Below are 110,513 nucleotides of genomic sequence, written 5' to 3'. Positions count from 1 at the left end.
CGTTGACCTGTTTGAAATTATCCAAATCCATCATAAAAAATGTTCCGCAGGATTTCGAAGACAACAAATAATTATTTATTTTATCTTCAAAATACCGCCGGTTCAGAAAATCGGTCAGTGAATCACGTTCCAATTCGCTCTGAGTCTCCAGCACGGTTTCAGTAAAAACCTGACGAAGCAGTTCATTTGCCTCATTCAGTTCTCCTTCACCCTTCAATTCACCCTCCGCTCGGTCTTCATCAATCGTAAAACCTTCCTCCAAAAGCTCAAGAAAAGTATCTACGATTTCCGGGTCAAATTGCGTTCCTCGTCCTCGAATAAGCTCCTGTATCGCATGTTCCTTGGAAAAATGTTTACGATACGCCCGGTCTGCCGTCATTGCTTCGTAAGCGTCCGCCACCGCAATAATGCGTGACACCTCAGGGATTTCATCGCCGCAGATTCCCACATAGCCATTTCCATCATACCATTCATGATGGTATCTCACACCTTCCTCAAGTCCCGGAACAAATCTCGTATTCTGCACAATCTGTGCACCGATTTCGGCGTGTTTTTTTACATTTTCATATTCCTCTTTCGTGAGTTCTGAAGCCTTATTTAAAATAGTATCCGGCGTAGACACCTTACCAATATCGTGTAAAAGCGCAATATAATAAAGTTCCTCTTTTTCTTTATCCGAATAACCGAGTTTTGCAGCAATGCCCCTGCAGTAGAGCGCAACGCGCAGCGAATGTCTCCTTGCATAACGGTCTTTGGCATCCACCGTGTGAGCAATCGTAACCATCGACTGCAAAAACAGCCGGTCAATCTGCTCTTTTTGTTTCGCGATCAAATGCGCCTGCTGTTTTCGGAGTACGGAAAGTTCGACAATATGCGCAATCCTTGCCTTTAAAACCTGCGGTTCAAAGGGAAGCGAAATAAAGTCAATCGCACCTTCTTCTAATCCCCTAAGTTCACTCTGTATATCTTTCACATTCATCATTAAAATGACAGGAATTTCTTTTGTTTCTTTATCCTCTTTTATCCGGCGGAGAACTTCGTAGCCATCCATTCCAAACATATTCGCATTCATAAGAATCAAATCCGGAATTTCCGACTTCAGGCAATCCAGCACACTCATTCCTGTCTGAACCAATGTTACATCATAAATGTCACCTAAAATAGTTTCCATATATCGCAACGCCACCTTCGTATTATCGGCAGCTAAAATCTTCGGTTTTTGCATCATACCGTCATCCCCTCATGTTCCTGCAAACGAGCAAGCGTCGTTGAAATGCCAAACTCATCGCAGACTTTTTTATATGCATCCATATTCCCTTGTTTTTTATCTGTCTTTACAGCCCGTATCAACAGATTTTTCGGTGTATGCTCTAATTCAATAAATTCCAATATTTGTGTTTCATATCCTGCCTGCTCCAGCAGATTTGCCCGCAGTACATCCGTCATCAAAGCAGCCATCCGCTCTTTGATAATCCCATATTTAAATATCGGCTGCATTCGGTCATTTTTTAACTGTGCATTTACCTCATGCTGGCAGCACGGAACCGATAAAATCACTTTTGCACCCCAGCGGATCGCCTTGTCTAACGCAAAATCTGTCGCTGTATCACAAGCATGAAGCGTCACGACCATATCGACCTGATTCACTCCCTCAAAAGAACTGATGTCGCCCTCTAAAAAGGTAAGTTCCTCATAGCCAAACCGCTTGGCAAGCTCATTGCAGTGTTGTATCACATCGGATTTTAAATCCAGTCCTATCATGCGGACACGATATCCATTCATGATTTTCAGATAATAATACATAGCAAACGTAAGATAGGATTTTCCGCATCCGAAATCAACAATCGTTAATTCTTTATCCTTTGGCAGTTTATCGGATACATCTCTGATAAATTCCAGAAAGCGGTTAATCTGTCAGAATTTTTTCTGTTTTTTATCCCGGATTCTGCCATCTTCTGCCTGAACTCCAAGTTCAATCAGAAAAGGAATTGGTTCATTTTCCTTCAAAATATATTTCTTTTTGCGGTTATGTGATAAAACAAGTGGTTTTTCACTCTTTTTGTTTTTTCCCTTTATTGTTATTTTCCCTTTTTTGCTTATCAATATTGTATACTGTTTTTCCGTTGTAAAGAACTGCATCTGACGGTAAATGGGCACGAGTTCGGAAAGAATATAGTTTTTCGCCTCTTCTTTTGCATAGTTAAGATGAAATACCTGATTATTCTGGTATCTGGCGAACTGAAACATAAGCGTTCCTTTATCCTCATAGCAGCGTACATCCACTTTTCCGGCAAAATCTCCCTTCTTGGGATTACTGATTATCATATGCACGAAATTCTGTCCAAGACACTGCTCCAATACTTCTTCTAATTCCATCACCATGGTACCTCCTTGTATACATTCTGATAGCAAAAATAGCCCTCGGACTCAAAATCCGAGGGCTCATCTTATCCTTTTATACCGGGTAAGTCTGATTCTCTTTATCTGCTAATGTAGCATCTACTTTCGTCCGCTGTGCTTCACGATATTTGAAGAAATCAACTGCAACCTGTGGGAACAGAGCATAGGATAATACATCTTCATCCTGCTCTTTCCACTGTGACATCTCTGCCTCAAGTTTTTTAAGCTGTGGCTCGATCAAATCAGCCGGACGACATGTAATCGGTTTTGTATCGCCGATACATTTCTTCTGAACTTCCGGATTAAATGGTTTAACTGTCTGTCCAAATTCACCGGACAAAAGTTTTTTGGATTCTTTCGTTACCATCTTGTAACGCTCACCGGAAACTACATTTAATACTGCCTGAGTACCAACAATCTGGGACGATGGTGTAACCAATGGTGGCTCACCAAAGTCTTTTCTTACGCGTGGCACCTCTTCAAGCACCTGCTCATACTTATCTTCCTGTCCCATTTCTTTAAGCTGGGAAACGAGGTTTGAAAGCATACCGCCGGGAACCTGATAACGAAGAGTATTGATATTTACACCAAGCACTTTCGTATTCATAAGACCGCTCTCTAATGCTTCCTCGCGCATTGGACGGAAGTATTCAGCGATTTCAGATAAAAGATTCTGGTCAAGTCCGGTATCGTATGGTGTTCCACGGAATGTCTCAACCATAACTTCGGTAGCCGGCTGGCTTGTACCAAGAGCAAATGGACTCATCGCTGTATCAATAATATCACATCCTGCTTCTACTGCTTTCAAATAAGTCATAGAAGCAACACCGGATGTGTAGTGTGTATGAAGGTCAATCGGAATTTCAACGGATTCTTTCAATGCCGTTACAAGTTCCGTTGCTTTATATGGTGTCAAAAGACCGGCCATATCTTTGATACAGAGTGATTTCGCACCCATATCTTCGATTTTCTTTGCAATATCTTTCCAGTAATCCAGTGTATAAGCATCACCAAGTGTATAAGAAAGGGCAATCTGTGCATGTCCGCCTTCTTTATTTGCTGCTTTTACTGCTGTCTCAAGGTTACGAATATCATTCAGACAGTCAAAAATACGGATAATATCAATTCCGTTGGCGATCGATTTCTGAACAAAATATTCTACTACATCATCGGCATAATGATTATATCCTAAAATGTTCTGTCCACGGAATAACATCTGCAATTTTGTATTTTTGAATCCGTCTCTTAACTTACGCAGTCTTTCCCACGGGTCTTCTTTCAAAAAACGAAGGGATGCGTCAAATGTTGCACCGCCCCAGCACTCTACGGAGTGGTAACCAACTTTGTCCATTTTATCGACAATCGGAAGCATCTGTTCTGTTGTCATACGAGTCGCAATCAATGACTGATGTGCATCACGAAGTATCGTTTCCGTAATTTTAATCGGCTTTTTCTTAATCTCTGCCATTTTCTATATCCTCCTTATACTCCATAAATTGCCATAAACACACCGGCTGCTACCGCAGTACCGATAACACCTGCTACGTTTGGTCCCATCGCATGCATCAAAAGGAAGTTTGTCGGATCTGCTTCCGAACCAACCTTCTGGGACACACGTGCTGCCATAGGAACCGCCGACACACCGGCAGAACCAATCAATGGATTGATTTTTCCTCTGGTTACTAAACACATTAATTTACCAAACAATACACCGGCTGCTGTTCCGAATGCAAATGCAACCAGACCAAGAACTACGATTTTCAATGTTGCTACATTAAGAAATGCAGAACCTGTCGTCGTAGCACCAACGGATGTACCAAGCAAAATAACTACGATATACATCAAAGCATTCGATGCTGTCTCTGTCAACTGGCCTACTACGCCGGATTCTTTGAACAAGTTACCAAGCATAAGCATACCAACAAGTGGTGCAGTACTTGGAAGAATCAGACATACAATAACTGTAACGATAATTGGGAAGAGGATTCTCTCCAGTTTGGATACCGGACGGAGCTGCTCCATCTTGATTTCTCTTTCCTTTTTCGTTGTCAAAAGTTTCATGATAGGCGGCTGAATAATCGGAACAAGTGACATATAGGAATATGCCGCCACCGCAATACTACCCATCAAATGCCCCTGCTGCAATTTGCCGGCAAGGAAAATGGATGTCGGTCCATCAGCACCACCGATAATCGAAACAGCTGCTGCTTCACCACCATTGAAGCCCCACAAAAGAGCAAGGATATATGCGGCGAAAATACCAAACTGTGCCGCCGCACCAAGAAGAAAGCTCTTTGGATTGGCAATCAACGGACCGAAGTCTGTCATCGCACCAACGCCGAGGAAAATCAGCGATGGCAAAATACTCCATTCATCTAACTTAAAGAAGTAATTTAACAGTCCACCATCCTGAATAATCAGCGGATAAATATTTGCCAAGAGCATACCAAACGCAATTGGCAGTAAGAGCAAAGGCTCATAGCCTTTTTTGATTGCTAAATATAAGAAGATAAAAGCAACCAATATCATGACATAGTTTCTCCAGTCAATACCGTCCTGGAAAAACGCTGTCTGTCGAATAAGATTTTCTATTACTTCCATTTAGTTTACCTCCGGTTCTTTTCATTTGCTGAATCAGTCCATAGTAGCCAGTACATTTCCTGCCTCAACCATATCACCAGAGTTCACATTGATACTTGCAATTGTACCATCCTGAGGTGCTACTACCTCATTTTCCATCTTCATAGCTTCGAGAAGAAGAATTACATCGCCTTTCTTTACACTCTGTCCGACATCTGCTTTTACAGCAAGAATTTTACCAGGCATTGGTGCTGTTACTTCAACAGAACCAGCACTACCGGATGCTGCCGGTGCTTTCGGAGCAGGAGCTTGTGCCGGTGCAGGAGCAGGTGCTGCCGCCTGAGCAGGTGCTGCCGGTGCTGCTGCGCCGCCTGCCTTCTCTTCTACTGTAACATCATATACGGTTCCATTTACTGTAATTGTATAACTTTTCATGTCAATATCCTCCTTAATTGAACGTACGTTTTTTTATTGAACGAATTACAAGTCCGTCTGCCGGTACACAAACACCGGTCTCAGCTTCCATCTGTGCTGCTATCGCTGCGGTAATTACCGCAATAATCTGGGTGTTATCCGAAACAGGTACTTCCTGTTTTGCTACAGCTTTTGCTGCCGGTTTCTCCTGTTTTGCTGCTTCCGGTTCCGCTTTCTTTTTCTCGAACATCTTTGGCACATATTTCAAGAGAAAGATAATGATGGAAATAAGAATCAATACAACAAATACCGTTCCCATACCAATCAAGGTGTTCATTACGGCCTCACCGGGACCCACGGTAGCATTTACTTTTTCTAAATCAAGCAATAACATCCTATCACCTCATTCCGAACATCTGTAATGCATAAATTAAGTGTTTCCGAATTTCACTGCCGGAAATCACATTATCCACATAACCTCTCTTTGCTGCCGCTGTGGCACCATCCTGAAGTGCATCAAACTCTTTTGCCTTTTCTTCCAATGCTTCTTTGGTATTTGCTGCCTGTGAAATTTCATCTTCACAGAGAATCTGCGCTGCAACTTTGGCATCCATAACACCAACTTTTGCAGAATCTAGGGCAAGAACCAAATCCGCTCCAATATGTTTGGAGTTCATTGACACATAAGCACTTCCGTATGCCTCACCTGTAATCACGTTAATACGCGGAACATCAGCACTTGCAAATGCATATGTCAAATCTGCAACTGCCTGAGAAATCGTTTTTTCTTCCTGCATATCTGCTGCATACTCTTTTACATTTGTTAAGGTAACAACCGGAATATTAAATGCGTCACAGAAATACATAAACTGCTCTGCTTTCTTACAGCCGGCAGTTGAAAGAATGCCTTCTTTCGCATTTGCAATCGCACCTACTGTAACTCCATCTAAGGAAAGAAGTCCGGTTACCATTTCTTTTCCATATTCTGCTTTTAATTCCACAAATTTTGTATCATCGGCAATCTGTGTCAAGGCAGCTTTTGCATCCGTTGCATAACCATCAAAGCCATCCAGTACACGATTTGGATCATCCGAATTTTCAACAACCACTGCTGCTCCTGCATTTGCCGGAAGTAAATCAATTAAGCTGCGGATTGTTGTAAATACTTCCTGTTCATTCTCACATACAATGTCCGCATTTCCACATTCTGCCTGGAATGCAGCATCGCTTGTGTCACATTTCTCAATACGGTTTCCTGCAATCGCATTTGGTGAATTTACAAACAGTTTTCCGTTTGTCTTTTCGATAATTGTAATATCACCTAATTTGGATGAAATCGCAACACCACCGCCACAAGAACCTAAAACTGCACTAATCTGAGGGATTACACCGGATGCATTCACTTTCGCCATGTAAATGTCGCCAAATCCGGCCAATGCGTCCATCGCCTCCTGTACCCGGATACCGGCACAGTCAATCAGTCCGATAACCGGTGCGCCCGCTTTCATCGCCATCTCATAAATTCCGGCGATTTTCTTCGCGTGCATCTCACCTACAGAACCATTCAAGGCGGTTACATCCTGACTGTAGATATAGACCAGATTTGAATTTACAACACCGTAACCGGTAATCACACCGTCTGCCGGCACTGCTTTTTCCTGCATGTTAAAATCGGTATTACGTTTGGTAATCATGCCACCGATTTCAACAAAACTGTTGGCATCAACGAGAGATTCGATACGTTCTCTTGCTGATAATTTTGCTGAGTTACTCATTTGCAGCCCTCCACTTTCTGTATTATTGTTTATATAAAACTCAAATTTTATCCAATTGTAATTGTAACGCTTTTTCAACCCCTTGGCAACAACTATTTGAATTATTTTTTCAAATTCCTCATATACTGTAAAAAAATGTCTGGTGGCCTTTTTATGAAACAAAAAAAATGCTTTGCCATCCTTTTATTATGTGCCCTGACCGCATTCCATATTCTGTGGGACAGACAATTTAGCTCCACCGATTCTTCGGATTTTGTTCCTGTTCTGCCGGAGCCTGTCATTCAAATCAACGCCATGGAGCAGACACCAAATCCACTTATTTTACACGCCTCCTATGCCTGCCTGATGGATGCCGGTTCCCATCGCATTCTATATAGTAAAAACACGGACAAAAAAGTGCCAATGGCAAGTACCACCAAAATCATGACCGCCCTTTTAGCACTGGAGTCAAATAAGCTTAACGATGTGGTCATTGCAAGCAAAAAGGCAGCCGGGATGCCAAAAGTCCATCTTGGTATGCAGCCTGGAAGACAGTATTATATGAAAGATCTTTTGTACTCTCTCATGCTGGAATCCCACAATGACACGGCAGTCGCAATTGCCGAACACCTTGGCGGCTCTGTTTCCGGTTTCGCAGCAAAAATGAATCAGAAGGCAAACCTTCTTGGCATGTCTTCGACTCATTTTATCACACCAAACGGACTCGACGCAAATGGTCATTACAGCACTGCTTCGGATATGTGTAAGCTCGCTTCCTATGCTATAAAAAACAAAGACTTCCTTTCTCTGGTGCAGACAAAATCTCATTCTTTTTCTGACTGCTCCGGAAAGTACCACTACAGTCTGACAAACCATGACGCTTTCCTTTCTTATTATGAAGGCGCGCTCGGTATCAAAACCGGATTTACCGGAAAAGCCGGTTACTGTTTTGTCGGAGCCGCAAAGAAAAACGGCATCACGCTTACCAGTTGTGTTCTTGCCAGCGGATGGCCGCCAAACAAGTCATTCAAGTGGAGTGACACAAAGAGTTTAATGGATTATGGTTTTTTTTATTTTCAGAAAACACCGCTTCCGGTTCAAAACCTTGCCCTTGCCAAAATCCCGGTAAAGGATGGCAAAAAAAAGTTTGTATCTCTCAAACCGATTATCCCGAAAGAAACACTTACTGCTTCCTTTGATTCTTTGAAAATCGTATACCGAATTCCGACTGCACTTTGTGCGCCAATACGAAAAAACACACCCATCGGAAGCATTTCTTTCTATATAAATAATAAACTTTTTCAGAAAACCGAGGTTTTCCCGTCAGAAAGCATTGAAAAATCCTGTTTTTCTGATACAATAAAACAAGTGTTGAATCAATGGATGGATATCTTTTGCCTATCATAAAAATATTTTCAAAAAAACTCTTTACTTTTGAAAGTAAACATGATATGGTATACGCATAGTACGTTTTACAAGAACGAAGGTGTTCTCATTCATGGGGACACCTTTCTTTTTTGTCAGGCGTCTGCAATTCAAATAACATGGGAAGGAAGGAATTAACTATGCAAAAAAATGTAATCGAAGATGTTTTTGGAACAAAAGTTTTTAACGACGATGTCATGCAGGAATACCTGCCAAAGAAGACATACGCCCAGTTGAGGGATACCATTGAAAATGGTGAGGAGCTGGCTCCTGAAGTAGCAAACGTGGTTGCTCATGCAATGAAAGAATGGGCATTAAAAAACGGTGCTACTCATTATACCCACTGGTTCCAGCCAATGACCGGTGTAACAGCCGAAAAACATGACTCATTCTTAAGTCCGGAATCCAATGCACACGCTGTACTTGAGTTCTCCGGTAAAGAATTGATTAAAGGTGAACCAGATGCTTCTTCTTTCCCATCCGGCGGACTCCGTGCTACATTCGAAGCCAGAGGTTATACTGCATGGGATTGTACATCACCGGCATTTCTCCGTGAGGATGCAATCGGTACGGTTCTTTGTATTCCTACCGCATTCTGCTCTTATACGGGAGAGGCACTTGACAAAAAGACTCCTCTTCTCCGCTCGATGGAAGCAATCAGCAAACAGGCTGTCCGCGTTCTGAACTTACTTGGCGATGAGGATGTTACCAATGTAAAATGTTCTGTAGGACCGGAGCAGGAATATTTCTTAATTGACAGAGAACAGTTTTTACAGCGTGACGACTTAATCTTTACCGGTCGTACATTGTTTGGACATATGCCGCCAAAAGGACAGGAATTGGATGACCACTACTTTGGTACAATCCGCGAGCGTCAGGCAGCATTTATGCGTGAATTAAATGATGAATTGTGGAAACTTGGCATTTTGTCAAAAACACAGCATAACGAAGTGGCTCCTGCTCAGCATGAGATGGCTCCGATTTACAGCACAGCAAACATTGCAACTGACCACAACCAGTTAGTTATGGAGACAATGAAAAAAGTGGCACGCCGTCACAATTTTGAGTGTCTTCTTCACGAGAAGCCATTTGCCGGCGTAAACGGTTCCGGAAAACATGATAACTGGTCTTTGGTTACTAATACAGGAAAGAACTTATTAAGTCCCGGCAAAACACCATATGATAACAAACAGTTCCTTCTGTTTTTATCCGCTGTTATCGCTGCTGTAGATGATAATGCCGCACTGTTACGTATGTCTGCTTCCAATCCTGGAAATGACCATCGCCTTGGTGCAAATGAGGCACCTCCGGCTATCATTTCTATTTTCCTCGGCGAGCAGTTAGAGGATATCGTAGAGCAGATTTTACAAAATGGTACTGCTACTCACAGTAATAAGGGCGAGCGTATGGATATCGGTGTACACACCATCCCACCAATCAAAAAGGATGCAACTGATCGTAACCGCACATCACCATTTGCCTTTACCGGAAATAAATTTGAGTTCCGTATGGTTGCTTCTTCCATGTCAATTGCCGGTGCAAATACCGTACTTAATGCAACAGTTGCTGATGTACTTCAGAGTATGGCTGACCGCATGGAAAAAGCAGATGACTTAGATAAGACTGTAGATGAAATTATTTACGAGACATTGAAAGAACATCAGAAAGTAATCTTTAACGGAAACGGTTACTCCGATGAGTGGATTGCAGAAGCTGAAAAACGTGGTCTTCCAAACGTAAAAACAATGGTAGATGCAACTGCTTCTCTTCTCTATCCAAAAACCATCGAGATGTTTGAGAGACAGCATGTTTATACAAAGACTGAGCTTGAGTCTCGTGCAGAGATTAACTACGAAGCTTACGCAAAAGCAATCAACATCGAAGCTAAGACAATGATTCATATGGCTTCTAAGGAATACATCCCGGCCATCATTAGTTATGTAACAAGTCTTGGTGATTCAATTAACAGCATTTCTGCTGCTTGTGCAGAAGCAGACTTGTCCGTTCAGAAAGATTTGCTTACTACATGCTCTTCTCTCCTTGCAAAAGCACAGACTGCTCTGTATGCTTTGAAAGATGCAGATAAGAAAGCAAATGCTATGGAAGAAGGAAAAGAACAGGCTGAATTCTTCCGTGACACCGTATTTACCGCAATGGCAGACTTACGTGCACCAATCGATGAGTTGGAAATGATTGTTGATAAAGAGTACTGGCCGGTACCATCTTACGGTGATATGCTGTTTGAAGTTTAATACAAATCAGAATATAACAAAAAAAATCCTCCCGCATATTTGCAGGAGGATTTTTTTAAGCATTTTTAGCAAGATACTCTCTCACTTCAATTAAATCCGGGAAAATCATGTAGGACAATTGTTCCATTTCTTTTGTTGGCTTTAACATATCCGGCACGTGCAACACTCTAAGTCCAGCCGCAGCAGCCGAGCGGACACCATTGTGTGAATCTTCAACTGCATATGTGTCTTTTGGATTTATTTTCATCTTTTCACATACATTTAAGTAAATGTCTGGTTCCGGTTTGCTTTTTTCTATCATGTCACCGCCAACTATAACCTCAAAGAAATCATATAAATTCGTCGCTTTTAACATTTCTTCCACACGCTGAACACGTGTCGAGGAAGCCAGACCAACCCGCCATCCATTAATCTTCAAAAACTGCAATAACTCTCTTGCACCGGTTTTTAACGGCACACCGTTTTTCTCTATTTTTTCATCAAACATTCGGTGCGTCTCCTCACGAAACTGTGCATAATCTAATTTATCGCCATACGTTTTGGAAAATACCTTTTTTGTTCCTTCCGATGACACGCCAATCACCTGATAAAAAACATCCTCAATACCGGTCAGCATAAATTTACCGGCAGCAAATTTCCAGCATGAAAAGACGAGATTTTCTGTATCAAACAGAACACCATCCATATCAAAAATTATCTGCTTTTTCATCCGGGTATTCATCTCCATTTCTTTATACATAGATTCTACCGCTTTAGTATAGCAAAAAATAGATGTAAAGGCAATTTGTATTAAAACATCCGCTCATGCATATATTATTATTGCAGATTTATCACATATACTGCTTGCATTTGGCGGATATGTGTGATAATATGTCTGTAGTGATTAGGTTGCAGAAACTTGCGATGCCTGCGACCGGAAGGAAGACCTGCGGGCCTTCCTTTTTTATACCAAAATTTTATGGGAGGATTTTTATGCAAAAGAAATTAACGAAACCTTTTATTACATACTTTGAACAATTAAATAACCTAATTCAAAAAAAGCATCTTAATATTTCCAATCTATCCTATGCCAAAAACAAATTACTAAACATTGGCTATTACTCTTTAATTGATGGCTACAAGGATATATTTTACAATCCAATGACAAGAACTTATGAAAAAGGTACAAACTTTACAGATATTGTTGCCTTATACGACTTCGATGAAAATCTTCGTTCGCTTGTTTTTAAATATATTTGCCATATTGAGCAAAAAATCCGTTCGCTGATTTCCTATTCTTTCTGCGAAGTTTTTTCTGAAAATCAAGCAGCATATTTAAACTCTGCAAACTATAATATTTCTAAAACAAATCGTTATCATATTTCAAAACTAATTTCTAAATTAACATATGAGGCCACAAAAAACACAGAACACAATTATGTTGTATATCAGCGAAATACCTATGGAAATGTTCCATTGTGGGTAATAATGAAAACTCTTACCATGGGACAAACTTCCAAAATGTACTCCTTTATGCACCCTAGCATAAAATCTAAAATCAGTATCCATTATGACAACATTACAGAAAAAGAATTAATCCAATATTTAAGGATTTTTACTATATTTCGTAATCTATGTGCACATAACGAGCGACTTTTTTCTTTCCAAACACGCTTTGAAATACCTGACACTGTATTACATAAAAAACTTGGCATTCCTCAAAAAGGTACCCAATATCTTTACGGCAAACACGATGTATTTGCATTATTAATAGCATTTCGATATATGCTTGACACAGAGGATTTTATAATTTTCAAGAGGAAACTAACCCAATTATTTAACACTTTTACAAAAGCAACCTCTCAATCCCAAAGAGACAAACTTCTCAAAGCAATGCATTTCCCACCGAATTGGTCAAGCATCACGCGCTACAAATTATGCTAGCAGTCGGTAATAATATATCATTTGCCTCCTGTCCTTTCATTTGATATACTATTGGTATGCTTAATTAGGAGGACTTTTTATATGATAACCATACCACTTGATAATACCAACTTAAAACCTTTTTATATACAGATTTATGAATACATCCGCAAAGAGATATTGAATGGAAATATTGCTGCAGAAGAAAAACTGCCATCGGCACGTAATTTAGCCGCAAACCTAAATGTGAGCCGGAGCACGGTGGATACCGCCTACGACCAGTTGGTTGCCGAAGGATATCTAGACGCCCGCCCAAGACAGGGATATTTTGCAAACCACGTTACGCATTTAAAGCAAATCCCGACTTCTGCTCCACAAAAAGAAAATAATAAAAAAAACACAAAGGAAGCACCACCGGTACGCTTTGATTTTAACCCGGATTCCATTGATTTAGAACATTTTCCTTATTCGATTTGGAAATCCATTGGAAAAAACCAGCTGGATTTACCATCCAATTTCAGTGCCGGTGATGCCAAAGGGGATTTGCCGCTTCGTCAGGCAATTGCGAATTATCTTCGTGGTTCCCGTGGGGTTATATGCCGCCCGGAACAAATTATCATCGGTGCCGGACTTTCCAATCTTCTTCAGATGTTGTGCATCCTTTTTTCCAGGGAAACCATATTTGCCATGGAAGACCCCGGATATTTGAGTGCGCGTCAGGTTCTCTCGACCAATGGTTATTCCATTCTGGATATTCCGCTAAAGGAAAACACCATGGATGTTTTGGCACTTGCAAAAACAAACGCAGACATCTGCTATGTAACGCCAAGTCATCAGTTTCCGCTCGGCAGTGTTATGCCGGTTTCCACCAGACAAAAGCTTCTGCACTGGGCAGAAAAGAAAGAAAACCGCTATATTTTGGAGGATGACCACGACAGCGAATTCCGCTATAAAGGAAAACCGATTCCCGCGCTGCAAAGTTTAGACAAAGCAGGAAAGGTCATCTATATCGGAACATTTTCCAAAGCCATTTCACCTGCTATAAGAACCGGTTACATGGTGTTGCCGATGGCATTGCTGCCACGTTTTGAACGTCTGATTGACAATTACTCCTGCCCGGTTTCACGTATTGAGCAGGCAATTTTAACCGATTTTATTAAACAGGGATACTTTGAAAAACACTTAAACCGCATGAGAAAAATATACAAAGGGAAACACGACTGCATGATGGAACAACTGCAGAAGTATTTCCCTGAAAAAATTCTTGAAATATCCGGCGACAATGCCGGGTTATATGTGCTTATCCGCTATTTGGGATCACAGCCTGAAGAAGAAATATTACGCAGGGCCAAAACACTTGGTATGCCTTTAAAATCATTAAAGAGATATTACCAGAATCTTCCTTTCCACTATCTTCCAACTTTTCTTCTCGGTTTTGCAAACCTCAGTGAAGAAACGATTCCGGATGCCATTCGCTCTCTTTCTGAGAAAGTATTTGCTTCGCCAAAACCGTATCTCTTGTAATCTGTTCTTTTAATTGCGTAAGAGAAGCAAACTTTCTCTCTTCCCGCAAAAATGAGACAAAGTATGCTGTTAATTCTTTGTCATATAAATCACCGGAGAAATTAAACAGCCAAACCTCAAAGCCGACTTCATTCCCACCGGGGATGGTCGGCTTTACTCCAAGGTTACAAATTCCTTTATACCTTTTTCCTTCTACATCAACAAAAACCGCATACACACCATATGGTGGCAGCACTTTATGTGCATCCGGATATATATTTGCCGTTGGTGTTTCCATCGTCCGTCCCAGTTGATTTCCCTTTTGTACTACACCGGTGAGAAAATAAGGTGTTCCCAAAAGTTCATTTGCCTGTTCCATCTTACCCTTTGCAATCAGTGAGCGGATTCTGGTACTGCTCACGACCTCACCGCCTAATTCCAATTTAGAAAGAACCGTTACCGAAAATCCAAGTTTTTCTCCTAACTGCTGCAGCGTATCCGTATCCCCGCTTCTGCCTGCACCAAACCGAAAATCACTGCCAACGATAACCGATGCGGCATCGCAGGTATCACACAATAATTTTTTTGCAAACTCCTCCGGCGTCTGGCTGCAAAATTCCTTCGTCAGAGGAATCTCAAGCAGACAATCAATTCCTAAATATTCTGCTAATTTTTCTTTTTCATAAGGCGTATACAAAACCTTCGCTTCATCCACGGAAAACGAAATCATAACAATCGGTTTGTTTTCTTTTTTTGCCTGTTCAATCAGCAGACGGTGCCCTTTATGAATCCCGTCAAATTTGCCGATACAAACCGCTGTCTGTTTTCCCTGAAACTCTAAATTTCGTATTATTTTCATACGTCATTCCTCAATTCTAAAACATCTTCACTACGAAATACTTATCCTCCTTTTGGCGGTATTCGTAAATCGCATAAAATTCATTCTCCATGGAATACATTCTTACCTGCTCTTTGTCTTTTGGTGTCTGATATGAAGTATCTTTTCTTGCAATGCAGTTTCCATTAAGTAAAAGGCGCAGTGCTTCATCCGATACCACACAGTCTTTTAAATCTGAAAACATGGCATCAATCGGAATCAGATAATCCTGTATCTTTCCCTCTTTTACTGCCTGCTCTATCTGCCCTAACGTAAGTGCCTGCTCTAAAAAAAACTCAGAAACACGAGTGCGCACAAGAGTTTTCATCGCCGCACCGCACCCAAGGAACTCTCCAATATCTTTGCAGAGTGTACGGATATACGTTCCTTTGGAACAGCTTACTTCCATCGTAAATTCATTTTCCGAAAAATCAATCGACAACACTTTAATTTCGTAAATTGTCACCTTGCGGGCTTTCCGCTCAACTTCTTTCCCCTGTCTTGCCAATTCATAAAGTTTCTTGCCATTTATTTTTATGGCAGAATACATCGGTGGAATCTGTTCGATTTCACCCACAAACTTAGAAACTGCCATTTCAATCTGTTCCTTCGTAATCGACACCGGATGATGGGAAAGAATTTCTCCTGTCATATCCTCGGTATTTGTCGTAACACCTAGTTTTACAACAGCACGATAAGTCTTATCTTTGTCCGTGAGAAGCCCGCAGACTTTTGTTGCCTTCCCTATGCATACAGGAAGCACACCGGTCGCATCTGGGTCGAGCGTTCCGGTATGCCCTATTTTTTTCATATGAAGAATGCCGCGCAGTTTTGCCACCACATCGTGAGAAGTAAAACCACGCTCTTTATATACATTAATAATTCCATTCATGTTTGACTACCCCAGCTGTTTTTCAATATGCCCGGTCAGATTATTGATTACATCAAATGCAGAGCCTTTAATGGCACAGCCTGCCGCTCTTACGTGACCGCCGCCACCAAAATAGCGGGCGATAACACTGACATCGACAATCTCATTCGAGCGCATGCTTACCTTAAACTCGCCCTGTTCTCTCTCATCAAGTAAAATTGCCACCTCGACACCCTCTGTCGTTCGCATTTCATCAATAATTCCATCCAAATCCGATGGCTTTGCCTCATACAATTTCATCACATTCTGACGCACAATAGAAAACAAACAGCGCCCATCCATAATGCGGACACTTTCCATCAGACAGCGTCCCATAATCTGAAGCTGTTTATACGTTTTTCGATAAAAACTATCATCGATAATCTTGCCAAACGGGATTCCAAAAGCAATCAGCTTTCCGGCAATTTCCATAGTCTCTTTTGTTGTGTTTGAATGTTTAAACACACCGGTATCATGGACGATTCCGGTATAGAGTGCACCGGCAATGCCGGCATCTAACTTTTCTTCCTCCATCAGACCATACAAAATCTCACAGGTTGAACTTGCTTCTTTTACAACATTTTCATTGCCAAACTTTGTATTTGTAATGTGATGATCAATATTTAACACATACGGCGTTTTTTCCATCACCTTTTGTGCATCACCAAGACGCTCCTCATCTCCGCAGTCAAGAGAAATGAACAAGTCGTAGGAAGGCTTTTCATAGAAAGCATCTTCTTCCTTTAGGTAATCAAAAGCATCCGGTATCTCTTCCACATAAACGCAGACCTGTTTGTCCGGATAATTCTTTTTTATGTACCGGAACAATCCCATGCAGGAACCGATACAATCGCCATCCGGGCGCACATGCCCGCCAATGGCAATCGTTTCTGCTTTTTCTATTGCTGACAGCAGTTTACTCATTCGCTGTCACCCCCGTCCTCATCACGGTGATTCAACTCGCGGATTTTCTTCGACATCTCCACACCATACTCAATGGACGTATCCAGAATAAATGTTAATTCCGGTGTATTCCTGAGATTCATACGGTGCGCTAACTGATGTCTGGCGTAAGCGGCACTCTTTTTGAGTCCCTCCATCGTCTTTTCCTTCGCCTCATCATCGCCGAGAACGCTCACATAAATTTTAGCGAATTTCAAATCCGGCGTTACTTCACAAGCCATCACCGAAGTCATCGGATGAATTCGCGGATCCTTAATGTCTTCGCGGATAATCTGGCTCATTTCACGCTGTACTTCGCTGTTAATACGAATATTTTTTACACTGTTTTTTCTCATTTTCCATCTCCGTTCCTAACGATTTGACTATCTCGGAACCTCAACCATCTTGTAGCATTCAATCTGGTCTTCTTCCTGCAAATCATTAAATCCATCAAATACAAGACCACATTCATAACCGGCAGCCACTTCTTTGACATCGTCTTTGAAACGCTTCAAACTTGACAAATCGCCCTCGAAAATCTGCTCGCCCTCACGCGTAATACGTGCACGACATCCGCGCTCAATCTTACCGTCCAAAACGTAAGAACCGGCAATCGTACCAACACCGGAAGCCTTGAATGTCTGGCGGACTTCTGCGTGAGCAATGACTTTCTCTTCATAAATCGGCTCAAGCATACCTTTCATCGCTGCCTCAATATCTTCGATTGCATCATAAATGACACGATACAAGCGCACATCTACATTTTCTCTGTCTGCTGTCTCTTTTGCTGCATTATCAAGTCGAATGTTAAATCCAATGATAATCGCGTTGGATGCACTTGCCAAACTTACATCGGACTCATTAATCGCACCAACGCCGCCATGAATCACACGTACAGCAACTTCTTCGTTACTTAATTTCACAAGACTCTGTTTTACAGCCTCAACAGACCCCTGCACATCAGCTTTGATAATCAAGTTCAATTCTTTGACATTACCTGCCTGAATCTGACTAAACAGTCCATCCAAAGAAAGTTTCTTTGCTTTTGTTTCCTCCAAAAGTTTATCTTTACCCTGGTCTACATAAGCCTGTGCAATCTGTTTTGCTTCTTTATCATTTTCTGTAGCAACAAAAATTTCTCCGGCACTTGGCACGCCATTCAGACCAAGAATCTCAACCGGTGTCGAAGGTGTTGCCTGTTTCACACGCTCTCCCTTGTGGTCAAGCATCGCACGAACTTTACCATATGCAGTTCCTACGGCAATATGGTCACCAACGTTTAATGTACCTTTCTGTACCAAAACGGTTGCAACCGGTCCACGTCCTTTATCCAGCTGCGCTTCAATTACAATACCTCTTGCACGGCGTTTTGGATTTGCTTTGAGTTCCAAAACTTCCGCCGTCAGAATAATCATTTCCAAAAGATTTGAAATACCTTCTTTTGTATGTGCCGATACCGGACAGAAAATCGTACTTCCGCCCCACTCTTCCGGAATCAGTTCATATTCTGATAACTCTTGTTTTACTCGCTCAATATTTGCGCCTTCTTTATCAATTTTGTTAATTGCTACAATAATTTCTACACCGGCTGCTTTGGCATGGTTAATCGCTTCTACCGTCTGCGGCATAACACCATCATCCGCTGCGACAACAAGCACTGCCACGTCTGTTGACTGTGCACCACGCATACGCATAGAAGTAAATGCCTCATGTCCCGGTGTATCCAAAAATGTAATTTTTTCACCATTAATGCGGACAACATAAGCACCGATATGCTGTGTAATACCACCAGCCTCATGCTCTGTCACATCGGTTTCACGAATGGCATCCAAAAGGGAAGTCTTACCATGGTCAACGTGACCCATTACGCAGACAACCGGTGGACGTTTTTTCATCTTGCTTTCGTCCTCTTCTTCCTCTTTCAGAAGTTCTGCTACCATATCTACTTTTTCTTCCAGTTCCGCAATAATATCGAAAGAAAGAGCAATTTCTTCTGCTTCATCAAAAGTGATTTCCTGATTCAGAGAAACCATCTGACCCTGCATAAATAATTTCTTAACCAAAGCTGCCGCCGGCATCTTCATCTTATCTGCCAATTCGCGGATGGTTAAAGATTCCGGAATTGTAATCTGCTTAATATCTTCTTCCGGCTCCTGTTTTACCGGTTCCGGCTTAATGAATGCACCTTTACGGTTCGGATCTTTCTTAGAGCGGATTCTGCTCATTTCTTCTTTTGTACTCTTGCGGTATCCGCCAGTCTTATTATTTCTATCATCTTTCTTACGGTTTCTCTGGCGGGAGTTTTTCTGCTCCTGCTTAATTCCGTCAAAACCACTCTGTGCCTTCTCGAAACGTTCAAATACGCGGTTATTATTGCCATTACCGTTTCCGTTTCGGCGGTTATCTCCGCGCGAATTTTGTCCATTGTTATTGCCGCGGCGGTCTCTGTCATTTCTGTCGTTTCGGCGGCCGTTGTTATTGCCATTATTCCCGCGGTTATCCGGACGGGAACCATTACCGTTTCCATTTCGGCGGTCTCTATCGTTTCTGTCATTTCTATCGTTACGTCCCTGACCGTTATTGTTTGGCTTACGGTAATTGTCGTTTTTCTTTAGCTGCTGAGGTTTCTGTGAAGAAACTTTTTTCTCTTCCGGCTTCTTCTCTGCCTTCTCTTCCGGCTTCTTTTCTTCCGGCTTTTTCTCCTCCGGCTTTTTCTCCTCCGGCTTCTTTTCTACCTTAGGTTCTTCTTTCTTTTCTTCCACTTTCTTCTCAACCTTAGGCTCTTCTTTTTTCTCAACCTTTGGCTCCTCTTTAACCGGTGCTTTTACTTCCTCTTTTGGCTCTGCCTTTGCTGCCGCTTTTTTCTTCTTGAAATAATTCATCAGAAATCCAATTGCTTCGTCTTCGATATTGCTGTTTGCACCTTTTACTTCGAATCCGTTCTCATTTAAAAGTGTTACCAAATCGCCACTTTTTATATTTTTGTCCTGCTGCTGTATGCTTCGGGCAATCTCATATATTTTCATTTTTGCCATACTTTGTTACCTCCAAATCTAAATTCTTGCCAATTGCTTTTGCAAATCCACTATTTGTCACCGCTACAGACGCCCGGAATTCCTTTCCGATTGCCTTGCCAAGCATTTCTTTGTCCCCAAACTCCACATAAGGAACATGGTAAAAATGACACGAATCTGCAAATTTCTTTTTGGTATTACCGGATGCATCTTTGGCGACTATAACGAGTCTTGCAATCCCCTCACGAATCGCTTTCTCCGTCATAAATTCTCCGCTGACCACATCGCCGGCCTTCATCGCCAGTCCTAAAGAACCAAGGACCTTTCTAATCTGTACCATCTTTTAACTGCCTTTCTAACAATAGATACGTTTCTTCTTTTACATTCATTCGGAATGACCGGCTTAGGGCGTTGCTTTTCCATGCTTTTTTCAAACACTCCTCATTCGCACAAAGATACGCTCCTCTGCCATTTTTTCGTCCCGTACGGTCAAGCATAATTTCGCCTTCCTTTGTTTTCACGACACGAATTAAATCCTGTTTATCCCTGCACGCTCTGCAGGCAATACACTGTCTTTGTGGTTTTTTTCGCTCCTGCATGCCGCATTCCTCCTTTCCATATCATAAAAGAACTTACGATAAACTTTGTGTTTCGCTCTTAATATCGATTTTGTATCCTGTCAATCGGGCAGCCAGTCTTGCATTCTGACCCTCTTTACCAATGGCAAGAGACAACTGATAGTCCGGAACAATGACCTCTGCACTCTTTTCGCTAGGATCAACCGTAACCGATACGACTTTGGATGGGCTGAGAGCATGCTCAATGAAAATAGCCGGATCTTCGTTCCACTCTACAATGTCAATTTTTTCTCCATATAACTCATCAACTACAGCATTGACACGCGCACCGTTCATACCAACACAGGCACCTACGGCATCCACATCAGGATTGTTGCTGTAAACCGCAATCTTAGAACGGGAACCTGCTTCACGGGATACATTTTTAATTTCCACAACACCACTCTGAATTTCAGCAACTTCGGATTCAAACAAACGTTTTACCAGTTCCGGATGTGTACGTGAAATCACAATTCTCGGTCCTCTTGGTGTATCCTTTACTTCTGTTACATAAAGCTTAATTCTGTCATGTGCCTCAAAGTGCTCACTTGGAACCTGCTCCTGTTTGGTAAGTACGGCATCAATTTTGCCAATATTTACATTATAATTTCCATTGTTATAACGCTGTACCATACCGGTTACAATATCATGCTCTTTTTCATAATACTGCTCAAACAGCACTTTTCTTTCTTCTTCACGAATTTTCTGAACAACAACCTGTTTTGCTTTCTGGGCTGCAATACGTCCAAAGTTTTTCGGTGTCACCTCAATACTGACGGTCTCACCAAGTCCGGTTCCCGGATATTTCACCTCTGCCTCTGTCTGAGACATTTCAAGCATGGCATCCTCTACTTCTTCTACGACAACCTTATCCTGATACACATGGAACTCGCCTGTCTCACGGTCTAAATTCACACGGATGTTATCCGCTTTTCCATACTCATTTTTGCATGCTGCCACAAGTGAATTTTCAATAGCCTCAAGCAAAATCTCTTTGCTGATATCCTTTTCTTTCTCAATGGCATTTAATGCCTCAATTAATTCCGGATTTCCTTTCTTTGCTGCTGTCTTTTTCATTTTTTCTATTATCCTCCTATTCAATCATTCTATCGTATGTCTGCAACGACTTAAAAAGTTATATATTTGCGAATCAGCGCAATTTCTTTGACCGGCGTTTCCATCTCTCTGTCATCCATTGAAAGAACAATCGTCTCCGTATCTTCCCGATATTCCTTCAATACACCAACAAATTCTTTGGCTGAATATTTTTTACCTTTTTCTTCCCATGTAACCGGTGAAAACAATTTCATCTCCACATCCTCACCGATGTTTCTCATAAAGTCTTTCGGCTTCTTAAACGGGCGCAGTAATCCCGGCGAACTGACTTCCAAAATATAAGATTCCTCAATGAAATCATCTTTGTCCATCTCATCACTCAGCTCGTGATTTACAAGGGTAAGGTCATCAATTGTAATACCGCCTTCCTTATCAATATAAACCCGAAGATGCCAGTTTCCCGCTTCCTTGACAAATTCCACATCTACCAGTTCAAATTGGTATTTTTGCAGAATCGGCTCTACTAAAGCCTCTGTCTTTTGTACATAGTCCTGATGTTTACTCAATTCAAAACCTCTTTTCTTTAGCCGGAATGACTTCCGTCTGTATTTGAATCTACACGAAAAGAATGAGTGGACCAAAGTCCACTCATATCAATTAACAGTATCTTCATATAATAAAGTAACACAATTTCCTATGTTTGGCAAGAACTTTTTTATTTTAATGCTTCAATCATTGCCTCATAAGACTTCTTTGGTACATAAGTATATACCGTTTTGTACTTACCGGTTGTCTCATCCTTAACTCTTGCGCTCTTCCTTGTAAAGAATAGCGGCTTGCAGCTGCCGCGCCAGGATGTCTGATCGCTGATTCCCCATACCGTAATGCCGGTAATTCCTTTCGGGCTTATGGTCTTGTCACGGTTTTTCTGAATATCCACAATCTGCTTAATAAAATCTTTTGTAAAGGCAGCCTGGTCAGCTTCAGTTTCCTTTTCATTTTTATAAGCATATGTCGGCGTTCTTCCATCGGTTTCGTCCGTATCAAAATTAATCGTAATATCAAGCTCCGTAATCTGAACTTCGAGTCCTGCATTAATAAATGCTTTTAATGCATTTCCATACTCTTCGAGAGTCGGACGCTTAATATCCACGTGGCTCTGCATACCGATACCGCCACAGATTTTCGCTTCTTCTCCCTCATTAATATAGGAAATAAGGGCAAGTTCATCGTCTACACTAAAATATGTATCATAATCATTGTAGAACAACGTAACTTTATCCTGAACATTTTCCTTTTTCAATTCGTCATAAGCATATTCAAATGCAGCTTTTACATATGTAGGCTTCAATCCCATATCACCGTATACACTAACCCATGTTGTCGCTGCGGCAGCATTCGAACGATGAATGTATTCATTTAACACATCCCATGCATATACGATTGAACCAACTTCTCCGGTCAATTCTTTTTCTTTCTGCATCGTATATCTCATTACTGTTCGAACAAAGAATTCAAGACGGGCATTCATCGTTGCTTCATCTACAACCGCCTCGTCATCATCGTAATTCTTCTTAAAAAACCATGTTGGTGTCTGCTGATGCCACATCAGAGTATGTGCACGCATACGGATGTTATGCTGTTTGGCAATTGCAAGTACACCATCAATCGTTTCCAATGTAAGTTCCGGAACTGTGGATTCCTTGTAATCGTCACTAATCACATATCCTTTTGCCTTGGCATCTGCAACAGAAATTGTAGTCTTTTTATTCAGCATGTTATCCGGCTTCATTTCATTTTCCAATGTAAAACTATTGAAATGTTTGTCGACAAATTCCATGGTACTTGCATCCTGCATTTCCTTACGCTTATTCCATGTCTGGTTATAAGTCAAACATGTTCCGACATTGTCAATCACACCTTTAAAAATTTCTTTCATTGCCGGTGTCGTATCCTGTGGTTCGGCAGTTGCGGTTGCCGTCGGTTTAACTATCGGCACTTCCGTTGCCTTTGGCGCATTGGAAGGTGATGTTATTGGCGTATTCACCGGGGTCTTAGTCACTTTAGGTGCTTTCTTTTTCACCGTAATTTTACAAACCAGCTTCTTTGTTTTCTTACCTTTTTTAATTATTGCTGTCAAAGTAGTCTTACCGGCTTTCTTTGCCGTCACTTTCACTGCATATTTACCGCTCTTTTTGAAAGATGCAACCTTTTTACTTTTCATCTTCCATGATACTTTATACTTCTTCGCATTCTTTACGGTAATCTTTTTTGTTTTCCCAACCGTAATTGATACGCTCTTTTTTGATAGTTTCGGCTTGGCAGCCGCCTCTGATGTAATCCCCTGTACTCCGGCAAATGAACTAATAACCATTGCCGCTGTGAGAACCTTGGCGAGTACCACCTTTGTTTTTCTCATGATAAATAATGCCTCCTTCGCATGTATAATGTCTATGACTATATAATATATTATATATACTGTCAGTGTCAACATAAATGTACTATTCTATTCTAAAAGTGAAATGGTCTGTATATGGTGGCATGAATTCAGAAAAAAAAGAAAGATCTCCTGACCTTTCTTAAAAAAATTTTAAATAAATATAGTAGTCCGTAGGGGAATCGAACCCCTTCAAAAAACGCCATAACCAACGTAAATTCGTTGTTTTTAACTTTTCTCTTTGATTACTTTTGATTACTTTTTGATTACCTTTGTGTAAAATCACAAATCCGCAACATGATTGATTATGTTCTTTTTTTCGGTATAGTTCATTCGGTTCCTGTAATAGTGCTTTTTAGTTGTCTTAATATCCGTATGTCCCATTTGGTTAATAACCAAGGATTCTTGGACATTGTTATCAATCAATATACTTCCATATGTTTTCCTGATTTTATGCGGAGACTTCATCGTGATGTCAAGTTTCCGGCAAATATTCCTTAATCTTTCGCGAAAAACATATGTACGGATTCGTTTTCCTCTTCGTTCAAATAAGTATTCGCCAAACGGATTTAATAGCCTTATTCGATTTAGAATCCTTATTCCGCTGTCTGGGACAACAACATCACGGATTCCGGCCTCAGTTTTAGGAGAATCTCTCACTTCGTAAACTATATTCCCCGCATCATCGTTGTAATGAATTTCTGTTTTTGAAATATGAATTACATTTTGCGTAATGTCAGTTTTTTTGAGTGCTGCGAGCTCTCCAATTCGTAAACCAGTCTTAAATAATAAGAAAATACCAAGATTTACTATATCTGGATTTTCTTTTAGATAATCTAAAACTTTTGGCAACTCATCGGTAGTAAAGACTTGCTCGTCATCACTTTTAACATTTCTACGAAATAGTTTTTTTGAAATATCCATATCGTTCATTAATTCGGAAATGCTAAATGATACCAACCGTTTTCGTCTTGCCAACTTAAATATGCCAAGTATTAAAGTCCTTAGATTACTAAATCCTTTTTGCGTCAATTTGCAATTATAAATGGCATCAAGAACAAATTCTTCTATATCATACTCTGAAATACTTTTTATCTTATGTTTGCCGAAATCTAAAAAGCATTGTTCGTATTGCCGATTATACCGGTCCCTCGTTGCTTTTGTGATTTCTTCTCGTTGAACCTTTCCATTTATCCATTCTGAATATATATCAGATATTGTTGGATTGCTCTCTTGTTTTTTCCAGTATGCTATAATTTCATCCTTGATAAGTTCTTCTGTATTTCTCTTTCTTAGTACCCTGCCTTTTTCCTTATCTGGAAAATAAGAGTACCATTTACCGTCCTTTCCTTTCCATATCTTGTATGGATGCTTACTTAATAGTTCTTCATTTCTTTGCATTTTAATTTGTTCCTGTATAAATACAGAATCTATCATATCATTATCTATAGCATATTGCAATATTTCGCTTTTTGGTATATCTATATTAGTCATTTAAAGACCGTCCTTTTTATGTATTATATTAATGTGATATTATTTTAATGCTGCCCGATTTTTTACATTCACATCAAAATAACCATCTTTTTCTCGAATAACTTCATATTCAATATTTCTTTTCTTCCATTGATGACCAGTTAAGTTTTCCGAAACTCGGTTTTCTTCGTTTTCATATACTTTATTTCCGATGTGCTCTACTAACGCTTGATAATCATCCATGCTAATACGATTTGTACAAGCCCGCTCACCCGGTTTACGATTTGTTCCATAATATTTAGGGCAAGAATAGAACAAGGTGCTTCCATTTTGATTTGGCACTAATTCTACTGGCTCCTCATGACAAGCACAATAAATTTTAATTTTACTCCAAATGTTTTTTACTATCATATAAAATCCTCCTATCTTCGAAATACTTCGTTAAAACTATCAAACCACCCTACACTGTTTCTTTTAACATTGGACGAAACACGATTTAAAAATCGTTTTTGTTTTTTCTTTTTAGGCTGTTCTAAAGGGCATTGGCCGGAACATTCATTACAATATCCCTCATTTATACATCCGAATTTTGCTAACAAGGCAGCCAAATATTCAATTTCTTCATCCATATCATTTTGATATTGAATCAATACCTTTTTTACATCATAAATTGCCTGGTCGTAATCCGGACTAGTATCGTCCGTAATCAATTCGTTTATTTCTTCTATTAATTCTTCCATATATTACGAATCCTTTCCTTGTTCCGTTAGGCGTCTTTTTCTTCCTTGCCCTATTTTGAAAGAGCTCTAATCTCAAGCACAAGAGCTCTAATCTCAAGCACAAGGATAGTCACAAGTATAGCCAGCATTATCAATGACGCAATTAGCAATATAATTCCTGAAATCATATTATTTCCTCCTTTCGTGAATTTTCTCAAAATCTACGTCTTTTAATCCTTCATCTATATCAAAGCTTGAATAAAAGCTAAATGCACCAATTGTAAAAGTTCCTAAAACTCCAACCAAAAATATGATAATAATTGCTTTTATCAAAAAAATAATTGTTGCCATAAAATCACCTCTTTCTGTTAATTATTTTTTTTATACTACTAATATGTCTGTTTCAGCCTAAAGCAAAAACCATATTATGAGCATTTTTTACAGAGTCCGGTGGACAGACATAATAAGAAAAGACCTCAATTAAGAGGTCCTATCTTTGTTCTACGTTTAAATCAGATTCCAATATAGAATTTTGAACAAACATTCCGGTTTTTATAAATCCCTTAGTCGGGTTGAAATAAATTAAAGGCGAACCACCGGTATTTTTTAGATATTTTTGCAATTTATTAAATATCTCATGTTCTTTTCCCGGCTCTCCATATACTATAATGTCTCTTTTCTTTCGTTCTAAAGATTCCATTTTTTCGGTTATCATTTCGAGAATTAGTTTGTTCTCTCCATTAAAATTATCTTCTTTCGTTGTAATTTTGCCGGTTATTCTAACTGGTTGGTTTTCTGCTAGTAGGTCGCGACAAAACTGAAAGGCTCGTTTAAATACGCATACCGGCAGTGTTCCTTCTTTTGAATCCAATGTAAAAAACGCCATTTTACGTCCTTCTAATACTCGAAGGTCTGTAATAACTCCGGCAATTGCAGCATCGTTAGTCGGAATTACATTCGCAAGACTGGTTACGCATAATTCATTCGGTGTACCATAATCATCCATTGGATGGCCAGATAACATAATGCCTAAATATTCTTTTTCTGCTATCAAATTATTTAATAAGTCATCTTGCTCAAAAGATTTAGGTATTTTCAGTAAACAAATCGCCGATTGAATTGCATTTTCTGCATTTTTTCGTCTTCTTTCCGTTAAATCTTCGCTTGCAAGGATTTTTTTCTTGTCCTTAATCTTCTTAACTGCTTCAATAAAATCACACGTTTGTGCTTTTTCTTTCAAAGCTTTCCGGCTAATCCCAAAAGAATCAAACGCTCCTGTCATAATTAGATTGCATAATGTATTACCAGAAATGCAGGTTCTTGATACGAAATCTTCAAATGACGTATATTTACCGTTATTTTTTCTTTCTTCTACGATTTTGTTTGCCTTTGTTCCTACGTTAGCCACATAGCTTAATCCAAAAAGTATTTTTCCATTTTTAATAGAAAACTCTGCTTTTGAATTGTTGATATTCGGCAAACACACTTCAATATTTAATGCCTGACAATCTGTTAAAAAGGCTTTTCGAGCTTCTTTTTTATCTACATATCCCATGCTTACGCAAAGAAATTCCTCCGGATAATGGTATTTTAACCAAGCCGTTTGATATGAAACAATAGCATAGGCTGTCGCATGTGATTTATTAAATGCGTATTTCGCAAATTCAAGCATCTGGTCAAACAAAACCTTAGCCTTTTCTACTGGAATTCCATTTTTTTCACACCCAATAATGCCTCTGGATTCATCTCCGTATAAAAAAGCCGGTTCTTCTTTTTGCAGCTTATCCATTTTCTTCTTACTCATGGCTCGCCGAACTAAATCAGCTCCGCCCAATGAATATCCGGCTAGCTGCTGAAAAATCTGCATTACTTGCTCTTGATACACAATAGCTCCATAAGTATTTCCTAGAATTGGCTTTAATTCTGGAATAAGATACTCCGGACGCTTCATTCCGCTCATTACCTTTAGCAACTCCGGCAGATAATCCATTGGTCCGGGGCGGTACATGGAAATCAAGATAATGATATCCTCAATACAAGTTGGTCTGGCTTTTCGAAGCATATCCTTCATCCCTGGGCTTTCTACCTGAAAAACGCCATTTGTATTTCCCTCTCCATAAATCGACTCAAACACTTCTTTTTCAAATGGAATTGTATTTATATCTATCTTTTTCCCTTTGGTTTTCAAAATCATCCATAAAGTATTTGAAATAATGTTTAAGTTTCTTAATCCTAAAAAATCCATTTTAAGGAGGCCATGCTTTTCTTCTACCTGAATCATATCACATTGTGTTTTCCATTCGCCGGATGGGTCTAGCATCAAGGGAACATGTTCCTTTACCGCTTTTGTATCCGAAATAACAACGCCGCCGGCGTGCATCCCATATGATACAAATGTTCCAACAACCAATTTAGCATCTTGATAAATACGCAAAATGTTTTTATCATTAGGAAATGCCTGTTTAACTTCTGATTCCTTTGGAAACTTATCGTCATAAATCATAGCTTTTAGCCGTTTTACCGGAGCATCAAAATAAGTTGTTTTGCTATATAGTCTATCACCTAAAAGTTTTGAGCAGTTGTCAATTGATTTTTTTATCTGCATCGTATTTTTAGTCATAATATGACAAACATGGTCTGCTCCATACTTATGAGCAACGTAATTATACACATACGGTTTTAAATGAATTGCAAAGTCTACATCAATATCCGGCATTGAAACACGTTCCGGATTCAAAAAACGTTCAAACAATAGTCCATATTTTAGCGGGTCAACACTGGTAATACCCAAAAGATAACAGACCAAACTACCGACAGCACTACCTCTTCCCGGTCCAACACCAATCCCTAGTAAACCTTTACTTTTTTCCTGTAACCAAGGAATATCATAAATGTGTTCGAAAAAACCATCCGGCAACTGACGAAAATCAAATTTTCCTAACAGTCTGGCATAATTTAAGTAATCTTGCACGATTAAGTGATAATCGGCGAATCCCATGCTGCACATGGTCGATAGCTCCGTTTCCATTCGCTTTTGGTGTTCCTCGTCAAAGCCATTTGGAAAGTATTTAGCAATTCCTTCATTGGCTTTACGAATTAAGCATTCTTCACTGCTTTCTTCCAAATGCTCTGATGGATATTTAGGGTAATGCTCTTCAAATTTTAATTCTACATGACAGTTATCCAACAACCGGCTACGGTTAGCAATTGCGATATTAGCATCAGATTCAGACATAATCTCAAGTAATACCTCTTTTAATTCCTCTTCTGATTTAACATATAGTTCTTTATCTGCGATGCTTTCCTCCTGCCACATTTGACCAGACTTTTTACTTTCGATGTAACGCATAGACCGAATCAACTGTCTTGCTCGTCTACTTTCTTCAGAACCATTCACCATATGCGCATCATTTGTTGCCACTACTAGGATATCTAACTCTTTTGCGAGTTTTAATAAAATTGGAAATACCCGCTTTTCCTCTTCCATATGATGATTTTGTAATTCAATATAAAAATTACCGGCACCAAATACTTTTTGGTAAAATAAAGCACGTTCTTTGGCTAATTCATATAAATCATCACTGTTTTGCTTCATATTTTCTAATTCTTTAATCTTGGCAATAGAATCAGAAATTTTATCAAACTTCTTCATTTGGTCTTTGTATTCATTGTTAGCCTTTGTTCGTTGCAATTTTTTTGTTTTCTTTTCTGCTTTTACTTCTTTTAAACGAGCAGCCGCCTTCTCTGTTTCTTGCATCTCCTTTTGCAAGGCGTCCCACAAAGACTGAAAATCCGGGTCTTTTTCCATTTTTTTGATGCCCCTTAATTTGTTTCCATACTTCTTTTCTGCAATTGGTTTTAGTCGTGTAATTTCGGCCTCCAACAACTGAATTTGCTCGTCCAATAATTTAACCGTTTCGTTAGATGGTGTACTCAGTTCAATTTTTCCATATTTCTTCTGTAAATTATTTTTTATTTTCTTAATTTCCCTCTCTGCGTGCTCATTGATTTGCAAAACATTTGCCAAAACACCTGAAATACAGGCAGAAGATGCTATTACATGGTCATGTCCTATCCCGGTATCAAAATATGTTTTTAATATTTTTTCATCCATCACAGGAATCTTTCGCTCCATAAGTTCAAAAGACTTCGTTACTGCTTTGCTGATTGCATGATATCCTATATCATCTTTTGCGTATAAACATAAATGACATCTTCCTTCCGGGGCAGTCGGAGATAATCTTACATACGCTTCAACTCCCGGAACGTATTCTATCTGATAATTGTCAAAGATTTGTTTTGCAACATCAACAGATGTTAATGTCCCGTGCTCCGTGATAGAAATTTTTGTACAATTTAATTCTTTTAATCTTTTTGCTAAATCTTCCATTTTTACAACAGAATCATACTGACTATCTTCTGTATGAATATGTAATTCAACCAATTTCATCATCCTTTCTATTATTCTTACTATTAATATGTCTGTTTTATTTAAAAATGAATTTCATATTATAAGAAAAAAGAACCGGAATTTTCCGGCTCTTAATTTTAATATTCTCCCTCTTGAATTAATCGTTGAATTTCCTGTTCTAATTCAGCATAAGAGAAAAAAACATTATGACAAACTCCATTTCCGTCATTATAAGATACTTCATGTCCTTTTGCGCTTACATTTACATGATGAATTGTACAAGGCTTATTGGACGGACCACCATATCCTGATACGCCATATTCATTTTTAAGAAATTGGATTCGTTCAGAACGAAGTAAAAGCGTTGAGAATGCATGGCGAATCCTGTCTTTACTTCCGGCCATTAAACTTCCTCTTTTAGCATATTCTGTTAATGCAAAAAAGGGAACAACCGGTTTGCTGTCTGTGTTTAAATAATCCAATAAAGTCATCTGATTCATTTTAAATCCTCCTTACATAATTTACCTCCTATAAAAAAAGAGCCTAGTATAACTAGACCCTTTTTAATTATGACATTCAACTTAGCGCATAAATTCCGGCAAGTCAGTTGCGAATGGTAAGCCATCTTCAATGCCATCCGGAATGTTCATGAAATCATCCTGCGCTTCAGGGGCTGCTTCCGATGCTACATCAGATACTGCTTCCGATGTTGTATTTGACGTTGTTTTCGGTGTAGTCTTGTTTTCTGTGTTACCAATAGCAAAATCAAAATAAGAATTTCCTTTAAATGAAGTCCCATATCCGGTTTCTCCACTTTCCAAAGTAAAAGTAGAAAAATTTTCATCCTGAGAGCCTGTTGCAATAACAATACGTGGATATTTTCCATCTTTTTCAGCGAGCAATTTAGCTGCATTATCTGCTTCTTTTTTCTTATCTGTATTCCAAAAAGCAACTTCTGCATTAATAGTATCAAATTTGCCATTTGGTATTTTCCCTGTGACGAGCAAATTAACATTTGTTACGCCGCGTTCCTCGTTCTTACGAACGTTTACTATGGTTCCCATCAATACATTTGTGTCATACTTGTCATCTTCTGACTTCGGAATATTGATAATTCCAGAACCCTTTACGATTCGACCACCAGACAAATTTCCTTTCTGATTTCGGAACGTTGAAACCATAATATACTGGTCTTTCTGCAGTTTTGCCTTTTCAAGCATCGCCATTGCATCAAAGTTTGCGCCTTTCCAAAATGGAATAAAAATATTCCCATATTTGGTTTTGCCATCATAATACTTAACATTTAAGCAAAGATTTTTCAGCTTTCCCGCCGCTCCGCCTTTGCCATCATATACTCCGACAACTTTGCCGGCATACACTTCAATATTACCTCTTTTTACAAAAGGTTTTACATTTACATTTGTTTCTGCCATAATTATATTCCTCCTTATTTGTTATTTTTTAATGACATTATTAATATGTCTGCTATCCCTATGCTGCAAAAAACAACATAAGAATTAAGCAGTCAAATAAATATCTTTTTCTTCTTTTTCTTTATTTCCTGAAACCATACTTTTAGCAAATGGAACATTACCGCACAGCCTCTCTAACATAGTAATGTCTGATTTTGATAAGCCTCCAATACGTTCCGGCAATCCAAGATAACACATTGCAATATCAAAAGCCGAAATTGCAGTATCGTAATCGAAACTGTCAGCAATCAACTCGCGAATGCGAATTTCTGTTCTTTTTGTGAGCGTCTTAGTAAATTTAATCTCTTTATGCATCTTTTTCAAAAATGCAATCATGCTTTCACGGCCGGTATCAAATTTACAAGCTGGAACGATTTCATAATTCATCAATTCCAATAATTTCTCCGGTAATTTAGAATAATTTGGAAATAATTTCTGCGAAATCTTTGGAAGTAAAGTCTCACGGTTTGCGTTTTCTCCACGGTGAGGGCAAGAAAATGAGTCACATACAGAATAAGATTTACCATGTTTCCATAATGCTTCAAATACAAAACTAGCTTTACCCGTATCACTAGTTGAGATGCGAATGCATGGAATCATATCTTTTAATCCATAAGTTTCTGCCACTTCTTTTGCAGCATCCGGATATTCTACCATGATTGATGTGAAATCATGTGTGATTTCATATCTTTTTACCTTCCCAGGTGCATTAAAAAGTTTCTCGCAATCTGGGGAACATAAATTTTCGCAGATTTCAAGTAGCAATTCCTGAGAAATGTATTCATATTTATCCGTATGAACAGCGAATATTTTATACATCTTTTTCTCGTCTTTCGCTAAACTTCTTACACATAATTTCCAGATACTAGCATTTCTCATCATTATCTGTGCGATAAAGAAGTCTCTTTCCGGCACAGTAAGTCGAAGTGCATCTGCTCCTATATCTAATCTCTGTGCAAGTGTCAAAAAAGCGGATGATGAAACAAAATATGTTCTTCCATAAAAGCACAACAACATACGAGAAGTGCTTAACGCCTCTTTTATTATTTCGTCTGCTTTTTCCCCGAAAATAAGAGAATTTTTCGAGGTTCCAATATTCATACGCTGCTTAGCAGCACCAGCGATTACGGTTAACACTCCATTTTCTTTGTCATAATTTTCAATAAAGTAAATGCCATCATGCGGATGCTCGATTGCCGAATTTGTAGACACCGGAATGCACTCTGTGGCTCCAGAAATCAATTCAATTGCTTCACGTAAACGTTTCATTCCTACCCCTGTCATAGACATTTTGTCCAATGATAAATTTTTCATATTTTTTGTCCTCCTATAATAAGTTGATAATGGTTTGAAAATGAAATGTGTTTTTCAAAAACATCATTCGATTTTCAATTTCCGTTCGAAAAATGGAAATATCATTCAGTTCCAGCCCCTCTTTGAACAATTTTTGATAAGATTGATATTCAAAAAGGGAAATTTCTCCTTCCTTATATAAGGCGTCAATATTTGCCAATATACAAATGGCATTTTTTCTAGCCTTACATGATGTTGAATTTGTCATAATATCGACCTCCTTCTTGTTTTATTGATATTTATAATATGTCTGTTTTCATTAGCGTAAAGAAAAAAGGCCTCTTATAACAAGAGACCCTTTCTTATAGCAAATTACAAAAACAAAAATGTCTCTTCCTCATCTGAGTTTGTATCACGAAAAGAAATGTTAATATTGCAATCGCAATAATCAAAATTCTCTCCGCCGGCGGCTCTTTTTACATAAAAATTCAAATTAGAATTATTATGTAAGCGGATAATAGCGCTTGTTCGCGCCTTTTTTACCTCAGTTGGCGAAACACCAAGTAACTCAGCCGTTTTGGCTAACGAGCATTCTTGCAACTCACACAATGATATTACTTTGCTTTCTAATTCAGTAAGAGAATTAATTGCATCTCGAACCAAATCTATTTTTTCTTTTTCCAGAAAAATTTCTTCTGGATTTGACTGAAGAGCTGCTAACGTGTCAGCGACAGTATGCTGCTTTTCGTCAATCTCTGTGTCTAAATGCAAGATATTACTTGCTCTCCTTGTTACTTTTAAGTTGTTATACACAACTTCTTCTGTGATTCGTGGACGATTAATCCAACGAACAATATTGGATACTGTTGGCTCAATATCCCTTTCTTCAAGTTCTGCAACAGCTTTATTGATTTGCTTCCCAATTGAAGCATCATTTTTTGATAGCCCTAACTCCTCAGCAACCGCACTATACATTGCCCCATACAAGTGTCGTTTCATATAGGTCATTGGAACGACTTTTTGTTCACGCGGATTGTATTTTTCTAATTGCTCGACAAGAGCCAATGACCCAATTGCAAAAAGGTCATCGTGCTCTAATCCTTTGAAGGAATGAGCTACACTGTGGATGTACTTTTCTAACAGACCAAAAATTTCGTTGCAAACTTCTTGTTTGTGGCCTGAATGATAATCATCCATCCGTTTAATCCAATAATTCAACTCCTCTGGAGCAGCTACGACATCTTTCATAATTTCCTCCTTTTAAGTATTTCGACAAAATAATTGTCGGTTTTTTGTAACAATTCAATGTAATCAAGCGTTTCTTTTACGTCTTTGGCGTTGATAAGATGCAAAGACATTTTATTAAAAACGTCAATGCTTTTAAGTCTTTGCATCTCCGGCTGCCATTTTTCAAAGATTTCCTCAGTCTGCTTTTTCGATAGCAATGTCAAACACCTTGCCTTTCCAGACTGCATAAATTCTGTATTTCGTGTTATTGATAAACACATACAGAATTTCTTTTTCTGCCATGCTATGAATTTGACGATTGCTGCCATCTTCCTGCACAACAATACAGTTACAACGTCCACTTGGAGCATTGATTTTGGACAATGGCAAAATCGTTAATACAGATTCACCAATTTTTCTTTGATACAATTGCTGGTAAATTTCCGGCAATGCATTTTCATCAAATTCATCTTTTACATTTTCTGTAACCGTATAGTCCGCATTTGCTCTTCCTAATGGGAATATAGAAACTTTAAATCTCCGATTTTGGAACTGCCCACGAATTGCAAATTCGGTGCCATCCGCAGAAACGGTAATGCTCTTTTTTCGCACTTCGGATACAAATTGTGTCACCGTATTGTTAACAGAACATATAACGGCAATGTCTGCTGCAACTGCATTATCCATTATGGACAATGGAATTACCGTAAAAGACACATCTTTAATATCTGTCGGGTCTTTCTTGTTAACCAATTTTAATTCTCGTTTAGCCAACATAATTACCTGTTCAGAACATTGCTGTTCTACTACCGGCTGGACTGCATCTGGTATATCTTTTTCCAAAACAACTTCCGGTAATTCTTCTGTTTGCGGTAATTTTTTTTCTTCCTTTGGTTTTACCGCAACTTTTGTTACTTCTATTGCATTGTTTGAAGTAGTATGCTTTGACAAAATCTTTTTAATCAAAGATGCAGCATAATCTGTAACCTCATAAGATGTCCCATCATCAAAGATGTATTTTCCATCTTCTGGAGCCAATCCCAACTCAGCCAAGCCCTGAAGACTATCATTATAAATTTTTGTTAGTGAGGTCGGTGGTTTTAAAGACCTCTCAGAATAACATCTTTTAAGATTGTTTTTGAGAAATGCTATTTTCTGCAAATATATCAATTTGCTTCCTCCTTTCTTTTTTATAATTAATTTTAATATGTCTGTTTTGGAACATACATAAAAAAACTCCCTATAACTAATATGTCTGTTTTGGATTGAAATAAAAACGATATTATGAGCGTTTTTTCTTTTTTAATATCATATCATAATTTCTTTAGAATATATAGATAACCTTTTATTTTACCATATATTACCATCTAGGGCAAACAAAGAAAAAAAGAGGAAACATACAGTTTCCTCTCAAATTTGTACTATTTTGCAAATTCTTCCTTATATTTCAAAGAATAATACGTTTTTCCATTATAACTAAAAGAGTCAAATTGACCGGTAGGCGTCAATGACATATTATATTCTTTCCCAGCTTTTGACTTTAATCCTTTCATAACAACATTTTTACCATCTAAAAGTTTGGCAATTTGACTTTGCGTCATTTTCTTTCCACGATATTGCTTGATTGTTAAGCCGCACTGCCCTTTGCAATATGGGCCAAATTTTCCGACAACAAAATCCGAACCACATTTAGGACAAACGCCAAGTTTTTTTTCACCCGATAAGTTTTGTCCAGCTGGGGCTTTTGCCATAGAAACATTTTTTAATCGGTCGGTCTCCTGACAAATGAAATTCCAAATCTCATCTTCAAACGCTTCTGGGAAAAGCGTCCCTTTTCGAATATAATCCAACTGTTCTTCCCAATGCAGAGTGGTTTCAGCATCGCAAAGAATGCTGCCGGTCATATTTTTTGCGCTTCTCTTACCTTTTTCTGTAGTAATGAGATAATTTACTTTCCCTTTTCCTTTTTTAGTCTCTAAATAACCAAGTTGAATCAATGTATCAATTGTTGCGCCTCTTGTTGATGGCCGTCCAATCTGGACTTTAAGTGTTTTTCCTAAAGTCTTAGCAGTTGCATCTTGGAACAATTTAATAGGTGAGGTTAATACAGCAATCAAAGTACCGTCTGTATATAAAACTGGTGGAGTCGCAACTTTTTCAACGGTTTCCATTTTAGTAATCGTTAAAATATCACCTTTATTTACAGTAGGCAATTCAATTGTGTTAAATTTCGTTGTCAATAGCTCTGTAAAACCAGGGTCTAACAAAACTTTGCCATTAGCCACAAAATCATATCCATTATTATTTGATATAATTTTAGTTTTTCTTTGTACCATCGGCTTTAAGAAAATTGCAACATATTGGGCGAAAACCATATGCAAAATTTGTTTTTCCGGCTCCGATAAATTTGCTATGCTAGCTTTTTGTGTTGTTGGTGTTAAGGCAAGATGTCCTTCGTCTGCTACAGCGGCATTATCGACATACTGTTTGTTCTTTTTTACAGATTCAATATCTTCTTTTGTAATTTGACTAACAAATTTTTTCAAATCCTCAAAGACACATGCCGATTGTAATAAAACTTCAAAATCAGCTTCATCATTTAAAAACTTACAAGAAGTTCGAGGATATGATAATATTCTTTTTTCGTATAACATTTGGCAGATACCTAGTACATCATTGGACGAATAGCCATATTTTTTGTTGGCTGCGACCTGCAGGGAGGATAATTCAAACAGGCTTGGAGCACTCTTTTTTACGGTCTTCGTTTCTACCGATGTTACGGTAGCGGTATTTTGTAATAATTTTATAATATCTTTTGCTTCCTGCTCAGTTTCAAAAACAGTTGTATGTTCGCTAATAAAGTCCATAGAGTTGTATTGGCATTGAGCGGCAATCCCATAATGACTTTGTGGTTTCCAGTTTTTAACCTTTTCTTCCTGAGCCGCTACTAAATCAATGATAAATGTTTTTAGTCGTCCAATATTTACCGTTTCATCCGTTTTAAGGGATACAACAGGGGATAGGTTCATACCAACTAAGTAATCACAATGGCTTCTTGCGAGACCGGCTTGATAAATTCTTTCATAAAATGGGTCATTATCTGATTTCATGTTTTTTAAAGCGCTGACAAACTCGTTTTCCGTAGAAGCATTAATCCATATTCTCATAACCGGCAATGAATTACCAATCTCATTTAGAGTTTCGCGAACTAAGAGTTCTCCTTCCTGGTCGGGGTCGCCGGCGTGTATAATAAAATCATATTTGCCGGACTTAACGGCCTTTTTTATATCATAAAAAATCTGAGTAGCCGTTTTGAACTTAGGATTGTGGTTCTTTTTCTCTGCAACTTTATATTCCCATGTTTCCGGACGCCATGGATATTTAGACATTTCCCATCCTTTCATATCTTCGTCAATTTCGCTGGGTAATTTTAACCCTAAAAGATGCCCGCTTTGAGCGATACCATCCAATTCAAAAGCAAATTCGCTTTTGTGATGGTTATATGCATCCATAATTTGCTTTAACAATGATGATTTTTCAGCAATAACTAGTCCTTTTTTCATAAATTTTCCTCACTTTCTAAAAATATTACTACTTTTAATATGTCTGTTGCGAGAAAAATTTCTATTCCATATATAAGAAAAAGAGAGAAAATTAATTTCTCTCTTTAACCATTTAATATTATGAAACTTATTTCTTCCGTTCGAATCGGTCCAATCTTACGGCTGTCTAATGAATGATTCCGATTATCTCCCATTATAAACCATTCATCTGCTTTTAATTTGCAACTGTAATTTGGTGTCTTCATTGGCTCATTCAAATATGGCTCATCAATCTTTTTGCCATTTACATAAACTGCATTGTTCTTGATATCTACTGTATCGCCGGGAGCTCCGATGATTCGCTTTATAATGCTTAGTTTTCCGTTGATAAGCTTGTCAGCCGGAGTTTCTTTTGTCGGATTTACTTTTGCAGTGATAATATCACCTTTTTTAGCAGTTCCTTTTAACGCACGACTCGCGGCTAACCATTGTCCATCCCGGAAAGTAGGTTCCATACTCTCTCCTGCAACCTGAAGTGGGCGAACGAAATATATCAAAGAAAATGCAAATACTATCGCCAAAATAATTGGCAGGCTTCCTTTTCCAATCTGTTTCCAATTAAACTTTTTCATAACATCGTCTCCTTTACATATTATATAATAAACTGATATTGTAATCAACTTATATATATAATATGTCTGTTTGAGAAGGAAACGAAAACCATATTATAACAAAAATCATCAAATAGGTCGAAAGTCAATCAATTCGAAAACCGTCTGCGATTTTCCACGAAAACTACTTTCGCTTAATGTGCCTAACGCTTCAATTTTTTTAGGAGTTCCATACTCTTTATATTTTTGCGCTAAATTGAAGCCTAAAACCTCAATACCATCTTTTGTGTATAATTGAAAGCTTCGGTCTTCGCTCATGGTTCGATACCATTTTCCGTCATAAGCTGTTCCTTCAATTACTGTACGAATAATCGGCTTTCGGCAGCCTTCTCCATATGGTTCATACTCCATGTACGACAGTATAATACTTCCCAATTTAGAAAAAGGACAATCCATATCATATAATTCAAAGCATTCTGGAGCATTTTCGGCATTACTTTGAGCGAAAGAAAGAAATTCATGAAAAGAATTTTCAGTCATTGACATTCCGGCAGCGCTTTTGTGTCCGCCATATCCAAGAAATAAATCTTTGTGTTTGTCTAAAAATTCTTTGACATTCATAAAATCATCCCCTCTGGCGGAACCCTTTAATGTTCCTTTTGCCGTTTTGGTAAACACAATTGTGGTCTTTTTGGTTCGCTCCTGAATCTTCCCGGCCATAATACCGACAAGCCCTTCCGGACAATTCGGGAGCAGAATAACATTTGGGTACATAGCTGACATTGTCTCAAACTTCTTCCATGCCTCATCAAAAAATGCATTCTGCATCTTCTTTCGTTTTTCATTGATAGCAATGAAATAATCCAACATATCTGCGTTATCTTTTGTAATATAACGATATAATTCATCGTATATTTTTTGCCCGCCGGCATCATACAATCGCCCACAGGCATTGACAATTGGAGCTACACCAAATGCAATATCTGTAGCGGTTGCATAAGGTGAAAGTTTTGTTTTTTCTGCTAATTCTGAAAACATTCCTTGCTGCAATAACAGTAAACCATTTCTAACAAATGTTCTGTTTTCGTCAATGAGTGGCATCACATCTGCTATTGTGCCAAGCATACATAAAAATGCAATTTTTCGCATCACTGCATTAGATAACACCTTTTTCTGATACAAAGATTCAGCAATTTTGTATACCAAGCCAACTCCGCAATAATGGATAAAATCATCATCCATCGTTACTTCCGGGTCTAAAATAATTTTTGCATTTGGTAAAGCGCCGTCTTCTCGTGCTTGATGATGGTCAATAACGTATACTTCTTTTCCGGTCTTATCCAGTAATTCTTTTGCTGTAATTCCGTTATCAACCGTTATAATTACATCATAGGCAGCAGCCTTTTTCAAAGAATTTTCTGAAACACCATAACCATCTGTCATTCGGCGAGGGATGTATACCTCATAAATCAATCCTAATGCGTCAAAAATAAGCGACATGCAAAGGCTTGACGTTATTCCATCCACATCATAATCGCCCAATAAATACACCGTTTCCAAATTGTCCTTAATTGAGAGCAATGCTTCTGCCATCTTCTCAACACGATTCAGCTTTTGATGTATAGTTTGATTTAACTCATTTAATGATAAGCCGGTTTTTTTCTTCATTACTTCTTCAACTGTATTGCCATAATAAGAACTTCTTTTCCATTCAAGTATTTTCATAATTTACCTCCTTTTTTGTGTTCTCCTTATTTTTGTTATATATAATTAATATGTCTGTTTATCTATTGCAAAAAATCTATAGATAAGAAAAAGCCCCCTTTCGAGAGCTTTTCTGTTTATTCAGAAGCAGCGGCCGGCAATGGGTGAATTCCGGCTTTTTCGTATGCTTCTTCTTCCAGTTGTTTATCCGATTTCCAGCCTCTGATATATTCAATTGCATATGGGACAATATCCAATGTCCAATCATCCCACGGTACAAATTCCTGACAATCAGGATTTTGACAAGGATACTGCTGATGTTTATACTTTCTATATTGGACGCAACCGTCTAAGAAAACCTCTGCTCCCGGCTGATACCTTTTTAGAATATCTTCTCCGGCTTCTTTCCCGTGAACGTGCACAACCGGATAATCTGTTCTTGTTTCCGGATTATCGTCCGCAATAAAATATTTGCGGTCAATGGCCAGCGGAAACTTAACAATCATATTTTTTCTAGTCTGCACAGTGACTTCTGGAGCTTTACAAATTGTCCCTAATATAGTAGCAACATTTGATACCTCTCCGTAATTTTTTAAAAGTGTTTCCCCCTCGTCCAATGTTAATCCGGTTTTCTCGATAGATAAGTGAATTGGATTAATAAAGGTAATTACGCCTAATTTTTCATAAGGCGCTCCGCAAGATGGACATTTCTTTATTTTTTTTACATTTCTTGTGATGATATTGCCTTTGATGAATACAATATCTCCAATTTTGATATTGTCCATTGTTTCTACTAATTCTGGGTTTCCGGTAGCCACCGGAAGTTCTCCGTATTCGATTTTTGCATGTTTGGAATGTGTTCCGTCAATATTCACATTACGTTTTCCGGAAACGATTGTTAATTTACCGCTTCCCTGCACATAATTTCCTTGCTCATCTTTGATGATGCGGGGCAATTGAGTAATTTGCCCATATAAAAAAACTTGGTTATGTATTGCCATAAAAGTACCTCTCTTTCTAACAACATGGTGGGAATGTTGACAAAATCCCCCACACTTGTTATACTGTATATATATGAACATGTGTTCAATGGCTGGCTGATGTGTCAGCCATTTTTTTATTCAATTGATATGTTTTTATCAATTTTAATTTTAGGTTTCGGTTTAACCGGTTTAGAAGTACGCCGTGGTTTTGGAGTTTTTATTGTTATTGGAGTAGCCTTTGGCGTTTTTTTCTTCTTTTTCGGTTTCTTAGTAGGCTTTGGTGTTGGCTTTGGCGTTGGTTTAATTGTTGCCGTTATCTCCGGAGTATTACTTGGTTCCGGTTTTATAGTTGAGGTAGTTGTAGGTGCTGCAGTAGGCGTTACTGTTGGAGTGATTGTAACACTTGTTCCGGTTACAGCACTACCACTTACTGCGCTTCCTGATGCGCTAACTGGCATAGGCGACATTTTTATTTCGCGTATCTCTTCTGGCTGTGTTTTATTAAATACGGTTGCATTAAGTGCAACTACAATAATAATAACAACACATATGCCTGCAAACATCATGATTGTCTTTTTCTTTTTTGATGGGTCAATTGTTTGAGGCGAAGTAATTTTTTCCTCTTTTTCTTCTTCAATAATTCTTTTTTCACGAGCAATCTTATCTTTCACATCAGAAAGATTACTCTTTATTGGACGAACAAAAATTGCCCAATCGTTAACGCAGGCGTTGATTTCATCTTCCGTATAGATGCAGTTAATCAATTCCTCGATACTTTGATACCGGTCACAATCCAATACGGACAGCCCTTTTTCGATAATATCGCAAAGTGGAGAAGATACTCCGAATGCAGCTAATGGCTCTAACATATCTACGTCTAATCTTTCATCTGCATTAGGCAGGAAAATTCCAGTTAAAGCTTCGTATATAATAGCGCAGACAGAATATACATCCGATGCCTTATTTCCGCATCCGTGGTATGCATAATATTCATAAGGCGTATATGGTGTTTTTTCTTCATAATACTCTCCCGCACCAAAATCCTTTAATGCATATCCATTTTCTATTTGATAAATCTTATCCGGCGTCAAATTTCCAAAAATCCTATCCTGTTCTTGCAGCCATTTTAGTCCCAATAACAAAGGAAGGAAGTTTCTTTTAATTTGTTTTTCATCCATAACCGCCATATAAGGGGGCAATTCTTGCTTTTGAATGATTCCGTAGGTGGTACCATCTTTTTGATAGGTAGCATATACCGGAATAAATCCGGGAACAAATTGAGCGTCCATGTACTTATCCGAGACTTCAATAATGTCAAAGTCCATATCGGAATATTGGTCTTTTACAATTCCATTTTCAATTTCAAAACGATTTTCAACTAATTGCATAAAATAACTCCTTTCTACTTTTAATATGTCTGTTCAGAATTAAAAAATCCCACAACACTGTAGTTGCAGGATTCTTTTAAATTAGGCAAGACATTCCTCTTTCATACATTTGATATATAATCGAGGAACCTGCATAACAGTAATTAGAACAATACCATTATTCGCCATTTTATATACATACACTTTATCACCGTAAAGACGGACCATTGCCTCATCTTCTTCTGTGTTATGTAGAACTTTTGAAAGATAACTTCGGGTCACGCCCTTTGTGTCTTCCGTTTTTAAGCCTTTCTGATAGGCTACAACAGCCATTTTATCTTGTGCTTTGCGATTAAAACCGCATCTTTCATGCATTCGTTTTCTTGCATGTTTTGATAAATAAATTTGAGGAATTTTATTTCCCTTCTTTTTTGCTGTTACCTTTTTTGTTTTCCACTCATAGAGTTCTTCTCCGTACTTCCAAATGCTTCTTACGGCCTGCACGAGCTCATCAAGATTATATCGCTTGTCGCTTTCTCCGGCTGTTTCTACTAATGTATCTTTTGCAATGGCAGCAACCAAATTTCCATTTTCAATTTCCAGTTCCATTCGCCCAATCCACTCAAAAGTAAATTTCAAGTCCTTCGGGTCCCATGTATTTACGATTTCATTATATAAAGGCATTGCGCCTGGTTTAATTAACATATTAAACTACCTCTCTTTCTTTCTATAACTTATATAATTAATATGTCTGTTTGAGAGATGAATAAAAACTATATTATAACAAAAAAGCCCCAAATAAGGGGCTTTCAATCATAGGCATATATTAACAATTACATATCAAATTCAATTGTTTTATTCGTTTCTACTACATCAAAATCATTAAGCACATTTGCCATTTTTGTGATTTTGTCATCACTGAGAGTGACGTCATTCGTAAGTGCTGATACCATATCCGAATCATATGTTGTTTTTCCGTTTTCGTCCTTTATAGCACTTGTTGTGAAACTAGGGATTTGCGCCAACGCACATTCTCGCATAAATTCATCCCTTAACGGTTTGATTTTTGTATTAAAAAGTTCCTCTTTATTATATTCCATAAATAAATCCTCCTTTTATAATAATTTTCCTATTGCGCCCATTAAATCAAAGTCAGAAGACGCATCTTCCTGCGGATTTTCTGCTTCTTTTGTAGGAATATCCGTTTTCGGCATAACCGGCTCAGGGGTTATATCTTTTTGATGAGCGCTTTCTTTTGTTGTTTCATTTTGCTGCAATTCATTCTTTTCTTCGGCCTTGTTATTCTCTGCGATTAGAGCAAGCAGTTCTTCTGGAGTTTGACCATTTTGGTCTAATATTTTTTTGATTTTCTCCATACCGGCATCGTATTTCTGCCTGATTTCTTTTGCATTTTTTTCGCAACTAATTAGGCTTTTTTCTTCTGAATTAAAATACTCTATGCCTGTTTTTTTAGCAAATGTCATAAGTACCGGGCCAGATAAATACCCACGCAGCATTTGTTTAAGGGTGTCATTTCGCGACCCCTTTGGATATGGCGGAATTGCTTTCCACCATGCAGTAACATCCTTTTGGGAATCGTCGATATTAACATCTAATTCAATTTTCTTTGGATAAGCCTCCGGAACAAAGATTTGCTCCGGAAGTTTTATGTAATGATAATCCATCTTTGCAGACATTTCAATTGCTTTTGCAAATGCTTTTATCAAAGAGAACTGAGGATGTTTGTATAATGTCATCAAATCCTTATCCATCTTAGAGTACAAACGTACTTTTATTTTCATAAAAATCACCGCCCATCAATATCTGAAATGATAGCTTCATCACGATTTCTTTTTGGTTCTTGTCCAATTACCATTCGAAAGGCACGCTGCAAAAATTCATTTTCATCTCTTACTTTAAGAAGCTCATGTTTTAATTGCTTGTTTTCGCGTTTCAAATGTTCTTTTTCTTCATCAATAATATTTATTATTACCATAATTATCACCTCCTATTTTTTGTTTAGAGCATACATATAATATCCTCTTACGTTTGAGAACACCGCAGACAGATTATCATTCTGTGCTCCGGATAAAATTGTCAGTGTTTCCATTCCGGAGAAAAATTCTCGGATAATGGAAGACCATGCTGAACAAGTACCACCGGTTATAATGAGATAATCATGGTCAATTAAATCATTATAAGAGTTGCAAATATGAGCAAGCGCTTCTTCGCATACCTTTTGATTACTTGCCTCTAAAATATCTGCAATGTTTTTTGATGTAGAGCGTCTTTCTTTTCTTTCGAATACCGAAATCTTACCGGTCTCTAAGACGGTCTGCATTTCCAAAATTGAAATATCTTTTTTGAATTTCTCTTTAATGGTTGCAATTGTCTCTTTAAATACCTGCTTCATGCCCATATCATCAATTGTTTCCGGAGTAGATGCAATATTCCCTTTGTTAAGGTTATATACGTCCAATGTGCCAAAGCCGGCATCAATAATCAAAATATTTTTGGAAAAATATCTTGCTGCTTCTGCAACTGGGCGCCCATTGCCGCCTGTGGCTACAGAAATTAATGTTCCCATTGGCTGCCCGATGACTTTGTAAATATGGTCCATATCCAGTTCAAAATCAAAGGAAATCCAATTTTTATTCCCGATTTTAATGGAAAATTTATGGGTTCCCGATAAGGCTTCTCTTAAATCATCGCCTAACGAATCAATATGTTCCGGAGGCAAGCCGGTCTGTAAGAAAACCTCTTTTCCTTCCGGAGAACCATATTTGTTTTTTAACATTCCAAAAGCCATTCCTACTTCTGAAATTACGCGGAACATTTCTGAGAAGAAACGAACTTTGGTAAACAAACTAACTTCGCTGTCATTAGCTGTCGCCCGATTCTGTGCATTTTCTCCAACATCCCAAATCTCTCCGGTAATGTCATTACGATACTGAATATCGGTAGGTTTTGGCGCGGCCATAGATGGTGTATCACTTGCTTTTTTAGCAAAAGCCGGAAAGCATGATACGGCATTTGGACTAAATCCTTTTACTGACGAATATCCGATATCAAGGCCAATATTCCATACATCACCTCGAACTGGGTTATTACGTTCAGATAAAATTGTTTTTGTTTTAAAATTAATTGTATTAATCATACGTAACTCCTTTCCTGCCCCTTTATAATGGGGATATTTATAATATGTCTGTTATACAATAACAAATTCATACTTACTTGTTATATTACTAATATGTCTGTTTTTACAAAAAACCAAAACCATATTATGAACAAAAAAAGAAAGGGGACATAGCCCCCTTATCTTTACTTATGCTACTGTTGAAATATCCAAAGCAATAATATCCTGAAAATATGTTCGCTGAGAATCTTCTCGTTGCTTAAACTTAGTCTGAACCATGCCGACCAAGCAAACATTTTGTCCCGGAAGTAATGCTTGCAACAAATTCCGATTACGGTCATTCTCATAAACCTTAACAAGTAAAGTATTCATACGGCCGTTGGTTACAACTCGTAACGTAATATACCACAGTCCGCCATCGCGCGGGGTAATACGCTGCACATTGCCGGCTAATTTTGCTTCATTCTTTTTAAGGAATAAGCCTGTAGATTCCACTCCATACTCCTGTTCGACACGAGTTTTCGCTTTTGTAATTTCTTTAATTACTAAAGACTGACGCCTTGGACGTCTACCGCCTTCTTCGATTGGAGCTCCAAGATAACTTTGCACCTCCGCTTTAACACATACAAAATCACCGACTTCAAAATCTGCAATCTGCTCTAAATTAAAGCTAACCAATCTTGGACAATTGTGTTTTGTTCGGTCGCTGGACGAAGTCGTATTCACTACGATTGCCCCCATCTTTTTTTCTTCATTTACTCTTTTGCTAATAATTGCCCCTTGCAATATTACTACATCTTCATAACATTCCATAAAATAACTCCTTTCAAATTTAATTCCTCTATTTTTATAGAGAATTGCGGGAGCAGGACTCGAACCTGCGTGTACCGGGACATGAGCCCGATGAGTAGCCACTACTCTATCCCGCGATATTTCTTACACTTTTAATATGTCTGTTTGAAATTAAAAAATCAAACAAAAAAAATCCCCGCCTTTTGACGGGGAAATTATTAGCATTCTAAATCATCGGGCTCAATCGGCTCGTTCATAAAATCATCGGGCGGATAATTGGTGTCTCTTACATCTTCAAGTAATTCATCTAAACTTTTGCGTTCTTCTTGCTCAATCTCTTTATTGGGATTGTATGGCTCTTTTACAACTTCGATTTTTTTTAGTTGTTCCCAACCGTCAAACCGAAAACGCACTTTGTCTTCACCATTCGGCTGAGGCTCAAAAACTCTTTGATTTTTTGCCATAATTACCGGCTTCCCATCTGCAAGATTCAAAAATTCTTTTTGCAGCCCAATAGGAGCAACAATTGCAATTACATCTGATTTTTGTATATCGTCCAATAATTCCGATGCATGGTTAATTGTTTGATTAATTTGCATAATATCTACATCGTTACCTAAAGCAGCTTTTTGTTCCGGGCTCATTTCGTGCCGGCTAAACCATAATATTTTTTGCGGCATTACTATCATCCTTTCTTTATTTTTGATATTTTTAATATGTCTGTTTGTTTAATTTCTTAAAAAAAAGACCCCCGAAGGGGCCTTTCTTATATTTCTTTCAAAAATTTTTGTATCATTAATGGCGTTGGTTTGTATTCTAATAAGTAGAAATTTCCACTTAAACATACAAAAGTAAGCGGTTTTCCTTGTCCAATGTTTTGAAAAAAATTATATAGTGCTTGGTTTTCAATACAGCCATCTTTGATGGCATATTGAACAGTAATACATGAGGAATCTTTATAACTAAGACTCAGTGTAAATTGATTGGTCGGATATATCCGCAAAGATATATTCTTTTCTATTCCTTCAAAATTATGCAAAATCACTTTGCTGTCTTTTAATGTAATTACGTTTTTCATACTAAGACCTCCTTTCGGGAGGTAGTCCTCCCATTAAAAGTTAAGTTTTACTGCTTTGGAATACTTACTATAATATTTCTTTTTAGCAATTACATTATATGCTTTTATTTTAACCCATACCACCTTATATCCTTTTGGAATGCTTAACCGGCATGGATATTTTGCAGCAGATACCGTTCCTAATTTTTTAAAATGCTTTCTTGTTTTAATATATATCGACACTTTTGCCTGATTTGTTTTACTTAGTTTCCAGACAAGATTTGCTTTTCTGCCTTTTTTAGTTACTCGAAACTTTTTTAAAACTGGATTTGGCTTAGTTTTAACACTTTTTACATTAGTTACAAAATTGGTTCCGGATACAAAATAATAATATCTCTTATTTACTCTTATTTTCTTGTCTTTATATTTCCCGGTTCCGGTTCCAATATACTTATAATTTCCTTTTTTTGTGTTGGCTCGATATACACGGCCTTTCCCCTGCCATTTTAATATTGCTTGTTTCGCATTATAAGAAACGGTTAACGCAATTTTTTTAATTGGCGTAACAAGCGTTTCTGAATTAGCAGTAGAGATTAGCTTTGTAGTTGGCACAGGCGTAGCCGCTGCTGATGCGCCTCCTTCAACAGATAATAATGCATAATTGCTCAAAACACTGATTTTATTATCTGTAATAATGCAATAATAATATTTTCCATTAATTGCACTAGTAACATTTTCAGCTGTTAATAACAATGTATTTGTAGATGCACCGGAAATTTCTGTTCCTTCCTTATATAAAGCATCTGAAACGTACCACTGATAGGCAGCAGTTTTAGATTTAGCCATGCAAGAAAAAGAAATCGCCTGATAAGCTTTAGCCTGTAAATTTTTAGGCTGCTCGCTAATTTCCGGAATAGCATCCATGACCTCAATAGATACATTGCGTTGTAAAATTGTTACATTATTTCTAATAATACAAACGGTCGCCGAATATGTACCGGATTCTCGCAGTGTAACTTTTTCTGATACATTTTTAGTCTGGCTCAAATTCTTAAAAAGAATTGAAGAACTATCTTTTGTAACTTGTACAGTCACTTTATAATCAGACCCGGCATCAATCGCAGCGTTAATATAGACATCCTGTCCTGTTTTAGCAAAGGGATAATAACCGCCAAAACGCTCATTGGAAAACCAAATGTTTACATTTGCTTCATCTTCTGCAAAAATACGACTAGATGGTATCATAGTAAATAATAAGGCAAGTGTCAATAGCCCTGCGATAAATTTCTTTTTTGTTTTCATAATAAAACCTCCTAAGAATTATTTTCTTTCTAATATTAATATGTCTGTTTTCATTTAAAATAATTTCCGTATTATAAGAAAAACCCCCTGCGAAATCGCAAGGGGTATAAATATGAGATTAATCTAAAATTGCTTTGTCAAGAGAAACCCACTCGGAGAACTCTTCTAAAATAACATGACCATACTCTTCTGTTAATTCGTCTGCCGGAATTAATCCACCACAACAGCCACAAATAACATCGCCATCATCTGTTAAAATTCCTCCATGGACCTCATTGTTCTCAATATCCTTAAATTTTACTTGTTTCATAAATATTCCTCCTTATTTACCATCGTTTACAGCCTCTTGAAAATTAATGAAGAAGTGAATGCCTGTGCCACATTCATCCCATCTATCTTCATTAAAATTATCAACAGAAACAATTTCTCCAACTTTATAAACAAATGATGAGTCATAATCACTACGGACTTCTGTTATATCTGCTACAGTTCTGTCTCGATTAAGTATTCTTAATACTTTTGCTTTATTACATCGGCATATTCTGGTAGTAGCAGATACACGTTTTGCATCTTCTGGGATTTCAAGTTCCACAATATATTCGTGTGCTGTTTTATACCCAATAAACATTCCAAAGTCAGGACAAGCACAAGGGAAAAATGGTATATTATCAGCTGTAAATAACTTAGCATCAAATAAATCAACTTCACATAAATCGGCGTTATATAAATTAACCTCGCGTAAATCAGCCCCGCTTAAATCAACCTTATATAAATTAGTTGTGCATAAATTAGCTCCACATAAATCAGCTTCAGACAAATCAGCTTTGAATAAATCAGCTCCACATAAGTTAGCTCCAGATAAGTTGGCGAGGGGGAAACAAGCTCTGCATAAATCAGCTCCAGATAAGTCAGCCTTATGCAAGTCAGCTTCAAATAAATCAGCCCCATATAAACAAGCTTCACATAAATCAGCCTTAGATAAGTTGGCTTCACGTAAATCAGCTTCAAACAAATTAGCTTTGCATAAGTTAGCTCCAGATAAATTAGCCCCACGCAAATCAGCATTACGTAAATCGGCTCCACGTAAATCCATCCCGGATAAGTCAGCCTCGCGCAAGTGAGCCCTCATATTTTCCCAGTCTTTACAATCTTCACTTAACCAATGTTTGTGATTTCTTAAAATCTTTGATAATTCTCTTTGCATCATAATTTCACACCTTTCGTTTAATAATTATCTGCTTAATAAATTTAGGAAGATTGCATATACAAATAGGTGTAGAAAAATCTCCATCCTTACTCATTTCGCATCCACAATCTCCGCATTCCCCTTCGTAATTTACATATTCCCATCCAAAAGGACAATTTTCACAATTTCTGTCATACCATAAATGAAGTTCCGTCCAATTTTTGTGCTTCTTTTTAGCAGGGTCACACATATGAATTGTATCTATCTTAATATTTCCAATAGATTTTTCTATATCAATGTGTTTCCTCAACTTTAATATTGTCATTTTTTCTCCTTCCTTCTACGTTTAAATCAAGCTTTATTTGTCCAATGCAATCATCTCCAGAAAATTTGGGTGTTTTTTTTGATTTATAGCCATTCATATTTTCATAAAAAGCATCCATGCGATTAAAAATGAATAATTTACAATTATTTGTGGTTTTCGCCGTTTTTTCTGCTATGATTTTATTTTTTTCTGTGCAATAAATACCATTTCCTGTTACAAGATTGTTGCAGTACCTACAATATTGGACCATGGCTAGTCCTCACTTTCTACAAACATACCAGATGCAAAATCACATTTGATAGGCTTATCTGCCGTTGCGTTTACACCTAATACGCCATTTTTAAAAGTCAATATCACGGTGCAATCCTTCAACTCAAATACCTGTATTTCTCCATCTTGCATCGTTGAAACTGGCTCACCATATTTATTTTCAAAGGCTTCAAAAATTTTTTTCATGAAATTATCCATTCTACTTTACCTCCAATCTAATCTCTGTCCGCATTTATCACAATAATTTGGTGCATCATTATTATCCATTGTTCCTGCATTGTGACTGACTTTGATTATGTTTCTACATTCACAATGGAATACAGAAAGAGTATCACTAAGGTTATAGTTAAATATAGGTTTCTTTGGTATCTGCTTTTTAAGCGACTTGGTTGCAATCTCTATTTCTTCAATGTAATCAAATTGCGTGTCTGTACAACTATCCGAAACGAGATATTCCAAATCTTCAATTACTTCATTTAGTTCTAATTCCATCTTATTCGCCTCCTTCTAACAATTCCGGATTATCAATTGTGTTCCCAATTATTTTAACATCTACATAACTTGTTCCTGTTTCAATCCATAAAAGAATGTCTTTATTTGCTTCGCACTCTGTTACTTGAACCAATTGCCAACCCCAGTTATATTCACCAGTTGGATTTCCAAATTCAACAACTGCTTTCCATTTACATCCATTTATTTCGTCTTTTAAGAAAAGAATATCATTTTCCCAAATCAGATTTCCGTTCTTATCTTTCAAACCTGTGCATTGGCAGATTGTGGATGGGTCTACTTCTTCCGAACTTCTTGCATCACCAAATATAGGTTTAATAAATGCTTTTCCTGTTTTATGAAATGTAAGAAACCCAATTATCCATTCGCCGTTGTCAATCCTCTTTGCTTTAAATAAAAATCTATCTTTCATATTCTCTCTCCTTAATCTCGCAAATTTTCAATTTCTTCCTCTGTTGCTTCTCCGTCAATCGTTTCGGTGCGATATTTCCACCCGGTTCGATAACCATACATTGTAAATTTCTTGCCACAATTATCACAAGTGTATATGTTGGTATCTTCGGTATAGCAATTAACGCGTTCACCGCCTATGCATGTTTCTTCGTAAGACGGCTCGTATTCTTCGTCACAATAAGGACAGATGATATTCTTGTCATCTTCATAATTCCAATAACTATCGCTCATATTTCCTCCTATTCTACTTTTGATTATCAACCTAGCATTGATAACCTCTTTCTAACCATCTATTTTTAAGTGGCGTTTTTGTGTATATTGTTCCGTAATAATCATCCTCACAATATCCACAATGCTGGTCTACATATGCATATAATCCAAAATCATCTCTTTGAGGTTTTGATGCGACTTCATATTCTTTTAATTCTTTTGATTTTTTATAAAGCCTATTATCCCTTTCATAACATTTTTCTAATGTCATATCTTCAAGAGATTCTCCATAACCACCAAAAGGATTATCATACTTTTTCTCAAATTTCATTCTGATTTTGTTATGTCGTGCTATTCTCAATAACATAAATAAAACATACCATTTTTCAAAAATTTTTTTCATTTCATCTCTCTCCTTTTTTGCTAATAATCATATCTAATTTTTATTTACAACTTCTACATTTTTTACCCAAATCACTGCACCTTGTGGATGCTTGTAGTACCATATGTCTTTAATAGGCGTCACATCAGATAATACCCATGCATATGGTGTTTTGTATCTTTTTTTTAGGTCTGAGTAAGAAATATCAACACAATGTTCTTCTCTTTCTTCTGACCAATCAGAACATGATATAGGATATGTAGCACTAATTACGGCAGTTGCAACAATTTTGTGAGTTCCGCTTTCAAGAAGGTATATTTTCTCTCCTTCCTTTTTTGTATCACTTCCTCTTATTTCAATGGTCTTTTTGCCATTAACAATAAGGTCTAACCATTTCTTTTTAATAATTAAACCATCCATAATTACCTCCTATTCTGCTTCTGATTGAAGCCAATCTAAAATACAATCCTTGCAAGTTTTGAACGGTTTTTGGCATTTAGTTCCCATCATAATTTCGCATTTAATTACATACCAGCTTGCTAATTCTTCGTCTGACATATTCCTTATTCTGTCTGCGTTAGTCTTTACATACTTCAAATTCCTTAATTCTGCTTCTAATTTACATTTTTCCACATGTAATACAACGATATTTCTTAGGTCATCTACCGACATATCCATTTTAGGGGCAACTTTATCATTTCCTTTGTATTGATAGACAAAATAATTAGCTATCCTTTGTAATAATTCACTCATTTTTCTCCACCTCCATTTGCTGTTCAATCGCTTCTACCAATTCTTTAAGTGACAATTTATCATCATTATACTTGCTGATTACTAGTTTCAGCAGATTATCAAGTGCTTTACTGTAACCGTCATTAAAGCCATCGTAATATAATACTGTACTAATTTCATCACAGCCTTTGGCTTTTGCTTCGTCAACACTTTTAGCAATTTCAATCAATTCTTTAAGTTTGATTTTTATAGCTAATTCTTCTGTTAATTTACCTTTTGGGTCAGTAAAAACATAAGAGCAATTCGTTGCCTTCCTGCATGGAACGCATTTTGAACTCATGGCATTACGAACTGCATCTGCGTATGTCATTTTATCTGCTGCTATTTTTACCACTTCTTCCAGATTCAGTTTTGCGACTCCTGTTCCACCTCTCAATTCTGCCAGTTTTAATTCGGCTTCTTCTTTTGTGAGAAAAACTTTAACACCTACATCTTCCAAAGTGTAGCAGTTTTCTCCGTTGTCATTATCATTCATAGTATTAAAAGTTATAACAGTTCTGCTTTTCAACTGTTTAATAAGCATTTGTGTAATTCTCATTGCAATAATTGGTTCTTTCGCACCCGCATTAGTGCGATATACAATATCTCCAATTTTGCAAGGGAAATCACAAGACAACTTCACAAAATTTCTCTTTCTTTCTGTTAATCTCATATTAAAATTCTCCTTTCTCCAATTTGTAAATAGTCTCATTAATAATATGTCTGTTATACACATTAATAAAAATTCATATATAACAAAAAAGCCCGCATAACGCGAGCTTTTCCAATCATTAATACAAAATTGAATTTGAACCGGCTTTGGATTTTAAAAACTTTTCCAAAGTTACAATATAGACGCCATCGGCTAACTGAATAGACGTATTATAATGACGCTTATTTTCTTTAGCAGCAGCCTCTATTGCCTCTTTTTCATTAGCAAATTCCTTTTGTTGTCCAATAGCTTCCTGCATTTTCTTCCAATGCCATGCCCGGACTTTTTGAAAAAGGTCATCAATATTGGATGCAGACCATTTCCGGATAGCTTTTTCTTCCAAATCTTCCATGTCGATATCGTCCAATGAAAAATCTTTGCTGCCATAATTCTTATCCAAATTGTCATAAAACAGGCTTCCGGCATCTGTATTAATGTAAATCCTTGCGTGGCCCCGGAAACCATTATGATACCAAATCGAATTGATGTTTAATTTTTTCTTTGGTTTTAAATAAGCATCTGGGTCATACATTACTTGAAAAATACGCAAAGTTGCGATAATATCATCATCCGCCTTATGAAAATCCAAACCAATATCAGCACCATAATAAGCTGCTACATCAATCAACTTATGTGATGGAACATCCTTCTTCTTTTTTAGAAGCTCTCTTGCCATTCGACAAGTATCAATGTCCTCGCAAAAAAGAAATTGCCCCTGCCTTGTATACAAGGCGTCCAACATGCTTTTATCAAAACCAACATTATGTCCAATTAAAAGAGGCGCTTCTCCTAAGAAATTGTAAATTTCCGGGAAGGCTTCTACTTCTAAAGGACAAGTAGCTAGAAATTCATCGGTATAACCGGTTATCTCTTTTACCTTATCACTCAATGGGCGACAAGGATTAATGAATACATTGATTTTATCTAACACCTCAAATGTTTCTGGGTCGATTTTTAATGCCGACAACTGAATAATATGATGCTTTACTGGGTCTAACCCTTCTGTTTCAACATCAAATACAAAGACCGGCGTATTTGTTTGAATTGCGATTTGCATTAAACGTGCCGCTTTATCTAATTCTTTTCCCATATAAAGTCCTCCTCGTATTTTTATGCGATAAATGCGATATATTCATTTAACGCATTTTTAAATACATAATCTGAAATTTCTTCCATTTCAACTACTCGTTCTAAAACAGAATCAATTTTGTTAAATGGAATACAACTAAGTTCTAAATCATTAATAAAGGGAATGTTTCCTTTTATATTATAGTATTCTTTTACTTCTTCTTCTGAAGAATAAGTATAAAACACTTTATTAACAACAATCTTTTCATCAAGGTCGATGATAATGTTACCTTCAGACCAAGATTGTAAATTATCCATAGCGTCTTTAGAACAAACAAAAAGTCCCTTATTTCTACTAATATTAAATGGTTTAAATTTGATATCTGGATAAAGCTCCTTTATGTACTGAAATTCAGTAGAATCGCATCCTCCATCAATACCTCCGCCAGTATTTTCCAAATAACGGAGTATTCGAAGACGAATATCTTCTTTTGCCGCAGCCAATGGAATTAATGAGAATTCTCTTAAAAATAACAGCTTGCATTCTTTTTCTTCTGCACTTATCTCTGTTTCAAATTTATCCGTTGTAATAACATCAATAATTTTTTTTGCTTCTTTTAAAGCAGAAGAAGTATATGCACTCCAATGATAATAAAGTTTACAAATATCTTCTCCATTTTTTCTTATTGTCATAACCAATCTCTGCCCCATAATTTTAAACCTCCTTTAAATAATTTCTGCAAATCATTTTGTTTTCTCTTCGAAGAGTATCTTTATACCCTTTGTGCGTAATTGTTCCGGTATTCATACCAAATGTTACGCGATTCTTTGCGTAAAATTCTTTTCTTTTCTTCTTTGTCATCTTTGAAATTTCCATAATATTTCATTTCTCCTTTATACTGCGTATTTTTTATCACACGCTTCTGCTAAGTGCTGTAAATATTTTAATTCTTCTTGTTTGCCATCAATGTACGCCATAGATAATTTAACAGACAACTTTTCAGTGTATTTTGAGTATTTTTCGCCAAAATCTACCATTGTTTTGGTAAAACGAGCCCAAAATTCATCACAATTATAAATCTCGTTAAATCTTTCCTGAATAATATAAAATTCAGCAAGCATTTGTTTACAAACGTTCTTTTGCAGCGGCTTTTTGTTTTCTTCTGCCATTGCTTTACGACATTCAACAACGGCTAACGCCCACTTAACAGAGTATCTGCCACCAAAATGACGATATTTTTCTGAAAAGACGATACATTTTTTTGTAAAATCATTCCAAAAAGCATCATCTGTTATTTCTTTATCAAAACGACTATCTTCCATTACCAAACGGTAAAAATCAGCATTAAGCCAATATTGATAATCGTCCTTACTAAATTTTTTCATATTGACCTCCTAACTGTACCCGGAGAAAAATCCCCGGGTACAAATTTTTTAGGCTACTGTTTCCAGAAACGCTTTTACATATGGAGCATCCACCTGCATAGCTGGTTTAGCCGTTGCATAAGTTAAAATACCCTGTAAAAACTTAGGCCCCTCTTTTGCGTAAATATCCGCAATAGTCTGTCCTTTCCGCGAACATTCAAATGAAATTTTGTGCATTCCCGGATTTTCTTTTGTTGAATCATTGGACGGAGCGGCCGCTTCATCTGGATTAATTGAGTAATCTTCCACAGAGGCATCATCAAACAAAGAAATTGCTTCTGTTTGTTTTGATGCAGCCTTTCCGAATGAACCGGATAAGGATTTTTTGCCAAAGGAAAGTGTTGCTTTTGTGCTTCTGTTGTAGATTTCAACATAAGTCACATTACAATTATCTCCATATTCGATGTTAACCACATCAAAATGGTCCGAACATGTATATTTGTCCTTGTCTTTGTATTTTTGAATATTGCAATTCTGAGAGCTCACCCATAAAAATGGAGTAGAGTATAATTCTCGTCCAATACCCCAACAAAAACATGCTCGTTTGAAAGAGTCAGATGCTTCTCCTTTTTCCTTTTCAGAATAGGATTCGATACCTACATCTTCTTTTGAAACAAACTGCTCTTTCTCTCCATCCCAAATAGACACTTTACAAAAAAGCCGTCCTTTTTCATCTCTTCGATACGACTTTTCCCAATTCATAGGCCCGGCAGTTTCATCCAGCAAACGCTGGTCTACTCGTGCATCCTTGTAAAGCAGCAGGCTCAACCCAGAACCAGTTTTCGAGATGTTACCAATTCTTACTTCTAATTCAGAAGCATACAATTTTCTAAAATTCAATTCCATATTTCATTCCTCCTATTTTTTTATTGATACTATTAATATGTCTGTCAGATAGGCACATAAAAAAACATCTGCTAAAGGATTTCCTTTAACAGACGTCTTTTTTAATTGAACATTATCTTTTTTCTAATTCAGCAATTTTTGTATTCATGCGCTGAATTGTTTCCTGAACTGTATTGGAGCGCAAATCTGCTTTACACAATGGACAAAAATCAGATTTTAATAACTCACGTTTCAATTTACTCCCGCAACAACTACAGCCAATATACTCTGATGTTCGGGAAGTTGCAACATGATTTTTGTCAATATACTGCTGACGCTTTTCCTTTAACGTAGCAATTCTCTTTTCTAAAGCAATTCGAGCTTTCGTTTTTGGTAAAAGCAATTCTATGTTTTTGCTTGCCCAATCGTACAGCTTACGCCATGCGTCATTTGCACTTAATTCTTTAAATGCAATTTCATGATAATCATCCGGCGTTTCGATTGCCGCCTGCCAGCCATGAGTATCATTGCCGTATTTTTCGTCCTCATGCCAAATTTTGCATATAACACCTTTTGCGGGACTAAAACGGCATACGGTATCATAATCATCGCCCCACTCATGATATGCAACCGGCTCAATTTCTTTTTCCCATTGAGCAATCGGCGGGATTTTAATTTCCTTCATATAGACCTCCTATAATAAACAAAATTCTGCAACTTTTGTATCAGCTTCCGTTTCTGATATACAATTATTGATTTCACGCTTAACACCCTCAATGCAAGATTCCATATCCTTTTTTACAATTGGATTCATAAGAATTCCTTTTGTTTTAGAATATTTGCATAAAATCAACTGGCGGCCTTCCTGTTTGATTTCGTAATTGTATTTTAACTGCATAAAATTTCCTCCTTTTCTTCATCCGTAATATCCATCTCCAATGAATACTGGTTTTTGAAAATAATAATGCGAAATGGTCTTTTATCAAGCCCCATTTCTTTTACACGTTGACACGTAGATGAGAATACCTTTTGAGATTCTTTTCCTAATACCGATATCATGCTTTTCCCTCCTGCTCAATAATTGTAATTTCATTTTTGCCATAATCGTAATAATATACAGAATTTGACAAAAAATCTTTTTCTGTTACCGCTTCTTTGTTGACTTCATGCACTGTTTTCTGCATTTCTGTTGTAGAAGCTAACGCCGATTCTTTAGGAATCACTATGCACTCATGAACAGAGGATGGCAAAATATACACATCTCTTTGAAAAGTTTTATGAAGCCAGTCCGGATAAAGAATTACAGACGCACCAAAAAAACTATCGTTGTTTGTAATAATTATCATTGGATTTGATTCAAAGTCTTCTTCCGGCAAAAGAGATTCAGTTCCCGGTGTAAATTTCAATATCATCTCTCGCATTCCTTCTGATACAGCAGGAAAGAAAGTAGGAGTATTAATCATTGCAGCCGCATATAATTCTGATTCAGAAACATCTAATTCAGACAAAAGATGCGGGGTAATCATGAATGACAATATTCGCTCTCCATCTTTACCAATAAGACAATGATAACCAATTGCCATATCTAAATATGACCGTCCTACTGTGTTACCTGGGATTGCCGGTACCAACCGGAAAAACACTTTATTAAGCAGCTCCTGCTTTGTCCTTGGCATCTGTTTGTCACACTTTCTCGTAACTTCTTGATGCTTTAACAAAGCATCTTGTCCAAGGATAATGATTTCCTCCGGAGTTACTTCTGTGTTAACAAATTGTGACATCCAGACTACCGGGCCAATATTCGCATTCATCGATTCTTCGTAAAAAAGAATTCCTAATCCTTTTTCTTTGCTTTGAATTAATTTTACTTTTACCGGCGAAAGCTTTTCTACTTCCGCTAAAACTTCTTTCGCTTTACGATACTGGATACACTGCTCATAGACCTTATAATGGTCATTTGAACACTTTTCTCCATAATCATTTGCCAGTTCCACACTATCAATGAATCCTTCCACCTCAGATTCATTAACTACGATTTCACCTGAAATAAATTTCATAATGTGCTCCTTTCTGTTGTTCAATTGAATTACTCCAATTTGTTTAATAGATATATTTAATATGTCTGCTATGCTAATACATAAAAAAAAGAAGGCCGAAGCCTCCTTTTCTTACTAAACAGGAAATTAGAGTTTAAATCCTAATGCCTCTTCAATTGCAGCAATCTCTGTTTCTCCATTATTTTCCATCATTTTTTCGTCCAATGTAATGGCAATCTTTTCAAAATCATCATCCGATAAAGAATCAAAAATATCTTCCGGTAAATAATTTTCAGAAATATCTTTGCCCCACTGGATATTTTCCTGACGATGTAATTCCTTAATTGTGTCGCCATCCAGTGTAACTTTTTTTACCATTTACATTTCATCTTATTCCTCCTTATTATATTAAGTCCATCTGTTATTCAGTTCTTCAAAAAGCTTGTCTAACATTTGCATGTCAATTTCATATGCATTATGTATGTTTTTCTTTGCCAAAATTTCTTTAACCTCATCTGCCATATCTCTTCTGCCTTTTAAATACGCTTTATGAATTGCTTCATTTACTATTCTGTTTAAATCTAGCATAATATCCTCCAATCTACTTTAGTTTCTAGGCAAATATATCATTTCATTATTTTCGTTTGTCACTTGAACCCAATCAATAAGTTCCCCAGACCATTGGATAAGTCCATCTTGCATTGCAATATTATCTAAAATAGTAGCAATTTCTTTTGCTTTTTCTAAATCTTTACCTCTCCAATATTCTGCATAAACATCATTATCTTTATCATAGCCGTCAACTGTATACATATTTTTTCCTCCAATCTACGTAAAGTAAATCTTAGTTTCAAGTCTAAATTCCCACTTATTTCCATTCCAGTCGTAACAGCTATATTTCATTTATACCACCACCCTCTACAATGTCTATTGCATCACTTCTATCAATAACATCATCTTTACATGAATAGCAACAACTTTTATTAGAACACTTATCTTCACATGTTCCATATTCTTCCAACTGTTCAATTACCTTATCTCTATCAAATGCAGTTGGAATATCATCAATAATTGTTTGGATTTCTTCTTCACTTAAATCTGTCTTTTCCATAAATGCAGATTTAATATCTACAATGTCACACAATCTCATAATATCTATCATCCTTTCTAAAGAAATGCGAATTTACTCTGCCTCTGTAATTTCTAAAATTTCACAATAGTCACTGGTATCTCTTTTAAATGAATTTATTGCCTTGCGTTTGCTAGTAGCTTTTATCCAGTATAAACCAATTTTTTCTATATCATGATTTATAAACCTTATATAATACGTTTTCATTTACTTTACCTCCAATCCATAAGAAATACGAATTTAATCCTTATATTTTAATTGAATAAATCCAATCTTCAAAGTCCTCATAATCCATAAGTCTTCCGTCTACTTCAATATAATTATCCTGTTTACATTCTCTAACTACAGAAAATCCATCAAAGTTTCCATATACTCTTACAGTTAGACTATCTACTTTTTCAAATTTCACATTCCATGAAATTAATCTTCCTAATATATAAGCCATATTTATCATCCTTTCTAACTTCATATTATTTCCATTCACTAGTAAATGCGAATTTCATATACACCAGTATTCTTCTCCATCCATTGCTCGCTTCACTTCATCAATGGATAAATCGTATAAGTCGGCAACAAAATCTATTGCACTATCAATACATTGCAATGATGCAAACTTTCGTCTACGCCTTAGACAACTGATTGCCTGCAATAGATTTCTTTCTTTATGCAATAATTCCTGCTGTTTTACTTCAGCATATTTTTCATAATTGCTTTTACTCATTTTTCTTACCTCCAATTCCAAAAGAAACAACTCCTTTCGTTGTAAAGTAAATCTTAGTTTCCTTTTCTTGTATTCCAGTAATCTATTGTTTTTTCTACTGGATTTTTTGCACCTCTCATAAAACTTTTAAAACCCATCAATCCACAATCTGCACATTGAATTTTTACATCAAATATACCTTCATATGTTGGTTCTTTTAAGTAAATTCTTTCTGAACCACACATAGGACAAGGTTTTGCCTTCCCTGTTAAATTTCTCATCATATTATTTAATTTCCTCACTTTCCTTTGAAATGCGAATTTACTTATACCAACCTGACTTAATACATTTTCCATTCACAAATATTCTAAATGCCATTTCCATTTCTTTTGCATATCTAATTGCTTCTGCAATAGATTTACATTTTTTTGGTGTCATGCAATATCCCCAACGAGTATTACATATAACTGTACATTCTTTCATTTCTCTTACCTCCAATCTAATGAAACACACATTTGCTGTTCTATAATTAGCTTTATTCGTCAATCTCATCTGGATAAACAATAATCCCATGTTTTCCATTGATTTCCATTTCATAGCAATATACATTATCTGTTTCTTTTCCATCTACCATTTCATATACAACTTTTTCAATAGTGCCAATAGCACCACTATAGGTTCTTACTCTTACTTCATCCATTTCTGTAAATTCCATATCTGTTCCTCCTTATGCCTAGTCTTCTAATACATATCCATCGTTACAAAATCCTGTTACGCCTGATAAGTAATCAGAAATTTCATATTTATCCGCCATCCCATTTGGAATTTCAATTTCTGTTGGAAGATAATCTCTTTCCTCCTCGCGGTCAACATCCCACATAATATTAGTTGCTTTCATATAATTATCCACCTTTCGTTAAAAAATTTTAGTTTTAATTGTTATCAATAATCATCGCCATCTTCAATTAACTCGCCGCAGTCAGGACAACATGGACAACGTTCTTCTTCATCAAATGATAAATCAGTCATTCCCATTTGCCTTGACCATCTATATCCGCAAGATGGACATTCATAAGTGTCTTCATCAATTTTTATTTTATTTGCCATAGTTTGCTCCCTTCTATGTAAATCTTAGTTTACTTATGCCTTTATTATCTGTTTATAACCGCCTCTTTCTAATATCAACTTTGCAATAGATAGTTTATAATATTTATAACACCATCCACCATTTAACATTTGGCATTTGTAATATGTTCTTTTTTCATTTGCATACCATGCTTTTATCCATTCTTCATCTCGATAAATTTCCCCTGAAGAAAATTGGAATATGCCTTCATTAATTTCTCTCATATTACCCTCCGTTTCCCCTAGTAAATGCGAATTTACTTTGTTTCATCTACTGGGTTTAAATCCACAATGTTTTTTACTTGTGCCTTTTTTATTGCTTCTGTATTTGTTTTTGCTTCCACATACTTTACTTTGTATGTATTACCTACAACGTAATCAACTCTCCATTTCATATTCTTCACCTACCTTCTAATGAAACACGCATTTAATTACCATTCTGGTGTTTGTAATTTTAATACGTTCTTCATGGCAAGTTCCATTCTTTCAATCTTACTCTTCATTTCCACTAACTTTGCCTGCATATATGCTTCTTTTTGTGTCTCAAAAAATCCTTCATAATTGGAGTCTTTAAGATTAGATAGCAGTTCATCTACACCAAATTTTTTTATTGCATAGTCAGAAAACACTCCCTGAGACAATGCGTAATTATTTCCATGTTTCTTTTTCTCGTTGGCGTTTAATTTGTAGATTCCCCAACTTCTTTCTAATAACTCACTCTTTTTAATTTCTTGTACCAATTTCATTCTTCTTACCTTCCTTTCCAAAAGAAATATCCATTTACTCAATTACATTTCTCAAAATTCTTTCAATTAGATTAAATATGGTTGAATCGAATCTGTTTTAACAATACAACTCTTCCAATTTGTATTTGCATCAACATCTCCAATATACTCATTAAAATAAGTTGTCACTTCTTTTCCATCTTCTGTTGAGTGAGAACTTCCCACTCTCCCTACTACTTCTTTATTATCTTCATATCTCCTAGCTTTATAAAAGAATTTCTTTTCGTTAATCATATAACTTCTCCTTTCTCAGTTAAAAAATCAAATTTACTTCTCTTATACTTCTACAATAAATCGTCTTCCTTTCGTCCAATTTGCCGCTTCCAATGCATCATCAGATACATTCAGCCTTACTACCAAATCTCCATTTTCAATATAATAACTTGTGTTATCATATTTCTGATTGAACAACTGTTCAAATTCTTTCTTCATTTGTTCTACTTTTGCTCTGCGTTTCTTTGTCAATTCTGCATCATATTCAAAAGTATCACCATAATTATACATCAATGGTGTATTGACCGTATTTTTTGTATAATCTGCAAAGACTCTATATCCGGCAAGATTATCAAGCACAACAATTTCATCGAAGTCAGCATTACAATGTTCATTTACAAATGCAAGAATATTTGCCTTTGTGTATTTCATTTTTAATTCCGCATTGCGTTCGCAGCTTAATCGTGAATAATTTACATCATCAATTTTAGGGTCGCTTGTTATATAATGACAGAAATCACAACAAATATATCCATCTTCTGTTGTTATTATTTTTTTGGGACTTTCTAACTTTCCTGCTACTCCATATCTTACTCTCGTATGTTTGCACCCTGAAGACATTTCAAGATAGATTTTTTCACCTGCTTTATTAGTAAATGCTGTTCTAATTCTACAATTCTCAACGTCATTTGCCGGAACGCATCCGGCTCCTTCAAAATATAATGTTTTCATATCATTTTCTCCTTTCAAAATTAGTTGACACAGGCTGATTAAATCAGCCCATGTTCTTCCATAAATAATTTGCTGAATTCATATCTCTCCGGACAATACTTTTTAATATCGTTCAATGTGTATCCAACTTCCAGTAATTCCATAAAGAAATCCAGTTTATCTGTCTGGCTTTCTATTACTTCATTGAATCGAGCGGTAAGTTTATCCGCCATATCAACTCAAAACGATACTCGTCCGTTGTCATCCAGCCGTCCAATCCATAATTGTTCTTACAGAAATCATAAGATGGCGCCATATATAATTCATATTCTGGGTCATCCTTCAGATAACGGGCCCCGTTATAATATGTATCATCTAAAATATTTCCGCCAATTCCCAAAAACGCAAGCCAAGATTCATTTGTTCCTTCAGACTCCTTTACTAACGTTTTTGCTTCTTCTTTAGAAATATCATAGGTACATAAAGCACCTGCATCATTGTATACCGAAACAAAAGTTTCTGTTTCAGGATTATACAAATCAATTCCTTTGCTAATCAAGTTATACATGTCTTTCCAATTTTTAAATTTCATCATCTTCCATCTCCTTGTCAATAAAATATGTTACATTTTGCAAATACTCCGGTTTAATTTCCCAAAAAGTTGCTTGAATGTATTGTCCGTTTATAACCCAGTCAGAATTAATTGGAGTTACGTCAAATATTTTCTCCCAACTTTTTTTCATAATTATTTTCTTTTTGCTAAGCGGCAAAGAATCAAACCATTTATGATTTTCTTCCCATTCGATTTCATTTTTCCCATCAGCTAGATAGTAGCCATTAAGAACGGCGTGCCAATTATCAAAATCAGATAATAGCACTTGTTCATCCGGGACCGCTAATTCAAGACAAGCATATTTTGTTCCCGGAATACCAAACCCACCTTCTTCAAGATTAAGTTTTCGTTTCCAGTCATATGTATGCCATGCCCAGATAGGAAAAACAACATTGGACGGTTTAGGAAATCTTTTTTCCATTTGAGTTACCATCCAAGCGTATGCTTCTTTTAACTCTACAGAAAAGCCGCTTTTTTCTGGGTCACAGATAAATGTCTTTCCTTCTTTTAGCAGTTTAGCCACTTCAACCGGCTGAATGCTATAAAGTTTCATAGTGCTCTCCTTCCTGTTCAGTTTTATGAACTCCTATTTTTTTAATTGATATTTATAATATGTCTGTATTCTCTAAGCAATAAAAAAGCGCCGGGATATCCCGACGCCAAAAATTAAATCAGACTAAGAAAAATGAGACCATAGAAAACGACTTTATACAACTGTACAAAGAAATTTTCATAAAAGCTTTTTGACTTCATTTCTAATACATCGTCTGTTTTGTGAATAAGTAAAATTACTCTTATAATACAAACAAAACGCCACACAATCAAAATGATGGCCATTACACGAATGGTAATATTGGCAAATGTTGACATTATAAAGAAGCACCATAAAATTGAAATGATATGAAGAACAATTTTCAACACTCCTGAAACGTCAAAAAGTTTTTCTCTTTTTTCGCCATTAAGATTAACACTAATTGACATTTTACTTTCTTCCGTAAAAGTCTCTTCTCTGTAAGTGCCGTTCCATTTTTCCAAAAAAAACAAAATACAAAGCAATAAAGAACAGCTAAGTAATATAGCAATAAATATCAAAAACATAATAATACCTCCTGAAACTATCTACAATATCATGCTAAGAAAAATGAGACCATAAAAAATGACTTTGTACAGACTTTCAAAGAATTCTTTGTAAAAGCTTTTTTGTCTCTTTATATCTAACAACGTGTCTTTCGTTTTGCGAATGAATATAATATCTCTTATAATACAAATAAGCTGCCATATAATCAGAACAGCCGCCATTATATAAATAATGACATTTGCACATATTGATGCTAGGTAAAAGTACCAAAAGCCCCAAAATACATGAAGAGCAATTTTGAACGATACTGATATATAAAGAATTTTATTTCTTTTTTTATCTTCAAAAGTACTCATTCTTTTTTTATCTTCATCCGAAAAACATACTTCTCCTTCTTCATATGTACCTTTCCATTTCGCCACAAAAAGCGAAATACAGTATAATAAAGAAGAAAAAACCAATACACCAATACCAAAAATTAATAACTTTGTCATAATAATTACCTCCTATTTTATAAGTTAGCGCTTTACTAATACATATCCTAATAAGCTGCCTACAATCGAAGCTAAAATCACTAAACAAAAAGAAGTTTCTTCATCTTCTGTATTTTTTGTTTCTTTTTTAGATTTTATTTCTTCTTTTGCTGCTTTGGTTCCGTTTTCATATCCACGTTCCCAAGCTTCCTGAACTGCATTAACGGAAGCGGTAGGCGTAGTAGATATTTTAGCCTTAGCGGTATCGCTATTTTTTAAAGCAAAACAAGCTAATGTACAAATCATACAAGATATCAATGCTGCACGCGGCATTATTCTATGTAACTTATTTTCCATTTTTAAGACCTCCTTATCTTAATTCAACAACAACATTATCCTGTGCAAGATACAAACGTTCTTCGAGTTTTTCATCATAAATCCCCGGTAAAACTTCGATAGCTCCGGTAACTCGAACGACAGTAAAATCTTCTGCTTTTACTATCCAGTTTGCATTTATTACAACAGGCTTTCCTCGATATGTTGTAAGATGCATTAATCCATTTGTAATCTCTGCTCTTTTCACATACTCATACCATGCATCTCCATTACCCACACTCATATAAAGACGAGTGATTTTGGTATATTCCGGTTCTCCGGTCCATACCATATTCGGATTCCATGGTTTTAATACAACATGTCCTTCTAAAGTTTTCATTTTGTAACCTCCTAGTTTGTTTAATTTTTTTGTGTTCTCCTTATTTTTGAAAACCTTAGATTTAATATGTCTGTTAATCTCTTCTTATAAAAAAACGTCAAGATAAATCCCCGACGCCTAAAAAGTTAAATAAGATTCAAGAACAAGATTCCGTAGAAGCAGATTTTAAGAATTCTCGAAATCATTTGTTGCTTAAATCATGACTGCTTTTGCTTCATCTTCCGAATCATACTCATTTGGACTTCTGTTTCTTCCGTTTCTTCCATTTCATCGGGAATAAACGCCAGAACAACCCATGCCAGAACAAGCCCTATAAGCAAAATTGCCGCCAAAACAAAACAAACAATAGCTATCATATTTCGTTCTCCTTTTTTCCACATCTTTTCAAAATCTCTTGATTATAAAGCCTTTGCTTTTCGTCCATTTCCCTTGATTGAGCGGACTGTGTTAAAATAATTTTGTTGTCTTTTTCGTCAAATGTAATATACGACCAATCAATTTTAGAAGCATTATCTATCAATGATTTATAATTAAGCGTTCGGTTATCATATACAATGGCAATTTTGTTTTCCTCGGCCGCGTTTATCGCTTTTTTACACGGTGAATTTTCAGTATCAAAAGCTAGTTCTATAATAAACACGGATGCGAGAATGATAATAGTAATAAAAAAAACAGAAAAAGTAATACGGTTTTCATCCGTTTTAGCGTGAATAAAAAGGCAAATTAATATCGTAAGCATAATTAGGATGGTAAAAACGGAATTAAAACCGCCAATAATGCCTACCTCTTTATGTAACTCATTTATGATTTCTGTTGCATTCATTTTCGTCCTCCTTCTTTTTGCATTTTTGCAAAACATTTTGATTATAAAGTTGATGCATTTTGTCTTCTGTTCGAGACGGTTCATTTAATTGTTCTATAATAATTTTATTGTCCTTGTTATTATTTCAATATTTCCTCGGAATAGATGCTTTTCCGTCCGGATTATAAATTCGCGCCCATTTTTGTATAGAACGCCATACTCTCCATTCAAGCAAATCATCCTTATTTACTTCTTGGAAACAAAAACAATCTTCTTGAACAACTTTTTTGCCTTTGTCTTTTGGATTAAATATTGCATCCAAAAGTCGGTTTCCGGGAGTATTTCCCGCAACTGGATAATCGTCTTGGATAATAGTGCCTTTTTTAAAAAACGTACATAAAAGATATTCGTCTCCCCAATCCGAGGAAGTCCTAAATCCTAAGACTTCCTCTCCGTTTTTTGGTTTTTTGCTTACGTCATTCCATTTCATACATGACCTCCCTACTTAATTAACGTATATTTCGCATACTGCATTTTCGTTCCATAGCGGTCAACGCCTTTCTGCGGAACAGATATAATCATATATCCGGCTTTTCGCAGATTAAAAATAATTGCCGATAATCGTGTTGCGCCAAATAAGTTAATGGCTTCAATAGAAGTAATACTTCCTTTTGCCTGTAGATGATTCAATACTGCTTTCGTTTTTCCTTTTGTTGCTACCACAGTTTTATTCCTCCTTTTCTTTAAGCGACAAGCTTTGTTTTACTTTCTCATATGCAATGTCACCATCTTCGCATATGATGTCAATTCCTGCCTCATCATGCACGAGCTGCCAATATGAAACAAAAACCTTCGCACAATTGGCTTCAGCAAGCAATAACATGGTAAACTCTGAATTTGCTTTTCCTGTTTCGCTTCTCTCAAAAGTAACAATATTTTTTCTTCGTTTCATAGCCGTCTCCTTTTTAATGATAAATGTCCTTATGTTCTATATCTTTCATAAAAAACACCGCCTTTCATATCCTTTATTACTAATATGTCTGTTTTGTAGGAAAACAAAAATCATATTATGAGCAAAAAAAATAACATCCGAAGATGTTATTCGTGAAAATGTAAATATTTAAGTGGTAACGTAGCAACCAATTGTGGAGTAGGTAGCAAAATATTGATATCCGGATTTCCTTTGGATAAATCTCTTATTTCTTTTTCCAGGCGGACATCCGATACCGTTACCAATACAGAATCGTCTTTGTCGCAACATGTTATTTCATTCAAAACAATCACTTCCTTCTTAAAATATTTCTTATTTTTAACATGTCTGTTGCATACTTAGAATTTATATTCATCCAATATTTTATTCCATTGGGTGAACTAATAAAGCAACTCTTCAATCCACTGGTCCAGTTTATCAGATAACTCGCGGATTGCTCTTTTTATGTCTTGTATCATTGTTTTTCCCTTTTCGGTTGTGAATTTTTTCATGCACTAGCATCTAACATGGAATCCATTCGTCTTTTTGGTATTCTTTCTTCTTCATGAATCGGCATCACCTCCTTGTTAGTCATACTGCCACCAAACTTCATACACTTTGCGATATTGTCCGCCTTTATGTAATTCACCTTTGTAATGACGGACCTTTCTGTTTGACTGCTTTTTTAAATATTTGATTCGATTTTTTTCGCGATAGGTTCTTTTATAATAGGTTTTAGGCTTTTTAGCAGCGCTTTTTTCTTTGTGTACCGGATAGTAATAACAATCTTCAAGTACTAATTCGCATAATCGCTTAAGATGGTGTCGATATTTCAAATCTCTTTTGCGTTTATTAAGCCTTTGATTTCTTTTAGACTTTTTAAGAGATTCATTATTGTCTTCGTCCCATTCATCGCAAGAATCTAAATAATCTCTCGTAATTTCCCTTCCCGGAACAACTACGGTAAGACCATTTTTGATTCCCTCCTCTGGATAACTCCATTCTTTCGAAATTAACACTTCTTCATCTAATCCATAGCAATCGCCATCGAGCGAAATAATATTCCCATCTTTTGCAGCAAAACATCCACAAAATTCTCCATCTGGCTCATCCTCACGGTAACGCAGCCGATAGGAAATGTAATCATAGTTTTTATTTTTTATCAATTGTCCAATCGTTGGATATGGTTTATGATATGTTATTTTTGACATATTACATCACTCCTTTTTAATATCTTTGATTTTTAAATAACGATATGTGTTCCATTTTCCATGAAGAGCGACAAAAGCAACACCAATTCCTAAGCAAATTCCACCAAGAATACTAATAAGATTATCCAAACTCTGTTTTTGAGTCTTTTTACATTCTTTTTCTTTAATTTCCTTTTTTGGCTTTTCTTTAGCTGGTTTTTCTTTTTTAGACTCTTTTAATTCCATAGAATTAGACGTTTTTACTGTCTCATTATTTTTTGCATATGTATTTGAAATGTTCATGCTTAAACCGAGACAAAATACCATACTTAAAAATAATACAAACCTTTTCATAGTTACCCTCCTTTTAGTTATTATTATCCTCAACGTCTACATCTTGAATCATTTCAATAAAATTCAATACTTTTTCTTCCTCGTCCGGCTCATATTGTAGTTCGTTGAGAAAAGATTTTCTTGCTTCTTTCTTTTCCTCTTTTATTTCAAAAGAGTTATACATAAATGCAATATTATCCAAAATTGACTTATCGCTATCATAATAAGGATTGCTATTATAATAGCGGAAATATTCGTTTTCCTTAATGATTTCCAAAAACTACGTTGTTTCTTTAACTTGTCTATATATTGCTCCTTTAATAGTGCTTCATAGTCCAAAGGGCACATATCACATTCGTCTCTTGTTTCACAGTTATAACAATCCTGCTCATTCTCGTCACAAATATTGTCTATTTCATATTCTGTTAACATCTGCTGCTCCTCTCGATTCGTTTTAAGTTTCTATCTATTACTAATATGTCTGTTTTGCGGGAAAATAAAAATCATATTATGAGAAAAATCATTTGCTCATTTACAAATTTTGTATTATAATACAATTGATAGTTCTTCATTACCTTACGAGGCTGAAGACATATTTTATGAGGGGCTTTCGTCCCTCATTTATTTTTATAAGGAAGAAGGGAAAATATGGGAACTTTAATAATTGACGAACAATCATATACTATTGAAAAAATTAGTACAACTATTGAAGAGAAGCATTTAATTTTAGAATTTGAAACGTCAACAAACGAAACAAAAAAATATTATATATTTGCTGATGATAATTTCCGTGATATAGTTTTAGCTTATGAATTTATTCAAGATAAAATTATTAACACAATAAAGAATAATCAACCATTTGTAATATGTGACGAGTATCCACGTCCGCAAATTAGAATTGGAGATTCTAATGACGATGTAATACAAGAGCATTTTTCTATACGTAGAAATATATAATATGTAAAATTAAAGCCATGGGTTAACCACTCATGGCTTTTTACAAATGTTTTATCATGTTTAATGTTTTCGTTATTACTTTTCCGGCCATTGCTCGTGAAACTCCAACTCTCTTAGCAATTTCACGATATGTTATTCCCTGCAAAAATAAACAAAAAATATGATAATCTCTTTTAGATAAAGTGCTTTTACATTTTTGCAGTACCTCATTGACTAAAACTTTTTCTATGGCAGCAGCTTCTGTATTTTCATTGGACGGAATAAAATCGAGCAAAGATTCTGATTCGTCTGTTTTTAACACTTGGTCGTAATATAACAACCGGTCTTTGGGAATTTCACCCTGCCTTTGCATTCGGTTCCATTCTTTAGAAAATTCATTATACATACAACGGTAAGCGTATGTACTAAAAGCGCAATTGTCTTTATTATATGATATTACAGCATTACAAAAACCAATTGCAGCGATGCCAAACCATTCTTCTTCCGAAAGGTTGTGCTTTGCCAAAAACGAAAAAATAAGCTTATAATTTTTTTCTGCCAAACATTTTTGCTCTTCCGTCAATTGTTAAACATCCTTTCGTTTCTATTGCATTAGGGGCATATTTTTGTGTCTACATATTATAAAATATACAAATCTTGGAAAATGATTTTTGTGTTTATATATTAAAAAATACATAAATTTAGGAAAATCAGTGGCTGAAAATACTTTTTGTGTTTACTTAGTAATTAATCTTTTTTTGCATCTACATATTATAAAATACATAAATTTGGAAAATGATTTTTATATTTATATATTTAAAAACACATAAACTTTAGTGAGTAGTTTTGGACTCTCACTATTCGGGGGCAAAATCACCCGTAAGAAAAGATTATATGGTTTCTATTTCTTCTTCAATTCCAAAATAATCTCTTGCTTCTTTGAAACTTTTTTCTGTTACTTGTCCATCATTCATATACAAAGTAGACATTGCTACATTTCTTGCATTGTTAAATTCAGCATCTAACTTGCCATGGTTCTTTTTATGACTTTTACATGCAGGATTTGCGCATATAAATACGGCTCTGGATTTTCTTTGTCCCGGTGCATAGTTTCCACACACACTACATGCCTGTGCATTATAGCATGGATTAACTTTTCTTACTATAATACCATATTTTTCTGCTTTATATGTAGTGTATTGCTGCATTTTATAATAACTCCAGTTCCGCAAAATAAAATCATTGGTATCATAACCAGTAAGATTTTCCAAATTGATATACTTTGCATTATTTTTCAATGCAAAATCCACAATTCTCTTACTAATCATATGGCAGTATGTATTTGCAAAATGAGATTCAGCTTTAGCGACACGTTCTAATGCTTTTAGTTTTTTTGTCCTGCCGTGTCCGCCAGAAGCATCTTTCAATGATTTTTGCAATCTTCTTCTTTGCGCCTGTAATTTTGTGCGCACTCTAAGGAATTCATCTGCGCTTCCAATAGCTAACCGTTCATATTCGTTATTGTTTAATGCACACATAGCAGGCACGGCAACACCCAAATTTACACCAACAACAGTATTTTCGTCCAATGCACGAACTTTTTTAGGGATTGACAGCACTAAATTTAAAATAATTTTGTTTTTCTCAATTCCAATACGGCTTCCGCAAAATTGATATTCTCCGGAATACAGTTTTAGTAAAGTGGCAATCAATTCATCTTTGTTCTTTTTGTGCCGGCCGGCACCTAAATTAATTTTAAAGCGAGCAATCGTAGGATTCCCTGAACTTCCAAAATTAAAGTATAAATTGGTGTCATTGTCACGAATATGGTCGCTTAATTCCTCAAAAGAGCTATAATCATGAGTAAAACTCATATTCTCTTTATTGATAGAAAAAGGACTATCTGCTTTATAAGTAATAACTGATGATTTTCCATCCAATACTCTTTTACTATTTACCATATCTCTGATTTTTTTCTTTAAATCTTGTTTAAATGCGAATCCGTATGCGTTTAATGGATTTTCAATATCTAATTCATCAAACAAGCTTCCTTTACTGCTTCCTTTCACGCGGAGCCCGTAATTAACCAAATCATTAATTAACTTATTCCTTGCATTGAAATCCATTGTTTGTCCGCCGTTGTGCAGTAACTCCAATATTATATAACTAATAATTGCATTTTTGCGATTGGCCTCGCTTGCCATCGCATTGCGAACTAAATCATATGTATAATCTGTTACATTTGCCTGAGTAAGTATTCCGGATTCTTCAAATTCATTTTCCTGCTCCTCTAAAGAAGCCAATTTGTCTTTGATTTTTTGTTTTTCTTCTTTTCCTTTCGTTTTTGTCAGTTTGTTTTTATAATATGCAATCTTATCAATATAAAACTGCTCTGTATAACTCATCACTTTCTCTTCCCATTTTGGTCTATCAGAAAAAGCTGGAATTAATGTAAGTTTTCTCGTAATTATACTTCTGTCATTCATAAAATATTAGGCAGCTTCTCGCGTTTTAATTACGGAGAGAGTTGCCGTCCTCCTTTCGCTTTCATGTCTCAAATTGATTTCCCTTTTTTTGTGTCTACATATTAATCCTATGCTTTTTTTTGCATTTATACATTAAAATATATTATTAATATATAAACTTTAATGAGTGGTATAATATCCTCATCATTCGGCTGCAAAATCAACCGCTATAAATAATATGTCTGTTTTAAGACGAAATGAGAATCGTATTATGAGCGTTTTTTATTTTCTTTTGTCACGAGCCATTGAACGAAACATCATTAACAACATTTCTGATACCGGTCGCTCTCTGTCTTTTCGTTTTGCCTTTTTGATTGATTTAAGTTCATAAAATTTTCCGCTATAATGGATTTCTCCCGGAACATATACCCCAATATTGTATGGAATTTCATGCTTTACTTGCTCGAATACAGCTTCCGGCATTACGTAATAATTATAATCGCCAAAGAAATTATGACCGTTTGGCGAATGAAAATCTTCGATGGATGACTTCACTTCATAACAATAGAAATCGCCCTTTTCTATCCCTGACACTGAATTATTTAGTGGCTTAAACTTCATAAAATCTACTCGTTTTGAGTATGAAGTTGAGTAATCAAAAGTTACTTCTCGCGCCCAATAGATTCTTGGGTCATTGGATGGGCAAATAAGATTTTTGGTAGCTTCTGATAATTCTTTTGTTATTTGTGGTCTGCTGCTTGCCATAAAGCACCTCCAGTTACTCTAAATCAACAATTTTTTGAGATGTCGTTCCATTCTCGTATTTTTTCGTCTGTAATATGCCGTTTACATACTTTCCTACTTTGTCTTTATATTTTCGGTAAGTGGACATCCCTGAAAATTCATATTGTTCCCCTTGGTATTCTACTGTAATTAGATAAGTTCCCGGTATACACACATACTCAAATTTCCCGGTCATTGGGCTATACGCATAAGAACTATGCGGGTATTGGTGATACTGATTTACAACTTTAACTTTTACTGTAGTTCTTTCTATATCGACATTCGACAATGTTACAATTTCATCACAGCCGGTTACAGATATGGTTAATAATAAAATCATGATGCTACATAATATTTTCTTCATAATTATCCTCCTAAAAGTTTTTGTTATTTGTTGTGGCTTATTTTTATTTTTCTCCGCTTTGTACAAAGATATTAGATTTTAAGGTACACAACGGGCGTACGCCACGGTTGTCGTTGCAACTGCGGCCGAAGATATAACCAGATGGTGCAACAACTATTAGGCAACGACAATACTCCCATTCTCTTTCTGCTATAGACCACGGTGTAATTGTCCAGTAACAGTCTAGTAAATCATTATTTACAAGCAAATTGTTGTATTCTCTCACCTCATCAAAAATAAGTGGACGGACATCACATATACAATTGATAAATTCGGTTTGATTATCAAGGCTCGTTAATGGGACTGATTCTTTAATGAGATTTTTTTCACCGACATTTTTTAGAATAATCGGTCTGATTTTTCTGTCAATATATTGCTTCAATGCGGATTTATTATAGTCTCCTGTGTTTTCATCAAACTGGACATCCATTGCCATGAGATTTTTTGAAATCACTTTTGTGAAATCATACCCTTGCTTTAAAACAATAAACTCATGGGTTCCAATCAAAAATGTTTCGCCAGGGTTTAAAGACTGCAAAATAACTTTTTCTGTTTTACTATTTATATTAATTGAGGTTCCTTTAAAGAACATATCTATTCGCCCCTTTCTTTACTTACTTTTTCAACAATTGTTTCAATAAGGAATTTTACTATTTCGGCCTGAGTATGTTCTTCTTTTGCGAAATCTAATACTTCTTCTGTAAGAAAATTCGTATTTACATCATTCATATATGTACGAATCATGGAAGCATTTTCTCTCAGGTTAAATGGTGTAAATTCCACTTTTCGCTGAAATCTTCTTAATAAGGCTTTATCTAAACGGTCCTCTCGATTGGTTGCAGCAATAATAACTTGTCCGTCAACCAATTCGTCTAACGCCTGCATTAGTGCAATAGTTGTTCTTCCTAATTCTCCATCAGCGCCGGAGCCACCCCCTCTTGCTAATCCGATGCAATCAATTTCATCCAACATGAGAACGCACTTTTGGCCTTTACAATAATCAAAAATTTGATGTAAATTTTGAGCCGTTTTGCCTAAATATGATTCAATTAAATAAGAAAAGTTCAAATAAGCATATGGCATCCCTAATTTGTAAGCAACATATTTTGCGAATTCTGTCTTGCCGGTTCCCGGAATTCCATATAGCAATGTGCTATTCATGTATGGAATGCCATATTCAAGCAGTTTGGTAGTTGTTTTGACTCCGGTTTCGATTTTTTTATATAATTCTTTCTGCCGCTCGCCAAGATAGTATCTGGACTCGTTAAAATCTGATACATCAATCATTTTCATTAACCCTTTTAAGTTATATGGAAGCTCGAAAAGGTTTGTAGAGCCATTCTCTAATAATTTTTTATAATATGCTGTTTGCCCGGCATTCTTTTTTGTTGTATCATTAATGCAACAACAAATTGCTTCATTTTTTGCATCTTGAATTCGGTTTTCAGCTAATGCTTTAATACATGACAGCATATGATTATCCATTCCCATAATCATTTTCCTTTCTGTTTTTTTTGATTCAAATACATTGTCTTATTACTAATATGTCTGCTGATAGATAAAATAAAAACCGTATTATGAGCAAAAATATTTATGCTTTGCGTTTGATATTATGTTTCCGCTTGATTAGTTTTCGTCTTTCTATCATTGGATGAGTGCCAAATTCGTCTTTTATCATTGGCGTTGATGCAGTTTTGCTAATTTCCACATCATATTTTTTGCATAATGAGAGAAACAATCCTTTGTTAAACGTCATGTATCATCATTCCTTCCTATTAATATAAGGTTTTGACCGTAATTTAAGTATTTTAGCTAAATCCTCATCATTAATTCTTCCGGAGCGGCATAGTATAGTGACAGCCGGCTTCGCAGGCGCGACAAAGGCTGTTTTTATCTCCCATATGAACATATGAGTAAATACAAGACATGCATTTTTTTGCACAATCTTTTTCGTTATTAGAAGCTTCGTGATATAATTTTCTACCCCTCACTATAAAGTTCATTAGTTCCTCATCTGTTATATTGCAGATTTTATTATTCTTTCTTACTTTTATATATTTCTTCCGCTCTTTCAATTTATTATCCCTCTCCTCCAAAATAAAAAAATACATAAAACTCAAAAGAGTAAAACCAAGTCCAAGTATTTTGTTGTCCGCTTGATAAGCGCACATCGTTACGCCACTGCAAATCCAAACTAATAAGAATGCAAATTGTTTCTTCATAATCATTCCTCACTTTCTTTATTACTTTGTTCTTCTCGTTCCATTTTAGCCGCTCTTTCTATCTCTCTAGCAATTCAGGGTTGTCAAATGTGTTTCCGATTATTTCGGCGTTTATATGATTCATTTTTATATAACATATTTCTGTATTACCCAACAAAGGAATATTTTTATCTGCATCACGCTTTGCAATCGGAACTAAATGATATTGCCAGTCAGTTTCGTCAATTTTAACAACGGCTTTCCATTCATATCCACTTGTTTCATCTTTTAATAAAAGAATGTCGTTGTTAAAAATAAGGTTTTTATTATCGTCTTTGATATGTGTGTATAGGCGAATGGTATTAGAGTCTAGCATTACAGACGTGTTAATATAGCGCCCGCATTGACCAAGATACACAAGCCCTTTATAAGATATTAAACAACGACATATAACCCATTTATCATTGTCAATTCGTTTACCCTTCCACAAAACCCTATTGTCTATTTTTCTTTTTTTCTTTCTTTTAAACATGTATTTTATTTCCTTTCCTGCTAAAACTTAATTATTCTCTTCTTGCAAGGTTTTTGTCTTTGCCTTTGCTTCCTTTTTAGTGAAAAAGATTGTTTCGCCGAACTCTTTTCTTTTATTAAAGATATCGTCTATATCTTGAAAACGATACGGCTCAATTTCATAAAAATGTTTTTTACATAATAGTTTCTCTGTATATTGTGGGTCAATTGAGATTACATCCTCATTTCCGCAAAAATCAACCTCAAAATAATCATGCTTAAGATATTTACATTTGCCACATGCATCTTTATTTAATTTAATTCGATAAACTGTGTCTCCTACGGAGCATGGCAGTTTTATGAGCCGGCCCTGTTCTTCCAATTCTTTATATTCATTCCATTTATCGGCGTCTTCGTAAGTAAGAATCTTAGCGTAAACCGGGACTTTCTTTCCCTCTTTAAGAACCGTATCAAAAGATTCCACAAAAACGGAAAGCGGAAAATCGTCACCGCCAAAAATATCTTTTAAACGTTTTTCCAGTTTTTGATACTCTTTTAACTGGGTAAGCCACTCTGCAAGTTGTTCATGTTCCTCTGCACATTTAATGCAGGAGGAAAATTTATCGCATTCATTATCGTTTGTCGCACAAAGGCCGCTTCTTCTTTTTTGTTCACTTGCAACTTCCTTTGCACGCTTAATTGCTTCGTCAAGATTCATAATAATCTCCTTTCTGTTATATTCATTTCCATTACTAACTGATATTTTTTTAGGTTCTGACACATTTTTAAATATTACAATCAATCATTGCTGAACCTTAATTCTTTCTGTTTTCTGCGTAATAATTGTTCTAACTCCATTCCTGCAAGACACCCACTAGCGTATGCGTCCTCATAACATCTATCTATTGCTGTATAAAATTCATCACAAAATAATTCAGTAAGAGGGCATTCCGAACACTTGTAATTTTCATGGTGGCATTTAGTTCTTGTGTGCACACACTCTCTATATTCCGTTTTTTCGACTTTTTCCGGCAACTTAATAAGTTTTCCCTTTTCCTCTAAATCCTCATAATCTTTTAATTTAAAGTACGCTTGCAGCCAATATTCAGCATTATCAATCAACGTAGGTATTTCTTTTCCACTATTAGTTAATCTTTTCATTGTTTACTCCTTTATATCAATGATTTCTTTGCACTCAACAATTTCAAAATCCTTATCCCAAGAAGAACAACCACTTTCGGCTTGTTTTCTTGTCCGATATGTTTTGACTGCTGTATTTTTCAGTTCATTAATCTTAACAAAGTGAAAATCCCTTGATAAACCGCACCATATCTCTGTACGATTTCTTCTCATAATCACATATCTTGTTCGTTCAATCTTCATCCAATCACTCCTTTCTCCGCACCAGTTTCCTAGTGCGGTTGTTTTTAAATGAAATCTGATAATCTCATTTGTGCCATTTCTGCGTCTAATCTTTGTTTTGATAAATCATAATAATATTTATCTAACTCAAAGCCGACAAATTTGTGCCCTGTATTATGGCAAGCAATAAGGCTTGAAGCACTTCCTACATGAGTATCAAGAATAATGTCGCCGGACTTTGCGTATCGGTTTAAAAGCCATTCGTATAAAACAACTGGTTTCTGCGTTGGATGTATTCTCTTTTCGTTCAGCTTTTTATTTCCTTGCTGAACAGTTCCTTCAAAAATGGATTTACCTTGAAACATTCCATTCCACATATATCTGAATATGCGAACAGAATCAATCAGACTGCAGTATGCAATTTCACAATCTGAAAAAGTGGTTTTATCATTACATTTATCCCAAACAATTCTTCCTGCTCCAAAAGAATAATCAAAATAATTGCATCCCCATATAATTTGGTTTTTTGAAACTCTGGTCAACTCTTCAAAATAACTACTATCTGGAACATCCCAATTATCTATTTTTTCATAAATCCTTTGAACACCTATCGGGCTTATTTTTCTTCCATAAAACCCTCTACTGTTAGGCCCTTTAAAATACGGTGGGTCTACAATCGCAAGGTCGAAATATTTATCTGGAAATTCTTTCATTCCCGACATACAATCCATATTGTAATAACCAAAATCTAACATCTTATTATTCCTTTCTTATAATTCCATTAAGTCAATTGCTTATTGTCATTTTCATTGTAAATAAAATTATTTATAACACTATTTCCATTTCCAACCACATTACCAGTTCCATTTACAGAAATTGTATTGCTATTATTGTTTTGGGTAAAAACCAACGAATCTACACATTTATGTTTGCTTTGACATAATCCGTTATCATCGCATTCTCCGCCGCACTCCAGCAGCCCATCTGTGTTATTACATATTCTCATTGTCTGCTCCTTTCTCTTTTTTTTGATATAATTTATCTTTTTGGAATTTCCCTTTACATCCAAAATCCACAATATGATTATGTTTCATACATTTTGCTTTGCCAAAATAATAGATGGCATCGTCATCATGCAATGGCATATGCAAAATTTTAAAATAAGGACAATTAGCGCATTTCATTAAATCACTCTCCTATTTTTACTAAATCATCCTTACACTTTTTCAATATTCTTTCCAAGCATTCATCGTATCTGCTATCTGTAAGAATTCCATGGATATGCAGCATAACTGTACTATGCACTAACTCATCCCACTTTTCAGCATTTTTTAATTCATATCCCTGTCGTTTATATTGCTCGCTTAGCTTATCAGACAGCGCTCCAAAACTAAACCACAATTCTTTCATTTTTATACCTCCTTTATGGCTTTCTATAATTAATATGTCTGTTTTCAAACAGAATAGAAACCATATTATGAGCATTTTTATGTGAAATGGGTTTTGAATCAAAATACTTCCCCACCATAGCGGGATTTTCTTCATATACGGAATTATATTATGAGCAAATTACACCCAACATTGTGAGGTCTTTTCTTGTTTTTTGGTTTTTCAATATCTATAATTAGAGACTTTATAGATGTTTTTGTCATATATGAAATCATATTATAACGAATTTATCTCACCATGATGGGATATATCATTTCCCCTCCTTATAGGGATTTACAGAAAAGCTATTTCCCCAATATTTTGTTATATATGAGAATTTGTATTCCCCAGTATCAAGGAAGTCATATCTTACCCCAACATATCAGTGGACTTCTACAATCTCTTTTTCTCTCAACGATGGTGTTTTTATTATTTATTTCTCCCCAGTATGGTAGTTTTGCTCATCTCCCACCATAGCGGTATCTTTTTCTTTACCACATCAGCCCCCACCCCCACAATAGAGGGCATCCCACAAGCCAGTTTCATTCAATAAAGAAAAAGTGCAGTGTTTTTAGAGTGAAAATTACAAGCAGGGTACATCCCAACGCAAAAAAGCTCCCTTTCGCCCAATGATGATTTACTCTCACTGACAGCAGGAAGCAGTTTTATGGATTTTTCTTATATATGGATTCTATACATATCGTCTATTTACACTCTTTTCTTACGCTCTCTTTTTTCAGGATTGAAGGGAAATTCAAAATGGATTTTGATTTGGAAAATAAGGTTAAGTATAAACCTAATATACAATTTGTTAAAAAGTATATATACCTTTTTCTTGCTTTTAACGTAAAACAGACATATTAAAAGTATCATAAACAAAGGAAGGTGATAATATGGCACTCGCAAAAAGTTGGTTTAGCATTCATCCAACAAATGGGAAAGTACATACTGCTGCACAGTTTAATGCTAAATATAACCATAATTATAGAGAAAAAACGCCGATTAACGCAAATCCGGAAAAAGAATATCTAAATGAAGAATTGATAAAGTTAGAAGAGGATTCTTTTCAGGCAGCATTTAAAAAGAAAATTAAACAAATGGATTATTACAAAAACCATAAGGTACGAAAAAACGCAGTACGAGGAGTTGAGTTCTCTCTTAATATTGGAACCGGAGAATTACCGGAAGGGTTTGATTTAGATGTATGGAAAGAAAAAAGCGTTAATTGGATAAAAGAAACCTTTGGAGATAATGCTATTTCAGCAGTTTTACATATGGACGAGACAAGTCCTCACATTCATTGCATGGTTATACCGGAAATAGATGGACGGTTATGCGCCAAAGAGATGTTTGATTATAAACATTTAGAGCAGTATCAGGAATCATTTGCGCAGGTAGCGAAAGAATGCGGTCTTGATTCTCGCGTAAAACATTCTCGCGCTCACTATAATGATATTGCCTTATTCTATACCGCTATCAATGATGCTGCTATTGAAAAATTGCCAACGCCAGCAAAAGGTGAGTCTGTAGATGATTACTTTGAAAGAGCGCAATTGATATTTCAAAAGAAAATCTTTCAAAACTTAGATGTCAAACGAAAAATGGAAAAAGAGATTGATGAAATAAAAAATAATTCTCTCGATGAAACCGCTGAAAAGATTCGTATGATTCAAGAGGTTGAAGAGTTAAAGAAAATTATGGGAAATAATGTAGCAGAAATGAAACGTAAGCTGCAATTAGTAGAACGTATCAACTACGCTTTAAAAGAATGTCCGGATGAAAAACTAGTATCTGAATCAGCAAGAAATATTGAAGCACTAGTTAATTGGGCGAAAGAACAAGAATTGGATATAGAAAAAGAGCATGTCAATTAAGCAATGCCATTAAATTAAGAAATTTCAATATAAAAATACCCCTCCCAAACCTTTAATAAAAAGAAAAGGGAGGGGTATTTTTATTATTACATATTGTCCATAAGACCTATTGTGTTATATTGGCTTAAAAACATATTATAATAAGAATCATACATTTTAGATAATGAGTATACGTTAATATCACTACATATAGGACTTGATATATCTGGCATATTTTATCTTTCTTCCTTATTTTTCAATAGTTGCTCCGGATTTTGCTTCATAGCATCCATATACATACGTAAAGCTCTTTCGGTAGCAATCGTTTTGGTTTGTCCAAGGTTTTCACAAAACTGTTCAAATTCCTCATGTAACGTCTTGTCGAGATATAAATTCAAATATCGACCGTCTTTCTTTGGTCTAGGCATCTATATCACCTGCTTTCTTCAAGTTGACAAGTTTTACAATATCCCAATATTTGGAAATATCTTTAATCATTTTCTTAGTTAATTCATTTTCGTTTATTCTTAAAATATCGCAAATAGAATCTGCCGTAATAATAATTCCGCAATCTGTATGAGATAACTGCCATAACGTAAGCATATTGTTTTCAGCGTTTATCCATGCATTGTCGTCATAGACAAAGGTTGCATTTTTATCATTTTCAAAATGTCCATAATCACATCCATGAATCAGTGCATTTAAAAATTCAGCTCCTGAATTGCAATCATTTGTGCAGATATAATATTTTCCGCTTCTTTTAGGAATAAAATTGTAGTAGCTATCTTTGTTTTCGTACTCTTTTAACTTTGGAAAATTCTCTTCATAATAACTTTTGGTAACACTACCATTACATATAATAGTCGTGCCTCGCTTCTTTAATGCTAAATCTAAAGCCATATTCGATTTTCCAGTTCCGCTTTTACCAATAATTATAGTTTTATTCTTTTTAAGTTTCACCATAACTTTGTTAATACCTCCTTGAATAATTTTTGATGTGGCGGGGAGGATTTGAACCTCCGCCAACACCTATATAGTTCCTTACACACTTTCACAATGCTATATAGGAGTGTTGCTGCCAGACTGAACTAATCACCACATATATATTCATTAACATTATTATAACACATAATTCAATATTATTCAACTTCTAAAACAATAAAAAATCAGCCTTTTCAAAGTAACCACATCTAATCATTATTACGAAATCGGCTGTCTGGTTTGTGTACCGTGTAGCATAAGGATATTCGCGACAGGAATATCAGTATTCCAAAACGGATATAGTAATTCCATATAGAATACTTTTATTCAGGCTAACTAAAAAAATCCAGGCCTAAAAGCATATCTATTTTAAGATTTACGCAAATAAAAAATGCCTATCGTGGGTTTTATACCTCGATAGACATTTTCTTTTTTTACTTGAAGATTAAATTAATTCACATAACACATTGCCAACATAACAATAATGTCTTTTCTGGACATGATTAATATTATTCCCATGATAGTATACTGGGTAATCAAAACGCCCATTGCCATTTGCTCTGTTTAACGCCTCATCTAGCGTATTAACAAGAGATTTTGAATCAGCAACTAAACCCTTATGATACAAGAAAACAGAATCTCTATGATATTCTGCTCCGTATTCCTTTACATCATAGTCATCAATCAACCACATGTCTTTTTCCGGAGAATATGACACTAAATACATTATTACACCTCCAACGAAATACAGTCTGCATTTGGCAGCGCAATATCTGTTGTGCTCGCCACAAACACATTGTCGTAATCAGGAACAAGAGCTTCAATAAAGGATAATACCTTCTCCTGATTAGGTTCATCCAGTTCATTAAGGTTGTCGATAAACAACATTTTATTGCCGGCTACTCGGTTAATGGCATTTAAAATAATCATGGTAACAATAACCTTTTCGCCATTGGACAGCATAGCATAATCTCTTGCCATATTGTCTTTACAAAAAATACACTTAACACCATTGTCAACGATTAACTTGACAGTAAAAGGAACGCTCATCGCCTGAGTAGTTTTAAGGATTTCGTCATTAAACACGGCAAAATATTTTTCCAACACTTTTTTTACCACGGTTCCTTTTGGGTCAGTGACTTTCACAAGTGTATCATACAACTTAGCCTGAATAGATACCTTTTCGCATTCGGCTTTCGCTTTTGTGTATACCTCAAAATCCTCTAAAGCTTTCTTTTTCATGTCAATATCTGCTCTTTTCATCGACAAAAGGTCTTCGTCAATTACTTTGATTTTAGGCTGAATTGGTTTTTCCGGCAATTTAAATACCGATAACTGTTTTTTTAAGTTCATATAATTCTGATACTTACTAAAACTATCCTGTAAAACTTCGATTTGCTTCGTCGAAGCATCTTCATACACTTTTAGTTCAGCATATTTCTTATCACCGATTGCGAGAATTTGTTTGTTCTTTGCAATAGATGCCTCTAATTCTCCTTTGATTTTTGTTTTGTCTGTAGAACAAACCAATTTTTCCGAGATTGGACAAATATTCGTATTTAAATTGTCCAGTGTCTTCTTAAAAAGGCCCATATTGCTTTTGATTGTGCTGCAATAATTTCTGACCTGCATCATCTGCTCCTGCACGGCCTTTTTGTCCGCTTTGGCTTTTTCTAAATCTTCTTTCTTAGGTTCAAAAGTATGCGCTTTCTTTACCTTTTCTTCTAACTCAGACTTCTGATTTGCCATTAACTGATATGTTTTTACTGCTTTTTCATATTCTTCTTTGGCAATTTTATTTGCCTTAGCCGCAGAAATCATTTCCTCAACTTCTTTAATAGCTTTCTGTAAATCTTCTTTAGAAAAATTAGGTTTAGAAATTTCATTGCATTTGCTCTGCTGTTCTTTCAACATTCTGTTGTAATTACGGCGAGTCGCATAAAAATCCGAATACAGTCCGGATAATTCAGCCGGACCAAATTCATATCCCAGTTTATTTTCTAATGCAAGAAAAGCATCCTCTGGAAAATCAGCTGGCAAAAAGTCAACCAAATCATCCATGGTTAATTTCTGATTTACCTTAGCATTTAAGTAATCTGCTAACTCCTGAGAAGATAATTTTTCAAATAACTCCGATGATGATAATACCCGGAAATCTTCTGCTTTCATCTTCGTTTCTTTCATTAAAGCATCGTAAAATTCTGCTTCTGTAACGTATTTGTTATCAGCTCGAAATTTATTCTGCTTCTCACGAGACAAAATACGTTCATAAGTATTTCCCTCTGTCGTAACAGAAATCGTAGCTATTGGACAACCTTCACGAATAAAGACCTTGTCCTTGTTCGTGTTACCAAACAAAGATTCCATTGCCTGAAAGAAAGATGTTTTTCCACTTCCGTTTGAAGCAATTAAGGTGCCAATTTTAGAATTTGGGATATACTCCATTTTTTCAATCCCTTTAAAGCCCTCAATTGCAATTTTCTTAATCTTCATAATTACATTCCTCCTTAATTTTAGTTTTATATATATAATATGTCTGTTAAAGGCAGTAAAAAAGCGAAGAGCCTATAAGCCCCTCGCTTTGCATTGGACGGAAAAATACTATTTAAGCCATCGTTTTAGCCATTTGCAGTCTAGCTTATAAGCTAAAAATAATATTCCAACCTGAGCTGCTGTGTATAATAAGCACAGTAGCGTTGGAAGACAGATACCCCATATGGGAATAATCAAATGGCATTTTATACGAAATAGCAGTAACACAACAGATACAACAATTCCGCTAAGCATTAATCCTTTGCTTTTCATGAAACATGCAAAAAACATGCTATCCTCTCCTTTTTTCAACTTTTATTTTTTTTGCTTTTACTTTTTTGGCTTTCACTTTTTTCTTTGTCTCTTTTTTCGCTTTAGTTGTAGCTTCTTTAGCAACTTCCTTTACGGAAGAAAATTTATTCATAATATATTTAGGTACGGTAGAGCCTCCTGCAATAATCATTGCTCCTCCATATACAACAATAAACGCTTTAATTAGGAATCTAACAATTCCCTTTGCGATTGATACAACGACACAAATTACTGCGATGAAAGCCAAAACTCCAATAATTGTAAGTAATATTTTCATAATTACTTCCTCCTTTCATCTTTATATTATTAATATGTCTGTTTTGGCTCGCCATGAAAACCATATTATAACGATTTTTTACTTTGATATAGTTGCCCCAATATCTCTCAATTTGAAGTCAGAATCCTTAATTCCGTAAGACCGTTCCCAGTCGTTCGCTAAAATTAACTCAGCCCAATCAAAGTGAGAATCTGAAAAGCCTTTCCATTTATCGTCATAAGTTCCTTCTTTTTTCCGCCAAAATTTGTTATCGGTATAAAATAAACTTTTCTGACCATTAGTATTTTTGCTTTGTGTTTCTGCTTCTGACAGTCCGGCAATACATACATGCGCTTCTAATTGTTTATGCCCCAGACAATACGTTACTTTGTGTCCAACGCATCCTCTATGTCCGGTACAATAATTTGTTTTGTAAGCAGTAGCCTCATGCCCCTGACATTCATAAAACCATGTAAATACTCCGTTGGTGCTATAAGTTCCTGTAAAACTCTTCACAATACGTTTTTGCTTTTTGTTTACATATTTAGCATCCAGCATAAGATAACCGTCTTGTTTTTTTATGGAAGAGCCATATTTGGCAATGCTTTGTAAATTATTACAATAAGCCAAATATTTGCCATCTCGTTTCGCAAGACCTTTTACCAATACCAAACTTTGCGTTTTAATAGCGTTTTCTATTTTAAATTCATCAAAATCCGCTGATTGATATACTTTACTGGCATCTTTACATTCTTCAAATGTAGTTCCTGTTTTGCTTTTGTCAGATTTCCAGTAATATGTAATACCACCTTTTGCTCCTTTCGGCACGCTATTGGCTAAATCTGGATTTTCAGCAGCATGAATTGACCAGTTACAATAAATTTTTTTGTTCAGCTTCTTTTTCTTACCGGTTCCCTTGCATCCGTTTCCGGATGGCTTTTTCTTGCTTTCTTTTCCAAAATATACAATGTCTTTATAAGATTCCGGGTCATTGCAGTAATATGTTTTATCGCATTCTTTTACTTGTTTGGCAAAATTATATTTGTTGCCTTTAAAATCCTTTTTGTCCTTATACTTACTTAATGCCCGGCAATCCATTATATAAGATTTACAATTTTTACCACTGCAATAATTAGCATCTTTTGATAAGCCAATCTGATAAATATGGGTATGGTCCCACAACTGTTCTGCAAATTTAATGAAACCATCTGTATCATCTTCTTTTGCCCCAATTTCTGAACGATAAATGCTGGTTGCCGCAATTATCGCTTTTGCATTAGAGTACACCCCAGTTATCATATAATCCGTTCCGCTTAATTTATGAGCGGCGCTTGTGTTAAACTTATCTTTTGGCTTATCAAGTGTATCGTAGCCACCGCCATTATAAAAGAAATAGTTTACATTTTTCGTTCCGGTTGATGCTGTTACGTTTCCGGAAAATGGGTCTTTTGCAGTTTCAATTTTAGTGTTTTTCTTTTGTTTCGCCACTTCTTCCTCTATTTCTTTCAACCATTTTTTGTCTTTCTCTAACAAATGGTCTTTTGTGGCTACTACAAGATTTTTCTCTTCTTTTCCATCTTCGATAACTGCAACATCACTTCCGAAGACATCAGCAAAAAGCTGAAGAACACCGGCGTAATAAACGCATTGTAAGCCTAATGAAATTGTTAATATGGCGGCACCAATCATAATCCATTTTGATACTTTCGCTGGCAGATTGATTACGTTAATAATCCCGCCAAAGAATTTACCAACAATTCCACTAATAGATTTGATTACTTTATCTTTCCCTCTTGCTACAGGGCTTAGTTTTTTTTGCAATTTTATTACGTCTTTTCCCACCTTTGTATTATCAAATTTATTTTTAAGATGTCTTTTATGACCACGGACAGTCCTGCCGGTTGCCGAACGAGTAACCATTCTTGCCCGTGTTCGCATTCTTTGTTTTCTTCTTTCCCTTTTTAATGCTTTTTTCCGTTTTTCTGCTTTTAATTTATCTGCCTTAACACGAGTTTTCATTTTTTTTACTCGCAAATGTCTTCCATATGGTTTTACAATTTTAGCAAGTCCTTTTTGAGATTTTCGTTTTGTCCAAACAGAAGCCCTTACACCTTTTTTGGCAATTTTCATATATTGATATACTAAAAAAGCCCCTTGAACAGCATCGGCTCTATAACAAAGACAAAATACCATTGAAGATAATGATTGACCAAATCTTCTTTTTGACATTCGTTCCATTTTTTTTGCATCAGTAAATTTTTTAAGTTCTTTATCAACAGCCATAACATTTTTATCTAAAAAAGAACCGTATTTAGTTAATTCATGTCTGCGCCATTTAGATGCCGTGCGTAAATCTGCATTAAACGCTTTTCTAATTTCGCATTTTGCATTTAGCATTTTTCGCAATCCTTCAACATCTTTTTCTGATATTTTTTTCTTAAATACCGGAATTTTATTTCCCGCCTTATCTTTTAAAAATTCTCCCTTATTATTCTTTTTATATACTAATTTCCCTTTTTTATCTCTTTGCTGTAGTACATTCGTTTTAATATTGCAGCGCTTCAATGCTTTATCAAGGTCTCCTAATTTTGTCTGTTTATTTAATCCCTTCTTAAGTACTCTTGCTTGTGCTCCATATAACGTAGCATTTGTCAGAGGCATCGCCCATGCCGTATAACGCTTCAATTGATGAATCGCCATAAGTGCATCTGCCTGTCCAATAGAATGTGACATAACTCGTTGATTCTTCCGAATCATTTGACGAATTGTTTTTATAGGCGCACCAGAAGAGCCGGTCGGATTTTTCTTCGTTATATTGGCATTACAAATATTTATCGGACTGTTATAAATCACACTTTCGCCTTCGTCAGATTTATTCTGTCCAAATGATTTATCTGTAAAATCATTACTTTCTGCGTGAGCACTAGATTCTTGGTTTTCTGTATTTCCAGAGGAATAACTGCTATCGTTTGACCCAATTGACACATACTCATCTTCTTCTGCCATATTATAAACGGTAGTTTTTTTCCCTGAATATGATTCATATGTTAATAGGGCCTCATTGGACGAGAAAAACTGTTCATCATTTTTTTGTGCAGCATACTCATCCGCATTTGGTAATGAACTAATATATTGCTGAGATTCACAATTTGCAGCAACATTTCTTAATTCAGACATTTCACCGGGGCTTAACATGTATGTACTTCCCATATCTGTTGTAACATAGATAGACGAATCTTGTGGAATTTTATGAATATCCCCTAACTGATAGCCGCTAGATATTTTTTGTTCTGCCGCTTCTTTACTAGTGTAGTAATTTGTAACAATTTCATTGTTGTATGTCATTGTCAGCCCTGTATCAGACAATTTATCATAAAGATGCTTTTGTTCTGATTGAACAGTTATAGGTGCTGCTTCTGACATAGATTTTGAATTAATGTACATGTTACTATCTTGTGCGTAATCAATTGGTACATTTACTTTTTCTGATTCAACAATTCCGGCGTATGCTTGTAAACCGGATTGTTCAGTATACTCCTCTTTTGTATCAACCTCTGAAACAGTTGCATTTTTTTCGTCCAATGAATTATTATTATTCGCCTCACATTGAGTATTAAATCCTTCTTTATAAGGCGTTTCAGAAAAATCCGCATGGTGAACAGATGCATCGAATGGGGAAGAATTTAATTGAGATAAAATTTCTTCTCCATTTTTGCATATTTCTTGTATGGTTTTATTTATTTTTGAAGTCCCAGTAATTTTATCATATGTAATTGCTCTCGCTCTAGCATCTGGGTCTTTTGCTCGTTCTTTTGCAATCTGCTCAATCTCTTCTATACGAATAGGGTCTTCTTTGCTAATATATTCATTTGGATTATATGTGCTTTCAAAACGTTTTTCACGTTTCTGATGCGGTTTCTTGTGTCTCTCTTTGTCTTTCTCTTTCTTCTTCTTTTTCTTTTTTACTGTTACAGTAACTTCATCTTTTGGAATTTCCTGTTTAGTTTCTTCTTTCTTAGGTTTGTTTTCTACAGATGACTTTATATCTAAATCATCTTCTTCATCTTGCTCATTTTCTTTCATATAAGCATCTAAAATATCCGGGATGTCTTGTTTTAATTGTGTAAGTTCAGATTTTCTTAATACAAAACATTCGATTCCCTGCTCATTTTCACAAAAATATTTAATTTGTTTCTTTACAGGGACAAAATCAGTATCGGATATATTTAATGCTGATAGTAAATCTTGCTTTGAATAAATATTGTATTGCGATAAAACAGTTAAATTGCCTAAACTTTTTATCTGCTCATCAACCGCCTCTAACGAGAAATTGGTTGGGGAACAATGAGGTAATAATCCACTGTTAACAAAGATTTCTATATCTCCTTGCAACAGTCCGGTATTTTCTGCAATTTTAGAACTGTAATAATCGTTAAGGTCAAATAATGCCATGAATCATTTTCTCCTTTCAAAAAGCAAAACCGGGGATTTACCCCGGCTTACATTAATCATCACGAAATTTAATAAACCGATTGTATATCCAAAGGGCGCATAAAATAATAAATACAACAATTGTAATTACTAATTGAAAATTTACTCTTTGGCTTTTTTCCGGCTTCTTTTGTTCTGAATTCTTTTTCGTGTCTTTATTGGACGAATTAAATGGTGTCTGCGATACTGCCGGAGTTTTCTTTTCTTCTAATGCGCATGCAATTGATGGGGCCGGAGAGTCGCTGGAAATATTAAACACAGAAGCGCAGGTAACATTGTAATCTTTATCCGGATTATCAATTACCCGATAATTTCCATACGGAATTTCATATCGGCCCTCAAACTGATTGGATTGGCTTAACGGGAAACGATATGTTTTTCCAGTATCAATCTCTTTGATAAAAATATAAACGCCATTTCCGTCTTCTGACTCCATGCATTGTTTCAGTGTGTTCTGGTCATATTTTTGTAATACAATTCCAATTGAGCCGGTATTTTCTGCTGCAGAAACCGTTATCGGAAATATGAACAGTGATAAAATTAACAATAATATACTTACTCTTTTCATAAATAACTCCTTCCTTGTGTAACTTTAGGACCAAATTCAGCCTCATAAGCATCTCGTTTTCTTTTCTTTTCTTCTTCCTGTTCGTAAAAAGCTTCTTGACGCTCTCTTGCCTTTATTTCTGCAACAATTGCATTGTAATCTAAATCATGGTTTTGGAACCCTAAAATATCATCAATCATAAAGGTAATGTGAATTCTGGTAGGCAGTTCTTTTAAATTGTCAGAACATAATTCCCACGAAACAGGATTTGCCATTACAACATGATATTTCCCTTTTAATGCAATTGGAATAAACGAAAATTGAATTGTCGGATAAACATCGCTTCTTTCATTAAGCTGCTGTAATTTTTGTGTATTTTCTTGCAACAATTTACAGCATCGTAATAAGTTAGAATCATTTGCGTTCTGAAAATATAAATCCGCAGTTAATACATTCCCATATCGCTCAAACTTAAAATTAGTTCTCATAAAAGTTGCTTTTGTATTTAATTGAATTGCTGTATCTTCTTTACATTCACCGGTGGAAATAATAACAGCAGTATTTGCTGTACGTTGATTATTTTCTTTTAAACAACACGCTGCTAATATTTCTGTAACAGAAAGTTCCTGTTCTGGCATAATAACGCCTCCCTTCAAAAATCTTCTAAATTTAATATGTCTGTCTGAAAAGGAAAAATCATACAAAATAGTTCTGGAGGTAGTAATTAGTAACAGTCCCCTTCCCTTCTCAGGTCTACAATACCTATACATATAGTCTGTGAAAAAAATGAGGATGGTAATGAAATATATCATTTTTATCTTAAAATCAACGAATTTTCGCCATTTTAAGGTTTATGTTGAAAAGAAAACAAAAATATTTTATAATAAAAAAGAAGGGAGGAATAAAAATGACAATTAAAGAGGTAATCGCAAGGGAAAACGTTATCATAACCTTAGACGATGGCACGGAAATGGATTCAGAAAAAACTCCGGAAGAATTGCTGTTTATTCTTTCAAAAGGAAACACAATTAAAGATTTAGACCACGATGAATTGACAAAAGCTTTTGTTGATGGCTGTGAGAAAGACATGATGAAAGCATTCGTTCAAAATTACGACTTTTGGTTAGGACGATACGAAAGTGGTTATTGGGACAAAGAAACATTCGAAAAACGATTGGGTAAAACAAAAGACCATCCTTTCCGAAGAATTTCTGATGGAGAAGAAATGTGGGAAACATTAAAAAAGAGTTTATAACAAAAAAGAGTAGACATTATGCCTACTCTTTTCTTATTATGAGAAAAAATTACTTTTCACTCGGATATGCAGTCAGAATCTTCCAACCTCTTTCCGAATTATCTTTGGCCAAAACAACACTGACATCTTCTACCATCATTGTTTTTCCGCTTCTGCGCATCAATTTACCGGTAATTTCTTCACATTCTTCTGGCAAATTAAGTACCAGTTTGGTTCTTACTGAACTCAACAACCATTCTGAAATATCACTTTGGTTTAACTCATCAGAAAGAACCATTGAAACATAGTTTTCAGCATCTTCTAAGGTGTAAAATGTAGATGCCATATTAACATCTCCATAAGATAACCTCGCTGATAACTGTGCATCATCCAAACCTACATGACACCATAAAGCATGACCATTATTGCTTTCTGCTTCTGCTAAAAACAATCCAACGGTCGACCTGATGTATGGTATTACATATTTTACTCTGTGTTCCTCGATTCTTGAATATATTGATTTTGACATAATGTGTCCTCCTTTAAATTTTTATTTAATTTTCATACCAGAGCTGTCTTGATTCTTCATTCTCAAAATGAAGTTCGCCAGATGCTTTATTTGTAAAATAGGCCTTTACAAAATAATCCGGATACATCTCATTAGACATAGATGAAAATACATGAATTGAAACATCATATCCTTTTTCAAGCAACAAATCAATCACCTCATCACAAGGCTTTTCATCTGTTGTAATATAACAACTCGTATTTCCAGATGCGATAGATTGATTTACCTTTTCAATTGCCTTACGAATCTGTTCTGGCTTCATTGCTTTATATGCCTCTTTCGCTGGCAACAAGTCCATAGTGGGAAGTTCCTCCTGCTTAACTTCAATTATTTCTGCTTTTGCTTTTTTAAATAATTTCATAATTGTGACCTCCTAAAATTTTTTACATGTTTCCAACCATATAATTACGGCTGGAATATTTTTTCTTCACTTTCTTTACCACTTCTGGACGCTCTGCCTGAGCTTTTGACAAGATAGGCATCGAAAGTTTGTTTTTCCTTTCTTCGCGAAGATTATAAGCTTCTATCACCTTCTGGTGGTAGAGATTACCCGGAATCTCCTGCTCAAAAGAAATTGTTGCTTCTTTTTCACCAATTTCAACGGAATAACAAATTGGTTCTCCGTCAAAACGGCTACGATTCAATACCTCGCAGAGATATGGAATCATTTTTTTCTTTGTTTTGAATTTTTTTCTCATTTTGTGCCCTCCTTATTGTTATAAATGATATTATTAATATGTCTGCTGAACTATAGCGGCAAAAAAAGAAGCCCCGAAGGGCCTCTCTTAATGTAAATCTGCTACAAAATCTTCCGGCTTTGTAGTCATAGCTTTATATAATTTCGTATCAGATGGAAATTCATCAATAAATGGAATCATATTTTTCCCATCATAAATCAAACCTTGTCCGTAACCACCATTTGTAATATACGAAAGCTGATTATCAGAAATCGAATAAATTTCCTGTAATGTGTCACGGTTAATCGGAGATTGTGACAACAAGTATACAAAAGTACAGTTATTAATTAATGCACGTGCTTTTTCGCTTGCTAAAAGGTCTTCCACATCTTGCGTAATACCGGTTGGAAGAGCTCCGTATTTACGTGCCATTTTGTACACTTTTTTTGTAAATTCAGCCGTACTGTCCAAATGTGTCAACAAATGGAATTCGTCCAAATAAATCCATGTTCGAATACCCCTTTTGTGGTTTTCAATAATCTGGTTCCATAAGTTGTTAAAGCAAATGGTTAGTCCCCATTCACGCATGTTATCGCCGATACCGGCAATGTTATAACTTACAATACGTGAATTTGTATTTACGTTCGTCCGATGAGAAAACTTATCAAAGCTCGTAATATACAGTTCAAGAGCCGTTGCAATTTCCGTTGCCTCCATCTCTTCCTGCCCCATTAATATTTCATATAAATCTTGCAGCGTAGGCATTGCATCTCTATCAATTGTGATAGATGGGTCTTTTATCCGCAGTTCCGTGATATGTTTCATATAATCACGATATACTAAACGTACACATCGGTTAATGATAGTTTTCTGAATCGGGCTTAACCCATACATACCGCCTAATGCAATTTCACAAATACTACATATGTAATCTGATTTTACTGTAATTGGGTCTCCCTTTTCGGAATATCCCAAATCCATATCCATTGGATTAAGATAATTGTCTTCATTAATATCAATCTTAACCTCTTCACCGCCAAGCAACTTCATCATTGGCGTGTACTCGCCCTGCGGGTCAACGATATAAATACAATCATTTGTATTAAGTGCAACCTGATACATTTCTCTTTTGGCAGAAAAAGATTTACCGGTTCCCGGCATACCCAAAATAATACCATTACCATTAACTGAGAATTTACGATTATGAAAAATCATATTTCTGCTGACAGCATGTAAGCCATAATAAAATCCATCTTTTTGCATCAATTCTCGTGTTGAATATGGAACGAACGCACTAGTTTCTTCTGTCGTTGAAAGTTTGCTCATTTCGCTAGTGGACATAACACATAATGGCAGAGAATCTTTAAAACCAAGTTCCTGTAAGGCATTCATGATACGAAACTTACATAAATGCTTTTCAACTACAGATTGAATTGTTTTAGTTTGTGAATCCAATTCCTCTTTTGAATCCGCATAGTGCATAACCAAAACATTTGTTAAAAACATTTTTTGGTCTTCTTCGGTGATGTCCGCTAATAAAAGGTCTGCATCTTTATATGCCTTTTTCACCTTTTCCGGAATTAATTCAGCAGAATAATTTCCTTTCACCGCCGTTTTTTGTGCTTCCATTACATCTTTTTTTGTTTTTGTCAATTGCCGCTCAACTAACTTTGTGGACATTGCCGGGTCAAGAGGCTCAATATTGATTGTAGTAATCATATTAATCGGCAAATCCGTAATGTCCGAAATAATTTCTGGTGATAAACGAGTAACTGTTTCATAACGCAGTTTTAAAACACAGGCATATTTTTCATCCATTCTTATATAAGATGGGCGGAAAGAGAAAGACATTGGACCAATCAAATCTTTCGTAGAAAGTCCATGCTTTTTCATATTCATATAATTAAATGTTTCTGCTTCTTTTCCATCAATATTTGCTCTGCGATAGAAATTACCCTCATCCCGATTCATAATGCTGTATAACAATTCAAGCCGTTCAATCAATGATAATTCAATCGTATCTTCATTTGATACATTCTTAATAGTCTTATTGATATTCGCTTTTAATGTATTAAATCGAGATATAGCATCTTCTACGTTTTCTGCTTCAACGCTTAATGTCAAATATTTCAAATGCTGAATATTAGAACGTCCTTCTTTTGATTTTTCAATCAAAATCTGATTATGTTCTTCACGATATTCGTCCAATGTATCGCCTTTCATTCGGCATAAAATATTTTTTTCAAATGCTTTTTTGCCCACTCGTTTATTATCAATTGTTATCTGCATCAACATAGATGGGTCTAACAAATTAACTAAATCACGAAACATTTCCAAAATCTGTTCTGCATCTTCATCGGACGAAGTTTTCAAGTCAATATCTGTCAGCCGAAAAGTTTTTGTAAAATATCCTTCCTCTGTTTCGATAATACCATCTTTATAAGCTCCTATATATGGTATTGTTTCCTGAACTGTTCGGCTGATTTTAAACTTTTTAGGACGTTTTTTTGTTACATTTTTCTGTTTCATAATAATACCCCTCCTTATTTAAAACGTTGCATTTCTTTGTCTTTTGATTTTTTGGTTTTGATTACTTTTTTCTTGATTTTATAGCCGCACTTGTAAGTTCTTACTTTAGGCGATAACAAAGTTGGCAAAGCGCATTTCGCAAACTTTTCAATATGCATCCCATAAAATTTTCCCCAGCCAACAATAACAAAAGGAATCATTACAGCAATTAAAAGAAAGCCATTTTGGTCAGACATCATTTCAATATCCGCAAAAAATATTGCTTTAATCAAATAAAAACACAAAAAACCTACGACAAGGCAGAATGCTTCTCGTGTAGAAAAAGGTCCAACTAATTTTTCTTTATACTTGCGAACATCTCTATTTATATTTATCTTTTTCATAAAAACTCCTTTCTTCCCCTGCCTAAAAAGGGAACAATACTATACTCCTGCAATGTCGTTCGCCAAACCTTGCGATTTCAATATCAACATCACTTCAGTAAAAATAACAATTAAGCAGGTAAATCCGGCGCCAATCATCGGTCCAATAACACTAGAACCATCTGTTCCGATTCCGTTTAATGCACCGCCAACAAGATTCGAGCAAACCATGCTGCCGGCATTTAAGATTCCGATAATTACAGCTCCTTGAATACAAGAGGCAAAAAATTTCTTTACATAAACCAATCCTCGGCCGGAAAATCCTTCTTGAACCATACTGATGCATCCAATAGGAGCCCATCCGCCACGAACCATAATGTCAATAATTCTTCCGTAGCATGTAGCATAAATAACTAGATTCAAAATTCGCGCAATAACATATGGGAAGAATGCTAAAAATGTAATAACCCAGTCTGTAAGAGTGCCGGAATCCGACAAAACATAACCTAGCTTATTTAAGAAATCTATAATTCCTTTTGGGGCCGGAGCCGCGCTAACCGAGTCTGCTAAGGCATTTCCGATAGCAACAATTGCCTTTAAAATGTTATAACCGTTATCCATTAATGTTTTTGCGATAAAGAATTTAATTAAAAGACGAATTACTTGTTCAAAATCAAATCCATTGCGAGTTGCCTTGTCCAACAAATCCATTAAAAACATAACAACTAAAAGGGCTTCGCCCGCTAAAGCAACTGTGTCATAAGTTGTTTTTATCTGGTCATTGATAGAGTTAATAAAATCACTTCCAGTTAAAGCGCTTTTCATATCATCCACTACACCATTCGCCACAATATACTTAAAAAAATCATATGGCGTTGTTTCACAGGCAGCATCAACACCGGTAGGATATTGACCATCCTGCTTGTAATTATCCGCTGTAACAGCCGGCTCCTTCATGTACTTTTCATACTCTTCATCAGCCGCAAATGCATGATTAACGGTTAATCCCGACAAAAAAATCGTATATATAAGAAAAGTCAGAAAAAACATTTTTATCTTTTTTCGTTGTTTACACATGCATAAAAACACCTTCCTTTCTTGTTACGTTACTTTTACCCATTTCAAAATAGTTGTTACGCTAAAAGCAATTGCTCCGCCAAATAGCAGTTTGAGTCCTTTACTAATTCCATCTGAGTTATCCTGCGCAAAGCCGAGGCCTGTAGAAAGACCACCATAAAGCGCAATAACAGCACCGATTACCTGTATAACAGATTCAATTGTTTTTAAAACATCTTTGAGCTGTGTTGAATCACCCATAAAAGTTCTTATATTTGCTAAAACCGCCCCTGCCGCTAATTCAGCAATGCCTTTTGAAAGCTGCTCTGCCTGGTCAGATGTCATAGCGATACCAAATTTCCATACACCAAGAACTAAAAAAACATCTCCAATCGTTTCTACGACTGGATATAAGTATTTGTTGCTCAATACGCCAATTTTAGCGGCCGCTACTGCGCTGTCGGCGTAACCAACAGTAATGGATAAGGTTAAAATCGTAATCAAAAGAAGAAAAGAGAAAAAAAATTGTTTTTTTTGTTCATATGTTAATTTCATTCAATTTCCCCTTTCTATTGGGCGAAACTAATTTCCCGCCCAATAAGTTATTTTTTTAATAATTTTTTAGCCTTTAAAAGCAATCCATTTCAGAATGGTCGTGGTGCTAAACGCAACCGCTCCACCAATCAAAAATTTAAGTCCACGACTTTGTCCATCCGGATTATCTTGTGCATACCCTAATCCTGCCGCTCCGCCGCCAAATAAGGCAACAACAGCGCCAATTACCTGAACAACAGTAGCTGCTATTTTAGGAAATTCATCAAGCCCAGTAACTTTACTTTTTTCATTGATTTTTGTTACATTAATCGCTTCAGCACCGGATATTGATGATGCAACCATAAGCCCAACCATCATACAAAAAAGAGCTAAGCTGATTCCGTTTCTTTTGAACCATTCTTTTGTTCTTGTTTTGAATGGCTTTTTTTCTGTTACTTTTTGTTTACATGGTATTTTCATATAAAAATTCCTCACTTTCTCCCCGAAGGGCAATATTTTTTACAGATTTAATATGTCTGTTTCGATAAGGAATTTTTAAATAACAAAAAAAAGACCCGGAAAACCGAGTCTCTTTCTGAGTATATTATACTAATTATCCTTTGTTACAATAGAATTTGCGCCCTGAACCGTAATCCAACCATGAGATTTTCTAGCCTGTGCCAGCTCATAATCAATCAGTTCTTTTGTCAAACTGTTAGAAATCTTTTTGTTCGCATTTGCTTCTGCATTGGACGAAATTTCCTTTGCTTTGGCATCTGCTTCTGCCTGCCGCTGCTTTACTTTGGCATCTGCTTCTGCTTTTTCAACAGATTTTTTGTTGTTAATCTGCTGCGTCTCGTATTCAATCTGCGCCTGCTGCTTTTTCGAAATGCGTTCATCATATTCTTTGTCAAATCCAATCTGGCTGATAACTACTTTGTTAATCTTAATTGTGTTTTCGCCGTATTTCCCATCAATAGACTCCTGCAATACTTTTAAAGTTTTTGGCTCAATCACGCTTCGATTTGTTACGTCAACCGGATTCAGCGTTTTAGATGCAGCCTTAACGGCGGATGCTACTAATGTTTCCGGAATCAAATTATCTGCATTTGTTACATTTGCATAAATCCATGCAGAGCGTTCCGGCAAAATCTGACAAGTTACGGTAATATCCGAAAACTGTACTGTATTTCGTTCGCTTGTTTCCGATTCAATAAGTGAATCCTCGTAATATTTAACATCCTGCTGTTTGTTGTTAATCAATTCAATATGCTGCACAAAAGGCATTTTAAAATTCAATCCATTCGATAATGGACGGTTATCAATCTGTCCAAATTTGGACGACACTCCGGTATAACCGGTTGGAATAATGGTAAATGACTGTCCGAGAATAACAACCAAAACACCTAATGTAATTAAACATGCCGGAATTGATTTTTTTACCTCTTCCTCTGTATAAGCTTTGTACATTATGTACCCAATCGAACTAAGTGCAATTAGCACTCCAATAATAGTTACTACTGTTTCCATTTCATTCATCCTTTCTTATTCATTCTTTTGATTTTACAGCTCCTATTTTCTTCTACATAATAATCTCCTTTCTACTAATCCCTGACGCACAAGGCCTAACGCAGTAATAGCAATTTAGTCAGGGAGTGCTGCGTTTTTTCGAATCTCTTCGATTTGCTAACCTATCCATCCGCAGATGTAATAGGACCATATATGAATTAACTCTCTCTACATACTTAATATGTCTGTTTTAAAATCAAATGAAAACCATATTATAAAGAAAATTTTTCTTACACATGTCAAAAAGGCAAAAGAAAAAGCCCCGGTTCTCCGAGGCTCTTTTTCTTATTTTTCAAAAATGACATCTTTTTTCTGTTTCGCCTTTGCCTTACGATATAAATTATATGTAAAGTTTCTCACCATTTCCTTCTCATAAGTCACAATAGCGAGCCCTTCACGAACTTTTACATCGTAATCAATGCTTTCTCCATAATAATCCGCTCTTTCTAAAACTTTTGCCAGATAAGGCAACAATGTTCGCGGATAACAAAAAGTTCTTGCGTCTGTCTTAACTCTTTCCATGTAAAAATTCCTCCTTAAATGCGGTTTAACGCATCATCATTTTTTAATGCTTCAATAATTTCCTCTATACTTCCATATTTCGCTTTTGTTCGCATCCGGCTATATAATTTTTGATATTCTACCTGATATGCAACAGCAATTGCTTTAACGGTAGGATAATCTTTTCCATACACCACATAGCAATATGGACGCTTATTCAACATTTTTAAGATAATATCGTCCAATGTTTTGTTGGGATTTTTCTTCTGATTATCCCTTACCGTAGCTTCTGACAACTGATATTCAGCACAAAGTGCTGAAAAGTTTTTCCATTCTTTACCTAAACACCAAAAGCAACTATTTTTTTCCTTGCCGGGTCTAACCGGCTTATATACTGCTTCTTCTATTGACATTTCTTGATGATAAACTCTATCCCTTAAAGTCATCCAAGAAATACCAAATGCACGAGAAACCTCTTCAAGTCCATGATAAGTCTTTCCGTTTATTGTAAAAGATTCCGTTTTGTGCTTTTTTCGAACTGGAGTATTGATAATCTTTTCAACAGACCATTTTCTTGTTAATCGTTTTTCAATAACACTTTTAGAAAATCCTGTCATTTCTTGAATTTCTTTAATTGTAAGTATTTTTCCGTTATACGAAGTATCGTATTTTAGAAACTTTTTTACAATTCCAGAAATAACTTTTGTTTGACGCCGAGGAGTAGTCTCTACCGCATTTTTTAACTTATCATAATCAACATTAAAATATTCTGCTACTTCACGCAAAGTATTAAATCCTTTCTGATAAGCAATCCACGGATAGCTACTTAACGGCTGGTCCTCCAATCTTACTACTGTCATTTTTTTAGCTCCATTTGTTTTTTTCACCATTTGTTTTACATTGCATTGTTTATTAGACAATACAAATAGCCTTCCATCAGACGACCGCAAAAACTACCTGTTTTTACAGTAAAATGTCCTTAGAAGACCTTTCTCCTTATTTTTATTTATTGCATAAAGCAAATTATTATTATTAATATGTCTGCTTAACTATGATGATAAAAAAAGAAGCCCTAATTTCTTAGGACTTCCTTATTTTTTGTAAATATGTATGACTTTATGGTGTAATTTGAATGATTTCTTTGCCACACTTTTGCGCATATTTTATGCAATTGCCGGTTCCACTGTTAGAACCATCCCATACGGCAATGACCACATCCGCTAAATCGACCATATATTCATTCCGTTTTTGCATCAACCAAGGTTTGTACTCCTCGTCCGATACTAACTTGACCGTATCAGCCTTAGAAAGAATATCTTTGTATTGCAATATACTTTTTTCCGGCCATTTACAAGAATGATTTTTACATGGAATAGCACAATGAAGCTTAATATCATATCCTTCTTTTTGTAATTCTAATACCGCTAAGGCAAAAACTGTATCTACGCCAAGCGCCATACCGGTAATAGCCTCATCACAAAGATTTCTTTTTAAAATATCCTTAAAATCATTTTTTAGCCTTACCCATCGCGGGTCTGTTAAATCATAACCATACAATTTTTTCGGGCGATGCCCGGTTACACACATTTTCATGATTGTCTTCCTTTTAAAATCGCGATTGCTTTTTTTACATGCTCTTCTTGTAATCCACCTTTGTCTATAGAATCACAAAAATATCTAGTTTGAACCAAATTTTGTTCTAACCCATATTTTACATAGGCAGCAGGCAGGAAATCATCATCCAATATAACATAATTGCAAACCTTCGATTGATTTACTTTTAACCATTCTGAGATTTCTTTTGGTCGATTCATTGAATATATTGGAGTTTTGTCAAAAATCACCATGTCATATTTACTCAATTCATTAACCAGATAATTATACATTGGACGAGTCGCTATATCTTCCCCTAATGTCCTCCACGTTGACGACAATACGATTTTGGCATTACATTCGTGATATATTTTCGCCAATTTTCTTGTATGAAAATCACGAATTTCTTGAAATTCTTCACTGCCGGAAGTGGATTGGTCGTAGGGAAAAGAATTAAGTACCCCATCTATATCCAGGAATATAATATTACACATTCGTACAACCCCATTTACTCATTTTATTAAATACATTTCCCAATGAATCAATAATCAGCAAATCTGTATCTTCATCTATCAATACATCAACCTTTTCCTCATTGATAACGACTAAATGCTTTCCTTCAAAATATGAGATAAGGTTAGCTGCCGGATAGACTTGCAGCGATGTGCCGGCCACAATTAGCATATCTGCTTTGCTAATTGCATTTGTTGCGCCAATAACCGCTTTCTCTGGAAGATTTTCTCCATACAGAGTTATATCTGGTCTAATTAAACCACGGCATTCACATTTAGGTATTTTCGACTTTGTATCAAATAAGAAATCTGGATGATACTCCATATTGCACTTACTGCAATAATTTTTTTGAGTGGTTCCATGAATTTCAAATACATTTTTACTGCCAGCTTTTTGATGAAGACCATCAACATTCTGCGTAACGATAGCCTTTACCTTGCCTGCCTTTTCTAATGCGGCAAGTACCCTATGGGTAATATTAGGCTGAATATCTCTTACATCCATTTTTTGTCGATAAAACTCATAAAAGACTTTTGGATTATTATATAAACATTCCTTACTCAAAAGATATTCCGGTTCATAGTTTTCAAATCGAACATCATGCTGATTATATAAACCGTCCTTTGAACGAAAGTCTGGAATACCGCTTTCCGTTGAAACGCCTGCACCACCAAAAAAAACAATATTATTTGATTCTTCAATATAATTTCTTAATTTTTCGTACATATCATTTCTCCTGTAATACAAATCCAAGTTCGGTTGCTCGCTCTTTGTACGCCTGAATAGCTTCATAATCGGTATATTCTTCACTTCCAAAGTTATTAATAAGTGGAAAATTCACCAAATCTTGCACCGTTACTATTTCGGATTTATATTTCTCAATTCTTTTTTTGTTACGCTGAGTAATTGCAAATCTTGCTTCCTCTTCAGTTTCCCAATAGTTGTCAAACGCCACAGGACAAGTGCCAATAAAAGATTTTTCATCTCCAAAACGATAAACATTTCCTTCAACTTCATATCCTTTTCCTAAAATAATATTTGAAATTACTCCACAAACAATCCGGTCAGTCCAGGATTCACAAAACCAAATAACATCACCTATATGCTTCATAATTATTCTCCTTTCTGATATTCACTTTCCCACCATTCTCTGCTAAATACATGTTCTGAATATATGCCGCCGTAAAAATCATCTTTAATTTTGACACTAACTGTCCTCATATCAGACAAGTTTTTATAAAATTTAACTTCTACATTAGGAAATATTGATAATATCATTTCTCCATTACTCATTTTGAAGCCTCCAGTCTGCCAATCTGCCTATTGATTTTGAAATCCATTCTTCTCTCAACCGCATCCTCGACTTGAAAAAGCAGTTCCATCTGGCGGCACATGATTTTTACATCGGCCAATTCATCAATAATATCATCTCTTGATTTATTTAAATTGATGACTTCAGATGTAGGATTTACATTTTTGCCTTTGACAAGAGCAGATTTCCTCCTGTATTTAAGTAATGCTTTTGCCAGTTCTGACATCTCCTCGATACACATATCGACCTGAGCCGGAGCCCCATATTCACAAATACATCTTTTGAGAACAGTATCTCTTTTGTTCGCATTATCCAATCTTTCTGCTGCTTCTTCTAATATCTCTACCGTTCCTTCAACTTCTCTTCCGAACGGTGGCGTTTTGTATACATCAGCATATGCTCTAAGTTTTTCTGATATATTCATATTTATTCCTCCTAACACTTCTAGTCTTCTTGTAATTGCCTCTTCACTTTAATCTCGCTAAAACCATTTTTTGTTTGCCCAATAAAAAGCATGTCTTGCTGAATAAGCGGTATTGGTTTTTCGGGAATTTTTCCTACTCTTTTACAAAAAGCTAAATAGTCCATTATTGTTAAATAAAAATCTGCTTCTGCTTCCTTTTTGGTGTAGCCCATAATCGGCAAATAGTCCTGCTCAATGTTTACATGTCCCAAAAACACTTTATCTTCCGCAGACCAATAAATTGCCGCTTTATACCCTTTGTATGGTCCTAATACTATCTGTTCAGTCATTTTCAATTTCCTTTCTTTGCGCAAATATACAAGATATACTTACTATTTTTTGTCACCTTCCATATTTAACCACCTCCTTTTGTTTTGAATTCTACTCTCTATACTTAATATGTCTGTTTTAAACCAAAAAGAAAATCATATTATAAGCAAAAAATGTATAGGTACTACTTGTAAATCATAAATCAGCATGGTAAAATATTAATGATTAGGTTGCAGAAACTTGTGATGCCTGCGACCGGAAGAGAGACCTATGGGCCTCTCTTTTTTTATTTCCAAACGGGTAGCAGAAATAAGAGTTGTATCTGTATCTCCTGTTCCCCTCAGCCTTACAATACCTATACATATAGTCTGTGAAAAAAATGAGGGTGGTAAGAAAATGTATTGTTTTTGTTTCAAAGCCTACGTGTTTTCGTTGTTTTTCTTTCTTGGTTTTTCTTATTTTTCAAAAATAGACAACTTTTTCCTTTTATGATACAATAGAAAGAAAAAAGGGGGTTATTATGGAAACTCAAAATTCAAATTTGGTTCAATCGAATAATATTTTCGAAAACGCTGAACCGTCCGACTTAAAATTTTTTGTCGTTACAACATTTTTGCCTTTCAGCCAATTCTTAGTATCACATCTTATGGAAAAATCATCTGAAATGAATAGCCTGAAAGAATGTAAAAAGGCGTTAAAGATTTACGCCATTGCTACTATTGTTATATTATCTCTTATAATAGGGATTGTTAGCGCAGTAACTAGTCCGCCCGATTCATTAACTTCAAGATTTAAAACATCTTTAGAAATGAAAGTAGGTTATAGCGAAACACCTCTTCCACGAATCAATGTACCAATACAAAAAGTGTATGCAGAAAATCCATCACTTATTGATATTGAAGAAAATGGAAGAATTACTGCAAAAAAGGCAGGAAGTACAACTGTCACTTATCTTATTGATGGGAAAAAATTAACAACAGATGTTACGATAACAAAGGTAAAAAAGAAGAAAGGGAAAAAGAAAAAATGATGGATAAATCAAAATTAATGCAGGAACGCGTTGTTTATCAGAGCAAAACAAGCAATATGCCATTGTTATATCAAATATTAGGCATTACTGGACGCGCCATATGGCCTGTAATTTTTTATATTGCTATTTATTTTATCTGGACTCGCATTTTTAATATCCGTTATATGCATCCGGATGATGTAAAAGCTGTTAAAGTGGTTGCAATTGTTCTTCTTGTTGGAGTTATATATTTAGTAATAAAACAAATAATTGTGGCATTGGATACCGTATCTTCATACCAACGATTTGATTTCATAATTACTACCAGTCGTATAATTTTTTTTGATATAGATAGAATGCAAGAACAAAATCTTGACATTCAAAAAATATCGAATGTTGCAATTAATGCTTCCAGCCGGCAATATAATTATGCGACTATTTGTTTCTCCGTTGGGAGTGAAGAATACAATATATATGATGTTTTAGACCCACAGTATGTAGTGGATATTTTCTACAAGGTAAAAGAAAAAGTCAAATTGGGCGACCAATTGCAAAACGCATATATAAATGATGTACTTACTCATCAGTCAGAAACAAATCAAGCAATCCTAAAAATGGGCGAGGCAATGGAGCAAATTGCAGCAACACAACAAAAGATACTGGAATCTAAATAAAAAAAAGGCTTTGGGCTGAGATGGCTCAAAGCTTTTTGCTTTTATTATATTTCTCCATGTGAATTGCCTGTTCCGGAGTTAATCCTTTTTTCCTAACACGATATAAAAGTGTGCTAGTCGGCATATTATAATCTTTAGCAGCCTTTTGTAAACTATCATACTCTTTCCCATCCACAGTAAAAGATTCTGTCTTTTCCATGGAGCGAATTGGTGTATCAATAATTCGACTTACCGGCCATTTTCGAGCAAGTCTTTTTTCTATAATACTCTTTGATAGCCCTGACATATCCATAATTTGTTGTATCGTTAACATCTCTCCTTGATATGAGGAATCATACTTACGCATTTTCTTTATAATACTGGTAAGATTTTTTTCGTTCTTTCGGGGAGTAATCTCAATATTTTTCTGTAGTTCCTTTAAATTAAGTTTAAAATGTTCTGCTATTTGCTGTAAATCAGCATATTCCTTATTATATACAATCCAATTTTCCATATTTGTTCTCCATAATCTTTTATATATTATAAGTATAGCCTATTTATTGAATAAATACAAGAAAAAGCCCATATTTCTGTATAGAACGTGAATTACTCGGAAACAAGTTACCGAGAATTCCCGCCCTAAATACTTAAATCTCTCATTTATCGCTTTTTTTTCGCTATTACATATTTAAACTCTGTATTGCTAATATATTGAATTCCGGGAAGAGGCAGGCTATATTTGCCAATTAAATGATTGTATGTCTTTTTTATCAAAAAATAGTCTTCTCCTTGCGCGGCCATGGTTTTTATAATTTGAATTAGGCTTTTAGCCAGTTCCAATTTTTGTATTATTTCGGTGTTCATATTGATATCTCCCATTATGAAAATATTATTATGATACCAAAAATACTGAATTTTATACTAAAAAAGAGCTAAAACACAATAATTTAGCTCTCTTTTCTTACAATATTATTCAATTGGAACACTTAAATCTAAATAAAGTTTGTGAACGCTGCTTGGCTCTCCTTGCAAAACTCGCTGTAAATATGCTTTATATCCTATCATGTCTAGTTTTCCTGTAACAATCAATTTATCAATAACCATATCTAAAATAGCTAATGTATTTTCATCATATTGATGCGACTTTTCAGAAAATGTAAAACATCCACCTTTACCAAGAACTTTATATTTTTTATCATATGGTGCATCAGAAAATTCATGCTGTAAAGTCGCTCGTTTTGATATTAACTCTCTTGTTTGCAAATCCACAACTTCCCATTGACGAGGTCTAAAGATATAATATTCACCTAAAGAATTTTTTTCCCAAAAGCTAGGAATGACAAATTGAGCAAGAAAATATTTTCCGTTTTCTTGATAAATTACCGGCTTTGATACACCATTTTTTTCTATCCAGCAAGGGAAATTTCTTTTTGCTATATTAGGATATTCATTAAATATCTCTTTCTTTGATGCAGAAGTGGTATCATAGCATAATTTTTCTATAGTATATTTATTTTGTATCGTCTCTTCACCCTGTAAAAAATGAAGAAGCTTCTTTTTCTTTCCTAATTCAAATGGAGTTGCGTCCAATAAATACCATTTGCCATTGATTTGAACTTCATTCCACATATGGTCTTCGCTACAAACAATAACACATGGGATTTCATAATGATTACACAAAACTTTAATTAAACTCGCTATCCCGGCGCAGCAGCCTTCTTTATGAGATAGAACATATCCAACATTTTGAGTTTCGCCTATGTCCTTTGCTTTATCAATATAACTCCAACTTCGATATACAAATGTTCTTAATATAAATACAGTAATAGCGTAAATTTTGTATTGCGCCGGATAAGGTTCAATATATTTCAATTTTTCAAGTATTTCATTATAACTTCTTTTGTATTCGAGTGCATCAGCATTAAAAATAACAGGATTATATAATTCATCTACATGCACTTCTATCATATATTTTCCATCTTCTTGTTTACTTAAAAGCCCTTGAAATTCTGCCCAAAAAATTTCAGGATGTTCAAGGGACAAAGTAATGCTCGCCCGATAAAAATTTTCTATTGTCATACAATCCTTGCTCACAAGTATAATTGATTCTGTATTACATACCACATTTTTTATATCAAAGCAATATGTATGATATAATGTTGTATAAATTTGTTTCTCAATTTTTGTTAATTGCTTATAATAAAAATTGTTTGGCTCTTCTAAAACTGATTCCTTTAATTCTACATATTTGCTTGACATATCATTTCTCCTTCCAAAATTCTATATTTTTAATATGTCTGCACAAAAAGAAAAATTGAAATACCCATTAGCGACGTGCGCCGCAAGGCGCACAATAAACAAAAGAGGGAACTTATCGTCCCCTCTCTTATCATTTCTTTACTTTCATTGTTTTCACAAATCCGGTCTTTTTCTTCTGAATCAGCTTTTTGTACTTCTTTAACTGCTTCTTTGGCACCTTGAATGTAGCTTTCTTATAAATTCCTTTGAAAGCATTCTTCCCGATGCTCTTTAGCTTTGTTGCCTTAATGGTTACTTTCTTCAGCTTCTTGCAGCCTTTGAAAGCATTTTTCGCAATCGAAGTAACGGTATACGTCTTTTTGCCAATCTTTACTTTATTCAAGATGGTAACGCTTTTCACTTTCTTCGATGTGCATTTCTTAACAACCGCATACTTTCCGGAAATAGCATATACCACTTTTCCTTTCGTTGCAGAAGTTGTAGCTTTTTTGGCATTTCGTTTTAGAACTATCGGTTCTACATAATCATCTTTAGAAAGAACAGGCATTGGGAAATTCGCAAATTCTGTAACAGGCTCTCCTTTTGCGGTACAAAAACGATAACTAACTACTTGATGGTGAACATCTGTTACCGATTTAGAACCTTTTAGGAAATAATTATACGAAATTGGCTCTTTGTCATCCCATGTTGCATCTAACAAATACCACTTTCCATTAATCTGAATCTCATTCCACATATGGTCATGGCTTACTACAGTCATGCAGATAATATTATAGTAATCGCAAAGAATTTTTACCATCTTTGCATAAGAAACGCAACAGCCCTCTTTGTTTGACATCATATAAGCTGCCGAACGAAGCTCGTCGTCTGTTTCTGCGTTCAAAATATTTGTTTGGTCTCTATAATAATATGTCTTTGCTACATAATCATGAATAGCCTTAACTTTTTGAGAAACAGATTTATTCTGAATTCCATTTTTGTCAAGTTCTGTGATAATTCCATTCAAATATCCTTTATATTGCAAAGCATCTGATTGGAAATTTTTCTCATTATAACTAAAAAATGGATACAAGCCAACGCTATATTTCCCGGCATTTTCTTTAACCGACGTTGCTCCAAAATTATCTATCCAAAAAATTGAAGGATTGTCTTGAACTACTGCAGATGCAGCAGTTTCAACATTGTTTTGAGTCACCTTGTCAAACGTAACAATTTTTACATTTTCAGTTTTACACTCACCTTTATCCATATCAAACTTATAATAATTATAAATTGTCGTATAGATTTTCTTTTCTACATCTGTCAGCTGGTTGTAATACCATTGATTACTTTCCATCGGTTTTTCTGCGTATGGAATTTCTTTTTCTTTTCCGGTACTTTCTACCGTCTGAGAAATGTTTGTAGTGCTGGCCTTAGAGTTCCACAAAGCCTTAATATGATAATCCATAGCCTCGCTTGTACTAATAAAATAAATGCAAGCATCTATTTCCTCGCAATACCATCCAGCGAATGAATAACCTGGTTTTGTAACCTCAAATGGTAAAAGTTTATTTTCGCCTTTGTATTTGTACTCAGTTGGTATTGTCGCTCCATTTGCCAGCGTTCCACCGTCTAAATCAGTTATTACACGATAAACGGCATTTTCATAAACTGCTTGCAAATAAAGTTCTCCGGAAGTCGTTGTATCTATTTTGGTAATCATCTTATGGTTTAATGTATTACGCCATCCGCAAATATATAAACCTTTTTTCATTACATTGGTCGGCAACTCTAACTCGTCTCCATAGGTATAAGTTTTCGGATAATCTCCAACAAACTCACCGCCAAGAGTATCATAAGTGATGCCGTAAGTGCGGTTTGCTGCTTCCACATAAACTTTTAAGTTGTTCTTCAATGCATAATTGGACGGGAAAGGAATGGTTACGGTTGAATTCTTGTCTTCACAAGTCCCGGCACTTACCTCTGTTCCGTCTGCTGTTTCTACACGGTAGCTCTGAATATAACGGTTTGTATTGCACTTCATAATCAATGAACTGATTTTTTCACCATACTCATACGTTACTTCATTTGTTTTGTCCAGCTCACGGTCGCCAAGGAAAGCGGTTGTGTCACTGTACTTTGTACTGAATGTTACCGATGGCTTTTTGTACCATGCTGCATAAAGCGTGG

Annotated in this window: 152 protein-coding genes and 2 tRNA genes (1 of these 154 running past the window's edge); 9 read left to right on the top strand and 145 right to left on the bottom strand. The window is 35.7% G+C overall.

The window, feature by feature from the left end:
* From DW019_RS02025 to DW019_RS01995, 8 genes are all read right to left on the bottom strand, one after another.
* A protein-coding gene (locus DW019_RS02025) for a diguanylate cyclase (protein WP_118442358.1) crosses the window boundary here: on the bottom strand, positions 1–1,228 show its 5' portion. It extends 848 nt beyond the left edge of the window; the window shows 1,228 of its 2,076 coding nt (coding positions 1–1,228); its start codon is at positions 1,226–1,228; the stop codon falls past the left edge of the window.
* Positions 1,225–1,911, bottom strand: coding sequence for an SAM-dependent methyltransferase (locus DW019_RS15715; protein WP_347474400.1), 687 nt, complete (start codon positions 1,909–1,911; stop codon positions 1,225–1,227). Before DW019_RS15715 ends, DW019_RS02025 begins: the two co-directional genes overlap by 4 nt.
* Before the next feature lie 3 nt (positions 1,912–1,914).
* Complete coding sequence (locus DW019_RS15710) at positions 1,915–2,382, bottom strand: hypothetical protein (protein WP_347474398.1); 468 nt, start codon at positions 2,380–2,382, stop codon at positions 1,915–1,917.
* A 73-nt stretch (positions 2,383–2,455) separates the two neighbouring features.
* Entirely contained in the window at positions 2,456–3,868 is a 1,413-nt protein-coding gene (locus DW019_RS02015; RefSeq protein WP_022375816.1) for an oxaloacetate decarboxylase subunit alpha, read from the bottom strand.
* 14 nt (positions 3,869–3,882) lie between these two features.
* Positions 3,883–5,001, bottom strand: coding sequence for a sodium ion-translocating decarboxylase subunit beta (locus DW019_RS02010; protein WP_022375815.1), 1,119 nt, complete (start codon positions 4,999–5,001; stop codon positions 3,883–3,885).
* A 33-nt stretch (positions 5,002–5,034) separates the two neighbouring features.
* On the bottom strand, positions 5,035–5,415 hold the full coding sequence (locus tag DW019_RS02005) for a biotin/lipoyl-containing protein (protein ID WP_022375814.1): 381 nt from the start codon (positions 5,413–5,415) through the stop codon (positions 5,035–5,037).
* 13 nt (positions 5,416–5,428) lie between these two features.
* Positions 5,429–5,788 carry an OadG family protein gene (locus tag DW019_RS02000; RefSeq protein WP_022375813.1) on the bottom strand — a complete coding sequence of 120 codons (360 nt, stop codon included), beginning with the start codon at positions 5,786–5,788 and terminating at the stop codon, positions 5,429–5,431.
* 4 nt (positions 5,789–5,792) lie between these two features.
* A complete protein-coding gene (locus tag DW019_RS01995; protein ID WP_117477774.1) occupies positions 5,793–7,169 on the bottom strand; it encodes a carboxyl transferase domain-containing protein in 1,377 nt (458 codons plus the stop codon).
* A gap of 153 nt (positions 7,170–7,322) precedes the next feature.
* Here DW019_RS01995 and DW019_RS01990 point away from each other — a divergent pair, with 153 nt between their 5' ends.
* Both DW019_RS01990 and DW019_RS01985 read left to right on the top strand, forming a co-directional pair.
* On the top strand, positions 7,323–8,555 hold the full coding sequence (locus DW019_RS01990; RefSeq protein WP_181974896.1) for a D-alanyl-D-alanine carboxypeptidase family protein: 1,233 nt from the start codon (positions 7,323–7,325) through the stop codon (positions 8,553–8,555).
* Between the two features lie 158 nt (positions 8,556–8,713).
* Positions 8,714–10,825: a glutamine synthetase III gene (locus DW019_RS01985; RefSeq protein ID WP_117477772.1), complete on the top strand. Its 2,112-nt coding sequence runs from the start codon at positions 8,714–8,716 to the stop codon at positions 10,823–10,825.
* A 55-nt stretch (positions 10,826–10,880) separates the two neighbouring features.
* On the opposite strand, the gene DW019_RS01980 is transcribed toward DW019_RS01985, so the two are convergent.
* On the bottom strand, positions 10,881–11,534 hold the full coding sequence (locus tag DW019_RS01980; protein ID WP_181974895.1) for an HAD family phosphatase: 654 nt from the start codon (positions 11,532–11,534) through the stop codon (positions 10,881–10,883).
* 263 nt (positions 11,535–11,797) lie between these two features.
* Between DW019_RS01980 and DW019_RS01975 the strand changes: the two genes are divergently transcribed.
* On the top strand, positions 11,798–12,748 hold the full coding sequence (locus DW019_RS01975; RefSeq protein ID WP_022375808.1) for an Abi family protein: 951 nt from the start codon (positions 11,798–11,800) through the stop codon (positions 12,746–12,748).
* Between the two features lie 81 nt (positions 12,749–12,829).
* Positions 12,830–14,251: a PLP-dependent aminotransferase family protein gene (locus DW019_RS01970; RefSeq protein WP_117477770.1), complete on the top strand. Its 1,422-nt coding sequence runs from the start codon at positions 12,830–12,832 to the stop codon at positions 14,249–14,251.
* On the opposite strand, the gene DW019_RS01965 is transcribed toward DW019_RS01970, so the two are convergent.
* The 90 genes from DW019_RS01965 to DW019_RS01575 all read right to left on the bottom strand — a co-directional run bounded on the left by DW019_RS01965 (position 14,172) and on the right by DW019_RS01575 (position 70,459).
* Complete coding sequence (locus DW019_RS01965; protein ID WP_118442356.1) at positions 14,172–15,089, bottom strand: bifunctional riboflavin kinase/FAD synthetase; 918 nt, start codon at positions 15,087–15,089, stop codon at positions 14,172–14,174. The two genes, DW019_RS01970 and DW019_RS01965, sit on opposite strands and share 80 nt — an antisense overlap.
* Positions 15,090–15,105: 16 nt before the next feature.
* On the bottom strand, positions 15,106–15,999 hold the full coding sequence (truB, locus tag DW019_RS01960; protein WP_117477768.1) for a tRNA pseudouridine(55) synthase TruB: 894 nt from the start codon (positions 15,997–15,999) through the stop codon (positions 15,106–15,108).
* Between the two features lie 6 nt (positions 16,000–16,005).
* Positions 16,006–16,941, bottom strand: a complete 936-nt coding sequence (locus DW019_RS01955; RefSeq protein WP_117477767.1) for a bifunctional oligoribonuclease/PAP phosphatase NrnA — start codon at positions 16,939–16,941, stop codon at positions 16,006–16,008.
* Positions 16,938–17,315, bottom strand: a complete 378-nt coding sequence (rbfA, locus tag DW019_RS01950) for a 30S ribosome-binding factor RbfA (RefSeq protein ID WP_022375803.1) — start codon at positions 17,313–17,315, stop codon at positions 16,938–16,940. Before rbfA ends, DW019_RS01955 begins: the two co-directional genes overlap by 4 nt.
* Positions 17,316–17,342: 27 nt before the next feature.
* Complete coding sequence (gene infB / locus DW019_RS01945) at positions 17,343–19,994, bottom strand: translation initiation factor IF-2 (RefSeq protein ID WP_118442355.1); 2,652 nt, start codon at positions 19,992–19,994, stop codon at positions 17,343–17,345.
* Positions 19,972–20,313, bottom strand: a complete 342-nt coding sequence (locus tag DW019_RS01940) for a ribosomal L7Ae/L30e/S12e/Gadd45 family protein (RefSeq protein ID WP_117477765.1) — start codon at positions 20,311–20,313, stop codon at positions 19,972–19,974. The genes infB and DW019_RS01940 overlap by 23 nt, the downstream gene beginning before the upstream one ends.
* Positions 20,300–20,572 carry a YlxR family protein gene (locus DW019_RS01935; RefSeq protein ID WP_022375800.1) on the bottom strand — a complete coding sequence of 91 codons (273 nt, stop codon included), beginning with the start codon at positions 20,570–20,572 and terminating at the stop codon, positions 20,300–20,302. Before DW019_RS01935 ends, DW019_RS01940 begins: the two co-directional genes overlap by 14 nt.
* A gap of 33 nt (positions 20,573–20,605) precedes the next feature.
* Entirely contained in the window at positions 20,606–21,667 is a 1,062-nt protein-coding gene (gene nusA / locus DW019_RS01930; protein WP_022375799.1) for a transcription termination factor NusA, read from the bottom strand.
* Between the two features lie 50 nt (positions 21,668–21,717).
* A complete protein-coding gene (gene rimP, locus DW019_RS01925; RefSeq protein ID WP_118442354.1) occupies positions 21,718–22,212 on the bottom strand; it encodes a ribosome maturation factor RimP in 495 nt (164 codons plus the stop codon).
* Positions 22,213–22,361: 149 nt separating this feature from the next.
* On the bottom strand, positions 22,362–24,065 hold the full coding sequence (locus tag DW019_RS01920; RefSeq protein WP_182431016.1) for an endo-1,4-beta-xylanase: 1,704 nt from the start codon (positions 24,063–24,065) through the stop codon (positions 22,362–22,364).
* A 300-nt stretch (positions 24,066–24,365) separates the two neighbouring features.
* A complete protein-coding gene (locus DW019_RS01915; RefSeq protein WP_118442352.1) occupies positions 24,366–25,577 on the bottom strand; it encodes a site-specific integrase in 1,212 nt (403 codons plus the stop codon).
* 39 nt (positions 25,578–25,616) lie between these two features.
* Positions 25,617–25,967 (bottom strand): hypothetical protein, encoded by a 351-nt coding sequence (locus tag DW019_RS01910; RefSeq protein ID WP_118442351.1) that lies wholly within the window; start codon positions 25,965–25,967, stop codon positions 25,617–25,619.
* 11 nt (positions 25,968–25,978) lie between these two features.
* Positions 25,979–26,296, bottom strand: coding sequence for a hypothetical protein (locus tag DW019_RS01905; protein ID WP_118442350.1), 318 nt, complete (start codon positions 26,294–26,296; stop codon positions 25,979–25,981).
* A gap of 168 nt (positions 26,297–26,464) precedes the next feature.
* Positions 26,465–26,626: a hypothetical protein gene (locus DW019_RS14925; RefSeq protein ID WP_182431015.1), complete on the bottom strand. Its 162-nt coding sequence runs from the start codon at positions 26,624–26,626 to the stop codon at positions 26,465–26,467.
* 139 nt (positions 26,627–26,765) lie between these two features.
* Entirely contained in the window at positions 26,766–30,083 is a 3,318-nt protein-coding gene (dnaE, locus tag DW019_RS01900; RefSeq protein WP_243024082.1) for a DNA polymerase III subunit alpha, read from the bottom strand.
* A gap of 740 nt (positions 30,084–30,823) precedes the next feature.
* Complete coding sequence (locus tag DW019_RS01895) at positions 30,824–31,186, bottom strand: hypothetical protein (RefSeq protein WP_118442348.1); 363 nt, start codon at positions 31,184–31,186, stop codon at positions 30,824–30,826.
* Between the two features lie 81 nt (positions 31,187–31,267).
* Positions 31,268–32,119: a hypothetical protein gene (locus DW019_RS01890; protein WP_118442347.1), complete on the bottom strand. Its 852-nt coding sequence runs from the start codon at positions 32,117–32,119 to the stop codon at positions 31,268–31,270.
* Between the two features lie 84 nt (positions 32,120–32,203).
* Positions 32,204–33,472, bottom strand: a complete 1,269-nt coding sequence (locus tag DW019_RS01885) for a hypothetical protein (RefSeq protein WP_118442346.1) — start codon at positions 33,470–33,472, stop codon at positions 32,204–32,206.
* Positions 33,473–33,485: 13 nt separating this feature from the next.
* On the bottom strand, positions 33,486–33,719 hold the full coding sequence (locus DW019_RS01880; protein ID WP_118442345.1) for a hypothetical protein: 234 nt from the start codon (positions 33,717–33,719) through the stop codon (positions 33,486–33,488).
* A gap of 104 nt (positions 33,720–33,823) precedes the next feature.
* Positions 33,824–34,699, bottom strand: coding sequence for a sigma-70 family RNA polymerase sigma factor (locus DW019_RS01875; RefSeq protein WP_118442344.1), 876 nt, complete (start codon positions 34,697–34,699; stop codon positions 33,824–33,826).
* 174 nt (positions 34,700–34,873) lie between these two features.
* Positions 34,874–35,848, bottom strand: coding sequence for a hypothetical protein (locus DW019_RS01865; protein WP_118442342.1), 975 nt, complete (start codon positions 35,846–35,848; stop codon positions 34,874–34,876).
* 251 nt (positions 35,849–36,099) lie between these two features.
* Positions 36,100–38,241, bottom strand: coding sequence for a type IA DNA topoisomerase (locus DW019_RS01860; RefSeq protein ID WP_118442341.1), 2,142 nt, complete (start codon positions 38,239–38,241; stop codon positions 36,100–36,102).
* Positions 38,242–38,345: 104 nt separating this feature from the next.
* On the bottom strand, positions 38,346–38,852 hold the full coding sequence (gene lepB / locus DW019_RS01855) for a signal peptidase I (protein WP_118442340.1): 507 nt from the start codon (positions 38,850–38,852) through the stop codon (positions 38,346–38,348).
* A 108-nt stretch (positions 38,853–38,960) separates the two neighbouring features.
* Positions 38,961–40,556, bottom strand: coding sequence for a DHH family phosphoesterase (locus tag DW019_RS01850; protein WP_118442339.1), 1,596 nt, complete (start codon positions 40,554–40,556; stop codon positions 38,961–38,963).
* Positions 40,557–40,672: 116 nt separating this feature from the next.
* The gene (locus tag DW019_RS01845) at positions 40,673–41,536 is read right to left on the bottom strand and encodes a single-stranded DNA-binding protein (protein ID WP_182431013.1); all 864 of its coding nucleotides are present in this window, start codon (positions 41,534–41,536) and stop codon (positions 40,673–40,675) included.
* A 116-nt stretch (positions 41,537–41,652) separates the two neighbouring features.
* Positions 41,653–42,906, bottom strand: coding sequence for a hypothetical protein (locus DW019_RS01840; protein WP_118442337.1), 1,254 nt, complete (start codon positions 42,904–42,906; stop codon positions 41,653–41,655).
* An 81-nt stretch (positions 42,907–42,987) separates the two neighbouring features.
* On the bottom strand, positions 42,988–43,590 hold the full coding sequence (locus DW019_RS01835) for a hypothetical protein (protein WP_118442336.1): 603 nt from the start codon (positions 43,588–43,590) through the stop codon (positions 42,988–42,990).
* A gap of 128 nt (positions 43,591–43,718) precedes the next feature.
* A complete protein-coding gene (locus DW019_RS01830; protein ID WP_118442335.1) occupies positions 43,719–43,985 on the bottom strand; it encodes a hypothetical protein in 267 nt (88 codons plus the stop codon).
* A 15-nt stretch (positions 43,986–44,000) separates the two neighbouring features.
* Positions 44,001–44,687 carry a hypothetical protein gene (locus DW019_RS01825; protein WP_118442334.1) on the bottom strand — a complete coding sequence of 229 codons (687 nt, stop codon included), beginning with the start codon at positions 44,685–44,687 and terminating at the stop codon, positions 44,001–44,003.
* 5 nt (positions 44,688–44,692) lie between these two features.
* A complete protein-coding gene (locus tag DW019_RS01820; protein WP_118442333.1) occupies positions 44,693–44,881 on the bottom strand; it encodes a hypothetical protein in 189 nt (62 codons plus the stop codon).
* Between the two features lie 12 nt (positions 44,882–44,893).
* Positions 44,894–46,042, bottom strand: coding sequence for a ParM/StbA family protein (locus tag DW019_RS01815; protein ID WP_118442332.1), 1,149 nt, complete (start codon positions 46,040–46,042; stop codon positions 44,894–44,896).
* A 168-nt stretch (positions 46,043–46,210) separates the two neighbouring features.
* A complete protein-coding gene (locus DW019_RS01810; protein WP_118442331.1) occupies positions 46,211–46,834 on the bottom strand; it encodes a hypothetical protein in 624 nt (207 codons plus the stop codon).
* 44 nt (positions 46,835–46,878) lie between these two features.
* Positions 46,879–46,950 (bottom strand) — tRNA-Ile (locus DW019_RS01805).
* A gap of 81 nt (positions 46,951–47,031) precedes the next feature.
* Positions 47,032–47,493: a hypothetical protein gene (locus tag DW019_RS01800; protein WP_118442330.1), complete on the bottom strand. Its 462-nt coding sequence runs from the start codon at positions 47,491–47,493 to the stop codon at positions 47,032–47,034.
* A gap of 86 nt (positions 47,494–47,579) precedes the next feature.
* Positions 47,580–47,891 (bottom strand): hypothetical protein, encoded by a 312-nt coding sequence (locus tag DW019_RS01795; protein ID WP_118442329.1) that lies wholly within the window; start codon positions 47,889–47,891, stop codon positions 47,580–47,582.
* Positions 47,892–47,924: 33 nt separating this feature from the next.
* Positions 47,925–49,172, bottom strand: coding sequence for an immunoglobulin domain-containing protein (locus DW019_RS01790; protein ID WP_118442328.1), 1,248 nt, complete (start codon positions 49,170–49,172; stop codon positions 47,925–47,927).
* A 118-nt stretch (positions 49,173–49,290) separates the two neighbouring features.
* Entirely contained in the window at positions 49,291–49,482 is a 192-nt protein-coding gene (locus tag DW019_RS01785) for a hypothetical protein (RefSeq protein WP_118442327.1), read from the bottom strand.
* A 12-nt stretch (positions 49,483–49,494) separates the two neighbouring features.
* Positions 49,495–50,379, bottom strand: coding sequence for a pentapeptide repeat-containing protein (locus tag DW019_RS01780; RefSeq protein ID WP_118442326.1), 885 nt, complete (start codon positions 50,377–50,379; stop codon positions 49,495–49,497).
* 4 nt (positions 50,380–50,383) lie between these two features.
* Complete coding sequence (locus DW019_RS01775) at positions 50,384–50,683, bottom strand: hypothetical protein (protein ID WP_118442325.1); 300 nt, start codon at positions 50,681–50,683, stop codon at positions 50,384–50,386.
* On the bottom strand, positions 50,652–50,933 hold the full coding sequence (locus DW019_RS01770; RefSeq protein WP_118442324.1) for a hypothetical protein: 282 nt from the start codon (positions 50,931–50,933) through the stop codon (positions 50,652–50,654). Before DW019_RS01770 ends, DW019_RS01775 begins: the two co-directional genes overlap by 32 nt.
* 2 nt (positions 50,934–50,935) lie before the next feature.
* Positions 50,936–51,151, bottom strand: coding sequence for a hypothetical protein (locus DW019_RS01765; RefSeq protein ID WP_118442323.1), 216 nt, complete (start codon positions 51,149–51,151; stop codon positions 50,936–50,938).
* A 6-nt stretch (positions 51,152–51,157) separates the two neighbouring features.
* On the bottom strand, positions 51,158–51,445 hold the full coding sequence (locus DW019_RS01760; protein ID WP_118442322.1) for a hypothetical protein: 288 nt from the start codon (positions 51,443–51,445) through the stop codon (positions 51,158–51,160).
* Between the two features lies 1 nt (position 51,446).
* Positions 51,447–51,875, bottom strand: a complete 429-nt coding sequence (locus DW019_RS01755) for a YopX family protein (protein WP_118442321.1) — start codon at positions 51,873–51,875, stop codon at positions 51,447–51,449.
* 11 nt (positions 51,876–51,886) lie between these two features.
* Positions 51,887–52,147 carry a hypothetical protein gene (locus DW019_RS01750; protein ID WP_118442320.1) on the bottom strand — a complete coding sequence of 87 codons (261 nt, stop codon included), beginning with the start codon at positions 52,145–52,147 and terminating at the stop codon, positions 51,887–51,889.
* A gap of 31 nt (positions 52,148–52,178) precedes the next feature.
* Entirely contained in the window at positions 52,179–52,529 is a 351-nt protein-coding gene (locus DW019_RS01745; protein ID WP_118442319.1) for a hypothetical protein, read from the bottom strand.
* A gap of 33 nt (positions 52,530–52,562) precedes the next feature.
* Positions 52,563–52,928, bottom strand: a complete 366-nt coding sequence (locus DW019_RS01740) for an ASCH domain-containing protein (protein ID WP_118442318.1) — start codon at positions 52,926–52,928, stop codon at positions 52,563–52,565.
* A gap of 9 nt (positions 52,929–52,937) precedes the next feature.
* Positions 52,938–53,261: a hypothetical protein gene (locus tag DW019_RS01735; RefSeq protein WP_118442317.1), complete on the bottom strand. Its 324-nt coding sequence runs from the start codon at positions 53,259–53,261 to the stop codon at positions 52,938–52,940.
* Positions 53,254–53,952, bottom strand: coding sequence for a hypothetical protein (locus tag DW019_RS01730; RefSeq protein ID WP_118442316.1), 699 nt, complete (start codon positions 53,950–53,952; stop codon positions 53,254–53,256). Before DW019_RS01730 ends, DW019_RS01735 begins: the two co-directional genes overlap by 8 nt.
* A 118-nt stretch (positions 53,953–54,070) precedes the next feature.
* The gene (locus DW019_RS01725; RefSeq protein ID WP_118442315.1) at positions 54,071–55,081 is read right to left on the bottom strand and encodes a 3'-5' exonuclease; all 1,011 of its coding nucleotides are present in this window, start codon (positions 55,079–55,081) and stop codon (positions 54,071–54,073) included.
* A 20-nt stretch (positions 55,082–55,101) separates the two neighbouring features.
* Positions 55,102–55,770: a hypothetical protein gene (locus tag DW019_RS01720; RefSeq protein WP_118442314.1), complete on the bottom strand. Its 669-nt coding sequence runs from the start codon at positions 55,768–55,770 to the stop codon at positions 55,102–55,104.
* 4 nt (positions 55,771–55,774) lie between these two features.
* Positions 55,775–55,936: a hypothetical protein gene (locus DW019_RS14920; protein ID WP_182431012.1), complete on the bottom strand. Its 162-nt coding sequence runs from the start codon at positions 55,934–55,936 to the stop codon at positions 55,775–55,777.
* A 17-nt stretch (positions 55,937–55,953) separates the two neighbouring features.
* A complete protein-coding gene (locus DW019_RS01715; RefSeq protein WP_118442313.1) occupies positions 55,954–56,445 on the bottom strand; it encodes a hypothetical protein in 492 nt (163 codons plus the stop codon).
* A gap of 48 nt (positions 56,446–56,493) precedes the next feature.
* Positions 56,494–57,330 carry a Rad52/Rad22 family DNA repair protein gene (locus DW019_RS01710; RefSeq protein ID WP_118442312.1) on the bottom strand — a complete coding sequence of 279 codons (837 nt, stop codon included), beginning with the start codon at positions 57,328–57,330 and terminating at the stop codon, positions 56,494–56,496.
* A gap of 112 nt (positions 57,331–57,442) precedes the next feature.
* On the bottom strand, positions 57,443–57,994 hold the full coding sequence (locus DW019_RS01705; RefSeq protein WP_118442311.1) for a hypothetical protein: 552 nt from the start codon (positions 57,992–57,994) through the stop codon (positions 57,443–57,445).
* Positions 57,995–58,003: 9 nt separating this feature from the next.
* Entirely contained in the window at positions 58,004–58,207 is a 204-nt protein-coding gene (locus tag DW019_RS01700) for a hypothetical protein (protein WP_118442310.1), read from the bottom strand.
* Positions 58,198–58,368, bottom strand: coding sequence for a hypothetical protein (locus tag DW019_RS14915; protein ID WP_182431011.1), 171 nt, complete (start codon positions 58,366–58,368; stop codon positions 58,198–58,200). The genes DW019_RS01700 and DW019_RS14915 overlap by 10 nt, the downstream gene beginning before the upstream one ends.
* Positions 58,365–59,366 carry a DUF5688 family protein gene (locus DW019_RS01695; protein ID WP_118442309.1) on the bottom strand — a complete coding sequence of 334 codons (1,002 nt, stop codon included), beginning with the start codon at positions 59,364–59,366 and terminating at the stop codon, positions 58,365–58,367. The genes DW019_RS14915 and DW019_RS01695 overlap by 4 nt, the downstream gene beginning before the upstream one ends.
* Positions 59,367–59,492: 126 nt before the next feature.
* Entirely contained in the window at positions 59,493–59,723 is a 231-nt protein-coding gene (locus DW019_RS01690) for a hypothetical protein (RefSeq protein ID WP_118442308.1), read from the bottom strand.
* A gap of 30 nt (positions 59,724–59,753) precedes the next feature.
* Complete coding sequence (locus DW019_RS01685; RefSeq protein ID WP_118442307.1) at positions 59,754–59,933, bottom strand: hypothetical protein; 180 nt, start codon at positions 59,931–59,933, stop codon at positions 59,754–59,756.
* 18 nt (positions 59,934–59,951) lie between these two features.
* The gene (locus DW019_RS01680) at positions 59,952–60,158 is read right to left on the bottom strand and encodes a hypothetical protein (RefSeq protein ID WP_118442306.1); all 207 of its coding nucleotides are present in this window, start codon (positions 60,156–60,158) and stop codon (positions 59,952–59,954) included.
* 79 nt (positions 60,159–60,237) lie between these two features.
* The gene (locus DW019_RS01675; protein ID WP_118442305.1) at positions 60,238–60,495 is read right to left on the bottom strand and encodes a hypothetical protein; all 258 of its coding nucleotides are present in this window, start codon (positions 60,493–60,495) and stop codon (positions 60,238–60,240) included.
* A 33-nt stretch (positions 60,496–60,528) separates the two neighbouring features.
* Entirely contained in the window at positions 60,529–60,681 is a 153-nt protein-coding gene (locus DW019_RS14910; protein ID WP_182431010.1) for a hypothetical protein, read from the bottom strand.
* 40 nt (positions 60,682–60,721) lie between these two features.
* The gene (locus tag DW019_RS01670; protein ID WP_118442304.1) at positions 60,722–60,919 is read right to left on the bottom strand and encodes a hypothetical protein; all 198 of its coding nucleotides are present in this window, start codon (positions 60,917–60,919) and stop codon (positions 60,722–60,724) included.
* Positions 60,920–60,973: 54 nt separating this feature from the next.
* Positions 60,974–61,195, bottom strand: coding sequence for a hypothetical protein (locus DW019_RS01665; protein ID WP_118442303.1), 222 nt, complete (start codon positions 61,193–61,195; stop codon positions 60,974–60,976).
* 53 nt (positions 61,196–61,248) lie between these two features.
* Positions 61,249–61,458 carry a Lar family restriction alleviation protein gene (locus DW019_RS01660; RefSeq protein WP_182431009.1) on the bottom strand — a complete coding sequence of 70 codons (210 nt, stop codon included), beginning with the start codon at positions 61,456–61,458 and terminating at the stop codon, positions 61,249–61,251.
* 37 nt (positions 61,459–61,495) lie between these two features.
* Positions 61,496–61,657 (bottom strand): hypothetical protein, encoded by a 162-nt coding sequence (locus DW019_RS14905; RefSeq protein WP_182431008.1) that lies wholly within the window; start codon positions 61,655–61,657, stop codon positions 61,496–61,498.
* Between the two features lie 52 nt (positions 61,658–61,709).
* The gene (locus DW019_RS01655; protein ID WP_118442301.1) at positions 61,710–61,889 is read right to left on the bottom strand and encodes a hypothetical protein; all 180 of its coding nucleotides are present in this window, start codon (positions 61,887–61,889) and stop codon (positions 61,710–61,712) included.
* Between the two features lie 18 nt (positions 61,890–61,907).
* Positions 61,908–62,072, bottom strand: a complete 165-nt coding sequence (locus DW019_RS14900; protein WP_182431007.1) for a hypothetical protein — start codon at positions 62,070–62,072, stop codon at positions 61,908–61,910.
* A 44-nt stretch (positions 62,073–62,116) separates the two neighbouring features.
* The gene (locus DW019_RS14895) at positions 62,117–62,281 is read right to left on the bottom strand and encodes a hypothetical protein (protein ID WP_182431006.1); all 165 of its coding nucleotides are present in this window, start codon (positions 62,279–62,281) and stop codon (positions 62,117–62,119) included.
* Between the two features lie 33 nt (positions 62,282–62,314).
* A complete protein-coding gene (locus DW019_RS01650; RefSeq protein ID WP_118442300.1) occupies positions 62,315–62,524 on the bottom strand; it encodes a hypothetical protein in 210 nt (69 codons plus the stop codon).
* Positions 62,525–62,556: 32 nt separating this feature from the next.
* On the bottom strand, positions 62,557–62,694 hold the full coding sequence (locus DW019_RS14890) for a hypothetical protein (protein ID WP_182431005.1): 138 nt from the start codon (positions 62,692–62,694) through the stop codon (positions 62,557–62,559).
* Positions 62,695–62,730: 36 nt separating this feature from the next.
* Positions 62,731–63,045 (bottom strand): hypothetical protein, encoded by a 315-nt coding sequence (locus tag DW019_RS01645; RefSeq protein WP_118442299.1) that lies wholly within the window; start codon positions 63,043–63,045, stop codon positions 62,731–62,733.
* Between the two features lie 66 nt (positions 63,046–63,111).
* Positions 63,112–63,318, bottom strand: a complete 207-nt coding sequence (locus DW019_RS01640; RefSeq protein WP_118442298.1) for a hypothetical protein — start codon at positions 63,316–63,318, stop codon at positions 63,112–63,114.
* Positions 63,319–63,360: 42 nt separating this feature from the next.
* Positions 63,361–64,029, bottom strand: a complete 669-nt coding sequence (locus DW019_RS01635; RefSeq protein ID WP_118442297.1) for a hypothetical protein — start codon at positions 64,027–64,029, stop codon at positions 63,361–63,363.
* 38 nt (positions 64,030–64,067) lie between these two features.
* Positions 64,068–64,241: a hypothetical protein gene (locus DW019_RS14885; RefSeq protein ID WP_182431004.1), complete on the bottom strand. Its 174-nt coding sequence runs from the start codon at positions 64,239–64,241 to the stop codon at positions 64,068–64,070.
* On the bottom strand, positions 64,205–64,603 hold the full coding sequence (locus DW019_RS01630; RefSeq protein WP_118442296.1) for a hypothetical protein: 399 nt from the start codon (positions 64,601–64,603) through the stop codon (positions 64,205–64,207). Before DW019_RS01630 ends, DW019_RS14885 begins: the two co-directional genes overlap by 37 nt.
* Positions 64,590–65,174 carry a DUF3841 domain-containing protein gene (locus DW019_RS01625; protein ID WP_118442295.1) on the bottom strand — a complete coding sequence of 195 codons (585 nt, stop codon included), beginning with the start codon at positions 65,172–65,174 and terminating at the stop codon, positions 64,590–64,592. The genes DW019_RS01630 and DW019_RS01625 overlap by 14 nt, the downstream gene beginning before the upstream one ends.
* A 113-nt stretch (positions 65,175–65,287) precedes the next feature.
* The gene (locus DW019_RS01620) at positions 65,288–65,719 is read right to left on the bottom strand and encodes a hypothetical protein (protein ID WP_118442294.1); all 432 of its coding nucleotides are present in this window, start codon (positions 65,717–65,719) and stop codon (positions 65,288–65,290) included.
* A 21-nt stretch (positions 65,720–65,740) separates the two neighbouring features.
* A complete protein-coding gene (locus DW019_RS01615; protein ID WP_118442293.1) occupies positions 65,741–66,193 on the bottom strand; it encodes a hypothetical protein in 453 nt (150 codons plus the stop codon).
* Between the two features lie 24 nt (positions 66,194–66,217).
* Positions 66,218–66,529 carry a hypothetical protein gene (locus DW019_RS01610; protein WP_118442292.1) on the bottom strand — a complete coding sequence of 104 codons (312 nt, stop codon included), beginning with the start codon at positions 66,527–66,529 and terminating at the stop codon, positions 66,218–66,220.
* 13 nt (positions 66,530–66,542) lie between these two features.
* Complete coding sequence (locus tag DW019_RS01605; protein WP_118442291.1) at positions 66,543–66,887, bottom strand: hypothetical protein; 345 nt, start codon at positions 66,885–66,887, stop codon at positions 66,543–66,545.
* Positions 66,888–67,084: 197 nt separating this feature from the next.
* Complete coding sequence (locus DW019_RS14880; protein ID WP_182431003.1) at positions 67,085–67,243, bottom strand: hypothetical protein; 159 nt, start codon at positions 67,241–67,243, stop codon at positions 67,085–67,087.
* A complete protein-coding gene (locus tag DW019_RS01600; protein WP_118442290.1) occupies positions 67,240–67,710 on the bottom strand; it encodes a hypothetical protein in 471 nt (156 codons plus the stop codon). Before DW019_RS01600 ends, DW019_RS14880 begins: the two co-directional genes overlap by 4 nt.
* 124 nt (positions 67,711–67,834) lie before the next feature.
* On the bottom strand, positions 67,835–68,179 hold the full coding sequence (locus DW019_RS01595) for a hypothetical protein (protein WP_118442289.1): 345 nt from the start codon (positions 68,177–68,179) through the stop codon (positions 67,835–67,837).
* A gap of 11 nt (positions 68,180–68,190) precedes the next feature.
* Positions 68,191–68,412 carry a helix-turn-helix domain-containing protein gene (locus tag DW019_RS01590; RefSeq protein ID WP_118442288.1) on the bottom strand — a complete coding sequence of 74 codons (222 nt, stop codon included), beginning with the start codon at positions 68,410–68,412 and terminating at the stop codon, positions 68,191–68,193.
* Positions 68,413–68,416: 4 nt separating this feature from the next.
* The gene (locus DW019_RS01585; RefSeq protein ID WP_118442287.1) at positions 68,417–68,641 is read right to left on the bottom strand and encodes a hypothetical protein; all 225 of its coding nucleotides are present in this window, start codon (positions 68,639–68,641) and stop codon (positions 68,417–68,419) included.
* Positions 68,642–68,787: 146 nt separating this feature from the next.
* Complete coding sequence (locus DW019_RS14875) at positions 68,788–68,964, bottom strand: hypothetical protein (RefSeq protein ID WP_182431002.1); 177 nt, start codon at positions 68,962–68,964, stop codon at positions 68,788–68,790.
* A 282-nt stretch (positions 68,965–69,246) separates the two neighbouring features.
* On the bottom strand, positions 69,247–69,870 hold the full coding sequence (locus DW019_RS01580; RefSeq protein ID WP_118442286.1) for a hypothetical protein: 624 nt from the start codon (positions 69,868–69,870) through the stop codon (positions 69,247–69,249).
* Positions 69,871–69,876: 6 nt separating this feature from the next.
* A complete protein-coding gene (locus tag DW019_RS14830; RefSeq protein ID WP_147353000.1) occupies positions 69,877–70,203 on the bottom strand; it encodes a hypothetical protein in 327 nt (108 codons plus the stop codon).
* A gap of 13 nt (positions 70,204–70,216) precedes the next feature.
* Positions 70,217–70,459, bottom strand: a complete 243-nt coding sequence (locus DW019_RS01575; protein ID WP_118442285.1) for a hypothetical protein — start codon at positions 70,457–70,459, stop codon at positions 70,217–70,219.
* Positions 70,460–70,830: 371 nt separating this feature from the next.
* Between DW019_RS01575 and DW019_RS01570 the strand changes: the two genes are divergently transcribed.
* A complete protein-coding gene (locus DW019_RS01570) occupies positions 70,831–71,139 on the top strand; it encodes a hypothetical protein (RefSeq protein ID WP_118442284.1) in 309 nt (102 codons plus the stop codon).
* Positions 71,140–71,179: 40 nt separating this feature from the next.
* On the opposite strand, the gene DW019_RS01565 is transcribed toward DW019_RS01570, so the two are convergent.
* The 16 genes from DW019_RS01565 to DW019_RS01495 all read right to left on the bottom strand — a co-directional run bounded on the left by DW019_RS01565 (position 71,180) and on the right by DW019_RS01495 (position 80,252).
* Entirely contained in the window at positions 71,180–71,680 is a 501-nt protein-coding gene (locus DW019_RS01565) for a sigma-70 family RNA polymerase sigma factor (RefSeq protein ID WP_182431001.1), read from the bottom strand.
* A 328-nt stretch (positions 71,681–72,008) separates the two neighbouring features.
* On the bottom strand, positions 72,009–73,523 hold the full coding sequence (locus tag DW019_RS01560) for an RNA-guided endonuclease TnpB family protein (protein WP_182431000.1): 1,515 nt from the start codon (positions 73,521–73,523) through the stop codon (positions 72,009–72,011).
* Between the two features lie 342 nt (positions 73,524–73,865).
* Complete coding sequence (locus DW019_RS01555; protein WP_118442281.1) at positions 73,866–74,348, bottom strand: hypothetical protein; 483 nt, start codon at positions 74,346–74,348, stop codon at positions 73,866–73,868.
* A 13-nt stretch (positions 74,349–74,361) separates the two neighbouring features.
* Positions 74,362–74,730 (bottom strand): hypothetical protein, encoded by a 369-nt coding sequence (locus tag DW019_RS01550; protein WP_118442280.1) that lies wholly within the window; start codon positions 74,728–74,730, stop codon positions 74,362–74,364.
* 43 nt (positions 74,731–74,773) lie between these two features.
* Positions 74,774–75,361: a hypothetical protein gene (locus tag DW019_RS01545; RefSeq protein ID WP_118442279.1), complete on the bottom strand. Its 588-nt coding sequence runs from the start codon at positions 75,359–75,361 to the stop codon at positions 74,774–74,776.
* Positions 75,362–75,363: 2 nt separating this feature from the next.
* Entirely contained in the window at positions 75,364–76,260 is an 897-nt protein-coding gene (locus tag DW019_RS01540; RefSeq protein WP_118442278.1) for an ATP-binding protein, read from the bottom strand.
* A gap of 100 nt (positions 76,261–76,360) precedes the next feature.
* Positions 76,361–76,525: a hypothetical protein gene (locus DW019_RS14870; RefSeq protein ID WP_182430999.1), complete on the bottom strand. Its 165-nt coding sequence runs from the start codon at positions 76,523–76,525 to the stop codon at positions 76,361–76,363.
* A gap of 70 nt (positions 76,526–76,595) precedes the next feature.
* Complete coding sequence (locus DW019_RS01535; RefSeq protein ID WP_118442277.1) at positions 76,596–76,991, bottom strand: hypothetical protein; 396 nt, start codon at positions 76,989–76,991, stop codon at positions 76,596–76,598.
* A 58-nt stretch (positions 76,992–77,049) separates the two neighbouring features.
* Positions 77,050–77,502 (bottom strand): YopX family protein, encoded by a 453-nt coding sequence (locus tag DW019_RS01530; protein ID WP_118442276.1) that lies wholly within the window; start codon positions 77,500–77,502, stop codon positions 77,050–77,052.
* A 27-nt stretch (positions 77,503–77,529) separates the two neighbouring features.
* Positions 77,530–78,198, bottom strand: coding sequence for a hypothetical protein (locus DW019_RS01525; protein ID WP_118442275.1), 669 nt, complete (start codon positions 78,196–78,198; stop codon positions 77,530–77,532).
* 80 nt (positions 78,199–78,278) lie between these two features.
* Positions 78,279–78,641: a hypothetical protein gene (locus DW019_RS01520; protein WP_118442274.1), complete on the bottom strand. Its 363-nt coding sequence runs from the start codon at positions 78,639–78,641 to the stop codon at positions 78,279–78,281.
* A gap of 3 nt (positions 78,642–78,644) precedes the next feature.
* Entirely contained in the window at positions 78,645–78,863 is a 219-nt protein-coding gene (locus DW019_RS01515) for a hypothetical protein (RefSeq protein WP_118442273.1), read from the bottom strand.
* Positions 78,864–78,907: 44 nt separating this feature from the next.
* On the bottom strand, positions 78,908–79,597 hold the full coding sequence (locus DW019_RS01510; protein WP_118442272.1) for a DNA methyltransferase: 690 nt from the start codon (positions 79,595–79,597) through the stop codon (positions 78,908–78,910).
* Between the two features lie 26 nt (positions 79,598–79,623).
* A complete protein-coding gene (locus tag DW019_RS01505) occupies positions 79,624–79,848 on the bottom strand; it encodes a hypothetical protein (RefSeq protein ID WP_118442271.1) in 225 nt (74 codons plus the stop codon).
* Complete coding sequence (locus DW019_RS01500) at positions 79,835–80,026, bottom strand: hypothetical protein (protein ID WP_118442270.1); 192 nt, start codon at positions 80,024–80,026, stop codon at positions 79,835–79,837. The genes DW019_RS01505 and DW019_RS01500 overlap by 14 nt, the downstream gene beginning before the upstream one ends.
* A gap of 4 nt (positions 80,027–80,030) precedes the next feature.
* Positions 80,031–80,252, bottom strand: a complete 222-nt coding sequence (locus DW019_RS01495; RefSeq protein ID WP_118442269.1) for a hypothetical protein — start codon at positions 80,250–80,252, stop codon at positions 80,031–80,033.
* A 911-nt stretch (positions 80,253–81,163) separates the two neighbouring features.
* Between DW019_RS01495 and mobV the strand changes: the two genes are divergently transcribed.
* The gene (mobV, locus tag DW019_RS01485) at positions 81,164–82,144 is read left to right on the top strand and encodes a MobV family relaxase (protein ID WP_118442267.1); all 981 of its coding nucleotides are present in this window, start codon (positions 81,164–81,166) and stop codon (positions 82,142–82,144) included.
* A gap of 215 nt (positions 82,145–82,359) precedes the next feature.
* Here the strand turns inward: mobV and DW019_RS01480 are convergent, their stop codons facing one another.
* From DW019_RS01480 to DW019_RS01440, 9 genes are all read right to left on the bottom strand, one after another.
* The gene (locus DW019_RS01480) at positions 82,360–82,551 is read right to left on the bottom strand and encodes a hypothetical protein (protein ID WP_118442266.1); all 192 of its coding nucleotides are present in this window, start codon (positions 82,549–82,551) and stop codon (positions 82,360–82,362) included.
* On the bottom strand, positions 82,544–83,086 hold the full coding sequence (locus DW019_RS01475) for a hypothetical protein (protein WP_118442265.1): 543 nt from the start codon (positions 83,084–83,086) through the stop codon (positions 82,544–82,546). The genes DW019_RS01480 and DW019_RS01475 overlap by 8 nt, the downstream gene beginning before the upstream one ends.
* Positions 83,087–83,118: 32 nt before the next feature.
* Positions 83,119–83,223, bottom strand: a tRNA-OTHER gene (locus DW019_RS14865).
* A 326-nt stretch (positions 83,224–83,549) separates the two neighbouring features.
* A complete protein-coding gene (locus tag DW019_RS01470) occupies positions 83,550–83,831 on the bottom strand; it encodes a hypothetical protein (RefSeq protein WP_118442264.1) in 282 nt (93 codons plus the stop codon).
* A gap of 2 nt (positions 83,832–83,833) precedes the next feature.
* Entirely contained in the window at positions 83,834–85,597 is a 1,764-nt protein-coding gene (locus DW019_RS01465) for a hypothetical protein (protein WP_118442263.1), read from the bottom strand.
* A gap of 331 nt (positions 85,598–85,928) precedes the next feature.
* Positions 85,929–86,225, bottom strand: a complete 297-nt coding sequence (locus DW019_RS01455) for a hypothetical protein (RefSeq protein WP_118442261.1) — start codon at positions 86,223–86,225, stop codon at positions 85,929–85,931.
* Between the two features lie 78 nt (positions 86,226–86,303).
* Entirely contained in the window at positions 86,304–90,656 is a 4,353-nt protein-coding gene (locus DW019_RS01450) for a hypothetical protein (RefSeq protein ID WP_118442260.1), read from the bottom strand.
* A gap of 52 nt (positions 90,657–90,708) precedes the next feature.
* A complete protein-coding gene (locus DW019_RS01445; RefSeq protein WP_118442259.1) occupies positions 90,709–91,263 on the bottom strand; it encodes a hypothetical protein in 555 nt (184 codons plus the stop codon).
* A complete protein-coding gene (locus DW019_RS01440; RefSeq protein ID WP_118442258.1) occupies positions 91,260–91,880 on the bottom strand; it encodes a hypothetical protein in 621 nt (206 codons plus the stop codon). The genes DW019_RS01445 and DW019_RS01440 overlap by 4 nt, the downstream gene beginning before the upstream one ends.
* Before the next feature lie 269 nt (positions 91,881–92,149).
* On the opposite strand from DW019_RS01440, the gene DW019_RS01435 reads away from it, so the two are divergent.
* The gene (locus tag DW019_RS01435; protein ID WP_118442257.1) at positions 92,150–92,497 is read left to right on the top strand and encodes a hypothetical protein; all 348 of its coding nucleotides are present in this window, start codon (positions 92,150–92,152) and stop codon (positions 92,495–92,497) included.
* 49 nt (positions 92,498–92,546) lie between these two features.
* Here DW019_RS01435 and DW019_RS01430 read toward each other — a convergent pair whose 3' ends face one another.
* The 18 genes from DW019_RS01430 to DW019_RS01345 form a co-directional block, all read right to left on the bottom strand.
* On the bottom strand, positions 92,547–93,005 hold the full coding sequence (locus DW019_RS01430) for an RNase A-like domain-containing protein (protein WP_118442256.1): 459 nt from the start codon (positions 93,003–93,005) through the stop codon (positions 92,547–92,549).
* A 25-nt stretch (positions 93,006–93,030) separates the two neighbouring features.
* Positions 93,031–93,405 carry a hypothetical protein gene (locus tag DW019_RS01425; protein WP_118442255.1) on the bottom strand — a complete coding sequence of 125 codons (375 nt, stop codon included), beginning with the start codon at positions 93,403–93,405 and terminating at the stop codon, positions 93,031–93,033.
* Between the two features lie 22 nt (positions 93,406–93,427).
* On the bottom strand, positions 93,428–93,742 hold the full coding sequence (locus DW019_RS01420; protein ID WP_118442254.1) for a hypothetical protein: 315 nt from the start codon (positions 93,740–93,742) through the stop codon (positions 93,428–93,430).
* Between the two features lie 87 nt (positions 93,743–93,829).
* Positions 93,830–96,250 carry a VirB4-like conjugal transfer ATPase, CD1110 family gene (locus tag DW019_RS01415; RefSeq protein ID WP_118442253.1) on the bottom strand — a complete coding sequence of 807 codons (2,421 nt, stop codon included), beginning with the start codon at positions 96,248–96,250 and terminating at the stop codon, positions 93,830–93,832.
* 14 nt (positions 96,251–96,264) lie between these two features.
* Positions 96,265–96,633, bottom strand: a complete 369-nt coding sequence (locus tag DW019_RS01410) for a PrgI family protein (RefSeq protein ID WP_118442252.1) — start codon at positions 96,631–96,633, stop codon at positions 96,265–96,267.
* A 39-nt stretch (positions 96,634–96,672) separates the two neighbouring features.
* A complete protein-coding gene (locus tag DW019_RS01405; protein ID WP_118442251.1) occupies positions 96,673–97,689 on the bottom strand; it encodes a hypothetical protein in 1,017 nt (338 codons plus the stop codon).
* A 24-nt stretch (positions 97,690–97,713) separates the two neighbouring features.
* Positions 97,714–98,223 (bottom strand): hypothetical protein, encoded by a 510-nt coding sequence (locus DW019_RS01400; RefSeq protein WP_118442250.1) that lies wholly within the window; start codon positions 98,221–98,223, stop codon positions 97,714–97,716.
* A 66-nt stretch (positions 98,224–98,289) separates the two neighbouring features.
* Positions 98,290–98,682 carry a hypothetical protein gene (locus tag DW019_RS01395; RefSeq protein WP_118442249.1) on the bottom strand — a complete coding sequence of 131 codons (393 nt, stop codon included), beginning with the start codon at positions 98,680–98,682 and terminating at the stop codon, positions 98,290–98,292.
* Positions 98,683–98,811: 129 nt separating this feature from the next.
* Positions 98,812–99,732: an SPFH domain-containing protein gene (locus DW019_RS01390; RefSeq protein WP_182430998.1), complete on the bottom strand. Its 921-nt coding sequence runs from the start codon at positions 99,730–99,732 to the stop codon at positions 98,812–98,814.
* 324 nt (positions 99,733–100,056) lie between these two features.
* On the bottom strand, positions 100,057–100,293 hold the full coding sequence (locus DW019_RS01385; RefSeq protein WP_118442247.1) for a hypothetical protein: 237 nt from the start codon (positions 100,291–100,293) through the stop codon (positions 100,057–100,059).
* 14 nt (positions 100,294–100,307) lie between these two features.
* Positions 100,308–101,132 carry a hypothetical protein gene (locus DW019_RS01380; RefSeq protein ID WP_147352999.1) on the bottom strand — a complete coding sequence of 275 codons (825 nt, stop codon included), beginning with the start codon at positions 101,130–101,132 and terminating at the stop codon, positions 100,308–100,310.
* 256 nt (positions 101,133–101,388) lie between these two features.
* Positions 101,389–101,865, bottom strand: coding sequence for an SLOG family protein (locus DW019_RS01375; protein ID WP_118442245.1), 477 nt, complete (start codon positions 101,863–101,865; stop codon positions 101,389–101,391).
* On the bottom strand, positions 101,862–102,359 hold the full coding sequence (locus DW019_RS01370; protein ID WP_118442244.1) for an HAD domain-containing protein: 498 nt from the start codon (positions 102,357–102,359) through the stop codon (positions 101,862–101,864). The genes DW019_RS01375 and DW019_RS01370 overlap by 4 nt, the downstream gene beginning before the upstream one ends.
* Entirely contained in the window at positions 102,352–103,104 is a 753-nt protein-coding gene (locus tag DW019_RS01365; protein ID WP_118442243.1) for an NAD-dependent protein deacylase, read from the bottom strand. The genes DW019_RS01370 and DW019_RS01365 overlap by 8 nt, the downstream gene beginning before the upstream one ends.
* 1 nt (position 103,105) lies before the next feature.
* Positions 103,106–103,489 carry a hypothetical protein gene (locus DW019_RS01360; RefSeq protein ID WP_118442242.1) on the bottom strand — a complete coding sequence of 128 codons (384 nt, stop codon included), beginning with the start codon at positions 103,487–103,489 and terminating at the stop codon, positions 103,106–103,108.
* A 2-nt stretch (positions 103,490–103,491) separates the two neighbouring features.
* Positions 103,492–103,671, bottom strand: coding sequence for a hypothetical protein (locus tag DW019_RS01355; RefSeq protein ID WP_118442241.1), 180 nt, complete (start codon positions 103,669–103,671; stop codon positions 103,492–103,494).
* Complete coding sequence (locus DW019_RS01350; protein WP_118442240.1) at positions 103,668–104,114, bottom strand: hypothetical protein; 447 nt, start codon at positions 104,112–104,114, stop codon at positions 103,668–103,670. The genes DW019_RS01355 and DW019_RS01350 overlap by 4 nt, the downstream gene beginning before the upstream one ends.
* A gap of 20 nt (positions 104,115–104,134) precedes the next feature.
* Positions 104,135–104,443, bottom strand: coding sequence for a hypothetical protein (locus DW019_RS01345; protein WP_118442239.1), 309 nt, complete (start codon positions 104,441–104,443; stop codon positions 104,135–104,137).
* Between the two features lie 500 nt (positions 104,444–104,943).
* Here DW019_RS01345 and DW019_RS01340 point away from each other — a divergent pair, with 500 nt between their 5' ends.
* Both DW019_RS01340 and DW019_RS01335 read left to right on the top strand, forming a co-directional pair.
* Positions 104,944–105,453, top strand: coding sequence for a hypothetical protein (locus DW019_RS01340; RefSeq protein ID WP_118442238.1), 510 nt, complete (start codon positions 104,944–104,946; stop codon positions 105,451–105,453).
* Positions 105,450–106,106 (top strand): hypothetical protein, encoded by a 657-nt coding sequence (locus DW019_RS01335; protein WP_118442237.1) that lies wholly within the window; start codon positions 105,450–105,452, stop codon positions 106,104–106,106. Before DW019_RS01340 ends, DW019_RS01335 begins: the two co-directional genes overlap by 4 nt.
* Positions 106,107–106,131: 25 nt before the next feature.
* Here the strand turns inward: DW019_RS01335 and DW019_RS01330 are convergent, their stop codons facing one another.
* The 3 genes from DW019_RS01330 to DW019_RS01315 all read right to left on the bottom strand — a co-directional run.
* Positions 106,132–106,599 carry a helix-turn-helix domain-containing protein gene (locus DW019_RS01330; RefSeq protein ID WP_118442236.1) on the bottom strand — a complete coding sequence of 156 codons (468 nt, stop codon included), beginning with the start codon at positions 106,597–106,599 and terminating at the stop codon, positions 106,132–106,134.
* A 455-nt stretch (positions 106,600–107,054) separates the two neighbouring features.
* The gene (locus tag DW019_RS01320; protein ID WP_118442234.1) at positions 107,055–108,344 is read right to left on the bottom strand and encodes a transglutaminase domain-containing protein; all 1,290 of its coding nucleotides are present in this window, start codon (positions 108,342–108,344) and stop codon (positions 107,055–107,057) included.
* A 130-nt stretch (positions 108,345–108,474) separates the two neighbouring features.
* Positions 108,475–110,513: InlB B-repeat-containing protein (locus DW019_RS01315; RefSeq protein ID WP_147352998.1), on the bottom strand; the 2,039-nt coding region annotated here is incomplete at its 5' end.

The sequence above is a fragment of the Clostridium sp. AF37-5 genome (assembly GCF_003477605.1).
Taxonomy (GTDB): domain Bacteria; phylum Bacillota; class Clostridia; order Lachnospirales; family Lachnospiraceae; genus Eubacterium_F.
This window is presented reverse-complemented; position numbering and strand designations above follow the sequence as displayed.

What these genes read in the sequence shown, in the direction of transcription:
- DW019_RS01835 (WP_118442336.1), bottom strand. Translation starts at nt 43,590, where the DNA reads ATGTTAATTAAACCAGGCGCAATGCCTTTATATAATGAAATCGTAAAT.
- DW019_RS01750 (WP_118442320.1), bottom strand. Translation starts at nt 52,147, where the DNA reads ATGAGCGATAGTTATTGGAATTATGAAGATGACAAGAATATCATCTGT.
- DW019_RS01570 (WP_118442284.1), top strand. Translation starts at nt 70,831, where the DNA reads ATGGGAACTTTAATAATTGACGAACAATCATATACTATTGAAAAAATT.
- DW019_RS01345 (WP_118442239.1), bottom strand. Translation starts at nt 104,443, where the DNA reads ATGACTGAACAGATAGTATTAGGACCATACAAAGGGTATAAAGCGGCA.
- DW019_RS01655 (WP_118442301.1), bottom strand. Translation starts at nt 61,889, where the DNA reads ATGGAATTTACAGAAATGGATGAAGTAAGAGTAAGAACCTATAGTGGT.
- lepB (WP_118442340.1), bottom strand. Translation starts at nt 38,852, where the DNA reads ATGAAAAAGTTTAATTGGAAACAGATTGGAAAAGGAAGCCTGCCAATT.
- DW019_RS01515 (WP_118442273.1), bottom strand. Translation starts at nt 78,863, where the DNA reads ATGAAGATTGAACGAACAAGATATGTGATTATGAGAAGAAATCGTACA.
- DW019_RS01810 (WP_118442331.1), bottom strand. Translation starts at nt 46,834, where the DNA reads ATGGAATGTTATGAAGATGTAGTAATATTGCAAGGGGCAATTATTAGC.
- DW019_RS01615 (WP_118442293.1), bottom strand. Translation starts at nt 66,193, where the DNA reads ATGACAAAGTTATTAATTTTTGGTATTGGTGTATTGGTTTTTTCTTCT.
- DW019_RS01585 (WP_118442287.1), bottom strand. Translation starts at nt 68,641, where the DNA reads ATGAAACGAAGAAAAAATATTGTTACTTTTGAGAGAAGCGAAACAGGA.
- DW019_RS01975 (WP_022375808.1), top strand. Translation starts at nt 11,798, where the DNA reads ATGCAAAAGAAATTAACGAAACCTTTTATTACATACTTTGAACAATTA.
- DW019_RS15710 (WP_347474398.1), bottom strand. Translation starts at nt 2,382, where the DNA reads ATGGTGATGGAATTAGAAGAAGTATTGGAGCAGTGTCTTGGACAGAAT.
- DW019_RS01440 (WP_118442258.1), bottom strand. Translation starts at nt 91,880, where the DNA reads ATGCCAGAACAGGAACTTTCTGTTACAGAAATATTAGCAGCGTGTTGT.
- DW019_RS02000 (WP_022375813.1), bottom strand. Translation starts at nt 5,788, where the DNA reads ATGTTATTGCTTGATTTAGAAAAAGTAAATGCTACCGTGGGTCCCGGT.
- DW019_RS01450 (WP_118442260.1), bottom strand. Translation starts at nt 90,656, where the DNA reads ATGGCATTATTTGACCTTAACGATTATTACAGTTCTAAAATTGCAGAA.
- DW019_RS01680 (WP_118442306.1), bottom strand. Translation starts at nt 60,158, where the DNA reads ATGTATACAGTTGACGGCTATGATAAAGATAATGATGTTTATGCAGAA.
- DW019_RS14890 (WP_182431005.1), bottom strand. Translation starts at nt 62,694, where the DNA reads ATGAAATGGAGAGTTGATTACGTTGTAGGTAATACATACAAAGTAAAG.
- DW019_RS01800 (WP_118442330.1), bottom strand. Translation starts at nt 47,493, where the DNA reads ATGCCGCAAAAAATATTATGGTTTAGCCGGCACGAAATGAGCCCGGAA.
- DW019_RS01730 (WP_118442316.1), bottom strand. Translation starts at nt 53,952, where the DNA reads ATGAGATTAACAGAAAGAAAGAGAAATTTTGTGAAGTTGTCTTGTGAT.
- DW019_RS14920 (WP_182431012.1), bottom strand. Translation starts at nt 55,936, where the DNA reads ATGGAAATTTCAAAGATGACAAAGAAGAAAAGAAAAGAATTTTACGCA.
- DW019_RS01690 (WP_118442308.1), bottom strand. Translation starts at nt 59,723, where the DNA reads ATGGTAAAAAAAGTTACACTGGATGGCGACACAATTAAGGAATTACAT.
- truB (WP_117477768.1), bottom strand. Translation starts at nt 15,999, where the DNA reads ATGAATGGAATTATTAATGTATATAAAGAGCGTGGTTTTACTTCTCAC.
- DW019_RS14830 (WP_147353000.1), bottom strand. Translation starts at nt 70,203, where the DNA reads ATGAAAAGGTTTGTATTATTTTTAAGTATGGTATTTTGTCTCGGTTTA.
- DW019_RS01995 (WP_117477774.1), bottom strand. Translation starts at nt 7,169, where the DNA reads ATGAGTAACTCAGCAAAATTATCAGCAAGAGAACGTATCGAATCTCTC.
- DW019_RS14880 (WP_182431003.1), bottom strand. Translation starts at nt 67,243, where the DNA reads ATGATAGCTATTGTTTGTTTTGTTTTGGCGGCAATTTTGCTTATAGGG.
- DW019_RS01910 (WP_118442351.1), bottom strand. Translation starts at nt 25,967, where the DNA reads ATGATAGTAAAAAACATTTGGAGTAAAATTAAAATTTATTGTGCTTGT.
- DW019_RS01475 (WP_118442265.1), bottom strand. Translation starts at nt 83,086, where the DNA reads ATGGTGAAACTTAAAAAGAATAAAACTATAATTATTGGTAAAAGCGGA.
- DW019_RS01915 (WP_118442352.1), bottom strand. Translation starts at nt 25,577, where the DNA reads ATGACTAATATAGATATACCAAAAAGCGAAATATTGCAATATGCTATA.
- DW019_RS01385 (WP_118442247.1), bottom strand. Translation starts at nt 100,293, where the DNA reads ATGGAAAGAGTTAAGACAGACGCAAGAACTTTTTGTTATCCGCGAACA.
- DW019_RS01320 (WP_118442234.1), bottom strand. Translation starts at nt 108,344, where the DNA reads ATGTCAAGCAAATATGTAGAATTAAAGGAATCAGTTTTAGAAGAGCCA.
- rbfA (WP_022375803.1), bottom strand. Translation starts at nt 17,315, where the DNA reads ATGAGAAAAAACAGTGTAAAAAATATTCGTATTAACAGCGAAGTACAG.
- DW019_RS01555 (WP_118442281.1), bottom strand. Translation starts at nt 74,348, where the DNA reads ATGGCAAGCAGCAGACCACAAATAACAAAAGAATTATCAGAAGCTACC.
- DW019_RS01815 (WP_118442332.1), bottom strand. Translation starts at nt 46,042, where the DNA reads ATGATTAATACAATTAATTTTAAAACAAAAACAATTTTATCTGAACGT.
- DW019_RS01550 (WP_118442280.1), bottom strand. Translation starts at nt 74,730, where the DNA reads ATGAAGAAAATATTATGTAGCATCATGATTTTATTATTAACCATATCT.
- DW019_RS01955 (WP_117477767.1), bottom strand. Translation starts at nt 16,941, where the DNA reads ATGAGTAAACTGCTGTCAGCAATAGAAAAAGCAGAAACGATTGCCATT.
- DW019_RS01980 (WP_181974895.1), bottom strand. Translation starts at nt 11,534, where the DNA reads ATGAAAAAGCAGATAATTTTTGATATGGATGGTGTTCTGTTTGATACA.
- DW019_RS01970 (WP_117477770.1), top strand. Translation starts at nt 12,830, where the DNA reads ATGATAACCATACCACTTGATAATACCAACTTAAAACCTTTTTATATA.
- DW019_RS01600 (WP_118442290.1), bottom strand. Translation starts at nt 67,710, where the DNA reads ATGAATGCAACAGAAATCATAAATGAGTTACATAAAGAGGTAGGCATT.
- DW019_RS01540 (WP_118442278.1), bottom strand. Translation starts at nt 76,260, where the DNA reads ATGGGAATGGATAATCATATGCTGTCATGTATTAAAGCATTAGCTGAA.
- DW019_RS01710 (WP_118442312.1), bottom strand. Translation starts at nt 57,330, where the DNA reads ATGGAATTGAATTTTAGAAAATTGTATGCTTCTGAATTAGAAGTAAGA.
- DW019_RS01770 (WP_118442324.1), bottom strand. Translation starts at nt 50,933, where the DNA reads ATGGTCCAATATTGTAGGTACTGCAACAATCTTGTAACAGGAAATGGT.
- DW019_RS01400 (WP_118442250.1), bottom strand. Translation starts at nt 98,223, where the DNA reads ATGAAATTAACATATGAACAAAAAAAACAATTTTTTTTCTCTTTTCTT.
- DW019_RS01885 (WP_118442346.1), bottom strand. Translation starts at nt 33,472, where the DNA reads ATGAAAAATTTATCATTGGACAAAATGTCTATGACAGGGGTAGGAATG.
- DW019_RS01370 (WP_118442244.1), bottom strand. Translation starts at nt 102,359, where the DNA reads ATGTGTAATATTATATTCCTGGATATAGATGGGGTACTTAATTCTTTT.
- DW019_RS01825 (WP_118442334.1), bottom strand. Translation starts at nt 44,687, where the DNA reads ATGAAAATAAAAGTACGTTTGTACTCTAAGATGGATAAGGATTTGATG.
- DW019_RS01535 (WP_118442277.1), bottom strand. Translation starts at nt 76,991, where the DNA reads ATGAAGAAACAATTTGCATTCTTATTAGTTTGGATTTGCAGTGGCGTA.
- DW019_RS01360 (WP_118442242.1), bottom strand. Translation starts at nt 103,489, where the DNA reads ATGAAGCATATAGGTGATGTTATTTGGTTTTGTGAATCCTGGACTGAC.
- DW019_RS01765 (WP_118442323.1), bottom strand. Translation starts at nt 51,151, where the DNA reads ATGGATAATTTCATGAAAAAAATTTTTGAAGCCTTTGAAAATAAATAT.
- DW019_RS01610 (WP_118442292.1), bottom strand. Translation starts at nt 66,529, where the DNA reads ATGGAAAATAAGTTACATAGAATAATGCCGCGTGCAGCATTGATATCT.
- DW019_RS14910 (WP_182431010.1), bottom strand. Translation starts at nt 60,681, where the DNA reads ATGAAAACGTATTATATAAGGTTTATAAATCATGATATAGAAAAAATT.
- DW019_RS01675 (WP_118442305.1), bottom strand. Translation starts at nt 60,495, where the DNA reads ATGAGATTGTGTGACATTGTAGATATTAAATCTGCATTTATGGAAAAG.
- nusA (WP_022375799.1), bottom strand. Translation starts at nt 21,667, where the DNA reads ATGAAAAAGACAGCAGCAAAGAAAGGAAATCCGGAATTAATTGAGGCA.
- DW019_RS01780 (WP_118442326.1), bottom strand. Translation starts at nt 50,379, where the DNA reads ATGATGCAAAGAGAATTATCAAAGATTTTAAGAAATCACAAACATTGG.
- DW019_RS01660 (WP_182431009.1), bottom strand. Translation starts at nt 61,458, where the DNA reads ATGATGAGAAATTTAACAGGGAAGGCAAAACCTTGTCCTATGTGTGGT.
- DW019_RS01860 (WP_118442341.1), bottom strand. Translation starts at nt 38,241, where the DNA reads ATGAAAAAAGGACTAGTTATTGCTGAAAAATCATCATTGTTAAAGCAA.
- DW019_RS01330 (WP_118442236.1), bottom strand. Translation starts at nt 106,599, where the DNA reads ATGGAAAATTGGATTGTATATAATAAGGAATATGCTGATTTACAGCAA.
- DW019_RS01840 (WP_118442337.1), bottom strand. Translation starts at nt 42,906, where the DNA reads ATGCAATTAGTTGAAAATCGTTTTGAAATTGAAAATGGAATTGTAAAA.
- DW019_RS14900 (WP_182431007.1), bottom strand. Translation starts at nt 62,072, where the DNA reads ATGAAAGCAACTAATATTATGTGGGATGTTGACCGCGAGGAGGAAAGA.
- DW019_RS01375 (WP_118442245.1), bottom strand. Translation starts at nt 101,865, where the DNA reads ATGAAAATGTGTGTAACCGGGCATCGCCCGAAAAAATTGTATGGTTAT.
- DW019_RS01795 (WP_118442329.1), bottom strand. Translation starts at nt 47,891, where the DNA reads ATGAAAAACGTAATTACATTAAAAGACAGCAAAGTGATTTTGCATAAT.
- DW019_RS14905 (WP_182431008.1), bottom strand. Translation starts at nt 61,657, where the DNA reads ATGAAAGAATGTACAGTTATATGTAATACTCGTTGGGGATATTGCATG.
- DW019_RS01670 (WP_118442304.1), bottom strand. Translation starts at nt 60,919, where the DNA reads ATGGCTTATATATTAGGAAGATTAATTTCATGGAATGTGAAATTTGAA.
- DW019_RS01415 (WP_118442253.1), bottom strand. Translation starts at nt 96,250, where the DNA reads ATGAAACAGAAAAATGTAACAAAAAAACGTCCTAAAAAGTTTAAAATC.
- DW019_RS01755 (WP_118442321.1), bottom strand. Translation starts at nt 51,875, where the DNA reads ATGAAAGATAGATTTTTATTTAAAGCAAAGAGGATTGACAACGGCGAA.
- DW019_RS01685 (WP_118442307.1), bottom strand. Translation starts at nt 59,933, where the DNA reads ATGCTAGATTTAAACAGAATAGTAAATGAAGCAATTCATAAAGCGTAT.
- DW019_RS01650 (WP_118442300.1), bottom strand. Translation starts at nt 62,524, where the DNA reads ATGAGAGAAATTAATGAAGGCATATTCCAATTTTCTTCAGGGGAAATT.
- infB (WP_118442355.1), bottom strand. Translation starts at nt 19,994, where the DNA reads ATGGCAAAAATGAAAATATATGAGATTGCCCGAAGCATACAGCAGCAG.
- DW019_RS01630 (WP_118442296.1), bottom strand. Translation starts at nt 64,603, where the DNA reads ATGATGAAATTTAAAAATTGGAAAGACATGTATAACTTGATTAGCAAA.
- DW019_RS01340 (WP_118442238.1), top strand. Translation starts at nt 104,944, where the DNA reads ATGGAAACTCAAAATTCAAATTTGGTTCAATCGAATAATATTTTCGAA.
- DW019_RS01895 (WP_118442348.1), bottom strand. Translation starts at nt 31,186, where the DNA reads ATGAATCAGATGACTTTATTGGATTATTTAAACACAGACAGCAAACCG.
- DW019_RS01760 (WP_118442322.1), bottom strand. Translation starts at nt 51,445, where the DNA reads ATGGAATTAGAACTAAATGAAGTAATTGAAGATTTGGAATATCTCGTT.
- DW019_RS01695 (WP_118442309.1), bottom strand. Translation starts at nt 59,366, where the DNA reads ATGAAATTTATTTCAGGTGAAATCGTAGTTAATGAATCTGAGGTGGAA.
- DW019_RS01480 (WP_118442266.1), bottom strand. Translation starts at nt 82,551, where the DNA reads ATGCCTAGACCAAAGAAAGACGGTCGATATTTGAATTTATATCTCGAC.
- DW019_RS01725 (WP_118442315.1), bottom strand. Translation starts at nt 55,081, where the DNA reads ATGGGAAAAGAATTAGATAAAGCGGCACGTTTAATGCAAATCGCAATT.
- DW019_RS01790 (WP_118442328.1), bottom strand. Translation starts at nt 49,172, where the DNA reads ATGAAAACAAAAAAGAAATTTATCGCAGGGCTATTGACACTTGCCTTA.
- DW019_RS01745 (WP_118442319.1), bottom strand. Translation starts at nt 52,529, where the DNA reads ATGAAAAAAATTTTTGAAAAATGGTATGTTTTATTTATGTTATTGAGA.
- DW019_RS01875 (WP_118442344.1), bottom strand. Translation starts at nt 34,699, where the DNA reads ATGAAAGATGTCGTAGCTGCTCCAGAGGAGTTGAATTATTGGATTAAA.
- DW019_RS01985 (WP_117477772.1), top strand. Translation starts at nt 8,714, where the DNA reads ATGCAAAAAAATGTAATCGAAGATGTTTTTGGAACAAAAGTTTTTAAC.
- DW019_RS01700 (WP_118442310.1), bottom strand. Translation starts at nt 58,207, where the DNA reads ATGCAGTTAAAATACAATTACGAAATCAAACAGGAAGGCCGCCAGTTG.
- DW019_RS01635 (WP_118442297.1), bottom strand. Translation starts at nt 64,029, where the DNA reads ATGAAAACATTATATTTTGAAGGAGCCGGATGCGTTCCGGCAAATGAC.
- DW019_RS01775 (WP_118442325.1), bottom strand. Translation starts at nt 50,683, where the DNA reads ATGACAATATTAAAGTTGAGGAAACACATTGATATAGAAAAATCTATT.
- DW019_RS01445 (WP_118442259.1), bottom strand. Translation starts at nt 91,263, where the DNA reads ATGAAAAGAGTAAGTATATTATTGTTAATTTTATCACTGTTCATATTT.
- DW019_RS01495 (WP_118442269.1), bottom strand. Translation starts at nt 80,252, where the DNA reads ATGAAAGAATTGTGGTTTAGTTTTGGAGCGCTGTCTGATAAGCTAAGC.
- DW019_RS01845 (WP_182431013.1), bottom strand. Translation starts at nt 41,536, where the DNA reads ATGGCAATACATAACCAAGTTTTTTTATATGGGCAAATTACTCAATTG.
- DW019_RS01880 (WP_118442345.1), bottom strand. Translation starts at nt 33,719, where the DNA reads ATGACAAATTCAACATCATGTAAGGCTAGAAAAAATGCCATTTGTATA.
- DW019_RS01355 (WP_118442241.1), bottom strand. Translation starts at nt 103,671, where the DNA reads ATGAGTAATGGAGAAATGATATTATCAATATTTCCTAATGTAGAAGTT.
- DW019_RS01785 (WP_118442327.1), bottom strand. Translation starts at nt 49,482, where the DNA reads ATGAAACAAGTAAAATTTAAGGATATTGAGAACAATGAGGTCCATGGA.
- DW019_RS01520 (WP_118442274.1), bottom strand. Translation starts at nt 78,641, where the DNA reads ATGAAAAGATTAACTAATAGTGGAAAAGAAATACCTACGTTGATTGAT.
- DW019_RS01645 (WP_118442299.1), bottom strand. Translation starts at nt 63,045, where the DNA reads ATGAAATTGGTACAAGAAATTAAAAAGAGTGAGTTATTAGAAAGAAGT.
- DW019_RS01455 (WP_118442261.1), bottom strand. Translation starts at nt 86,225, where the DNA reads ATGAAAATATTACTTACAATTATTGGAGTTTTGGCTTTCATCGCAGTA.
- DW019_RS01405 (WP_118442251.1), bottom strand. Translation starts at nt 97,689, where the DNA reads ATGTGTAAACAACGAAAAAAGATAAAAATGTTTTTTCTGACTTTTCTT.
- DW019_RS01625 (WP_118442295.1), bottom strand. Translation starts at nt 65,174, where the DNA reads ATGAAACTTTATAGCATTCAGCCGGTTGAAGTGGCTAAACTGCTAAAA.
- DW019_RS01525 (WP_118442275.1), bottom strand. Translation starts at nt 78,198, where the DNA reads ATGAATCTTGACGAAGCAATTAAGCGTGCAAAGGAAGTTGCAAGTGAA.
- DW019_RS01735 (WP_118442317.1), bottom strand. Translation starts at nt 53,261, where the DNA reads ATGAGTGAATTATTACAAAGGATAGCTAATTATTTTGTCTATCAATAC.
- DW019_RS01390 (WP_182430998.1), bottom strand. Translation starts at nt 99,732, where the DNA reads ATGGAAACAGTAGTAACTATTATTGGAGTGCTAATTGCACTTAGTTCG.
- DW019_RS14925 (WP_182431015.1), bottom strand. Translation starts at nt 26,626, where the DNA reads ATGGCAACAATTATTTTTTTGATAAAAGCAATTATTATCATATTTTTG.
- DW019_RS01820 (WP_118442333.1), bottom strand. Translation starts at nt 44,881, where the DNA reads ATGGTAATAATAAATATTATTGATGAAGAAAAAGAACATTTGAAACGC.
- dnaE (WP_243024082.1), bottom strand. Translation starts at nt 30,083, where the DNA reads ATGGAAAAAGACCCGGATTTTCAGTCTTTGTGGGACGCCTTGCAAAAG.
- DW019_RS01420 (WP_118442254.1), bottom strand. Translation starts at nt 93,742, where the DNA reads ATGAGAAAAAAATTCAAAACAAAGAAAAAAATGATTCCATATCTCTGC.
- DW019_RS14870 (WP_182430999.1), bottom strand. Translation starts at nt 76,525, where the DNA reads ATGACGTTTAACAAAGGATTGTTTCTCTCATTATGCAAAAAATATGAT.
- DW019_RS01595 (WP_118442289.1), bottom strand. Translation starts at nt 68,179, where the DNA reads ATGAAATGGAATGACGTAAGCAAAAAACCAAAAAACGGAGAGGAAGTC.
- DW019_RS01510 (WP_118442272.1), bottom strand. Translation starts at nt 79,597, where the DNA reads ATGTTAGATTTTGGTTATTACAATATGGATTGTATGTCGGGAATGAAA.
- DW019_RS01425 (WP_118442255.1), bottom strand. Translation starts at nt 93,405, where the DNA reads ATGAAATTATTTAAAAAAGCAAAAGCAGAAATAATTGAAGTTAAGCAG.
- DW019_RS14915 (WP_182431011.1), bottom strand. Translation starts at nt 58,368, where the DNA reads ATGATATCGGTATTAGGAAAAGAATCTCAAAAGGTATTCTCATCTACG.
- DW019_RS01705 (WP_118442311.1), bottom strand. Translation starts at nt 57,994, where the DNA reads ATGAAGGAAATTAAAATCCCGCCGATTGCTCAATGGGAAAAAGAAATT.
- DW019_RS02010 (WP_022375815.1), bottom strand. Translation starts at nt 5,001, where the DNA reads ATGGAAGTAATAGAAAATCTTATTCGACAGACAGCGTTTTTCCAGGAC.
- mobV (WP_118442267.1), top strand. Translation starts at nt 81,164, where the DNA reads ATGGCACTCGCAAAAAGTTGGTTTAGCATTCATCCAACAAATGGGAAA.
- DW019_RS01500 (WP_118442270.1), bottom strand. Translation starts at nt 80,026, where the DNA reads ATGAAATGCGCTAATTGTCCTTATTTTAAAATTTTGCATATGCCATTG.
- DW019_RS02015 (WP_022375816.1), bottom strand. Translation starts at nt 3,868, where the DNA reads ATGGCAGAGATTAAGAAAAAGCCGATTAAAATTACGGAAACGATACTT.
- DW019_RS01560 (WP_182431000.1), bottom strand. Translation starts at nt 73,523, where the DNA reads ATGAGTTATACAGAGCAGTTTTATATTGATAAGATTGCATATTATAAA.
- DW019_RS01335 (WP_118442237.1), top strand. Translation starts at nt 105,450, where the DNA reads ATGATGGATAAATCAAAATTAATGCAGGAACGCGTTGTTTATCAGAGC.
- DW019_RS01715 (WP_118442313.1), bottom strand. Translation starts at nt 56,445, where the DNA reads ATGAAAAAATTTAGTAAGGACGATTATCAATATTGGCTTAATGCTGAT.
- DW019_RS01350 (WP_118442240.1), bottom strand. Translation starts at nt 104,114, where the DNA reads ATGAATATATCAGAAAAACTTAGAGCATATGCTGATGTATACAAAACG.
- DW019_RS01920 (WP_182431016.1), bottom strand. Translation starts at nt 24,065, where the DNA reads ATGAGAAAAACAAAGGTGGTACTCGCCAAGGTTCTCACAGCGGCAATG.
- DW019_RS02005 (WP_022375814.1), bottom strand. Translation starts at nt 5,415, where the DNA reads ATGAAAAGTTATACAATTACAGTAAATGGAACCGTATATGATGTTACA.
- DW019_RS01435 (WP_118442257.1), top strand. Translation starts at nt 92,150, where the DNA reads ATGACAATTAAAGAGGTAATCGCAAGGGAAAACGTTATCATAACCTTA.
- DW019_RS01890 (WP_118442347.1), bottom strand. Translation starts at nt 32,119, where the DNA reads ATGGCAGAAACAAATGTAAATGTAAAACCTTTTGTAAAAAGAGGTAAT.
- DW019_RS01905 (WP_118442350.1), bottom strand. Translation starts at nt 26,296, where the DNA reads ATGGAAGAATTAATAGAAGAAATAAACGAATTGATTACGGACGATACT.
- DW019_RS01395 (WP_118442249.1), bottom strand. Translation starts at nt 98,682, where the DNA reads ATGAAAATACCATGTAAACAAAAAGTAACAGAAAAAAAGCCATTCAAA.
- DW019_RS01640 (WP_118442298.1), bottom strand. Translation starts at nt 63,318, where the DNA reads ATGATTAACGAAAAGAAATTCTTTTATAAAGCTAGGAGATATGAAGAT.
- DW019_RS01665 (WP_118442303.1), bottom strand. Translation starts at nt 61,195, where the DNA reads ATGAGTAAAAGCAATTATGAAAAATATGCTGAAGTAAAACAGCAGGAA.
- DW019_RS01620 (WP_118442294.1), bottom strand. Translation starts at nt 65,719, where the DNA reads ATGTTTTTGATATTTATTGCTATATTACTTAGCTGTTCTTTATTGCTT.
- DW019_RS01940 (WP_117477765.1), bottom strand. Translation starts at nt 20,313, where the DNA reads ATGGTACAGATTAGAAAGGTCCTTGGTTCTTTAGGACTGGCGATGAAG.
- DW019_RS01935 (WP_022375800.1), bottom strand. Translation starts at nt 20,572, where the DNA reads ATGCAGGAGCGAAAAAAACCACAAAGACAGTGTATTGCCTGCAGAGCG.
- DW019_RS01605 (WP_118442291.1), bottom strand. Translation starts at nt 66,887, where the DNA reads ATGAAAACTTTAGAAGGACATGTTGTATTAAAACCATGGAATCCGAAT.
- DW019_RS14895 (WP_182431006.1), bottom strand. Translation starts at nt 62,281, where the DNA reads ATGGCAAATAAAATAAAAATTGATGAAGACACTTATGAATGTCCATCT.
- DW019_RS01410 (WP_118442252.1), bottom strand. Translation starts at nt 96,633, where the DNA reads ATGAAAAAGATAAATATAAATAGAGATGTTCGCAAGTATAAAGAAAAA.
- DW019_RS01720 (WP_118442314.1), bottom strand. Translation starts at nt 55,770, where the DNA reads ATGGGGCAGAGATTGGTTATGACAATAAGAAAAAATGGAGAAGATATT.
- DW019_RS01740 (WP_118442318.1), bottom strand. Translation starts at nt 52,928, where the DNA reads ATGGATGGTTTAATTATTAAAAAGAAATGGTTAGACCTTATTGTTAAT.
- DW019_RS01990 (WP_181974896.1), top strand. Translation starts at nt 7,323, where the DNA reads ATGAAACAAAAAAAATGCTTTGCCATCCTTTTATTATGTGCCCTGACC.
- DW019_RS01580 (WP_118442286.1), bottom strand. Translation starts at nt 69,870, where the DNA reads ATGTCAAAAATAACATATCATAAACCATATCCAACGATTGGACAATTG.
- DW019_RS01505 (WP_118442271.1), bottom strand. Translation starts at nt 79,848, where the DNA reads ATGAGAATATGTAATAACACAGATGGGCTGCTGGAGTGCGGCGGAGAA.
- DW019_RS14885 (WP_182431004.1), bottom strand. Translation starts at nt 64,241, where the DNA reads ATGGCGGATAAACTTACCGCTCGATTCAATGAAGTAATAGAAAGCCAG.
- DW019_RS01470 (WP_118442264.1), bottom strand. Translation starts at nt 83,831, where the DNA reads ATGTATTTAGTGTCATATTCTCCGGAAAAAGACATGTGGTTGATTGAT.
- DW019_RS01365 (WP_118442243.1), bottom strand. Translation starts at nt 103,104, where the DNA reads ATGTACGAAAAATTAAGAAATTATATTGAAGAATCAAATAATATTGTT.
- DW019_RS01965 (WP_118442356.1), bottom strand. Translation starts at nt 15,089, where the DNA reads ATGAAAATAATACGAAATTTAGAGTTTCAGGGAAAACAGACAGCGGTT.
- DW019_RS01830 (WP_118442335.1), bottom strand. Translation starts at nt 43,985, where the DNA reads ATGGAATATAATAAAGAGGAACTTTTTAATACAAAAATCAAACCGTTA.
- DW019_RS01545 (WP_118442279.1), bottom strand. Translation starts at nt 75,361, where the DNA reads ATGTTCTTTAAAGGAACCTCAATTAATATAAATAGTAAAACAGAAAAA.
- DW019_RS01850 (WP_118442339.1), bottom strand. Translation starts at nt 40,556, where the DNA reads ATGAAAATACTTGAATGGAAAAGAAGTTCTTATTATGGCAATACAGTT.
- DW019_RS01430 (WP_118442256.1), bottom strand. Translation starts at nt 93,005, where the DNA reads ATGTCAAAATCAATATATTCAAGAATCGAGGAACACAGAGTAAAATAT.
- DW019_RS01380 (WP_147352999.1), bottom strand. Translation starts at nt 101,132, where the DNA reads ATGACAGTAGTAAGATTGGAGGACCAGCCGTTAAGTAGCTATCCGTGG.
- DW019_RS01465 (WP_118442263.1), bottom strand. Translation starts at nt 85,597, where the DNA reads ATGAAGATTAAGAAAATTGCAATTGAGGGCTTTAAAGGGATTGAAAAA.
- DW019_RS01530 (WP_118442276.1), bottom strand. Translation starts at nt 77,502, where the DNA reads ATGTTTAAAAGAAAGAAAAAAAGAAAAATAGACAATAGGGTTTTGTGG.